This window comes from Bradyrhizobium sp. UFLA05-125 (assembly GCF_059803515.1).
In genome coordinates this window covers 1-115,343 of record NZ_JBANBJ010000001.1, presented here as the reverse complement: position 1 = coordinate 115,343, position 115,343 = coordinate 1, and the positions used below count along the sequence as shown (strand labels likewise).

Below are 115,343 nucleotides of genomic sequence, written 5' to 3'. Positions count from 1 at the left end.
GCCGAGCCGACCATGCCGTAGCCGCCCTCTTTGGTGAAGCCCGTCTTCAGGCCGTCAGCACCGGGCATGGCATTGAGGAGCGGATTTCGGTTGGGCTGGCGGATCTTGTTCCAGGTGAACTCCTTCTCGCCGAAGAGTTTGTAGAACTCGGGATAGTCCAGGATGATGTGGCGCGCGAGAATGCCGAGTTCGCGCACCGTCATCTTGTTGCCGGGATCGGGCAGCCCGTTCGAATTGGCGAAGGTCGATTTGGTCAGGCCAAGCTCGCGGGCGCGCTTGGTCATGAAATCGGTGGCGAAAAGGCGCTCGTTGCCGGCCAAGCCCTCGGCAAGCGCAATGCAGGCGTCGTTGCCGCTCTGGATGATCGCACCATGCAGGAGATCGTCGACCGACACCTTGCTGTTGATGGCCGCAAACATGGTCGAGCCGCCGGAGGGCGCACCGCCTCTCCGCCAGGCGTTCTCGCTGATCCGATATTCATCGGTCAGCTTGATGTCGTCCTTCTTGACCGCGTTGAAGACGACCTCCGCGGTCATCAGCTTCATCATGCTGGAGGGCGCACGCAGCTCGTCGGCATTCTTCTCGAACAGGACGCTGCCGCTTGACGCCTCGATCAGAATTGCGGTCGGCGCGTCGCCATCAAAACCGCCTTCTTCCTTCTTGGCGCCCTGCACGCTCTGATTGGCGGCATAGAGCACCCCACCCCAGCCGAGGCCGAAGGCCACGCCGGCCACAACGAGCCCGCGCGCCAGCCACCCGGCGGCGAACCGGGATGGGCGGGTCGGAGGAAAGCGAAATGCCATGGCGAAGCCCTGAGAGCGGCGTTCTAACAGTTGGCCCCTGCGCAAACAACAAGGGGAACCGGATCATCACCCGAAGATTGCACAGGCGGGCCGGCGTCCCTATCGTGGCGCCTCACGATTTCCGACCAAACCTCTGAAAAAAGGCGGAAAAGCGATGTCCTCCTCCCGCGTGATCCCAGCCAATGGGATCGATCTTTTCGTTCGCGAACAGGGCCAGGGACCGCTCGTGGTCCTCTGCCATGGCTGGCCGGAACTCTCCTACTCCTGGCGTCACCAGATCCCGGCGCTGGCGGCGGCCGGTTTTCGTGTCGTCGCCCCAGACATGCGGGGCTATGGCCGAACCACGGCCCCCTCGGACGTCGCCGCCTACTCCATCTTCGACACGGTCGGTGACGTCGTTGCCCTGGTGCGCGCACTTGGCGAGACCAAGGCCATGATCATCGGCCACGACTGGGGCGCGCCGGTGGCCTGGCATGCGGCGCTGTTCCGGCCGGACATGTTCACGGCGGTGGCAGGCTTGAGCGTTCCGCCGCCGCTCCGCGGCCGCGGCAAGCCACTCGACCTGTTGCGCGACAACGGCATCACCAATTTCTACTGGCAGTACTTTCAGACACCCGGCGTTGCCGAGACCGAGCTCGAGCGAGATGTCGCCCACACCATGCGCGTCGTGCTGGGCGGGCGCGGGCTATCGGATCCGACTGCGGCAATGTTCGTTCAGGACGACAAGGGTTTTCTCGGCCACGCCAGCGGCTCGGAGCCGCTGCCGAGCTGGCTGACGGAGACAGACCTCGCCTATTTCACCGAGACCTATCGCAAGTCCGGCTTCCGCGGCGGCCTCAATTGGTATCGCAACATGGACCGCAATTGGGAACTGACCGCGCCCTGGCAGGATGCGCAGATCCATCAGCCCTCGCTGTTCATCGCGGGCTCCAAGGATGCCGTTATCACCGGATTGATCGGCTCCAAGCGCGTCAATGAGCTCGAGCGCGTGCTGCCCAACCTGAAGCACAAGCTGATCATCGACGGTGCCGGCCACTGGGTACAGCAGGAGCGGCCTGACGAGGTCAATGCGGCACTGGTGAAACTCCTGAAGGAAAGCGCGGCTCAGTAGAGCCCGCGGCCGCTCAGGATGTTCCGCGCCTCTGCCGCGCCGTCGTCGGGGACATAGGCCGCCGATGGCGCCGTATCCGAGGTATCGCGGCCGTCCTCATCATAAGACACTGCGCGCGCGTTCTGGAGCGCGCGGCCACGGCCGCGGCTCGAAGCCGACATTTCCGAGGTCGCATTGATCGAGGCGACGTCGGCCGAAGTATTGCCGAGGCTGTACGGCCGCCCTTCCGGCAGCGGAACGTCGCCACGGATCGCGCCATGGTTGGAGGCTAACAGCTCCGGGACGAACGGCCTCGCCGAGGCGACGCGGACCATCGAGGGGGTCGGCGCCGGAATGCCGGTGCGCAAGGTGGCCATCAGCTGGCGGTCGTCGGAGCCCTCTAGGGGCGCCCGGCCGACATACTCGACACGGACCTTGGCGACACCATTGCCTTTGAATTCAAGCAGCTCAGCGGCCTTGTTCGAGACGTCGATGAGGCGGTTGCCGTGATAAGGCCCGCGGTCATTGACCCGGACGATCAGCGATTTGCCGTTGGAGAGGTTGGTCACCCGCGCGTAACACGGCATCGGCAAGGTCGGATGCGCGGCGGTGAGCGAGCCCATGTCGAAGATTTCGCCATTGGCGGTCAGGCGGCCGTGGAAATCGTCGCCGTACCAGGACGCGAGGCCCTCGGCGCGGTAGTTGGCGTCTTCCTCCGGCACATACGTCTTGCCGGCCACCACGTAGGGCTTGCCGACGCGGTAGGTGCCGCCGCCCTTCGGCACGGGATCACCCCAGGCCACTACGCGTGGGCTGGAGGACACGCCGTATTTCGGATCGACGCGGCTGGCGAATTTGCCCGATGAGGCACAGTTCGCGAGCACGAGGCAGGTTGCGGCAGCCGCAACACCACGCGCGGCCCGCACCATCGAATCTGACCGTCGGATCCCCATTCGCCCCAATACCATCTCGCCGGACGCGTGCCCACAAGGAGGCCTTCTGCCGGACTTTGCCCGAAACGGCCCACCACCGGTTCGGAAGTGGTGACGATATCGCAACGTGATCACGGCGGAAATGGGGAGCGCGTGACTCTCCCGTCGAGATGGTAAACCGGAGGTTGGCATTCTCCCCGTTTATCTACGGCGTGCCGGCGCACGAAGCGCCCTATTCCCGTCCCAGTCCTGGACAAACTGTTGCGCCGAATCCTCACTGCTTCCCGATTGCAAGTGCGCACATTGGAATCCTTTTGACTGTGCAAGGCGGTACGCGTCTTGTCGTGTGTGCGAGGGGCGCAACGGAAGTTTGCGATGATTGAGACGGTTTCGGCATTGATGGGTCTGGTAAGCGCGGCGATCTTCCTTGCCCATGCGTTCGAAGGATACCGCACGAGGGCATAATGCCTCGCGCGGACGCATCACCTCTTTCAGTTGAGCGCGTTCGGAAACTTTTAATCAATCCGGTCGAGCATCGAGCAAGAGAGCGGCAGGTGTCCTATGCACAACCATGATCTGGTGTCCGACGGCTTTCTGGCGTTGACCGCAGGCGGCTTGGTTCTGCTCTGCTCGAGTTTGATGGCTCTGGCGTTCGCCTGAGGCGCGCTAACCTTTCCCTATCCGTCTGCCGCGATGTTGCGGCGCAATAGCCCGCCCGGTCGGCTTGTCCAGTGTTTTCGGACCGCCCGCCTCCCTTTTAGTTGATTGAATTTCCGCCACTCGCGCCTCGACTCAATTTCAAGAGGCCATCACCAACGAGGGTGACGAGACATGCTTGCCGAGAAATTCATTCTGGTTCTGGAAACGCTGATCCGGACGAGCCGCAGTTATCCGGACGGAAGCCCCCGCGTCGTCAGCAGCTCCCCGCACGTACCGGTCAAGCTGCCGAGCGAGAGCAAATAACCAGCAACGCACGCGATCTGCGCCAGCTCAGCGTACGCCCAGCAGCGAGCGGCGATAGCCGCTACTCTTGGCTTCGTTCAGGCAGACGAAGCTGCCGTCAAACCCCTGCCCGTAGAGCTTCTGGCCCTTGGCGTAGTAGCGCCCTTTTCTGAAATCCAGCCACACCACCTTGTCGTTCGGACAATAGCGTTGCGCCTGGTCCGCGTAGCGAAATGGCGTCAACGGCAGCGCGGCCGCTTCGGTGATCGCGGCTCCGCAGAGCACGATGGTTGCAACAGCCGCAATCGTCCGCACGATGTCTCCAATGATGTCAGCTGAAAATCAGCGCCGCCCGGAGGTCAGGATAGCATCTCGCCGCAGGTGGCGCACGATCCTGACGTCGCGTCTTCCGCAGGCCATCATGTCGGGCTACATCTGGCCACCGTGCAACCGAAGCGGGGAATTGCCTGAAAATGTCCAGCGAGCCTGAGACGACGAGCCAGCCCCGCCTTCCGGCCTCGCCGCGCCTGCGCGCGTTGCCGATGGTCATCTTCGGCTCGCGCTGGCTGCAGCTGCCGCTCTATCTCGGGCTGATCGTCGCGCAATGCGTCTACATTGCGCTGTTCGTCAAGGAGCTCTGGCATCTGTCCTGGCACGCGCTCGATCTGACCGAGCAGCAGATCATGATGAGCGTGCTGGCGCTGATCGACGTGGTCATGATCTCGAACCTCCTGGTGATGGTGATCGTCGGCGGTTACGAGACCTTCGTCTCGCGGCTCGATCTCCAGGGCCATCCGGACGAGCCGGAATGGCTCGGCCACGTCAATGCGAGCGTGCTGAAGATCAAGCTTGCGATGGCCATCATCGGCATCTCCTCGATCGCGCTGCTGCGCACCTTCATCGAGGCCGGCAATCTCGGCTCCGGCCGCGCCAGCTTTACCGAGCAGGGCGTGATGTGGCAGGTCCTGATTCACATCACCTTCGTGGCGTCGGCGATCGGGATCGCCTTCGTTGACCGCCTGAGCGACACGGCCACGCGGAATCACGAATGACGCCCAATCCAACTCCCGTGACGGACACCGATTTCTCATTCAGGGCCGCCCGCCGCGACGACGCGGAAACGGTCTTCAATCTCACCAAGGCGTCGATCAGCGGCCTTTCCGGAACATCCTATTCCCGCGACCAGATCGTGAACTGGATGGGCGACCGCACGGTGGCGTTCTACGAAAATCTCATCGCCAGGGAACGAATGACCGTGGGCCTTCGCGATGGCGAGGTGGTCGGCTTTGTCGACGCGGAGCCGGGCGAAGTCACCCGATTGTTTATCCTGCCCGAAGCGGCAGGCACGGGACTTGGGCGAAAGCTGCTCGAGATCGGGATAGCCGCGGCGAAGGTCGGCCACGCGGGGCCGATCAGGCTCGAGGCGACCATCAACGCCGAAGGCTTCTACCGCAAGCACGGCTTCAGGAGCATCAGGCGGGGTTACTTCTCCCACGGCCTCGGCGGCGAGCCGATCGAGATCGTCCACATGGAGCTGTGACCTCCGAAAGACATCTGCATGCTCGGGACCATCCTATTCGGGCCCCTTCAGCTGCTGTACGGCCTGATGCAGGAATTCCTGGAGCTTCTGCGCAACCTGCTCGGGCGTAATTCCCTTGCCGGCGAGATCGCCGGAGACCTTTCGCAGGACATCATCGACCGTCTTGTTGTCCAGATTGGCGGTCACGAGCTCCGTCGAGTAGCTGGTTGCGGCATCGCCGCTCAGCCCGAGCTGCCCTGCGGCCCACATGCCGAGCAGCTTGTTGGACCGGGCCGTGGCTTTGAACATCAGCTCCTCGTCGTGAACGAATTTGGCCTCAAAGCCCTGCTCGCGCTTGTCGAACGTGGTCATGGTCAGGCTCCCTCCCGTTGCGACCGTCTCCGTGGTCGCTTTGCCAACCGAGTCGGTTACCTGGTCGAGCCGTCGGCCAAACGATGGAACCGCCGGTACGGGCCGTCGGGGATCAGGTCATGCGCTGGAGTATAGCACAGGCGCGGCGACCAGCCTGGGGCCAGCCCCGCCCGATTTACTACTCATTATGGAGGACCGCCGTGGGCTTGCCGGAGGCTGCCCCTCGCTACACATCGGCCCACACAAAAACACCCCCGGCATGTAACTGCCGGGGGTGTGTTTTTTAAATAATGGATAAGTAAAGCAATAGGTGATCTTTAGCAGGCGACGGACATATCGGATGTGAAGCAGTTCACACATGGCGAGAAAAAATCGCGCCTGGGCGGACTGGCGGGCCTCATGGCCTCAACGCGGTCGATCGCGTTAAGGCGGCATGTGCAACGGTTCGAAGTCCAGCCCGCGCCGAGACCTTACGACAGGAGATTTGATCATGCGCACGACGCTAGCCATCCTGGCCCTGCTGGCCGCGGCAACAGCCGCTCACGCGGGCTCCGCCCTTCCCGCCTCCTATGAATACCCCTGGTGTGTCTTTGGCGAGCAGCTCGGCTGGTCCGGCGACTGCTCGTATGAAACGAAGGCACAGTGCCTGGCGTCTGCCTCGGGGCGCTGGAACACCTATTGCGATCTGAACCCGCGCGTCCTGTTCAGGCAGCAGCAGACCGGACAGCAGCCGGGCGCGCAGCAGCCCCGGGTGTACCGCAGGCAGTGAGGCCTCCGCTCGACGCAGCGGCATCAGAGCATCGGCGTTGAAAAACAGGCCGCGGGACCGGCACGGTCCACGCTCAATCAAAAATGCCGAAAACAACCCCATGCACAGTAGCGCGGGGCCTTGCCGGCGCGGATCGCCTCGGCCGCGATTGACACGCCGGGCAAAATTCCCAGCACAACCATCGGGCTTAGCCGCACGCGCCAGCAGCTTGTCTTGCCGCGACCGCGCGCGACCGTGAGAGTACCTGGGAGAGTGCCTGGCCGATATTCCGCGCGCTTGCCGTCATAAATCCGCAATTTTACGGCGCTCTGCCCCTTCCAAAACACCGGGGTAAGTGATGACGGAACGGACACAACCAGGAACGACGCCGCGTGATCGCATTTTGGAAGCAGTTCAAAGGGAACTCAGTGAGTTCGAGCGGCGAGAGATCGAATTCCGCAAGAAGGATCGCCAAGAGCGCGCGGCCGAGCTGCGGCTCCCCTTGAAGGAAGTCAAAATCCACTGATCTTGAAGGCTGATTGCGCGGGGATCACCTCGTGCCCGCGTTGCGGACAGACGCGCGGTTGGAAACCGAAAGACGCGCGAACAGCTCAGGCGGTAGTTGGCCGCGGCGGCGGTTAGGGAAACGCGGCACCATGCACAACGTCTTCCTTGGCATTACCTTCGTTGGAGTCGTCGTGATCGTCTTTACCGCCCTCGTCGCCCTCGAAAGGATGATCGGGTAGTGACCCTGCAGCGCTGAGACGTCCCGTGCTGAAGGTGTCGCGGGCCGAAGTGTCCGCTCTAAAGCGCGATGAGATTAGAATCAATCGTCATCGCGCTTTAGGTTGTTGTTTGCGAACGATCTCTGCGCAAACGCGTTCCGCGTTTGTCGCGAGGGAAAACCGCTTCGCACTTTTCCGATTCATGCTTTAGCGCGCGGCTTTCTCCCGCGCAGCGTTCAGATCCGCTTTTATCTCCGAGACCGCCGCTCCGTTGGCGGACTCTCGATTTGGGGGCGGCTCGTTGAGGTCGCGAGCCCATGGTGCGCCGGGTCGAACCGTCGGCCTCCCGTGGTCGGAATTCGCGCAAGCAGAAAGAAGCATACCAACAAGGGTCAACGAACCTGCCGATTTCATCACCCGGGTGCGCATGCGCATCCAACCGGTTACCCCGAGAATTGATCCTCGGTTTCGCAATCACCGATCGGAGGGATTGTGCGGAACGGCCCGTTGCCCCCGGCAAGTGAGCGCTCGGCAACTTCCCCGGCTCCGCGACTGCCATCGTGATTTTTGTCTATCCCGTCCGGGGCTCGGCACGTCCGTCGCTCCATTGCTACTTTTAGGACGCCTTGTGGCAGCTCCGAGGTTGAGGGACATTGTTCCCATTTCAAGCAGTTCATTTGGGGGCAAATCATGCCCGAGATTCTGGAAGACCTGTTGTGGTGCGCGGCCCTGGCAACATGGCTCATGCTTCTCTGCGGCTTCGCCGGCGCGGCGTTGCGGCCTCTCGCAAAGACAATTCGCAAGCAACTCGAGATGAGGCCGAGGTCAAAAGAAAGGCGAAGCTGAGCCGGTTCGCAGCCGGTCATATTCAAAGATGTGACCGCACCGGGAATGCGGCAGGCCTGCATCGCGACCCTGCGCGCCCCCGGAACTATTTACATATGTTGGACATTTCAGCTTAGGGCAGGCTCTTGGAGCTTTGGAATGGGTATGCTCGACCCTGGTCGCTTTCTGATCTCGTGTCCGCAATGCGAGGCTTGGCCGATGTCGGCCAACCTCAAGCACGCAAGCTGGTCGAGCCGACCGCATGAGGTGACGTTCGTTTGCCCGAAGTGCCGCCGTCAGGAGGCTGCCATCATCTCTCCCTACGGCGAACTGACGCCGATCAAGCCGCGCGCCGCGCCCTCCCAGGCAGCCCAGGCGAAAAACCGGGTCTTTTGATTGAAGCGTGCGCGTACCGTTCCGTGCCTGGCGACAATTGTCCCAAGTGGATGGTTGCCAGCATCCTGACTTGCTGGATGCAAACTGCGGTTGCCACATACTGAGTGTGCTGTGATAGCGGCCTCAATGGAGGCACGGCACGGCCTACGCATTTTCGCACTGGCATTCAGCTTGGCGCGGACTGGTTTGCGTGGGCGGGTTTGTCCTTTGGCTCCTGTCATATCTGACGTGGCACCCATCGGACGGCAGTCGCATGGAGGCCGACGAAATAAACCCTCGATTCACTTATGTGCTCGCAGGAACCAAGCCTCTAGGGAAAACTCAGCAACCACGGGGCTTTTAAATCTTGGAAGACCGCTGATCGCGACAGCGGCCTTGCTTCTGGAACGCACTGACGGAGTTAGGACGAGGCGGCAATTGGCGCCGCGGCGTTTCCCAATCGGGGGGCTAACCTCGCTTGTCGGAGCGTTGAGTGATGCCAGAAACCGCGCAGTTGCCAACATTCGATGACACCGTGCACGCATCCGCTCATGAGGTCGAGGAGACCCCGCAAGAGGATCGTGTGCTCGGATTTTTGCTGTTGGCCGCCCTGCTGACGACAACGGGCGCTTGGATTTACTTGCTCGCACGCGCCTTCTGGGCTGCTGCCGTATGGATCGTAACATAGCTTCTGCCCTGCGCCCCCTGACGACAGCCGCCGGCTAAGTCGCCTTTACTCCTCTTGGTACGGAAGTGGGGTAGGCTTGTAATGCTGGCGGCCCAGGAACGTGTCCTGACGGTCGGCTTCTTCAAGGATCCTGAGCGACCTCATCATGACCTTTCCGATACGCAGCTGATGGAGGGCAATCTCGGCCGCCAGGTTTTCGGGGCAATATATGATCCGATCCTTATTCATAGGCCGACCTCGGAACTAGGACACTGCCGAAAGACGGCCCCGGCACCACCTACAATGCCGGGGCCGTTGGAGTCTGCTTGGCGAAATTGAGTGGCCAAGCCGAGCGAGCCTAGAGCGGTCCGGCTTTTTGTACTGTCCAATTTTACACACAGGAACCGATTCAAATCTGCCTGTTTTTCCCGACTTGATTTGTATTTGTTATAGCGGCATCGGCAGTCGTGGGTAGCCTTGTCTCGCCGGGCAGACGTTTGAATTCCCGATCTACTGTTGTATCCGGGGCTGGTCGCAGCTTAAGGGTTGGCTGCGGACTTATTTCAACACGGAATTAGATCAGCGCTTTCGAACTGAGGCCGCCTGCGAGGCGGCCTCTTTGTGTCGACAACAAAGAAGGCCCCGGTGGGCTGGCAGCGAACTACGATCTGGGATCGGCTCGTGTCCCCTTACAGGGGGATTATTGAAGTGACCGCAGCACGTCAGGAGCACACGAAATTGCCGCTTGTTCCTGACCACCAAATGGCATCGGGAATCGGCGTCGATTTTTTCGGGCCGTGCCGAATGGGCTTGAATATAGCTTGATCCTTGAGCGTCGCGATTGGCCGTACCGCGGCAGTCACAATACATGGATCAAAGTGAAGAACCGCAGCCATCCGGCGATGGAGCGCGAGCCCTGATCGCGGCCACGGCAAATGCGGCATATGGGTGCGGCACAGAGGCGTACTGGATCGGTGAGGCGGACGGCACGATGGGACTGCTTCCCAGAGGAGTAGCCTGGCACCTCCGGGTTGGAGACGCCAGCACCTGGCCCACGGTTGCGAGGACTACATCGGAAGCCGGTGCGCCCTCCTTTGAAATTTACTGCAAGTTGCAAATTGCAGAGATTGGGTGTACTTTTGCGGTGTTTCGAACCATGAATATTTATAAATTCGGATTTATAGCATGGTTGCCCAGACGACGTTTGTGGTCGGCACCCGCATCAAGATAAGCCAGCTCGGCGCCCTTCAGTGCCCCGATCTGGCTAACAAGACTGGTACGGTCGTCGAAGTCAGTCTTCGCACCACCGGTATCACCGTGTTGCTTGATGGCGGGGCAAGACCAACTTGCCTCCACCAGGACTACGTATCCCCTCTGGGATAACAGATTCATGCGGGCCTTCCCGGTTGCGGTTCCCGTGCGACTGGCGCCGGCTGGCAACGGCGCATTGTAAAATCCAAGGCGCGCGCGAAGTTGAGGCGATCGGCCAAGATCGAGAAGATGCTCTCAGGGGAAAACGAGCGGTAGGTCAGCGCACCTGCATTTTCCGAATCGGCAACTCGTGTTCGCTCTCTTCTGGTAGTTCCGAACTGCTGGGCATACATGCTGAGCCATTTCGTCTCGATCCTTCTGCTTGCCATCGCCCTCACCCTGACCTTGTGCTTCGGGGTAGCAGCTTGGCGCCAGTCGGCCGGCAAAGACATCGACATCACCGCCACGATTCCACATCAGGAATACGGCTGGAGGTCGAGGCCGACAAATTGAACGCCTGGCGCTCGCCCTGCGTTTGCCAGAGCATGCGCCGTCGATAACGGCGTGAACAACCGAACGCAGACGGGCTGAGAAGGAGAAGCGAAGCTGAGCGACACCACATTGGCCAAACTCATCGTCGCCGTATTGCTTCTGACCGCGTTGACGGTGTGGCGCGCGTCGGAACCGGTACGCGCATCTTGTCACCACCATTGCCCCACTGATTTCTCCGCCATTCGTCGATAGTGTCCCGCCACGAAATTGGAAATTGACGGAAACCTGGGCGACCTCGGTCTGCATGTGAGGCACATCAACAGCCGCCGTTTTGGCGGCATCAGCAGCGCTCGTCGTGCCGATTTATCCGGGAAGCTTGGGTCCGCTTCCGCCGACGGCCACCATAAGGTATTCAGTTGTTGAAATTGGCGCCCGCCAACTGGCGTGCTCAGTTCCACAGAGAATAGTTATTTTTGATAACAATGTTTGTTCTGACGTAATCACGCGATTACGGTCAGCGCCCGCTTTAGTAACAGTTCGGGGCGTCCCATGACCGGTTTCCAAGCCAAGCTAGAACGTTTTGAAGGCCTCGCTACCGAGTGTGAGTTGATGGCCACGCGACTGGATGGAAACAAGCGCGAGCTGTACCAGCGACTGGGCGCGCACTATCGCGAATTGGCTCACGACATGCGTACCCTGATCGCCTCGTTCGACGTCGCCGCGTAGTGGTTCGTACTACGTCCTCGCCGGCGCTCCGTCAGCCAATCCGCAGATCTTCCGCCGACATCTTGCCCGAGCGCCCCGCCCTCAGCTGGTAGCTGATCCGCGCGCCTTCGGCCAAGCCCGTGTACCCGGCCTTCTCGACGGCGCTGATGTGCACGAAGACATCTTGGCCACCTTCATCAGGCTGAATGAAGCCATAGCCTTTGGTCGCGTTGAACCACTTTACTTTGCCCATCGCCAATGTCGCAGTCTCCGAATCAATAAAATATCTTCCAAAGCAAAGGATACTCTAACCACGGATACCTGACTGTTCGATTCCTGACACAGCAGCAGGATCCGCCGGCCGGGATCTCTCCAGAGGCGGCCGCCGTCGCGGTCGTCGAGATGCTGGACTCGATCGGCGACAGCTGCCCGGAGTCCCGGCCTTCGGATCGAGGCCCAGTTCGCCGCGACTTCGCTGTTGGCTCTCTGTACAATCGACGCATGGCCCCACCCGATCCGGAGCAAAGCGTCTCGACGGCGCCTCATCGCAAGATCATCCATATCGACATGGATGCGTTCTACGCGTCGGTGGAACAGCGCGATAACCCGGAACTGCGCGGCAAGCCGGTCGCGGTAGGCGGCTCGGCAGAACGCGGCGTCGTCGCGGCCGCAAGCTACGAGGCCCGCAAGTTTGGCGTTCGCTCCGCGATGCCGTCGATCACCGCTAAACGGCAGTGTCCCGATCTGATCTTCGTCAAGCCGCGCTTCGAGGTCTACAAGTCCATCAGCCGACAGATCCGCGAGATCTTCGCCGAGCACACACCGATCATCGAACCCTTGTCGCTCGATGAGGCCTACCTTGACGTCACTGAAAACCTTCAAGGCATCCCGCTCGCCAGGGACATCGCCCTGGCAATCCGCGAAAAAATCAAGGTCGAGACCGGCCTTAACGCCTCCGCCGGTATTTCCTACAACAAGTTTCTGGCGAAGCTCGCCTCCGATCACCGCAAGCCCAATGGGCAGTTCGTCATCTCGCCCGAGATGGGACCGACCTTCGTAGAGGCACTGCCCGTGGGCAAATTCCACGGGATAGGTCCCGCAACGAGCGCGAAGATGAATGCCCTGGGCATCTTCACGGGTCTCGACATGCGCAACCAGACGCTGGAGTTCATGAACGCAAACTTCGGCAAGTCGGGCGCCTACTACTACTGGATCTCACGCGGCGTCGACGAACGGCCTGTTCGAGCCAACCGCATTCGGAAGTCGGTCGGCGCGGAGAATACGTTCTCGACCGACCTGACCGACTTCGACACAATGGTCGCGGAGCTCAAGCCGCTGATCGACAAGGTCTGGCGACACTGCGAGTCGGCGGGCACCCGAGGCCGAACGGTGACGCTCAAAGTGAAGTTCGCCGACTTCGAGATCATCACGCGCAGCCGGTCCGCCCCTTCGATTGTCGCGAGCCGCCGCGATCTCGCAGGATTGGCGATCGCTCTGCTGGAGGACAACATGCCCCTGCCGAAGCCGGTGCGCCTCCTCGGGGTGTCGCTGTCTTCCCTCCACGTCGGGGATGACGCCGAGCCGCAACTGGATTTCGGGCTTTGAGCCCGGACTAGATGTGAATCTCGACCACCAAGGGGCGGTGTCGCTGCGATCGTCCGCAGGGTCAAGACGGCCTTGGCAGCAACAGGATCAGCAGCAGCGCCAGCGTAAAATCCAAAGCGAGTGCAAAGCTGAGGCGATCGGCCACCCCGGAGAAAATGTTCTTGATCGACGTGGATGGCTGCTGTCCCAACCGGCCGTCATCCTTGGCACGTGAAACATTTGGCCGCGGAGGCTCAAGATATGGCGCATATGCCAAATATTCGGCGTGTCGTCTGCGTGAGACGACTTCGCGAGTGCCGTAGCCTATGGCAAAACCCAAACCGATTGCCGCGAGCAGAATCGCCAATCCGAGCATAGAATAACCTATCGCTGCCTCACTCCGGTTGTCGTTAACCCGGATTGGTCGAATTTGATCCTGAGCGGAGCGTTTGCGAACTTGCCATTTGCCTCATCAAGGAAGCACCTTGCAGCCCCGACCGGCGTTGGTGACCACCCGGTGACCAGGTACCAGAGCCGCGGCGCGGGCCAGCCGGTCCTCTAGTTGACGCCACAACGCTTGCGCGGGCGCCCTCACGTTCATTCTGATGCTATCGCGAACGCAGGTCTCCGGATCGCGAGATGCCTTCCATGCTTTGCTCATCGCCCCGCATTAACCCTGTCTCTGATCTTGTCCCGTATCCACGCCGGCTGGTTCACTTCTGCCGCTAAGCCGCCTCATTGGATATCTGCAATCGTCTCCGATTTTCGGGCGCTCATTTCCGGCGGGCTTTGAGCAAGGCTTCCTCCTCGGACAGCGTGAAATCAGATGAGAGCAGCTCTCATCCTTGTTGGCCTCAGTACGCTCGCGGTGATGGAACTCAAGACACCACCGCGCACGGCAAAGCCTGTGAACGATCCGCCCGCTCGGGCGGCCGTTGTCTCATACGATACGCTGACGACCGCGGACCGCCTTGACATCCCGCATATGTTTCAAGCTCCGCCGCAGCCGATCGCCTCGGGCAAAGTGACTCCTCCGCCCGATCAAACCTCAAATGTTGGGCCTTCGAGGATTGAAGAGCGACGGAGCGCACACCGCGGAAAATCCGCGGTCGTGCTGCCCAGAGCTCGGCCCGAGCAGCGAATTTCCAAGACAACCGCGAAACTTGACCGCGCCAGACCGGTCGCAGAGGTCAAACCTTGCCCGTCAGGTGTCGTCGATGGCCTGCTCCGAGCGTTGAACCTGCCAACACGATGCCCGACCTAGCGCAACCATTCCTCAGAAATGAGGTGGCCGACGGTCTCGCGCGGCGCCTCGCGCATGCGTCAGAGCAAACATCCCGCCCCGGCGAGATTCGCCCACCTCGTCCGGACGAGCGCGCGTACGTTGTTACCGCGCGGCACTGGCTGTCGGCGGAATCCATCACGACTGTCCTTGGAGTGGCGATCAGCCTGGCCTTCGTCGCAAGTGTCGTCCTATTTCGCGATGCGCATTTGAACGGGACATTGATCGACAAGACGGCCGCAAAGGCATTGGTCGAGCGCATCATCGTCGCCGAGTCCAATGGTGACTCGAATGCCAGGAACAAGCGCTCGAGTGCCACCGGTGCTGCCCAGTTTCTCGATAACACGTGGCTCGAAACAGTTCGAAAGCACCGACGCGATCTGATTCAGGGGCGCAGCGACAAGGAGGTGTTGGACCTGCGGCGAGATCCCGAGCTTGCGCGAGAGATCGCCACGCGACTGGTCGAGGAGTATGCCGCGATCCTCAACAAGCACGGTCTGCCGGTCACACCCGGCTCTCTCTACCTCGCGCATTTCGCGGGACCGGCCGGCGCAGTAGCGCTATTGTCGGCTGCCGAAAATGCCGATGCGGCTTCACTTATGGCTGCCGCTGACGCAACGGGTCGCACCTCACGCGAAAAACTGGTCAATGCCAATCCGTTTCTCAAGGCACTGACGGTAGGCGATATCAAAGGGTGGGCCGATCGCAAGATGGCGGTAGGCAGTTCGCCGGGGCGCTCATAAGAGCGAAAGAGGGCTCGCGACAGCGGAAAGGAAAACTCCTCCGCCGCGACTTGAGCCGTACCGAGCCCATTAATAGTAAACCAACCCTTAACCTGTCGTTGGTAGCTTCGGCCGGTCTGGGTGGCGACCTTCCGATCAAACGGGAGCGAATACCCATGCCCGTCGAGATGCTGACTTACGCCGAACTCGGCGAAAGGCTGAATATTTCTCCGGAAGCGGCAAGAGCACTCGTCAAGCGACATCGACTGCCGCGCAGCCGTTCGAACGATGGCAAGACGTTGGTGCAGGTTGACCTCAGCGAGATCAGCCATTCTCCCATCACGCGCGTATCCCAGCCCCCCGCCGGTCACCAGGTGGTCAGCGCCTTAAAGGATCACATCGCGACTTTGCAGGCGGATCTCATGGAGATGAAGGTGATCGCCGGCGGTCACCGGGCGGACTTCGAAAGAGAGTGCGATCGCACCAGCAAGCTCCTGGCGGAATTGCTGAAGGCAAATAGTGAAACTACGGCGGCTCGAGAGAAAGCCGCCCACCTGGAGGGAACCTTGTCGACTGTTGGGCGGCCTTGGTGGCGGCGACTGAGGAAGACTTTGGCGCAAATCCCGCTGGGTGTTCGGCGAAGTTGGTCGTTGCCAGGTCACGCCGTTGTCGTGGCGCATGGAGAGGAAGAGCAAGACGTCCCCAGCGCGGTCTGAGGGCCGCAGTCCGCCAACGCCAGGATGGACAATTATCCATCCGGCGGCCATTTCATTTGCGCGCATGGGAGCGCCGGCCCAAAGCCGTATCGGCGGCCAAGAGCCAGAGGCCAGAGCTTCTAGTCCGTCTTAGCCTCATGCGCTCGGATCAGCGCAAGATTTTTCAGAACGCGCTCGGCCAACGACTCCTGTTCAGCATCGCTCTCGCGATGCGAACTTTCGCCTGCCTCATAGCTTGCGAGGTCCTTGCGGTCGTTATCTACCGCCCAACGAAGCCGACCGATGGATTTCATCGAATTTGCCCGCCACAATGTGCCCTTATCGGCGGCCCAGCACACTGCCCCCGCCGAAACGTGTGCCGGGCCTAGCCAGTCCGGCTGGTCGAACCCTGACCGGCTAGTGTCGATATTGAGGCAAGAATGCGATTTTGGGAATTGCTCGGCTGCAACACTCGATAGATTTTAGTAGGGCCGCAGCAAGTTCAGCACGGCCCCGGCGCCGGCAAAGTGGATCCATTCATTGCAACGCGCCTCTCGTCTTATTCTAGGCTGATTCCGACGCGACGCTTGGATCGGGCGACGCTCGGGACCAATCGGCATGATCAGAACTATTGCCGCTTGCATCATATGCGTGGTTGGCGTGGTCTCCCCGCTCGGCCCCAGCCGCGCGCCAGCACCAGCTACCGAAGTTGGCACTACGTCGGATTATCCGACGGTCAGCCCCAACAAAAGCGATCGGCTTCCGATCCACAGTGAAGCAATCGCTCCGAAGGTCGCCGTCGAGGCGGAAAAGCCGGCCGTGCCGACACCTCAAATCGCTGCTGCTCCGCCGCAGGCCGAACCCAAGGCGGATCGAAAGCTGCCTGAGTTCATTCCTCGTCACTGGCACGATCCGTCGGCTTCCAGAAACAAGATCCAAAACCGCGGTACCGCTGAGGCGAAGAGGCCACAGACACGTCCGATCGAAAAGCCAAAGCAAGTGAGCGAAGTGAGAAACTGCAGTTCAGACGGGCTGGCTCCCCTCCTGCGGCAACTCAACCTGCAGCCGGCCTGCGACTGACAAGCTCCAGCGCCGGGCCGTCCTCTCCGCCACGTGTCACTTCGACCCGAAGCCGACATCCGAAGGGGTCCAACCGCGCTTTTGATTGATCCTACCGACCGAGCATCTTCTTCACGCCGGCCAGTCCGACGCGAAGGAACGGATCGGAATGGATGTAGAAGTACCGCACACCCTGCTCGAGCCAGGACGGCAGTTCGTCCGATGTCACGAGCGTGCCGGCGACCTTGCCGGCCGCGCGAATTTTCTTCACGGCAACGCCGACCCGCTCGGTGACCGCCAGCGGCCGAGGCTGGCCGAACGGTGGGGCTGGCGGATACCCCATGTTCTGGGACAGATCGCCGGGTCCGATGAAGAATACGTCGATCCCCTCCACCGCGAGAATCTCATCGATGTCGTCGATCGCTTTCGGCGTCTCGATCATCGCGATGACGAGCCGTTTTTCGTGGTCAGCGGGACACGCATAACGAACCGCATCGACGATGGCGCCCGCCTGGTCGGCGGTATCGACCATCGGAACCATGAGACCATCGGCGCCGGCATTGAGATAGCGGATCAGGATCGGCCGCTCATGCGAGTGCGGGCGAACGACGGCCGTACCACCTGCCCCGCGGATCGCCTGCGCGGTCACGCGCACATCCTCAAAACTCCAGGTGCCGTGCTCGCAATCGACGAAGATGGCATCAGCCCCGAGCTCGACCAGGCGGACCGCCAGTCCCGATGAAGCATGGTGGGGCGTGAGCATGGTGATCGCCTCGCCCTTGGCAAGACGCTCGCGCAGTTTGGCTCCGTTCATGGGAAATCCTCACTACTCGCTCTTGGGCTTGTCGCTCAGGCCTGCGGGGGATCCGACCCAGCGGGCCGCCTCGATGTCCGCGGACGTATCCCGCATGAAAGTCGGACAGATATGCAGCTCCGGGATCACGGCACCCTTTTGCAGGCTGGCGCAGAGCAGGACCGCGCGCGCGACATCGTGCGGATTGAGCATCACCGCGCGCTCGCTTTCCGCCGGCGGACGCGCGCGATTGTCCATGATCGGAGTGTCCGTCTCTCCCGGCAGAATCGTCGTCGCGCGAATGCCCTGGTTGCGGTAGGTATTATGCAGGAAGGTCATGAAATTCTTGACGCCTGCCTTGGCCGCACCATAGGCGGCGCCGCCGAGCAGGTTCGGATTGATGACCGCCAGCGAGGAGACAGTGATGATCGTGCCTTCCTTCCTGGCGATCATGCCTTCCAGCACGGCCTGGGTAAGGTTGAACACCGCGGTGAGATTGACATTCACCGTGGCGTTCCACTCGGCCTCGCTGATGAACCGTGCGTTCAGCACCTTGCTGGCGCTGCCGGCATTGTTCACGAGGATGTCGATCGACCCGACATTGCTCTTGACCCAGGCGACCGTCGCCAGGATCTCGTCCCGCGACGCTATGTCGAGTGCACGGGCGAACGCCTTGCCGCCTGCTTTCTCAATCGCTGCGACGACTTCCTGTAAGGGTGCGATGCGGCGGCCGGTGAGGACAAGCGTTGCGCCTTCCTGAGCCAGAAGGATCGCGGTCTCGCGTCCGATTCCCGTTCCCGCCCCGGTGACGAGTGCGATCTTCTTCTCCAGCAGGCCCATAATTCCTCTACTCGGCAGCCGTCGCCGCCAGGCTTGAGCATTGATAGCCGTAAAACTGCCGTGCAGCCGCGGCCGTAATCAACCCCTCAGCGACGTCGAGCGCGATCGATGCTGCGCTGCGTTCGGAGGTCTTTCCCCATCCGCCACCACCGGGCGTCTCGACCTCCAAGCAATCGTCGGTCTTCAGGACGACCTTACCCTTGGGAAACTGTGGTTCGCTATTTTTGGTCACCTTGCCGGCACTACCGGATTGCCCGCCGACGACGCCGAAACAGGGATGACGCACGCGCTCGGAGGCGAGGTAGATGCTCATCGGATTACGCCCGAGATTGCGCAGCACGACGCGCTGACCGAGGCCGCCACGGCTCTTGCCTGCACCGCCGGAATCCGGAATCAGCTCCTTGCATTCGGTGAGCACAGGGACGGCAATCTCGAACATCTCGATCGCCGTCACCTTGCAGTTGGACGGGAAACTCAGTGTGTCGAGACCATCGAGCTCCGCGCGCGCACCCTGGCCGCCGTGAAAATTCTGGACCGAGCTGTATTGCGAGCCGTCATCGCGCTGGCCAACGCAATTCGCCGCCCAGATTGGAGCGCCGCCGCTATCGGCCATGACCATCCTCGGCACGACACTCTCGAGGGCCTTGAAGATCAGCGAAGGAATGACATGGCCGATCAGGTTTCGTGAGTTTCCGGCGGTCCACTGCTGCGGATTGAGGATGGAGCCGAGCGGTGCTTCGTCGGTTATCGGCGTGATGCAGCCCTCGTTGTTCGGCGTGTCGGGGTCGAGCAGGCATTTCAGCGCATAGACCGAATGGGCGTAGCGATAGTTGGTGCGACAGTTGATCGAGTGGAGCACCTGGTCCGACGTTCCGGCGTAGTCGACGTGAATGGAGTCGTCACGGACGATGACGGATGCCTTGAGCTTCACATCGGTGTCGTAGCCGTCGAGCAGAACCTCGGCCATATAGGTTCCATTCGGCCATTGCCGGATAGCCTTGCGCGTCTGCGCTTCAGATCGCGTGTGGATCGCATCCGCGAGTCCATCGACGCCGTCGAGATCGTATTCGTCCAGGAACTTCACCAGTTCGCGGCCCATGACGTTGTTGGCCGCAACCATGGATTCGAGGTCGCCCATCACCTCGGTCGGGAGGCGGACGGAGGCGGCAATGATGTCCAGCACGTCCTTGTTGGGAACGCCTGCCTCGTGCAGCTTCACGATTGGGAAGCGAATGCCCTCCTCGAAGATGTCGCTGGCCTCTGAATGCAAGGGGCGGCCACCGATGTCGGGGAGATGGGCGATCGAGCCCGCATAAGCAACGATCTTGCCCTTCCTGAAGATGGGCGTGAGCATCGTGACGTCAGGGAGATGGCCGGTGCCGATCTCGGGATCGTTCGTTGCCAGCACATCGCCCTCTTGCAAGGTTTCGGGCGGGAACTTCGGCAGAAAGTACTTTTGAGCCGCCATCGGCAGCGACGTGATGAATACCGGAATCGACCAGGTGCATTGGGCGAGCGCCCTGCCGCGGCTGTCCAGCAGCACGGTCACATAGTCATGGTTCTCGCGCACGATCGGCGAGAATGCCGTCCGTCCGAGCACGATGTCGGCCTGGTCGGCGATGAAGATCAAGCGATTCCACATCACCTGAAGGTTGATTGGATCATTGAAATCAGCTCGATTCACGGACATTGCGCGTCAGTCCTTAAGCGATGTTGATGATGAGATTGCCGTGGGCATCGACGTGGGCCTTGCCGTCCGGTCCGACCACCGCGGTCGACTCTCTCTGCTCGACGATGGCAGGGCCCTGGATTTCCTCGCCGACCGGCAATTTGTAGTGATCGTAGACCGGCGTATCGGTGTAACCGCCGAGCTCATTGAAATAGACCGCGCGGGTGCTCTTTTTGGCTTCGGCAGCCTGCCTGCTGTGCGGCCGGGCAATCTGATCCTTCTGGCCGCTCGAGCGCAGACGCCAGGTGATAACCTCGACCGCCGAGCCGGCAACGGTGCGGCCAAACAGCTCGCGATACAGCTTGTAGAAATTGTCGACGAGCAGCTTCAGAAACTGCTTTGGCGGCAGACTGCGATCCGGTACAGCCACCGTGATCTCATGTCCCTGACCGACGTGACGCATATCGACCGTGTAGCTGTTGGTGATCGCATTCGGTGCGATGCCGGCGGCAGTGACGACTTCCGCCCCCTGAGCCGCAAGATCGCCGAGCAAGCGATCCATGGTCTCGAAATCCCAATTGTCGAGCTGCATCGGGAAGCTCGCGGAGAGATCGACAGCAACAGGGGCGATGAGCAGCCCGATGGCCGAAGTGACGCCTGCACCGGTCGGACAGATGATCCGCTTGATGCCGAGCTTGCGCGCGATGCCATAGGCATGCACCGGACCCGCACCGCCAAAGGCCACCATCGGCAGGCTGCGTGGATCGACGCCGAGGTCGGTTGCATGAACGGCGGCCGCCTTGCTCATGGATTCATTGACGAGGTCGTGAATGCCCCAGGCGCAGCGCGGTACGCTGACTTCGAGAGAACCGGCGAGTTTGGCCATCGCGGTCTCCGCCGCAGCCTTGGAGACCTTGAACGAGCCGCCTACGAAGGACTCGGTACCCATGTAGCCGAGCAGAATGTCGGCATCCGTCACGGTCGGCTCGGTACCGCCACGCTGATAGGCGGCCGGCCCTGGAAGCGCGCCGGCCGAGCGCGGCCCGACATCGAGCAGGCCAAGCGGGTTCTTCGCAGCAATCGAGCCGCCTCCGGCGCCGATCTCGATCATGCGGATCGACTGGATCTTGAGCGGGAAACCCGACCCTTTCCGAAAGCGATGATAGTGCGCGACTTCAAGGTCGGTCCCGACAGTCGGCTCGCCATTCGGAATCAGGCACAATTTGGCGGTGGTGCCACCCATGTCAAATGAAAGAACGCTGCCCTCGCCCGCAATGCGGCCGAATTCGGCTGCAGCAACGGCGCCGGCTGCCGGACCCGACTCTATCAAACGCACCGGCAATTCCGCGGCGCGACGGCTTGGCACGAGGCCGCCCGACGAGGTCATCCACAGAACCGGCCGCTCGATGCCCTTCAAGGCGAACTCGCGCTCGAGGTGCGCGACGTGGCCCGACATTTGCGGACGCGTATAGGCGTTGACGACGGTCGTCGAAGCTCGGTCGAACTCGCGAACCTCCGGACAGACCTCGGAGGACAGCGAGACGAAGATGTCAGGGTTCTCTTCCCGAAGCAGCGCAGCGATCCGCTGCTCATGAGCAGGATACTTGTAGGCGTGGAGCAGGCACACCGCGACGGACCCGATACCCTCGTCGCGCAACCGACTGGCGATCTCCCGGACGGTCTCTTCCTTCAGCGCGGTGACAACATCGCCATCGGCCGACATCCGCTCTACCGCGCCAAAACTGTTTGCACGCGTGACCAGCGGGTCCGGATATCTGAGATTGAGGTCGTAGAGATCGTAGCGTCCCTCGTTGCGGATCCGCAGCATGTCCTGGAAACCGGCCGTCGAGATGAAGCCGGTCTTGACGCCCTTTCGCTCCAGCACGGCGTTGGTGACGACGGTCGTTGCGCCGAGCACCTGAAGCTTGTCGAGATCGACCACATCGCCGAACTGCTCGAGCAGATCGGACACGCCGCGAACCACGGCCTCCGCCGGATTGTTCGGCGTGCTCAAAACCTTGTGCAGATGCAATTCGCCCTTGTCGTCCAGCAACGCAAAATCGGTGAAGGTTCCGCCGGTATCGAATGCGAGCTTGGCCATCTTTTTCCTCGAAGCGAACGTCTCGGACGACGCTGATCCGTCAAATTTTCCCTGCTGACCGTGCGATCAAGGCATCGAGTCAAATGCGGATTCCACGATGTTTTCGAGGGTAAGAAATGCGGTCGCGGCCGGCCACCACAACTCCGATCTGCCGCCATAGGTTTTGTTTATGGCGTCCAGAACGCGGCATATCGGCTTCGAGCACACGTGCTCGCCTCTCTGCGGCGACCTGGGCTCGAACCTAGACCATCCGGATGCCCTGCGGATGGTTGCGCATGAGCTTCTCGACAACGGTGAGAAGTACGGACCGAGTAGCAAGCGCTGGTTCGGACAGCGGCAAGTGATCGGACACGCACAGCGAAACTGTAGCCTCGATCGCCGGACGGACAAGTCGCCGCACTTCGACACCAGGAAAGCTCGATGCGCTCGCGGCCACCGAGGCCGGCAGGATCGTCGAACCGAGCCCTTCCGTCACCGCCGCGCCCAACGCGGAAACCGACTCGATCTCAGATACGACGTTTGGCGTCACCCTGGCCCGCGCCAGGGATTCGTCGATCAGCCGTCGCAGGAAATGCCCCTGGCCCGGCAGCAGCAGCTTGACATCGGCCAGCGCCGAAAGCTGCAGCGGCTCATCCTTTGACTTCTTCGCGGCCGCCTCGGCGCGGGATATCAGATACAGCTCTTCCCGAAATAGCGGCTGGAGCTTCACGCCCTTGATCGGACCCGAACCGTAGATCATGGCCATGTCCATCTTTCCGGTCATGATGAGCTCGCTCAGCACATGGCCGAAACTATCGTTGATATGGACGATGATCTGCGGATGAAGCCTGGACATCTCCTTCAGAAGCGGCAGGGACAGCGTGCTGGAGGCCGAATAGGTCGCAAGCCCGATCGACACACGCCCGGCTAACGCCTTGGTCGATTGATCGATGTCGATCTGCGCCTGCTCGATCTGCTTCAGCAGCAACTGAGCATGGCGATAGAGAATGAGGCCCGCTTCGGTCGGAACGATGCCCTGATTGCTGCGTAGCAGCAGCTTGTGCTTGAAGTGGCTCTCGAGAGCGGCGATCTGCTGAGAGAGCGCGGGCTGTGCCGTACGCAAAAGGCCGGCCGCCCGCGATACGCTGCCGGCGTCGACGACCTTAACAAAGCTCTTCAGCTTCTTGAAATCGACGCTCATCTGGCGAACGCTATTCCTGGACCGGGACCGAGGGCGGCAAGTCAACTCCCCTCCGACAGTAGGCACTATCCTTTATCTAGGCTGTTGATTTCAATGGGAGTCTTGCCCATGCGCGGTCGATTTTGCGCCGCTGGCGTCTCTCAGCGCAGCGCCTTGCAGGCCTTCTCGATGCGGTCGCAGGCTTGCTTGATCGCATCCATCGAGGTTGCAATCGACAGGCGGAAGTAAGGTGAAAGTCCATAGGCCGCACCTTGCACCGCCGCCACGCCGACGTCGTCCAGCAGGTAGAGAACGAAATCCAGGTCGTTCTCGATGACCTTTCCGCCCGGTGTCGTCTTGCCGATCACACCGGCGCAGCCCGGATAGAGATAGAAGGCCCCGTCCGGAACGAGGCACGACAAGCCAGGTATCGCGTTCAGCCGCGCGCACGCATAGTCGCGCCGCTCCTTATAGAGCTTGACGCTTTCGCGAACGAAGGATTGGTCGCTTACGAGCGCATGGGCGGCGGCGGCCTGACTGATAGACGATGGGCACGACGACATCTGCGATTGCAGCTTGTTGATCGCGGCGACGAGCGGCGCAGGACCCGCCGCATAGCCGATCCGCCACCCGGTCATTGCGTAGCTCTTCGAAACGCCGTTGGTGAGAAGAATGCGCTCCCTTAATGCCGGCACGGCGGCCGCCAGCGTGGTCGCGGGCTCGTCACGATACCAGATCTGGTCATAGATGTCGTCGGACAGCACGAGGACATTCGGATGCCGCAGCAGGACAGCTCCCAGTGCTTCGAGGTCCGATCGCGAATAGGCAGCGCCCGTCGGGTTCGAGGGTGCATTGAGAATCAACCACCGCGTCCGCGGCGTGATCGCCGCCTCGAGTGCATCCGCCGTCAGCTTGAAACCCTGGTTCTCGGAGCACCGCACGATGACCGGCTTGCCGTCATTGGCAATAACCATGTCGGGATAGGAGACCCAATAGGGCGCCGGGATGATGACCTCCGCCCCCTCCTCCACGCTTGCCATCAACGCGAGGAACAGGATTTGCTTGGCTCCGCCGCCGACACAGATTTCGTTGTCGGAGTATTGAAGCCCCAGCCGCCGCTTGTAATCGGCAATGATCGCCTTGCGCAGGCTGACGGTGCCGTTCACCGCGGTGTACTTCGTCTCTCCGCGATCGATCGCCTCGTGCGCCGCGGCCTTGACATGGTCCGGGGTATCGAAATCCGGCTCGCCGATCGCCATGTCGATGATGTCGCGACCCGCGGCCTTCAGTTCGCGAACACGCGCGGAAGCCGCTGTGGTCGGTGAGATCTTGATGCGCGAGACGCGCGCGGCCGGCACGAAAATCGTCACTGTGGTCGTCCTCTCGAGTTGCGAATGGTGCCACGGCCGCCGCTCGGCGAGGCCGCGATGATCATCAATGTTCGACGTCGGTTTCGCCGCGCATGCGGCCCGTCAGGAACAACTCGCCCAGCTCATCATGGGTAATATCCGCAGGACGGCCGTCCCATATCACCTTGCCCAGACGCAGGATGACGGCGCGCTGTGCCACCGCCATGGCCTTCTTCGTGTTCTGCTCGACGAGCAGAATCGTCTGGCCGGCGGCATTGATACGAAGCAACTCATCGAAGACGATTCCAATGGCCGTGGGCGATAGTCCGACCGACGGCTCGTCAACCAGCAGGATCTTGGGCCGCTGCAGCACGGCCATTGCGACCTCCAGCAATTGCTGCTCGCCGCCGGACATGTTTCCTGCAAGCGTGTTGCGGCGCGTCTTCAAAATCGGAAACAGGTCATAAACATAGTCGCGCTCCGCCTTCACCCGGCTGTCGCGCAGCGTATGGGCGGCCATCTGAAGGTTCTCGTCGACGGTCATGACCGGGAAGTTGCAGCGTCCCTGCGGAACCCAGGAAATGCCTTCGGCAAGGATTGCGCGGGACTTGTAGGCGCTGATGTCCTTGCCCCGCCAGTTGATGCTGCCGCCCTTGATCGTCGTCATGCCATAGAGAGTCTTCAGGAGCGTCGACTTGCCTGCCCCGTTCGGCCCCATCAGGGCGACGAACTGTCCCTGGGGTACGTCGAGATCGACACCGTTGAGGATATCGAGCGAACCGTAGCCCGCGCGCAGGTCCTTGATCGAGAGAGAGGTTTCAGCCACCGAGATAGGCCTCCCGCACCGCCTGGTTTCGGACGATATCGTCTGGCGTGCCCTCTGCGAGCTTGCGTCCCTGGTCGAGCACGACCACGCGCCTGCACAGGCTCGTCACCACGTCGATGTTGTGCTCGATGATCAGGAAGCTGACGCCGAAGGATGTATTGGCAAGACGGATGCTGTCGACCACGCGCTCGATGAGCTTTGGGTTGATGCCGGCCATCGGCTCGTCGAGCAGGATGAGTTTTGGCTCGGGCATGAGCATCGAGGCGAACTGGATCAGCTTCTGCTGGCCTCCGGAAAGCTTGCCCGCGGGCTGGAAACGCACGTCCCACAGGCCAGCGATCCTGATCAGTTCGCGCGCCCGCTCCCGCAGTGCCGCCACGCGATTGCGGGCTGCGGCCCCTATTCCGAATGTCGACAGGATGCCGGGGAAGGTGAACATCTGGCCGGCGATGACAAGGTTTTCCTCGATATCGAGCGCGCTGAACACCACCGTCTTCTGAAAGGAGCGCAGCATACGGCCTTCGCGGGCGATGTCATTCAGCGACCACCCTGTGATGTCCTGGCCGTCCAGCTTAACGGCTCCCGCGCTCGGCCTGGCAAGCCCGGTCACGCAGTCGAAGAACGTCGACTTGCCCGAGCCGTTAGGCCCGATAAGCCCGCAGATCTCACCGCGATCGACGTGAAGATCGACGCTGTCGACCGCCCGCACAGCACCGTACGACTTGCAGAGACCGGAGATTTCGAGGATCGGGAGCCCGGTCATTTGCGCCTCTCGAGGAACGACCAGAACCGGCCGATGAGCGGTGCGAACCCGCTCGGAAACCAGAACACAAGGCCGAGCAGACAGAAGCCGTAAGCGATCATGCGCAGTTCAGGCGCGACGCGAAGTGCTTCGGTGAGGCCGACAAACAACAAGCTTCCGAAGATCACGCCCGTGATGGTCCCAGCCCCTCCTCCGAGCACGATGATCAGCATCGTCGTCGAATAGTACATCTGAAAGGTGAGTGGGCTGACCACGGTGAGGTAGTGCGCATAAAGGCTGCCGCCGAGGCCGGCAAAGGCGGCACTGATCATGAAGACCAGCAGCTTGTAGTGCCAGGTCGGAATGCCGACGGATTCGGCCAGCGTCTCGTTCTCGCGAATGGCGATCATGTTCCGCCCTGCCGGCGAGCGGACGATCAGATACGCGATCAGCGTGGCGAACGCGGCGATCGCGAGGACCAGATAATAGAAGCCGACCGTTCCGGAGACCGTGAACGAGGCCGGGCCCAGCGCGAAATAGGGCTTTGGAATGGCCGCCAGCCCCATGTCGCCGCGGGTCAGGCTGATCCAGTTCTTGGCGATGGCCTGGCCGATGATGACGAAGCCGAGCGTACACATCACAAAGGACGTGGCGCGCAGCCGCAGCGCGGGAATCCCGAGCGGCAGCGCGATGGCGCCGGCCGCGATGCCCGCCGCGAGGAAGTTCACATAGAAGGGCGTGCCGAAATGCACCGCGAGCAGCGCGGACGTATAGGCGCCGATACCGAAGAAAGCCGCTTGCGCCAGCGACAATAGCCCGGTGTAGCCGAGCAGCAGGTTCAACCCGTGGGCCGGCAGCAGGAAGATCAGCGCGATGATGATTGCGTGCAGGGGATAATTGCCGAGGAAGAGTGGAGCGGCGCAGGCGAGCGCCGCAAGTGCGACACCGAACGGAAGACGAAAGTCCCGCCCCGGGATCGGCAATGAGAGTTCGGCTGGCGTCATGTTCTGCACTCGAACGACCTCAAGAAGCTGTCTTCACTGCAAAAATCAAAACCGTGCCTGGGCCGAGAACAGCCCATGCGGCCGCCACATCAGAACCAGCATCAGGGTCGCAAATCCGACTGTGTCGCGGAACTGAAGGCCGACATAGGTCGCAACCAGGCTCTCCGCGATGCCCAAAATCATCGCCGCGACGAACGTGCCGCGAACGTTGCCAAGTCCGCCCATGATGATGATCGGCAGCGTCTTGAAGGTGATGAGCTCGCCCATGCCGCCATAGACGCTGACATTCACCGGCGCGGTCAGGACGCCCGAGAGTCCGGCGAGGCAGGCGCCGAGGATGAACGTCCACAGCGCGACATGGCGGACGTCGATACCGACCACCGCGCAGCACTCGATGTTCTGCGAGACCGCGCGCATGGCCTTGCCCATGCGGCTGTAGGTGACCATCAGCTCGAGGCCGACGAACACGATGAGGCCGACGATGATGATCAGCACGCGCTGCTCGGCGAGCGTGAAGCCGAACAGCGTCACCGGCTCGATGTAGCCGCCGGAGAAGAACTTGTAGCTGCCGCCGAACACCAGGATGACGGTGTTCTGCAGGATCAGAGCGACTCCGAGCGTGGCGAGCACCCCGGCCTCCGCCGGCGCGCCCACGATCCGCTGCATCACGAAATTGCCGACGACGACGGCGATCAGCGCCGTCGCGACCACGCCGATCACGACCGCGACCGGATAAGGCAGGTCGAAATGATCGATCGCGAACCACGCCCCGAACGTGCCGAGCATGTAATATTCGCCATGGGCGAAGTTGATGGCGCGCAGCACGCCGAAGATCATCGTCATGCCGACGGCGACGATCGCGTAGACCGATCCGGAAACGATACCGTTAACGACCTGCTCGATGACCGTGTAGAACATGTGACCCGCCGTCCGTTGCGCTACTTCGGATAGTCGATCTCGGCCGTGTAGGCTCCCTTGATCGCGGGCTTGCCGTGCTCGATCTCAAGCAGAATCATCGGCAAACGGGCCTGATTGTGATCGTCGAACGTCACTTCTCCAACCGCGCTTTCGTAGTGGATGGCGGAGAGCGCGGCGCGGACCTTCTCGCGGTCGATGCTCTGGGCCTGCTCGATCGCCTTGGCCAGCAGGTGTACCGTCTCCCAATGCACATAGGCGTGATTGTTCGGCGCCTCGCCGTACTCGGCGATGAACTTCTCGACGAAAGCCTTGCTCTTCGCGGAATCATACGCCGGAAGCCAGGCCGCTGCCTCGATGGCTCCTTCGAGCGCTTTCGGTGCCGCCTTGATCGTGCTCGCGGTATTGAACTCAGCGTTGCCTATCAGCGGAATCTTGCCGGCGATCCCGACTTCGATCATCTGGCGCCCGACGATGGGCGTCGAATCTGCGTTGCCGTACATGATGATGGCCTGGGCGCCGGAATCGCGGATCTTGGAGAGCACGCTGCGGAAATCGACTTCACCTTCCTTGTAGTAATCCTCAGTCAGAATCTGGCTGTTGAAGCGAGGCAGGTACTTCTTGGTGAAGGCGATGGCCGCGCGCCCATAGTCGGTGTCGACCGAGAGAACGGCGTATTTCGTGAAACCCTTTTTCTCGGCGGCGTATTGCAGCACGATCAGCGCGCGGTTCTCGTCGGTCGGATAGTTGCGATAGGTCCATTTGAAGCCGCCCACACCCGCCTTGTAGGTAATCATCGGGTTGGACGAGGCCGCGTTGAGGAGCAGAACACCCGCATCCTCGGCGACCGGCTGCATGGCCAGCGTGACCGAGCTGGAGACGTCGCCGATGATGTAGTCGACCTGACTCTGGTCGATCAGACGCCGCGTCGCCGAAACGCCCTCGACTGGCGTTCCCTGGCTGTCCGCGGGCAGGACGTTGATCTTGCGCCCGCCGACGCCTCCCGCTCCGTTGATCTCTTTCGCCGCCATCTCGGCGCCGCGCAGCGAAAACGCGCCATACCGGGCGTTCGGGCCGCTCATCGGCGCGACGAGGCCCAGCTTGATCGTGCCGTCTTCACTTCGGGCGAACGCACCGGAGGAAATGGTCTGAAGTCCAATCAAGGCAGTTCCAACGCAGAATCCACGTCGGCTCAAGTCAATCGTCATTTCCCCGCTCCGTTGCTGCCAAACTTTGTGCACCCGCTCTGTCCGCCGCCTTTTTGTTCTTGCCCTTGGAATTTTTTGCTGCGGCCGGCGGTAAAAAATAGATTTGCGTCCAGTCGCGGGGGAAGCACGACTGCGGTCTGCCGCCATAGCGAATTTTTATGGCGGGCAGCGAGCGTCTTGGCAGGGGCGTCTGCGACGCAGACCTCTGGATCTTTGTCAGCGCTGTGGTCCGGTGGTCAGCGACGAAGCTCGCTGCTTGGCAACCTTCAATCGTGGCGCCGCTCGCGGCTTATCCAGCTTGCCGGCGACTGCATTCCTCGGTCGCTTCCTGGAACCGTCCAGTTGCGCCGCCGAGGTCGGTTCTGACACTCGCACATCCCTAGCTTGTCACCGTAGCTAGTATTGCGCGCCCGCGACGCTTCTCGAAAGCCGCCCGAAACTGCAAAAGTTTGGCCGTTCCGGTTTGGAGGAGCAGAGCACGCGTTAGTCGATGGTGCCGGAAGGACCGAAGCTTTTGACCTTGGCAGCTTCTCCACACCCACGAGAGGCAGTAGCTCGCGGCTGCTCTGAGCCACGAGCGCGCCTAGGGTTTGTGATGCAGGTCACGACGCGAACGAACCCAAGAGAGCCACACTCTTCTTTTCCTAAACCATTTGCAGGAACGAGGCATGAGTAACGAACTTCACGAACTATCCATCGGCGATCTCGATGAGGTTAGCGGTGGCATCTATACGAACTTCACCCCTGGCCAGGCCATTGTGCCATCCATCCCCATACCGCCGCCCTTGCTGGGGCTCTTGGGGTCCGGCCCGGTCGTCCCTGGAGGGTACGGCCCGATCGGCACCATCAACCCTCAGTAGCGCGCGCTCTTAATGCAGGCGGCGTCTCAAGCGCCGTCTGCGAGGTGGCTCGTATGTTAAGGCCCGCCAGCGTGAACCGGCGGGCCTTATGCTTCATCGGTGCTCTTCCGGCATCAACACGCTGTAGAGCTTGGCGAGCCCAGCAGGCGAGCCTGACGCGGGCTCGCAGGATCAGGAGCTGGGCGAGCCGCATTCCAGCCGCTCCTTGATCAGATCGAGGCGTGCTCCGATTTGCAGCACGACTTGATGCATTCCGTCGATGGCGGTGTCTGCATCAGGGCCGGCCAGGACCACGGCAAGCAGTCCAACGAGGTTTGATGTTTCCCTGAGCAAGTCGAGGGGCAAGCGGACCAGCGCGCAGATCGCAGCCGATGCCACCCTCCAGGCTCATAGCCGGACGGCCGGCGCCAAGGTGGCGAAGTCAAGCCGACGGCCTTCTCGGAGAGCTACTGGCGGCGCCTGGACCGGCGGCCGACGCCGTTGCCTATACCGGCAGCACTATCACCTTCGTTTTGACGGGCGTTCGCGAATAGAGGTCGAGCATGTCCTGGCTGAGGAGGCCGGTACAACCGCTCGTAATGCCGTTCCCGATCGTTTCAGGGTCGCTAGTGCTATAGATCGTGTAAAGCGTGTACGCCCCATTTTGATAGAGGTAGAGCACGCGGGCACCAAGTGGATTGTCAAGACCTCCCGGCATGCCACGAGCATATTTGCCCGCCTCCGGCTGGCGCGCGATCATCTCAGTGGGTGGCGTCCAGGTAGGCCATTCGGCTTTGCGCCCGACATAAGCCTCCCCGCTCCACCGGAACCCATCGCGGCCGACATTGGCTCCATAGCGGGTAGCGTTTCCCTCGCCTTCAATGCGGTAAACGTAGTACTTGCCGGGATCGATGATAATCGTACCGGGCGCCTCATTGCTGTCGTAGCGCACTGTCTTGCGAAAATATTTCGGATTGATCTTACTAACATCGACAGCAGGGATCGGGAATTTCTCGTTGGGCACGGGCCCGTAGACTTTCTCCGCCTCGGCCAGGCTCATGTAGTCGGATGCGCAACCGGCCAGGCCCAGTGCGGCGAGACCGGCAGCGGAGCCGAACAGAAACGCCCGGCGGTTGACAAGCCGCGACCGATGACCAGGCAGAGTCCCCTCACCCATCGCGCCGGCGTCGGCAATTCCACGGTCCATAAACATGATTTCGGATTTCCCTTGTCCCGTTGTGCGGCCGGAGAAGACTTTGGCATACAGTAGGAGGGGCGAGAAAAAGTTCTTCGTCAATCGAGCTTGAAATCTCCTTGACCAGCAGACGGCCTTGTGAGCCTCTCCCGAGAACAATGCGAGAACTCTCTTCTTGAATGCGGCTGACTGCGTTACAACGCAGCGCCGCAAGATCATGCCGAAGCTTGGCGTAAGCAGGTATGGGCGTGCAAACTCTGCTTGAGCGACGCCTCATCGGCGCCGCCTAAGCAACTGCACCAAAAGTGAGTCAGATCCAGCGACTTGCGGGGGCGCTGGCATCAACCCAGCTAGGGCTGCCTTTGAGCTACGATCAAGCGCGTGAGATCGCAGAATATCTTTGTTCGGCGCGCCAAATCGTGCAGTGGCGCCTGCGAAACCACCCGGTCTCTTTCTCCGGCGCTGTCTTAGCCGTGCTGCGTCGACTTGATAGAGCTGGACGCGGTTCGAGGGGGCAAAGCAGACGTCGGTTAGATCGGTTCGCCACAGCCGCTTTTTGACTCAAAGCGGGCTTGATGGCGCTGAAATGAATGCTTGCGACAAATTCGTCCTATCCGTCACAGATGAACGTTGGGAAATGCTATTGTACGGTCGCCACTGTGCTCGCTGGTCGCGACGCGCTATCGCTTGACCCATCAAAGGTCACCTCATTCGGACACTCGACTGAATTCCGAATGAAACCTGAATGATGGAGACCGACCGATGCTCACCACTGATCCGGACAGTAGTTCACAGGTTTTGTGGGAGGACGGAGAACCCGTCTTCTGCCGGGGCTGGCGCACCTGCGATGACGGCAACCGGAGCGCAGTACTGGTTGTATTGCCCGCCACCGAGCACCCGTCGCGCTCGAGCCTCGACCGCCTTGCTCACGAATACGCCCTCAGGGATGAACTGGATGGGACGTGGGCGGTGCGGCCGCTGGAACTCACGAGCGATGGAGCTCGGCCGATGCTGGTGCTCGAGGATAAGGGCGGCGAGGCGCTTCATCGGCTCCTGGGCGCACCGATGGATGTGGGACGCTTCCTGCGGCTGGCCATCGGTATCGCTGCGGCTCTCGGCAGGCTCCATCAGCGGGGCCTCGTCCACAAGGACATCAAGCCGGCCAATATCCTGGTCAATGGCACGACTGGCGAGGCGCGGCTCACCGGATTCGGGATCGCATCGCGGCTGCCCCGCGAGCGACAGGCGGCTGGGCCTCCCGAGACGCTGGCCGGCACTCTCGCCTACATAGCCCCCGAGCAGACCGGACGAATGAACCGTTCGATCGACTCCCGCAGCGACCTCTATGCGCTCGGCGTCACCTTCTACGAAATGCTCACTGCCACCTTACCGTTTACCGCCACCGATCCGATGGATTGGGTGCATTGTCACCTCGCAAGGACTCCGCTCTCGCCCGCCGATCGGCTGAAGGAGATCCCCAGTGTCGTCTCGGCGATCGTCATGAAGCTGCTCGCCAAGACGGCCGAGGATCGCTACCAGACCGCGGCCGGTCTCGCCAGCGACCTTCGCAGATGTCTGATCGACTGGGAGGCTGGGCGCCGGATCGACGATTTCGCGCTTGGCGAAGACGACATGCCCGACCGCCTCCTGATTCCCGAGAAGCTCTACGGGCGGACAGGCGAGGTCGAGGCCTTGCTCGCCTCCTTCGACCGCATTGTGGGCGGCGGCCCTCCGGAGCTAGTGCTGGTCTCCGGCTATTCCGGCATCGGCAAGTCCTCGGTGGTCAACGAGCTGCACAAGGCGCTGGTGCCACAGCGCGGCTGTTCGGCTCCGGCAAGTTCGATCAGTTCAAGCGCGACATCCCTTATGCCACGTTGGCGCAGGCCTTTCAGAGGCTCGTCCGGCCCCTTCTTAGCAAGAGCGAAGCGGACCTTGCGCGTTGGCGACTTGCATTCCGGGAGGCGCTGGGACCGAATGCGGGATTGATCGTGGCTCTTGTTCCCGAGGTGACGCTCGTCATCGGCGAGCCGCCGCCGGTCCCTGAACTTGCGCCATTGGACGCGCAGCGGCGTTTCCAGCAGGTGTTTCGGCAGTTCATCGGCGTCTTCGCCCGGCCGGAACATCCCCTGGCGCTCTTCCTCGATGACTTGCAATGGCTCGACGCGGCGACCCTCGACTTGCTGGACGATCTTCTGACGCGTTCGGACCTGGGGCATCTCCTGCTGATTGGTGCCTACCGCGACAATGAAGTCACTGCGGCACATCCGATGATGCGGAAGCTCGACGCGATCAAGGGCGCTGGCGGAATAGTCAGCGAGATCACGCTCGGGCCGCTTGCCTCAGAGCATCTCAGACAGCTGATTGCGGACGCCCTTCGCTGCGAGCCGGAACGCAGCGCGCCGCTCGCGGACATGGTGCACGACAAGACGGATGGCAATCCGTTCTTCGCCATCCAGTTTATTGCTTCGCTCGCCGATGAAAGGTTGCTTACCTTTGATCATGATGCTGCGCGCTGGTCCTGGGATCTCGATCGGATCCGCGCCAAGCGTTATACCGACAATGTGGTCGACCTTATGGTCGACAAGCTGACACGCCTGCCCGTCGAAACGCAGCAAGCATTGCAGTTGCTGGCGTGCGTGGGCAGCAGCGCGGAGTTCGATCTGCTTGAGATGCTTTCGCGGCAGTCGACGGAGGAGATGCATGACCGGCTGTGGGAAGCAGCCCGCGCCGGCTTCGTCTTCCGCACGGAGCAGTCCTACCGTTTCCTTCACGACCGGGTGCAGGAAGCCGCCTATATGCTCATTCCTGAGAACCTGCGCCCGGAGACGCACCTGCGGATCGGCTGGCTGCTCGCGGCGCACACACCGCCGGAGGAACGAGAGAAGGCGATATTCGAAATCGTCAACCAGCTCAACCGCGGCGCTGCATTGATCGCCTCCCCAAACGAGCGTGAGCAGTTGGCCGAGCTCAACCTGCTTGCAGGGCAGCGGGCCAAGTCGTCCACCGCCCATGCCTCGGCGCTCAAATATTGCACCGCAGGCTTGATGCTGCTGACGGATGATTGCTGGGAGCGTCGGCGCGAGCTCGTCTTCGCGCTCGAGTTGCTCCGGGCCGAATGCGAATTCCTCACTGGGGAGCTTACCGCCGCGAACAAGCGCCTGGCCATGCTCTCAATCCGCGCCGCCAGTGCGGTGGAGCGAGCGATCGTCGCGTGCTTGCGCATCGACGTGCACACAACCCTCGACAGGAACAGCGACGCGGTTGCGGTGGGCCTCGAATATTTCCGGCACCTGGGCATCGAATGGTCGGCACATCCGACGCAAGAGGAGGCCCGAAGCGAATATGACAGGATGCAATCGCAGCTCGGAGAGCGCGCGATCGAGGATCTGATCGAACTGCCGTTGGTGAGTGATCCGGCGTCCCTCACCACCTTTGACCTTTTGCTGAGGCTCGGGCTGCCGGCACGGGTGACGGATGTGAATCTCTATTCTTTGACGGCTTGCCGCGGCGTCAATCTCAGTCTCGAGCGCGGCAACTGCGACGCTTCGTGCGCCTTCTACAGTCGCCTTGGAGTGATCGCTGGTCCGTGTTTCGGCGACTACCAGGCCGGGTATCGCTTTGCCCGACTTGGTTATGAACTGACCGAACGGCGCGGATTGAGGCGGTTTGAGGCCAAAACCTATCAGCTCTTCGGCGACGTCCTGCCCTGGACGAAACATGTCAAGACAGGTCGCGATCTGCTGCGCCGCGCCGTCGTGTCGTCCAACCAAAGCGGCGATCTTACCAATGCGGTCGTCAGCTGCAGTCATCTGATCACCAACATGCTGGCGGCAGGTGATCCGCTCATTGAGGTGGAACGAGAGGCCGAACGTAGTCTCGCGTTTGCGCAGAAGGCGGGGTTCGGCTTTATAGCCGATGTTATCGCTACCCAACTTGCTCTGGTCAGAATGCTGCGCGGGTTGACGCGAACATTTGGCGCATTGGACGGCGATGAGTTCGACGAGATTGATGTAGCGCATCGATTATCGACGAATCCGAATCTGGTCGTCGCCGAGTGTTGGTATTGGATCCGCAAGCTTCAGGCGTGCTTCATCGCGGGAGACTACGCCGCTGCCGTTGAGGCATCATCGGAGGCACAACGCGTGGTGTGGACGGCGCGGTCGTTCTTCGAAGACGCGGAATTTCATTTTTATGCCGCGCTCTCACGCGCCGTGTTTTGCGACGACGCCCCTGCTGACCAACGCCAGAATCATGTCGATGCTCTGGCCGATCACCACCGTGAGCTCTGTGTATGGGAGGCGAATTGCCCGGAAAACTTCGAGAATCGCGCCGCTCTTGTCGGTGCGGAGATTGCCCGGGTCGAAGGCCGTGTGCTTGACGCCGAGCGGCTCTATGAACAGGCCATCCGCTCGGCGCAAGATAACGGCTTTGTCCACAATGAGGCGATCGCCAGCGAGCTGGCCGCCCGCTTCTACGCAGCGCGCGGCTTCGAAACCATTTCCCGTGCGTATTTGCGAGAGGCTCGTTCCTGCTATTTGCGGTGGGGGGCAGCCGGCAAAGTGCGGAACCTCGATCAGCTGCATCCGCGCTTGACGCTCGACGAACGCGCGTCGACTCCAATGGGCACAATCGAAGCGCCGGTCGAACATCTGGATCTCGCCACCGTCATCAAGATGTCACAGGCGATATCGGGCGCCTTCGTCCTGGAAAAGCTGCTCGAGACTCTCATGCGCACCGCGATCGAGCAATCGGGCGCCGTGCGAGGTCTGCTCATCCTTTCGCACGCGGACGGGCCGAGGATCGCTGCGGAAGCGACAACCGGCGAGACCATCGTCGTTGAGTTGCGCGACGAGGCGTTGACTGCAATCTCGTTGCCGGAGTCGGTTGTCCACTATGTTCTACGGGTTCGGGAGAGCATCATTATCGACGATGCCGCAGCCAATACTCCGTTTGCAGATGATCCCTACATCCGTCAGCGCCACACCCGCTCAGTTCTATGCATGCCGTTGCTAAACCGAGGCCAACTGATCGGCGTCCTCTACCTCGAGAACAATCTGACCCCACACATTTTTGCGCCCGCCCGGATCACAGTGCTGAATCTGCTGGCCGCGCAGGCCGCGATCTCGCTCGAAAATACCCGTCTGTACTGCGACCTGGCAGAACGCGAGGCCAAGATCCGACGCTTGGTCGACGCCAACATCATCGGTATCGTGATCTTCGACTTCAAAGGCCAGATCATCGAAGCCAATGACGCGTTTCTGCGCATTTTGGGATTCGACCGTAACGACCTCGATTCTGGTCGCATGCGCTGGCTGGATCTGATAGCGCCGGAGTGGCACGACCGAGCGGCTCACACGTTGCGGGAAATAAGGACAACCGGGAGCGCACAGCCGTTCGAGAGGGATTACGTCCGGAAGGATGGCAGCAAGGTTCCTGTGCTGATCGGCGCGGCAAGCCTTGAGCCACACGCGACTCAGGGCGTCGCTTTTGTGCTTGATTTGACTGAACGCAAACGTGCGGAATCCGAGGCGCGTGAGAGCGAGCGACGCTATCGCGAAACGCAGTTGGGGCTCGCGCACGCGAATCGCGTTGCGACAATGGGCCAGCTCACGGCGTCAATTGCTCATGAGGTCAGTCAGCCGATCGGCGCCACAATTGTCAACGCGGAATCGGCACTGCGTTGGCTGAATCGTGATGTGCCGGATTTGGACGAGGCGCGTCGGCTGCTGGCCAGGATCAAAAGTGACGGTAGCAGAGCTGGAAACGTCGTCAGTCGAATTCGTGGCCTCGTCGAGAGGACTCCACCGCGGAAAGAGCACTTGGATATGAATGAAGCGATTGGTGAGATCATCGACCTCGCACAGGGTGAATCCAGGAAAAGCGGCGTCTCGGTAAAAGCGCAATTTGCCGAAGGGCTGCCCGCCGTAACCGGTGATCGCACCCAACTGCAACAAGTGATGCTCAACCTGATCTTGAACGCAGTGCAGGCCATGAGCGAGGGCGATCGGGACTTGCGCGAGCTACAGATCAGCACCCAGGCGAATTCGCCAGATGGTGTGCTTGTCTCTGTCCGGGATTCGGGGTCGGGCATACGCCCGGAAAACCTCGATCGTCTTTTCGATCCGTTTTACACAACCAAGTCGACCGGAATGGGGATGGGATTGGCAATCTGTCGCTCAATTGTGGAAGGACACAGGGGGCGAATATGGGCGACGGCGAACATCCCGCGGGGCACTGCGTTTCATTTCACGATCCCTGCCGCTCCCCAATAGATGGCGGTGCAAATCGCAACTGCGCTTCATCTGCGGTTCCGCACGTGCAGGAATAGCAGGTTTTGGCCCTTCTGAGATATACGGGGCCGGCCGAACGTCCGGTTTGCGCCAGAAGCGGCCCTCCCCCGCACGTCGCAGTTTGACCCACAGCGGTCATGGGGCGCCTCCGGTGCCACTGGGCAAAGCCGGCGCGCTCGCCGGCCGTTTCATACGGCGTCGGCGCGCCTTTGCCTGCCCTTGCAAACTTTGCCCTGGTCACAGCCATGTTTGCCAGGAGATTGCTCCGCTTATGCTCTCTCAGGCAGACACTCTTCTCGGCTCTGATTGAACAGGCAGCGCGAAATGGAAGGTTGCGCCCAGGCCAGCGTTAGCGACAGCCCAGACGCGGCCGCCATGGGACTCGACAATAGAACGAGTCAGCGCCAGGCCCATCCCGGTGCCCTGGGGTTTCGTCGTAAAGAACGGGTCGAATATGCGGTCAAGGTTTTCCGTCGGCAGCCCTACTCCGGTGTCGCCGACCGAAATTACTACGTTTCGATCGGCAGTCAGTTGTGACCCTATCGTCAGTTCGCCCCCTCTGTCCCTCATAGCTTCGATTGCGTTAAGCACGAGATTGATCAACACCTGCTGCAATTGCACAGAATCCGCCATCACCTTTGGAAGGCCATCCGCGAGTTCGAGTCGAACTGTTACGGAATTTCCCATCATTTCACCACGCACCAGCATGATCATCTCTTCGATCAGTTTGCTCAAATCGACCAGCTCCCGTCGATCCGGAACGTCTTTTTTGTAGAAAGAACGAACACGGTCGATCACCTCGACCGCCCGGGTTCCGTCTTGCTCAATCCGCTTTGCTGATGCGCGCGCCTCTTCTGAAATTTGACGGAACTTGATCAATCCAAATCTGACAGGCTTTGGCGTTCAAGATGACCGCTGCAAGAGGTTGTTTGATTTCGTGAGCCAATGAAGCGGCCAGCTCTCCCAACATGCTCACCCGGTTGACATGCGCGATATCTGCCTCAAGCTTATGCAATCGTTCGCGCTCCTGCTGGGAGCGCTTGCGTTCAGTGACGTCCAGTGATGTGCCTACGACTTCAACGACGTTCCCGATCTTGTCCAGAACAGGACGACGAACACTTTCGATGTATTTGATCGCGCCGTCAGGCAGTACGATTCTGTACTCCAGCAGACGCTCTTCTCTTTGACGGACGCCCTCAAGGGTCCTTCCTCTGACCAGATCACGGTCCTCCGGATGGACTCGCTGAAACAGCGTTTCAAAATCCGGCATGCCGTCGGCGGGATCCAAAGCATATATTCGGAAGATTTCTTCCGAGCAGTGCAGCATCCGATCACGGCGGGGATCCCACGCCCAACTACCTGTACGAGTCAGCCTTTGTGCTTCGGCCAGATAAGCTTCACTCCGCCGAAGTGCATCCTCGGCATGTTTTCGTTCAGTTACATCGACCGACGTGCCGAGCACTTCATTGACATTCCCCTGTCCATCCATGACAGGACGGCGGACACTTTCAACGTATTTGAGGGTCCCGTCAGGCAGCACAATTCTGTATTCAAACAGGCGCTCTTGCCTGTGGCGAAAAATCTGCACGGTGCTCTCTCTTACCCAGTCACGATCGTCCGGGTGCACCCGCTGTGAGAGCATCTCAAAGGTCGGTACGCCGTTCCCCGGATCCATTCCATAGATCCGGAAAACCTCCTCAGAGCAGTGCAGCAGCCTATCCTGTCGTGGATTCCACGCCCAGCTGCCCGTATGCGTCAACTTTTGCGCTGCGGCCAGGTATGATGCGCTCCGACGCAACATCGGCTCCGCGCCGTTCCCGTCGGTACCGTCACGGATCGCGGCGAATACCCACATCCGATTGCCGCTCCGGAAGGGAGTGAGGCTAATTTCCACCGAGAACTCGCTTCCGTCTTTGCGCAATCCGTACAATTGCCGGCGGGCTCCCATTGGGCGCAAGCTTCGGTACCGTTCCGGTATAAGCGTTTCGACGTCTTTGCCTAAAAGCTCCTCGCGGTCATAGCCAAACAGCTCTTTGGTTTGGGCGTTCACGAGCAAGACGTTGCCATGCACGTCCGTGACCACCAAAGCATCGGGCCCGGCCTCCAAAAGGACTACAAATTCGGCGTCCGTCAGAACGTGCGCCACGTTCGTCATATCCCGAAATGTACCGACCTCTCTCGGTCAGGCTGACCAGACACGCCGCGAATACCTCTTACTGGCGCGTGACCTCTGCAGTCTGCCTGAAACACTATAAGGCGGTCTCGCAGCGCGAGCAAACCTCGACGAGACGACTCGGATGCCATGGCGAGCGGCCGAGGTTTGCTGCGGTGCATGAGTCCGTTCACGGCCCATAACGGACATTGGGAATGACATACCGGCACCCGCCGGTCGGCAGCGGCGGCTTGCAACCGCTGCCATGGGCATAACACTTAATTTCGGCGGTGGACCGGGGAGGTCTGCGCCGATGCCTCCAAGTTCCCCACGCTAACGACGGCCTGGGCGGCGCGTTGCGCGTCCGCAAGCACCCGCCTCATCGACGTGAGTGCTTCGTTCAAATCCGGATCAGCCCTCTCGAGCCAGCGCAGGCTAGCTCCGCAGTTGAGCAAGATGGCGCCGAGTGCCTCATTCAGCTCATTCGTCAGTTCACCCAGCGTCCGAACTTGCGGGGCGCGCGCGAGTTCGATCTGCATGTTTGCGTCTCCTGTGACGAGATTGCTGCGTTCGTGGCTACTCTCTCATTCGAGTATGGACCGAATAAAGGCGCTGGCCTGCGCGATGGCGCCCCGGGTCGCCGGCGTATCGGCCAGTGCGTTAAGCACTAAGAAATCGTGGATCGTGTCGTTGTATCTCGTTGAGGTGACACGGACCCCTGCACGAGCCAGTTTGCGTGCGTAACACTCACCTTCGTCGCGCAGCACGTCGTGCTCTGCGACAATGACGAGGGCATCGGGCAGGCCTGTCAGATCGTCAATTGAAGCATTAAGTGGCGCCGCGGTGATTTTCTTGCGCATGGCGACGTCCGGAAGATAGGCATTCCAGAACGACTCCATGGCCGGCTTGGTGAGCCAAGGTCCATTTGTGTAGGACGCGTAAGACCCGGTGTCGAACACCGAAGCGACAGCAGGATAGAACAATACCTGCAAATCGATTTTCGGGCCGCGGCGCTGTTTGGCCAGAAGCGTGACAGCTGCGGCCATATTGCCACCGACGCAGTCGCCGGCAATAGCCATCCGGGTAGGATCGATGGCCAGCTCCTCGCCGTGTTCCACGAGGTACCTGGTGACGGCATAGACTTGCTCGATAGCGACGGGATACTGGACCTCCGGCGCGCGATCGTAACCCACGAAAAACAGCGCGACATTTGCGCCGACAGCGATTTCCCTGATCAAGCGGTCGTGTCTGTTCTCGTCACCGAAGACCCAGCCGCCGCCGTGCACGTATACCAGTGCAGGCAGTGCTTCAGTTGCGCCCTCTGGTCGTACGATGCGAAGCGGCACTGATCCGGTTGGGCCGCAGGAAATCACCAAGTCCTCTAGATGCACGGCCGGTTTGCCGATATCTCCCGACTGGATATCCTCCAGAAATTTTCTCGCATCCTCGGGAGACAACGCGCGCATCTTCGCTCGGTCGGTGATCGTATCGACAAATTGCTGCGTCGCCAGCTCGAGCAGCACAGCATCGGCGACATCTAGTGACGCTTGCTTCGGATTCGGCATAGCGGCCTCTCGCTTCATTCATCATGAGCGCAGCCCGGGTCAAGCACCAAGGAAATGTTGTGAATTCTTGCGAATTCTCAGCAGGGAGCGTGAAGTTGGCCCGCGAACATCTTTGACTTTAGTAGTGTCGGAAGCCCTGAAAGGGAGCCGTTTCGGATAGTATCTAGCTAGCGATGCCTCGCGAGGTCACCCAGCAGCCTGTTTGCGGCTCTAAGATCGTCGGTTTGATGGCCTTCGCGGAACCGGCCAAAGACTGGCGAGATCAGCTCGTATGCCTCGCTGGTTCTCCCTTGATCCAGCCACAATCGTGCCAGGCTCGTTGCGGTGCGCAGCTCCCAAGCGAGGGCCTCTTGCGTTCGCGCTAAGTGTACCGACTCCAGGAAATCCCTCTCGGCCACGGCCGCGGCATTGTCACCTTCCTGCTGCAACACGACAGCGCCTTTGATCCGCAACAATTCCGGAGTGCACCAACGTTCTTCGCTTTGTCCATTTCGCTTGATCGCTTCATCGATAGTCGCCAGTGCTTGCGGCGCGTCACCTGCCGCCGCCAGACCCACCGCCAGTCTGCCCAGGAATGTCGTGAGATACTGGCCGAATCCGGCTCGACGCAGCTCTTCGACACCGGCGCGCAGCCGTTCCAAGCCAGCCGGGAGATGCCCACGCTTGACGTCCAATTCACTTTCAAAGCACCGGCCAAACGCATGCCAGATATCAAATGCTTCCCTCTCGGTCTGACGGAGCAACATCTTGATGTAATATTCCGCGGCCTCGAGGTCGCCCGTCACCAGTGCGATCGGGCACGCCGCATTGGCCAGCGCGTTGCAAAGCGACAGTGTATGATCAATCGCTAGGGCGTGCTCGATATTGGTTTCGACGCAGCTAAGCGCTTGCTCCGGGAATCCCTGCAACCATAGAACGCGCGCGAGCGTCATGCGCGCAGATACCTGTTGGTGGAATTGAAAACGGGCAGCGTGGGACCGCTGAACCGGCGCAACATAGCCGGCAAGCATTCGTTCCAAGTGTAATCTTGCCGCGGGCTGATCACCAAGGAAATGGAGCGCCACGCTGGTCAGTCGGTCTCCAATCAGGCGGTCATTCTTATCGGCGACGGTCTCGGCCAACTCGGAAAAGCGCTTTGCCATTGTCAGCGCTGCGCCGAATTTTCCTCTGTTGATCTGGGTCGCCCAAAGTCCCCACAGCGCACACAACCGGTAATCCGTATCGTTCAGCGCTTCCGCGATCCCAGCAGTGGTTGCCCACGCGGCCCCCGTATCTCGGCCTGATCCGGCGGTATACATCTGCGACCAGGCGACTGCGGCGTAGAGGAGCATCCGACGCCGTTCATCGCTGATGCCGCTTTTTTCCAGCGTGGTTAGCGCCCGCTCGGCGCACGTGCGACATTCCTCCATCAGCGACATCTCGAACCACAACGGCTCGGCAGCGACTGTAAGGGCTATCCCGGCTTCAGCATCGCCGCTTGGCGAAAAAGCCCAGTCGAGAGCGCTGCGGAGATCATCGAGTTTCGCGGCGTATGTTGCGAGCCACTCGGCAGTAGGCCATGTCGCCCAATCCGATTGAGCACGCTCGAATTGCTCGCGAAAGTGTGACGCGTGTTGTCTCGCAAAGGCCTGCGCTTCGCCGTTTTCACTGAGCTTCTTCAGAGCGTACGCGCGAGCAGTATCGGTTAGCCGATAAAATACCGCGGCATCTCCCACATCTGCCACGACAAGCGATTTTTCGACAAGGTCGGCGACCGTTTCGTCCACCACCGCCGGTGCAATATCGGCACTTCCGGCTACGGCGATGGCCGCGTCCATCGTAAAGCGTCCAGCAAATATTCCCAATCGGCGCATGATGGCGCGTTCGGTTTCGGACAGCAATTCGTAACTCCAATCGAATGCTGCGCCGAGTGTTTGATGCCGCGGCAGCGCCGTCCGTCCACCGCGTGTCAGGAGTTGGAATCGATCATCGAGCCGACGGGCCACTCCGCGAACTCCGAAGGCGTCGACTCGGCCTGCAGCAAGCTCAATTGCCAGTGCAATGCCGTCGAGACGGCGGCAGATTTGTGCGACAAACTGGACATCTTCATCCTTGAACTCGTAACCGCCGGCATTTGCCGTTGCACGTTCGACAAAGAGTTGGACTGCTGGATTGTCAGCGCTGCCGTGACGGGAGCGGTTTCCAGCGGTGGAAGACGCTGTACACGCTCATCTTGCGCACGCAAAGGTTCTCGACTTGTCGCAAGGACATGGACGCCCGGTACTGCTTTTAACAATTCTTCGGCCAAACCCGCGGCCGCCATCAGGACATGCTCGCAATTGTCCAGGACGATCAGGGTCTGTTTGTCCTTCAGAAAAGAAATCAGCGCGGGATAGGGATTCTCCGAGCGAACGGCGACGCCAAGCACTGATGCGAGCGCGCTGGGCACGAGCCCGGGATCCTTGAGAGGCGCAAGGTCGACAAATCGCGCTCCGCCTCGATAGGAGGGAGGCAGCTTGTCAGCCACCGCCAAAGCGACCGATGTCTTGCCGATTCCGGCCGGTCCAGTGATCGTAACGAACCGGCTTCGCTGCAGGCGGTTACCGACCATCGCGATGATATCGGCGCGACCAATCAGTCGGGTGGGCCGATCGAGGGGGGTACGTGCCTTATCGGTCTCTTTGATCTCGGCTTCGCCTGTGGATCGCGCAACTACCGCAACAAATCGATACCCGCGACCGGGCAGAGTGACGACATAGTTCTCGCCTGTGCCTCCGTCGGCGAGTACGCGCCTCAAGCCGGTGATCTGAGCTCGTAGGTTGGATTCATCGACCGTGACGTCCGACCAGGCCCGAGTCATAACCGAATCTTTGTCGACAATCTCGCCGGCATGCTCAACCAAGGCATGCAGAACCTCAAAAGCACGACTTCCGAGTGGAACCGGAGTATCTCGCTTAAGCAATAGTTGCCGCCGCGGAAAGAGGCGAAACGGGCCAAACGAGAAGGTCAGCTCGACCGGTGCATCTACGCGATTGTTCCCGTCACCCTCAGTCGCGGCTGCAGAAGGATGGTTGAGGTCGCCCCTGCTGCTGGGTGCCATTTCGGCTTACCTCACCGAGGGCCTGGTAGGATCACTCGATGCCCATATTAAGGTGAAAACCTCAGCGACAACATGGCTATTTGGGGCCCCGGAACACCGCGGCTAATCGTCGGCTAAGCGTAGTTGCGACCGGTGGGTTGCGCGTACCCTCGTCCGGGGGTGGCCCAAGCCGAATAGCGCCCAAGCCGCTGTGATGTCGGCCGTCGGCGGTAAACCGGGAGGCGTGCCGCACTTGCTTCGCAAGAGCCTCCAGTCGTCTGCTGCTGCCCGCCGGCAATACACGCTTCGAGTCCTGTTAAAGCAGACCGCGCCGATTATGCGTCGCCGGCAGTTCGACCGATCCGCTTCGGCGGCGATTACTAAGCTGCCATCGAAGCGCCAATCGGTGTTCTGATCATGAGGCACCAATGGATAGAGACGGCCCAGCACAACCCTAAATGCCGGGGCCGTTGGAGGTAGCTTGGCGTAATAGGGTGGACCAAGCGGATCAAGTATAGACCGGTCGGGGATCTTGCTATTTCCACTTTTGGACAGACTAGAAGCGCAGCGCAGATTGCGATTCTTTGAGAATACAAGGAATGAAGAACTTCGGAAGCAGGTTGTAGGCGCAGTACCCGGTCTCCGTCTCTCTTATGATCTTCGTGTTGAGCTAACCCAGCAGTGAACGGAAGATGATGCGCTTTCAGGACAACATCCAATTGCCAACTGCCATTATTGATTTTGTAAGAGCATAGAGCCACGCTGTCTCAGCTAGAGCCAAGGCGGTAAAATACACTATCTCAGCGATCATCGCCGCCTCCGAACTACGAAGGCCCCTCAATCTCCTCAGCCGCTATTGGAGGGATACACCGACCCACCCCAGGTCGGTATCACATATGCGAATCCGATCTGGGAAATAACGGCAGGCTACGCTATGTTTACTCGTATACAGACACCTTTCGCGAAACTCTGATTATCAGGCACACGGGAACGCTCGGCAAAGCGCGCTGCGGGCATGTTTTGAAGCGGCGGATGCATTTTAGCGGAGGTGACCAATGCCTGCGCCCACTGAAATTGGGAATTGGAGGATGGATCTCGCGCCATCACCGATTGAGCCATCCTGGATCATCGAAGGTAAGCCGGAAGTTCGCTCGCGCGTGCTGTTGACGAGCGCATGCAACACCGCCAAGACCATAATTTGGTCGTGCACCGAAAGTAAATTCAACTGGTACTACGATCTCGACGAGACCATCGTGATTCTCGAAGGATCAATCGTGCTTGAGAGTGAGGGCATGCCGCCGAGGCGCTATGGCGTGGGTGACGTGATATTTTTTCGCAGCGGTGCGCACGCTAGATGGCACGTCGAGGGCTATGTGAAGAAGCTCGCCTTCCTCCGCCTGAACACTCCGTTCCCGTTAGCCATTGCCATCCGCGCCATCAACAAGCTCAAGTCTTTAATCGCGCGGAACTCGCCCCGCGGCTTGCTCGCCGAATAAGACCGCACTTCCGCTATTGCCCCAGACCAAAGCACCAGTCGTCGTCACGTAGGCCGTTGGACAATAAAACGAGATGTTGTTTCGCTGATGCTAGATTACAGCAGCAAGCGACCTGACATTTTTTTCACATTCTAACCTACCGCGAAGCGCTAGAGTGGTTGGGTCCGAGCGCCGCAAGGTAGGAGTGTCTAAGCTTATCAGGCATTCGCCTGCTGCCGCCACGCGCCATCGGCGGCGGCTTGTGTTTCATTTCTAAAGAGGTGCAATATGCTGGCAACATATCGAACCCTTCGGTGGCTGGGCTTTTCACGCTGGGCCGCCACGCAAAAACTTCTGAAAATCTACTGTGTGACTTTCCAATCGCGAGTATTCTAGACAATACAACGGCGCGGACCGCCTGAGTTCGGCGCCTCGGCGGCTGGTGGAAGTCGGACGTTACATCTGGCGTCTCACACTTTCGAGAAATCGTTGTTTCTCGCCAGGCGCGTAACCTTGGGAAGCTCCATAATACGGTTCATTGAAATTATTGTATGGTGCGGCCCGGTACTGGATCGGTGGCCGAGGTGGCGCGTAGGTCATACCCTGATTGGGACGAACATGAGCGTGCCGCCGGTGTGCGGGATGCGTCGTCGCCGCATTCGCAGAGCCACACAGGGTGACCAAAAGACTTAAGGTCAAAATAGAACGCATCGTTGGTTTTCCGATCGGCCACGCGGTCCCAACATATAGCAGCTCCACGATTGGTCACACGTCTTCAGCCGAAGGCTGCGTCAAGCAATAACTTAGACACTGGCTAGGGGAGCCGAGGTTGATCCAAGTCAAAAGCGCGCCGGACCAATGGCCCGCAGCCGGACAGGAGCGGCGCCACCTGCCGTGTCGATGCCCAATCCAAGTCCGGTAACAGCCAGGTCCACCCTCTCCTGTCGGTGCAGGCATCAAACCTGCATCCGAGACCGCGATAACCGCGCGAAGCCGATGGAAGAGGCACGCCAGTACTGGCCGGGCTAGCGCCTCCGCGAAGGCACCTCAGCGCCCCTTCACGGAGGTGATGAAGCTCCTCCGAACGTTTCGGTTCAGCGATGTTCTGCTTCGGAAATGGCTCTTGCGACTAGAAAGGCGTCAGGCCTGCTGGCCCATCTTCCATGAGCCCATCCCAGCTCAAGAAGAAAACCTATCCCAAGTTATAGCGGGAACCCCTTCGTGGTGCCGAAGTCGGGACCGCTTCGACCTCCAATCTTAGCCTGAGACGGTCTTGCTGCCGGATGTAAGCACGGGGCCGTTTCTGTTGTTGACCTCGCGCGGTTCATCAGGACGATCATGATGGGGGTAAGCTGCTCGGTCAGGCGCAGTGCACGCCAAAAACCCCTTCCATGCTTCAACGACGCTCAATCAGTTCACGCAGTGTATGGGCTCGGTGATCGACATGAAGAGCGTGCGACTGCCGCATGTTAAAACTTCCTTGGTCTCTTTGGCGTCGTGCCCATGCCGACGCAACTCAGCGACCACTTGTTCTTGCCTGGCAAAATGCCGCTCGTCTTCTTCAAGATGACGCTCCGCTTCAGCAAGATACTGCAACAACGAGGCTCGATCCATCTCACACCCTACCACGCAGCGAATTCCCAGTACGGCCAGCGCGCTACGCTAATTTTCAATCTGCAAATCTATCACTCCATCGGCGTTAGGGAGCTCGCTTAACGACCAGGAGGCAGAAGTGCCCAGATCGCTGATCACGTTTGCCCTGATAGCGACGTTGCTGACGGCCCAGATCGCTCCGCCCGTGATTAACCAGGCCTGTGCCAATGCCGGTGGCGGCGGTGGAGCCGGTGCCGGCGGAGCAGGTGCTGGCGGCGGTGGAGCGGGGCATGGTGCCGGGACAGGAGCTGGTGCGGGAGTCGGCAGCGGTAGTGTGGGAGCCGCCGGCATCAGTGGTATTGGCGGTGGCAGTTATGGTGGGGGAAATCCTTATCCCGGTGCGTACCATTGGTCTTACCCGAACCGATTGGGCCACAGGAGCCACAAGGCTTGGTTTGGCGGTGTCGGATCTGGTTCGTCGGTCCCGTTCCAGCAACGCGCCGGCCAGGCTCGGTGGCATAGCCGGAAGTATGCCACGCTCGAGCGCGATTTTCGCAAGTTTCACAACGCTCAGCGAACAAACGACTTGCTCAAGTCGCGCGAAGTGATCCTGAAGGCGGTACCTGATCAGGACTCTGTGCAGCAGTTTGGCGCGCGAACGTCACTGGACTCTCGTGCCCGCGCAGATGATGATGCGACTGTCGGCAAGCCATCGGTAAATCGCACGCCGAATGGCATCGGGCGTCAAGCCGAACGAACGATCGGCACGGTAGACGGATTTTGGCACGAGCCGCCAAATCCCTCGGCGGATGCCGCTCAGGTTAGCCCGCCCCCCGTCATCGAACACGAGGACGCGCCAACAACGGGGCCACCCGTAAATCACACACTGGATGACCTCGAACGGACAGCCTTACAGACGATCGGCACGGCAGCCGGATTCTGGCACGGGCCGCTACATCCCCTGGCGGTATTGATCGGCATGATGGTGGTCGTAGCACTCGGCCTTATCGAGTTTCTGCTGCGACGCCCGGTCTTCGACTTTTCCTGGGATATTAGTAATTGTATAAACCTCAAATCCAAGACGCCGGCCGAGCTTATCTCATTTGCGGAAGAGAACGGGGTCGAGAATGCCAGCACCATGCCCAAGCAGGAGCTGCTGTTCGCCATCCTCAATCAGCTGCGAATGCCGAACCAAGTGGCAGCCGAGCCAAGCCCCGCATCTGGACAAGCCCTCGAAGCTGCTTTTTTGCTAGTCGCACTCGCGCTCACCACGGGTTGGCTTTACGCTCTCGGTGCAATGACGTACAACTTAGTAAGTTGGCTGTTCTCTTAGAAGAACGCTCGACTTACTTCGCAAACTCGACGAAGACTACCATAGCCAAATCCGCGAATTGATCACCAGCATCCCCGGGATCAAAAGGCAGTCGAGCGCGGATGGGTCGAGCTGCACGAGTCCGGCACATACGTCCGCCTCGTGAAGACAGAGGCCGCCAACTGAGGCGGCCTCTTGCTTTATTTCTTAGCTGGCAGCCTCGCCGGAACATGCGGCGTTGAGCCGACCATCTTCACGCTACCATCAGATGCGTGAAGCGCTATCCCTGGATCGCCGAGGCCGCGCCGAAAAACCGGCGGAAGCATTTCGTCATCGACGGGGAAGCTGTGATCCTTGGTGTCGACGGCATCTCCGACTTCAACGCCCTGCACTACCGCAAGCACGATGACGAAGTGCAGCTTTACGCGTTCGATGATCGGCTTACGGCATTCGCTGTCCTAGGCGTTGGTAGCGGTTCGCGCTCGCGACCGTGTTTTCCGTGATTTGGTAAGGCCAGTTAAGCCGGCGGCCTCTTCTGCGGCAGCCAGGCGGATGCATCACAGTCAATAGCGTCATCCCTGCGGTTCAGCCGTTTGCTGGTCGATGCTCCATTGCCCTACATCATGCTTCCGGGCATGAAGCATCGAACGTACGGACGACCATCTTCATGGTATGGCCAAACAACCGTTCGACCGAAACGATTGGGTACCGTGACAAGAGCCGCGTTCGGCACGTCAACCCACTCGTCATCCATAAAGACTTGATAGCGGCCGTCCCGGCTTCGCCAGTCAGTATCTCGCAACGTGTTGCCGTCACTGAGTGCGCAGCAAGCTTCGCCCCCTTCGGACTTCAACCGCTCAAACCATTTGTGCATTTCCGGATCGGCTTGCGCATATTTGCCCCCGGGATCGCGAGCTATCCCCGGACTCGACGTCAACAGCACTGCCGATAGGACGATCGTCTGCAATCGGAATCTCAAAGGAAACTCATCAAAATTGTATCGGTACGAGAAAAAACCAATGATGCGCCAAAGCTAATAACATAACGCTTGCATCCAAAGCAGTCGGGAAAAAGTGGTAATCCCCCTGCGTTAATAACCTTCGGATAGTGAATTAACGCCGCGCGCCCTAGCTTAGCTTGTAGGATTTTCACCACTTTCTTTCTCGGTAGCATAGTACAAAGAGAACCCGCCCGAAGGCGGGTGATGCAATATAGTGCAATGCGTCTACTGCTAGTTGGGATCGCACGTCTGCGCGGCTCTCCTCTGTAAGCTATCTCTCGCTGAGCCTACGGTGAGCTGGCTAGGATCGGCCGAGGCCGCAACTACTCGCGACTTCGGGCGCCGTGTAAGAACTGCGATCTGATGCGGAGAAGCGGGCATTCCGGCCAACGTCAGGCTTGGCGTAGCCGAACTTTCCTCAACTTGGGACGCTTCCAACACTGCTACCTGGTAGCTGGGGTCCCTAAGCCGAGGGCGGCGCCATCAATGTCAACGAAGGCCGCTTCCGAGCGGAGGCGGCCTGAGAAGATCGAAGCCAAGCGACCGTTTACTTGTGTCCGTGCTCTTCGGTATGCGCCTTGCTGGCGTGCTCACCGTGTTCAAGTGCATGTGTGGCATGGCCATGCGCCGAATGAGCGTGATGCGCGGCCTTTTCGTGACTGCCTGATTCGTGATGCTTCGCCGCCTCCGCGTGGTGACGAGCCGCGTGAGTGTGATGTTCGGCTGCTTGTTTGTGATGTTCGGCTGCTTTTTTAGACATAATGATTTCTCCCTTAGAATAGACCGCGAAAGCGGTAGGCGGAGGGTGGTCGCTTGTTGCAACGCTGGCGTGACGACTCTCCGTAAAAAGGCAGATAAATCGAAAGCCGCGTGACAGGAACACTGCCACTGAGAAATTGTTTCTGAGCGGGTTTCGTTGGTTCCGTTGCCTCTCTATTTTTGAAGTGAGCGGACTCCGTCCTCCCTCCGACGAAATGCTCCACCGTTGTCATACACCCGCAATCAAACCGTCGTACATTATTGCGTTCCGGCCAATTGCTGGTCGAACGTAACGAGAAGACGCGCTTGCGATCCACACTACGCGGGGACCTTTTGAGCTGTGAATAGGTCAGTATCGGGTATTCGGCACATGGCGTACGACACACCGACAGTGCAGTTGCTCCGCACCATTCTCGATGAAGTACTCACGAGCCCAGCCTTCACTCGGCAGCAGCATCATTCTGCTGTGGAGGTCGCGGAGCGCATTCTGTGGCTCGCCTCGCAAGGGGAGCGAGAGCCGGCGGCGATTAAAGAGCATCTGCTGAACGAGTTTTTAGCCTGCGTAGCCGCGTGATTGTCTCGGCTACTGCCCCTAACCAGCACAACTTTATAGACGCACCCATTCCCCTCGTGGGCGCCGCGGCTCGTCAGTCCCAGCTCGGCCGAGACGATCTCTCCGCGGGTCCGCTCCTCTCAAGGAATGCCGCCGCATCCAATGACCATAGCGTGTGGTGTTCTCTGCCGCCGTTTCTCCAGAGTACTTGCCGGCATCTCCCGTCAGTGTGAACCGGCGGGCCGATATTCACTGCCTTCGGAGTGTCCCTGCGATGGACGGCGACGACTTGCGGAGCCTTCCGCTGTCACCTGCGCAAGACGAACCTGGAACGACAGCTCGCGCGCCGACCAGACGGCATCGCCGATGCGCCCTTCGAGCGCGGCGAGATCGGGCCAGACCTATTCCGAGCAGGCTGTCGCACGGGCCTGGAAGGCCTGGTCTCCAAGCATCGCGATCGACCGTACCGCGCGGCTGGCAAAAGTTCTGGATCAACGTCAAGAACCGCAGCCACCCCGCTATGGAACGGGAGCTGTGACCGCGTGCGGCCATAAGCACCCTGCAGGGCCTCGCCATCGTTGCAACGCTCTGTCAAGCCGACGCTTGAACGCTGTTATGATGTTGCTTTCAGAAGGAGTACGCAGGACCTTGCGGCAGGTCCGGCTCTACGGCTACTTGGTCGAGCGAAACGACCAGATCTATCACCCGGGCGCCTTTCATCGAGTTGGCACGAAATCGTTGGTACTCCGCATGGTTGAGGCGGTTGGCTGACGAAAAACGGCCATTGATACGAACTGCCTACGCAGGGCGTGAAGCGCCGGACTGACTTCCTGCGAGCGCAGACCGCCAGCGAGCGCGCGTGTTTAGGAACGCCTACCGCGCGTGACCATTAGTTAGGTTCGGAGAACCATGGAGCCTAAAATGCGGAAGACGATGATTACGATCCTAACAGCAGTGGTACTCGCAGGGGCCGCTAGCGTTGCATATGCCCAATCTAGCGGATCAGGTAGTGCTGGTGGTGCTGGCGCGGGTGTCGGCACCGGCGGATCGACGGGCATGGGCGGCGCGTCGTCGAGTGCTGGAGGCGCCGGGACTACTGGTACTGGAGCCGTGGCCAGTGGCACCACTGGCTCGGCTGGCGGATTGCAAAAGGGCGCGATTCACCCCGGCAGCGGAGACAATCCGACCCGTCGCCGGAGGCGATACTGAAAGACCGGCGGACCGTGTTCTCGCCCCCGCCTCAGCCAACGGGGCTGCACCGCAACCAACGAGAGTTGTTGAGCCAAATCAAGGAGCATCAGAGAAGCGCTGCTGGTCTCTTACGGGGCACGTAGCGCGATGACCTCAAACGCGATCAGGATCGGCGCCACAGTGGTCAGGCGACCGCCGCCGTGATAACAGCAGGAAGGTGCATTCATCTCCGCTATGCCCACGGTCGCGACCAAATTTAGCCTCCCACCGAAGTGTCGCGATGGGCCTTTTTGGCAGCCGGGTTTGGCGGCCCAATATGAAGCCGATGGCTATGACCGCCCGGCATCTCGCGCCGCTGCGCTTGCATCGTGCGCGCAACACATCCGATAAAGTTCGTCTTGCGGTTCGTTGTCGCTCCTTCAGATGAAAATGTTGCCACGAGGAATTCCTTCGCCGCTTTGGTTATGGTCACCGTCGCTTCTTCCATTGTAGTAACCGAGCGGCTCCCCTTCTCTAGGCATGGATCATTCATTAGTGATCTGGGAGGAAGGGCTGTTTCCAGTGGAGCGCTACGGGACAAGCCATTGGATGTCGGAATGCTGGTTAGCTGCATCGAGAAAGGATCGGAAACTTGAAGCCGCATCCGAAAGACCTCTTCGAGGCCTAGATTACGGAGCTAATATTGTCGAGCCGGAGAAATCGTGAAGTGAAAGACAGCGCCTTGCGGAAGGTTTGCTTCCGCCCAACTCTTTCCGCCGTGGCCTTCTATGATTGAACGGCAGATCGACAATCCCATTCCCATGCCGCCCGGTTTGGTAGTGTAGAATGGATCGAAGAGTTTCTCGAGTTGTTCAAGGTCTGTGCCCTTCCCGGTATCTCGGACGGATATAAGCACACCGTCTGAGCCGTTCTTGGAAGAGCTGATTAGCAGCTCGCGGCGGGCTTGGCCGACCTCTTCCAGGGCATGTACGGCATTGATAATCAAGTTGAGCACCACTTGTTGAATTTGGATCCGATCGGCTTCAACGAGAGGCAAGCCTTTCGCCAGCTGCGTTCGGACGGAGACGTGGCTCCTTACGGTTTCGCCATGCGTGAGCTCAATCACCTCTCCGACGACCCCGTTGATCTCGATGCGCTCCATCCGCAGCGGCGCCTTTTTGACAAGACCACGAGTTCGCTCGACAACATTCCCTACGCGACGACCATCTTTGACGATTCTTTCAAGAAGCTGACGAGCTTCCTGCAAATCCGGTGGCTGGCGAGCAAGCCATCGCAGCGTCGCCTCAGCGTTGCCCATCATCGCGGTGATCGGCTGATTGACCTCATGGGCGATCGAGGCCGTTAGCTGACCCATGGTCGCGACGCGATTCGCGTGCGCCAGCTCCGCCTGTGTCTCGCGGTAACGCCGCTCGTTGTTGCGCGCTTCGGATTCGGCCCTTCTGCGCTCAGTCAGGTCGAGTACAAAAGCGACGCCCTGATTTTCATTTCGTTCAAGGCGCGCCGCGCCGATCAGCACGGGCACGCGACCGCCATCCTTCCGCAAATACTCCGTCTCAAACGGCTGTATCGTTCCGGTGGTCTTGATATCCTCCAGGACCGGCGCAGTTCGATCACGCCACTCCGGCGGTATCAAATCCGTCCAATGCACGCGACCACAAACGAAATCTTCTCGGTCGAAACCCAGCATGCGGAGATACGTATCATTAGCCTCGATGATGCGGCCTTCGAAATCCCAGATGACGATTCCGATAATGTTGGCGTCGACCAGGCGGCGAACTTTCGCTTCCTGCTCTTGCAGATCGCCGTACAGCCGTGAATTCTCAAGGGAAATTGCCGCCTGTGACGCCAGCAGTTTTAAGACCGTCATGCGAGCGGGCGCGAAGACGTTTGGAGCGAGGCCGTTCTCGAAGTAAAGCGCGCCGACAAGCTTGCCCTGATTTACCAGGGGTAGGCAAACAACAGACCGTGCTCGGCGAGCCCTAATGTAGAGGTCCGCGGCATATTGGGACTGGGTGGCGGCATCATCAAGAATAACGCTCTCACGGCTATGCAGGACGTAGCGCAGCACTGACTCCGGCAAGACGGTCCCGGTCGCGGCGTCGTCGCGCAGATGCACAACCACCTTATCGTCGCCAGTGGTGGCTTCTGCAGCGATCCGCGGCGTGGCGCCTTGTGCAAGAATCAGCAAGCCTCGCTCGGCGCCCGCCTGTTCGATCGCGGTACGCATCAGTGTGTCAATCAGCTTTTCGTGGACGATCTCGCTAGATACAGCCTGCGACACCTTGATTATGGTGGTCAGGTCAAGGCGTTCAACCGGTGCACCGATGGTGTCGGTTGCGATGAGAGCAGTTTCTTTGTCTTTCAGGAACGGAAAGAGCTGATCTAACTGCCGCACCTTTCCATCGGCCCCCCAACTCTCATAGCACTGCCGTGCCTTTCGTAGGTGCGCATAAGAATTGATGTCGAAGCCGCGCGCCGCGTAGAAGCGTGCCGCTAGTTCGCAGGCGAGCCCCTCGTTGTGGACAAAGCCATTGTCGCGTGCCGACATGATGGAGCGCTTGTACAGCTCCATGGCCTCAAGCGGACGTCCCTCGATACGGGCGATTTCTGCGTCGATCAGCGCTGCCCGATCCTCGAAGTTCTGTGGACAATTTGTCGCCCAGCCTCGAAGCCGCCGCTGGTGGTGTCCAAGTGCCTCCCGATGCTCTTCGTACGGTTGGGACTCGCACAATGCAGCACGAGCCAGCGCGGCATAGAAGTGATACTCTTCCTCCTCCAGCATGAATAGCGACAGCGAGGGCAAGTTCATGTACCATTCCTCAACCCTTTCCGCTGCTTTGATTGCCGAAACGTAATCGCCAGCGAAGAAACGCGCCTGGAGCTTCCGGATCCAGTAATAGCATTCCTGGAAGGGTTGGACGGGTCGACCTGTTGTGCGCTCCTCAAATGCTAGCTCGTTGAACCGACCATCGTCGAGAGAGCCAAACTTCGTGGTCTCCCCACGCAGGGTCCGCACCAACGCGAGGGGCGCGGAAATTCTGTCCTGATAAAATCCAAAGTGCCGCGAGAACTCCAATCCGTGCTCTGCATCAAGTTCGACCTGATCGAGCGGATGCCCTGTGGCAAGAAAGACGGAATTCAGAGCGCGGGAGGCCATCGCGGCAAAAGCAGGGTCGCCGTGCTCTTGCGCCATCTCGAATGCGCGCCGCGCCGGATCGATCGCATCCCTAAGCGGTCGTGTCGACGGAAGGTGAGAAGCAAAAACGAAATAGGTGCGCCCTCCATAGTGATGCCAGCCGCGACGTTCGAGCAGGTCGCAAGCCATCTTTCCGAGTCGGTAAGCTTGATCATAGTGGCCAAAGCGAGTGCTGGCGATCAGGCTCATGTCTTCATAGTTATATGGTGCGGCGTCACTGTTGCCGAGATCGAGGCTGAGACAGGTGGCCTTGCAGACGCTAAGCGTGAACAAGTTCAGGTCAGTGTAGCAGGCCGGCGAGCCCAGTCCCGTGAGCACGTCGAGCGTCGCCAGAGCCTCCGGATCCTGCATGATCGGAAGGTCAACGAGGTCCTCGATCGTGCGATTTCCGAGCTGTGACCAGAAGCGCTCGTACTCGTGGCGCATTTCCGCCTCAGTAGGATGTGCCGACCAATCAATGCCCACATGCCGCAGGCATTCAAGGGCGACAGCGACTGCACGCTCGTTCGCTCCAAGCATCATGTAGAGATGCGTACGGCGGTGCGCCACGGCGCAACGTTGGAGCGTTCCGACGGCACGCGTTGCGAGTGTCGCCAGGCGCTCCTCGGCGTTCTGCAACGCACCCGTGCAGAGCTCGCAGTCAGCCCGGTGCTGCTCTAGCTCGAACACCAGCTCTTGTCGGCGTTCCCACGCCTCTTCTGCCAGCAGCTCCATACCTGCATTGAGGTATGAGAGAGCCGAGGCGTATGCTGTGGAGGCCTTTGCGCGCTTGCCGGCGACGAGGTTGAGTTGCGCGACCTGCTCGCGCTCCTCCCGCGAGGAGATCAAGGCAGCGCCCCGATTGAACTGGCTGACGATCTCGAAGATCGCCTTTTCGCGCTGCTCGGCCGGCATTCGCTCCGTTAGCAACCTTCCAATCCGGAGATGACTATCGGCTCGCGAGGTTTCTGGGATCATCGAGTACGCGGCTTCCTGCACGCGGTCATGCGTGAAATGGTAGGAATCTCCGCGGCGCTCGACCAATTCCTGAGAAAGTGCGTCCCAAAAAATGGAGTGTATCTGGTCTGGTGAGGTTTCCAGAACGATCGCCAGCGTAGTTGTGTCGGCGACGGCACCGAGACAGGCGAACTGCTGCAGGGCTTGTTGCGTCTTTTCCGGGCGGCGGACCAACCTCGCAGCCATGAGGTCCGCCACATTGTCCGTGTACCTCTTAGCGTGAAGACGCTCGAGATCCCAGGACCACTGTCCCTGATCGACATCGAAGGTGAGCAAACCCTCGTCGTCGAGCATGTGCAGAAACTGAATCGCGAAAAACGGGTTACCGGCGGTTTTTTCCTGAACCAGGTTTGCCAGCGGTGATGCCGGCTGCGGTGCGCACCTGATGGCATCCGCTATCAATTCGCGGAGATGCTCATGGCCAAGCGGTCCAAGCTGGATCTGCTGCACTCGCGCACCGGTTTGGCGGATCGCCTCAATCTTGCGCATGAGCGGGTGTGAGGCATCAACTTCGTTGTCGCGGTAGGCGCCAATCAGCATCAGATGGTTCAGCCCTGACTGCGTCAGCAGGTTTTCGATCAAGTCGAGCGTCGCAGCGTCCAGCCATTGCAGATCGTCGAGGAACAGAGCCAGTGGGTGTTCTGGTTGGGCGAACACGCCTATAAAGCGGCGGAAGACACGCTGAAATCGGTATTGTGCATCCCTGGGACTAAGCACAGGGACCGGGGGCTGATCGCCAATGATGAGGTTCAACTCGGGGACGAGATCGACCACGAGTTGGCCGTTATCGCCGAGCGCCTCGTGAAAGGCCTCCCTCCAGCCGGCCAACTCGGCGTCGCTCTTGCCCAGGAGCAGCCGGATCAAGGCTCGAAGGGCTTGTGCCAAGGTCGAGTACGGGATCTCACGCTTGTACTGATCGAACTTGCCGGATGCGAAAAGTGCGCGCGGCGGCACCAGCACTTTGTGCAATTCATTGACGACTGAGGACTTGCCAATCCCGGAATAGCCGGACACCAGCACTAACTCCGGCGTTCCACCCTCGACAACACGATCAAACGAGGCAAGCAGCGTCTCGATCTCGCGCTCGCGTCCATAGAGCCTCTCAGGAATCGTCAACCGGTCCGACGTGTCGTGTTGGCCCAGCGGAAACTCTCCGATCTGGCCCCGATCTTCGAGCTCCGCCAGGCAGCGTCGCAAATCCCGTACAAGTCCGCCGGCGGTCTGATATCTGTCCTCGGCCGTCTTGGCGAGCAGCTTCATGATGATCATGGACAGCGCAGATGGGATGCTTCCCACCCGATCAGTCGGAGGCGTCGGCTTCCGCGCAATATGGCAGTGCACCCACTCCATTGGATCGGAAGCAGCGAACGGCAGGCTTCCGGTCAGCATCTCGTACAGAGTGACGCCAAGCGCGTAGAGGTCGCTGCGGGAATCAATCGAACGATTCATCCAGCCGGTCTGTTCCGGTGCCATGTAAGCCAGCGTGCCGGCGATGGTCTCGGGCGGTTGGATGGCCTGACGTTCACGCCGAAGCCGCGACGCGATGCCGAATCCCGTCAGTCTGATCTCGCCTCTCGCGTGATCTACAATGATATTTTGCGGCTTGATATCCTTGTGGACGAGACCCCGCTCATGGAGCTTGCCCACCGCCACGGCGATAGCTATGGCGAGGCGCAAGAAGCTTTCGACGCCGATTGGTACGCCGCTCGACGCCGCGAGCGGCTCGCCGCCCGGGTCTTCGAGAAGCAATACAGTCTGACCGCCTTCATGAAGGAAGTCTAACGGACATACCGCCCACGCGCGATCCAGCTCGTCCTTCCATCCATATTCGTGCGCAAGGCGATCGATGATGGCCGGATGCGGATGCTCCGAGGCAGGCCTCACTGCTAGTATAGCGACGAGACTGCCATCAGGGCCCTTGTGCCATCCCCGGCAGAAAACGCGCCCACCGTCCTTCCACGCAATGTGGAAGCTGCTATCCCCAATTTTAGCGAAGCGAACTGCATCCATTTTAGCGCTGGTTCACATCGGTTCAGTCGCAAGCGACGCGCAAGGAGCCCGCGCCGCTGCGGTCCTAAGCAAGAGCCTTCACAAATACTACCGCCCAGAAACCGCGCGTGCTACCGAATATTACGGCCCGATGCGCAAATCTTGCTACGCGCGGGCGGGAACGGTGAATCCCAGCACGCGCCTCATGGTTGAAGCAAGCGCGATATTGACCTGGCGTCAGCCCCGTCGCTTTCCCGAAAGACTCCGACGAAATTGCCTTGCGATCCAAAGCCGGTTTCCTGTGCGAGGACTCTTGGCAACGCTGTCGAAATCCGCATTCGCGACAACGGCGCCAGCATCTCTCTGAGGTGCGAGAAAGATGTTCAACCTCTTCTTCACCGCCGAGCCGACGGGAAGGAACCGGAGCTCGGTCTTTCGATGACCCATGAAATTGTTGTCAAGCAGCATGGCGGCAGGATCGACGTGGCTACCGAGCCGGGCGATTTTACCGAATTCATCATCATCCTTCTGCGCGGCAATCCGTAAGGCTCGAAGCCGGAAGGTACCGCTGTTGGACGTTCTTTGGTCCGGCTTAACAGTTGCCTTGCAGCCAATTGAAGATGCGCAACAATCTACAATTGTCGTTTCGACGTTGGATGGCGTCTTCCCTTCGCTGGCAACGCCTTTTATCGGAATTTACCCCAATTGATATGCATCGGCGCGCCGCTGCCTGTAATTGTTTTCGCCAGTCACCATCAAACGGCGGAACAGGAGATGCAGTTGTGAGAAGGACAAATCCTGGCAGCGAGCCGATAACTCACGACCGTCGCGAAGTCATTCTTGCGGCCGGAGGCGCAACACTCGCGGGAGCCGCTTCGTCGATTCTAGCCTCTGCTTCGCCAGTAGCAGCGCAGCAAAATCGCATTGATCGCGATAACGGACCTTTAGGCGCACGGCTTCAAGGAGCCCAGCACTTTGGCCTCACCGTCCAAAATATGGACCGTGCCTTCGAATTTTACACGGAGGTTCTCGGCGGAAACGAAGTTATGCGCGATGGCGACTTCCACGGCGCGCCGATCCATAACACACTAATGACCGATCAGGAGATCATTGCGCGAGAGCTTAAAGTCGATCCCCGCACGATCGGAGTGCCTGACTTGAAAGGCGGTGCGCAACGGCTGGATGTTCGCTTCGTCCAATTCGACAATTTCGTGATCGAGCTCTTGCAGTATCGCGAGGCGGTGCAGCCCATGGGAAACGGAGACAGTTGGGCGGAGCCGCGCGACCACATGAGCCCTGCCTATCCCCGCTCTATGCATATTTGCTTCTGCATTCGCGATGATGTGAATTTTGCGAAGTTTATCAGCGATCTTGAGGCCGAATGCGCCCGCCGCGGTATGGCTCAAGTGAAAGCGAACCGTGTGGTTTCTGTGGAAACGGAAGGACAGCGCAAGGCTGCGCCCATGAGCGCCAACGCCAACAGGATTACGCAAGGCAAGTCGAATGGCTGGTCGCTGATCTATTGCAAGGGGCCTGAAGGAGAGCAACTCGAGTTCGTGCAAGCGCTCGAGCCCGTGAAGCAGACATTCCAGCAGGCCCTCGAATGGCGTCGCCGAACACAGAGCGCCGGTTGAGAGTCCGGCTTTATTCTGAGGTGAGAGAATAGGCATGCTACACTTTTTCAACGTGCGTTCCCTGGGTTTCCTACTATTGGCCATTGTGATGACTTGCTCGCCATCACGTGGGCAGGACGGTCCGGGAGCAGGATACAGCCGTTTGCCCCACAATGCTTTCTCGGTTGTCGCCGAGATCCGGGCCAAACCCGGGAAGGAAAGTGAACTACGCGCTGCAACGCTGCCGCTCATCAACCTCGTTCGGAGTGATCCGAAAACTATCGCATATTTCCTGCAGGAGGACCGGGAGGCGAACGGCCACTTCATCTTCTATGAAATCTTCGCCAACGAATCAGACTTTGAGGAACACAATGCCAAGCCGTACGTGCAGGCGTGGTTCGCCAAGTTGCCGGATCTTGCCGAGGGCGGTGTTCATGCAATGAAGTTGAAACTCTTGGCCGCCCCCAAAGAGTGAACCTTCCGGCTTCGCAAACCTCCAGCGGCTCCACCGGAATTTGCCTGCTTTAACTCCTCGCTTGCAGCGTGAAGGGGTGGTGGTACTCTCTGAAACAGGACCACAGTTACCCGTCGCGACTACGGGTACGGATTGCTGTCCGCGGTTTGGGCAGGTTTCGTTTTGACGCTCGCCGGTCTCGTTGTCTTTGCCGTGACAGTGCCGCGAGCATCTCGCCTGGTTGCTGCGGAACCGGCCTAGGAGATTCGGACGAGCCGGCGACCGCCATCAGTGAGAGCAGCGCTTGACCGGAGAAGAGGAGGTTTGTGTGCCCAAGATGTTCGTTCACGCTCCCCGCGGCGCTTTCACCCCCGAGGCTCGCGCGCGAGTGGCAGCCGAACTGACAGACCTCGGAATGGCGTGCGAGCGCCTTGCGGACACATCGTCAATCCGATCGGGGGTCTGGGTAATCTTCGCCGAGCACGAGCCCACCGCCTTCTTCAGCGGTGGAGAAGTCGCATCGCATCCGATCGTAGCCCTGCTGATCAATGCAATTGAGGGCGGCCTCGACGATCCTGGCAAGAAGCGGCTGATCGAGGACGGCACAGCGATCCTTGGCAAACACGCTGCCATTGGCGAAGGAAAAATGCCTGTATACGTCGCCGTCCAGGAGATCCCCGAGATCAACTGGGGGATGTACGGGAAGCAGGTCAACCTTTCCGCGATGCGGGCCCCAGCAACTGCCTAGCAGCCTTCAATGCCTACATCTACGTCATTCGCAACTGGTTAAGCCCGGCCAGGGCGGGTTTCGTGCGCTATGCTGCCGGAAACGGCATATTGTGGCAGCGCCGCCGCTTCGGCGGCCAAGCCGACTGTCGATCAGACATTCGGTGCGAACGACCCTGATCGTGTTCTGCGCCGACTACAAGTGCAGCCACAACATCAAGCTCATGCCGACGCTGGTCGATCAATGGCCCGACGATCCGCGGCATTCCGACCTCGAGCCGGGGTTCGTGTGGGAGGCTTGCGACAAGCAGAGCCGGCAGCGCGCCGACATGATGAGCATCCGGCGTTAGTGCCTTCGTCCTCGTGTTTGGTTTGCAAAGATGAGAACCGACACGAAAGCGGCGAGCGCGAGGCCATCAACTATGAGCGTGAACGTTTCCATCGCGTGACCAAATGGTGTTGATCTCGTCGCCCGCGCTGCGCTCCTAAAGGTCGCAGCCTTGCAGGTCTCTATCAGACAATAGCCGCTGTTTACTCCTCGCGAGCGATCATCACCTAATTCCTTCGATCAGCGTCCTCCAGCCAAGCACATCGTTCCCTATCAGCAGCAAAACGCCGAGGGCGGCTAAGTGATGTGGCAATTCGCAATCGCGACGCGCGCTCATATCGCTGACAAACGACCCGACCGCGCTTTTAAGATCGTCTCGGTCGAGATAGTCCAAGGCTCGCTGCTCGCACCGCCCGACATACTTGTCGCGCGGCATATCAGTTATCAGGGAACGGTCCACTTAAATCTCTCCAGCCAATCACTGTGTCAGGCAAGCAAACGTTGAAATAAAACAGATGCGCATGTCTGCCCGATAAGCAACAAACAGACGCTTTTCAGTCCCAGTGTGGGAATTGGGATACAGGATCATCAACGGGATGCGCTCGCTACGCACGCACAGTGCGTCATAAAATATTCATTTGGAGCGATTGGCGACGTTTGCTTGGGCGACAGTAGCGTGCGAGCGTCAATTTCCGATGGTGAGCCGGACCTTTCCGTGCGGCCTGTCGAATGGTTCTTGCGCGAAAGCAAAGCGCCGCACAGCTCGGCAACGTCGGCCGCGTAGGGTCTAATTCGAGCTTCGCAGAGATTACGCTTCGGCGTACCGTCAGAGATGGACGTACTTAAACACTGTTGGATTAGCAGGTGGCGGAAGGGGTGTCTGTCAAAGCTTGCTGAAATGACGCAGCTTTTTCGTCTGCGTCGCGCGCAACAGCCGACGTCGATCCAGAGGCACGAAGCCGCCGACTAGGGATTCACGCCATGGTCGATTGCGGCACGCTCGCGATTCGTTGTCCTGCCTGTGACGGCCTGATGGAGCAAGAAGGCACCTGGCTCTTTGTCTGCGCGCCGTGCCGGCAGTCAATTCAGATGTTTGAGGTCGCGGAACATCGATATCTGCCACGCGGGTTGAGGCGGTCCAAGCGAACAGAATTACATCTCTCTGTCCGGTGCGTTTAGCGCGTCGCGACGCCAAACTCCGGGGCTAACGCCGACCGTGGCCGAGAACACTCGCGTGAAGTGGCTTTGATTGGCGAACCCGGCCGTGATCGCGATCTCGGACAGCGGCAGGTCGCGGACGTTCATCAACTGCTTGGCTGCCTCGACGCGCCGGCGAAGCAGCCATTGATGCGGCGGCAATCCGGTGGACGCTCGAAACGCGCGTGAGAAATGGCTGACCGAAAGGCCAAGCTCGGCGGCGATTTGTTGCACTGAAAGCGTTCCGCCGAGATCAGAGTCCAGCCTTTCGCAGGCGCGCTTCACCTGCCACGAGGCGAGGCCGCCGCGCGGCAATTCACTGATGCACCTCCGGCCGCCATAGGTCTGGACGACATGCGCGGTGAGCGCGAGCATCATGTGATCGACGAAAAGCTGGTTGGTCTCGTCCGGCCGGCGCAGCCCCTGCTGCAGCGACGCGCCGATGTGACGAATGACGTTGTCGTCATGGCCTATGCCGAGCTGACAATCGAGTTGATCGACGCGTGTCGCTCCGGGCTGGTCTGCGATGTTATCGAGCGCCGAACGCGGAAGGTAAAAAAACAGGGAGTGGAACGGCTTGTCGATCACATAACGCGGATCGTGCTTGAGGTCGTACAGGTACGTGGCACCTGCCCTAACATCGGCCTTCATGAGGCACTTGCCTTTTTCCCAAAGCTCACAATCCGGATAGTCATGAAGCTTCAGACTCACGAGGAAGGCATCCTCGGCTGTCAACGACCCGGAAAGGCCCGGAACTGGATTATCATTGCGGGTTTCGGTGACCGAGAGTTCGAGGCTGCGCAATGTCCGCGTAATCAGCGTGGGCGGCGTATCCTTCAGATGGAGGAATTTCCCGAAACGCTGACTGAAGGGCTGCGACTGTGCCATTTCGATTTAGTCTCATCCGTGAAGTCCGACCGAGCAGGTCATGATTTGCTTGCCGGATTCCCGCACACTATCGGAATTCGGCAAGCGACCGTACAGCTTTGCTGCTCCGAATCCATTGCTGCCACGCCAACGCTCGCGGGACGATTCCGAAGCAAATTCAAGACCTTTGTCACATCTCTTGATGAGCCACCTCTGCGAGTTCCCCCGCCGCTCACAGTTCCGTGCTCGGAACAGAATCGGACAAAGCACGGTGGATTTAGGAAAGACGCCGAAATCGTACAACCCTTATAACACCGTAGAAGCCCGGACGTCCGTGGATGGCTGCGTCAGGACGTAAGGCTCATGAGCGTTCGTGAAGAAAGCAGTCGAAAGACCGCGGGGCAGAAGCGACCAGGAGACCATGCAAATGCTTCGGACAATCGCATCCGCCCACCAGCAGACCCTGTCGCCCCTATCCCGCTTTCCGATGAGTATCGTTGCCGAGAAAACCGATCGTCCGCTTGTCCTGATCGTGGACGATGATGAGGAAATCCGCTTTTCGCTCCGGGAGCTGCTGCTGTCGGTGGGCATCGACGCTTGCTGCTTCGGCTCGACGCAGGAATTGTTGCGAGCCGACCTTCCGGACCGGCCGGGCTGTCTGATTCTCGACGTTCGCATGCCTGGAGCAAGCGGCCTGGATCTCCAGCAGCTTCTGGCCCAAAATGGCAATACGCGGCCGGTTGTCTTCCTTACCGGCCATGGCGATATCGCCATGACCGTCCAGGCGATGAAAGCGGGAGCCGTTGATTTCCTGACCAAGCCTGTCAGGGACCAGACGCTGCTCGATGCCGTCACGGCGGCGATCGACAAGGATATCTTGGAGAGAGCCGTGGCCAGCCGCCTCGAGCAGCACGCCGCCCGCTTTTCCAAATTGACACCGCGCGAGCGCGAAGTGGTGCGCGAGGTGGCAAGGGGTCGCCTCAACAAGCAGATCGCGTTCGACCTCGGCATAAGCGAAATCACCGTTAAGCTTCACCGCAGCAATGCAAGCAGAAAACTGCAAGCGACGTCAGTTGGAGATCTGATCCGCATATGGGAAACGTTGCCTGTGGAGCTTCGAGGGGAGTAGGCAACCTACACCAAAGAACAGGTACAAGCCGGCCGGCAATCGGCGGATGGTCGTCATGCCATGCCCGCGAATGACAACCGCTCGTCCGAAACGCCCTTAGTCGCCATCGTCGATGACAACGAAGCTGTGCGTGAGGCTCTCTCCGACCTGCTTCAGGTGATGGACGTGCCATCTCACACTTTTGATCGGGCGGAAGCCTTCATGGCCGAATTTGAGCCAGGCCGCTTTGATTGTCTGATCACGGACGTGAGCATGCCGGGCCGTAGCGGGCTCGAGCTTCAGGAGAGACTGCGCGAACTAGGCTCATCAATGCCCGTCATCTTCATCACCGCGGATACGAGCCCAGCCACGCAGGCACGCGCGCTGAGCGGCGGCGCTCATGCCTGTCTGACCAAGCCAGTGAATGACGACGTCCTCTTTCATATCTTGCAGAACATCCTGAACCAGGCGGGCCACTCATGGCGCGGCGATCGACGGGACCCACCGTCCGATGACTAACATTGCACGACCAGCCGCCCCGCAGAGCACATTTGCCTCGCCTCATGGCAGCGAGTTGGCCGACTTTGCATCCGAGAGCGTCATCGTCAGTGACGGAACTGGCATCATCCTGTACTGGAACGATGCCTCCGAAGCTCTCTACGGATGGCCTGCCATGGCAGTGGTGGGACGACATCTCGACGAGATCCGCTCGCCCGAGCCATCTGGCGATGATCATTTCAACACGCTGCTGCGTGAAGGCCGATGGGAGGGCGTGCTATCTCGGCGCAGTCTGAGCGGAACGGAGCTCACGGTTGCCGTGCGCCAGATCGTCAGGCGGAGCTCAAGCGGTCGTCTTGTCGATGTCGTCGAGTTCGGCCGACATCTGGGAGCTCTCTCGCGAGCTGAATACCTGCGGAAGGACGCTGAATTGCAGGGCGCGCTCGCCGCGTGCTGGGAGCTTGACGTCTCGCCGACACGGCCATTGCTCGATGCAATCGCCAACGATAGGCGTGACGGTTGCATCGTCGATTTTGACCGGAGGCCGGACTGGGTCGATAGCATACTGGCTGCTGCCAACATCGTTGCCGTGAACGATCGCGCGGTCCGCATGTTCGGGGTCCATGCCCGTTACGAGCAGATGATCGGCCAGCCCATTGGTACATTCTGGCCAGCCGAGAGCCGGGCGATTCTGGCCAGGCTGCTGGAACGCGTTGCGACCAACCAATCGCCGCTGGAAACGCGCAGAATTGTCATGAGCGGGGCTTTGCGGGACCCGATCGTCAGGGTGTGGCACGCGGCGGAGGCGAAGCCCCCCGGGACGGTATTCGTGACGCTCAGTGGCGTGGGAAACGACGAACGCACATCATGGGAGTTGCAAGCGAGTGAGGAGAGATACCAGAACCTCATTCAATACCTGCCGACCGCACTCTGGCAGGTTGATTCCCGCAGCGCTGGCGAAGCGTTCGACCAATTGAAGGCCAGCGGAGTACGCGACATTGCGGCCTATCTCGAGCAGCATCCGGAGCTGGTCGAGCATGCCAAGGACGTCGTTCGCGTGACGGACGCCAATCGGGACGCGGCGTCACTGTTTCGTGCGGCCAACCGCACCGACATGGTCAAGCCCGTCCGCTACATTTTCGCGGCCGCCCCGGGGCTCGCCGAGCGGGTCATGGTCGCCCATTTCGAGGGACGACGGAATTTCGTCGAGCAGACCAGGATTCTGGCCTTCGACGGCTCGATCATCGACGTGCTCTTCACGGTGACCTATCCAGTGCCACCCGAGCAGGTTGACAACACGTTTATAACGATGCTGGACATCAGCGAGCGTTTGAATGCGGAGCAACAACTGCGAAAATTGCAGGCGGATTTCTCGCATGCCGGCCGCATCGCAACTCTCGGAGAGTTGGCGACGTCGATCGCGCACGAAGTCAACCAGCCGCTTACGGCCATCGTGACCAACGGTGAGACGAGCCTGAGATGGCTGGCTCGTCCCGATCCAAACATCGAGAAGGTCAATCAACTCACGTCGCGAATTGTGTCCAATGCGCGTCGAGCCAGTGAGATCATTCACCGCATACGAGGCATGGCGGCCAAGCATGAGCCCGAGATACGCCTCCTGGATTTCAACGAGGCCGTTGAGGAAGCGATCCTGTTCATCCGACACGACATCGACTCCAAGTCGATCGCCCTGTCTACGGCATTCGACTTCAATCGGCCCCAGGTGATGGGCGACCGGATTCAGTTGCAGCAGGTGGTCATCAATCTGCTCGTCAACAGTGTCCAGGCAGTCGTGCAGTCGGGACAACCCGTGCGCCGAATAGATATCCAGACGCGCCTTGAGAAGGAAGAGGCCGTGGTCTTTTCCGTCCTCGACAACGGACCTGGCGTTCCCGAAGCTTATCTCGGACACATTTTCGACAGCTTCTTCAGCACCAAGGATAACGGACTCGGCATCGGTTTGGCCATCTGCCACTCGATCATCACCGCGCATGGCGGCAGCATCTCGGGTATAAATCGACCGAACGGCGGCGCGCATTTTCGCTTTACGCTTCCGTTGCCAATGTTGGCCGGTGGCAATCCGGATGGAGCGCCTCACTGATTTCGCCCGCCCTTTCAGTGGCTTTTTTGGAGGGCGACAATGCGATGCGATCGCGCCGTCCAACCCCTGCTATCCCATAGTATAGGTCGATCTATTCCCTCACTCAGCAAGACCCGACCGGTTGCACGATACCCTCGCGTGACGTTTGCCTTCATTGTCGCGAGCACTGGAGGGACGGGGTCTCCGCGCCTTCAGGAAATGAGCACACGCCATGAGCACACCAACGTCACACGATTCCTTGCAAGCTCTGCTGTCCGCGCCTGCGGCGCGCTCGGACTCTTCGCCCACCGCCGACCGGCGTGCCGCCGACGCCGAGATGGCGCGTGTGCTCCACACCACGCCATTTCGCATGGCATTGGACGCCTCCGGGGCCGGGATCGCCCACTGGAAGCATGAACCATTGCACGACGTCGTCGAACCCATGAGCCACCACGTCATCATGGCTTACAACGGCGTGACGCAGCACATGGAGCGACGGTCGGGAAGATCGGTTGCGAGTGGAACGTTTCGTCCCGGGGTCGTGATCATCATTCCGGAAGGATCAAGCTCCCGATGGGATATTCCGAAGCCCGTTGACGTCGTTCAGCTTTATCTTCCTCACGAAACGCTGAAGCGCGTTGCCGACGAAGCTGGGACCGGCACACCGACCGACCTCCTGGAACGAACGGCGCATCCCGACCCCATTACATCCCGATTGCTCCTGAGCGCTGCCGGTGTGCTCGAGGGCAATCGGGCACTGGATGCGCTGTTCAGGCATCAGCTGACAAACCTCCTGGCCACGCGCCTCCTGGCTGCGCACACCAGCTCGCCAACCACGTTCCAGTCGACCATGGGTGGGCTTTCGCGGAAAGTCCTCCTCCGCGCGATCGAACGCTTGCGCTCGGACAGCGATGCGGACGTCTCCCTCGATGCCCTGGCTTCGGATGCCGGACTGTCGCGCTTCCACTTCTGCCGCGCCTTCAAGGAGAGCACTGGACTTTCACCTCTTGCCTGGTTGCGGCAATACCGGCTCGAGCAGGCGATGAACATGCTGCGCAACACCGACGCTTCGATCGTGTCGGTGGCGGTGGAGCTTGGCTATGCCTCTCAGACGGCTTTCGCCGCGGCGTTCAGGCGATTGACCGGGGAAACGCCGAGCGATTGGCGGCGACGCGTCCGTTAGCAACAGCGCTCCTGCAGTTGATGAAGCGCCTTCAGAACGCGAGGACAGCTCCGTGAACAAGCCGATCCTGCACGATCCCTTGGAGGCTCCGCTCGTCGCATCCAGTGCGCGCCACGGCGACTCCCCCGCCGCCGAACGGCGCCGAGCCGACGTGGAGATGGCGCGCGTCCTCAAGACCGCACCGCTCCAAATGGCTTCGGATCCCTCCAACGGTGCCATCGCGCATTGGAAGCATGGGGCTCTGCATGACGTCGTCGAGCCCATGACCGACCACGTCATCATGACCTACCCCACAGGCGTTCAGCGCCTGGAGCGGCGCACCGGGAAATCGGTTGCGATTGGAACGGCGCGTTCCGGAGTCGTGACGATCATTCCGTCCGGTTCAAGCGCCAGATGGGATATTCCCGGCTTCGTCGATGTCATCCAACTCTATCTTCCGCATACGGCGCTCGAACGCATTGCGCGCGACGCCAACGCGCCCGCTCCCGGCGATCTTCTCGAACGAACGGGTCATCCCGACCCCGTCATATCCGGGTTGCTGATGAGTGCGGCAGAGGTGCTGGAGGGCAATGCGGCCCTGGATCTCCTGTTCAGGCAGCAACTGACGGATCTCCTCGCCACACGCATCCTGGCTGAGCACACCGGCGTGCGAACCACGTTCGAGCCGGTCATGGGCGGGCTGTCTCCCCATGCCCTGCGACGCGCGGTCGAACGCCTGCGCTCGGACATCGATGCTGACGTGTCGCTCGCTGCGCTCGCATCGGACGCCGGGCTCTCGCGCTTCCATTTCTGCCGCGCGTTCAAGGAAAGCACCGGGCTTTCTCCTCATGCCTGGCTGCGCCAGCAGCGACTCGATCAAGCCATGAACATGCTCCGCGATACCGATGCATCGATCGCGTCGGTGGCCACGCAGCTTGGCTATGCTTCCCAAACCGCGTTCACCGCAGCATTCAAGAAACTGACCGGCGAAACGCCGAGCGATTGGCGACGGCGCATGCGGTAGCAGCAATCGCTCTGCAGCTGCCGCAATCGCGCTGGCGCAGTTGCAGCTCAGGTCCGGTAGATGATCAGGGTCCCCCACGCTCCCAATAGACGGAGACAAACGATGACCTCGAAGACCTTCGCCAGCCTCATTGCAATCGCGCCGCGGCGGAGACTCGTCGCAACGACAATCGTGTACGGACTTTCGTTGGCAGTTCGCTTCACCTCTGCAACTGGCGAGGAGGTGGAAATTCCACCGCAATCCCTGCAGAGGACGAACCCGACGATGTCCATCGTAGCCAACGATAACACGCAGCTTCCCTACGCCAATTGGGGCGGCCCGAACGCCACCGAGCCGATCTTCTTTCGCCGCCGCTGGGCGGCATCGACGCCGAACTGCTCCCCCTAAGACATAACGATCTCGTTTCACCTCTTCGCGTCGTCGCCGGTCGCAAGGAGCCGCTCAGGGAGCGGCCGGCGGCAACGCGCGTATGTCCGAAGATCAACCAACAGGAGAAGATCATGCGACTAGTCATCATTGGCGCCGGCTTCGCCGGCATGTACGCGGCACTTTCCGCCGCACGCCTCCGCGAGATCCAGGGCGCTTCACCCGACGAACTCGAGATCGCGCTGGTTGCGCCGGAGCCGACACTGGTGGTTCGCCCACGCCTCTACGAGTCGAAGCCGGAAACCTTGACGGCGCCTCTGCTGGAGGTCCTCAAGTCCATCGACATCGTCTACGTGCAAGGCAGCGCCGAAACGGTCGACACCAAGTCCCGCATGCTGCAGGTCGCTACCGCCAAGGGCACGCGAAAGACGCTCTCCTATGACCGTCTGGTCGTGGCCACGGGCAGCCGGCTCTTCCGCCCGAATATTCCGGGCCTTGCCGAACACGGCTTCAGCGTTGACCAGCTCGACGAAGCGATCGCCCTCGACCGGCATCTGCACAGCCTGGCGGATCGGCCGGCAAGAAACGGACGCGACACCGTCATTGTTGCCGGCGGCGGCTTTACCGGCATCGAAGCGGCGACGGAGATGCCGGCACGGCTTCGTGCGATCCTCGGCAAGGATGCCAAGCCGCGCGTGATCATCGTCGAACGCAACGGTGCGATCGCTCCCGATATGGGCGCTGGCCCTCGTCCCGTCATCGAGGATGCTCTGGGCAAGCTCGGCGTAGAGACTCGGGTCGGCGCTGGCGTCACCTCGCTCGATGAAGCCGGTGTCACGCTTTCAAATGGCGAACGCATCGAAGCGGAAACAGTCGTCTGGGCGGCAGGCATCCGCGCCGCGCCATTGACCAAGCAGATCCCCGCCGAACGCGACAATCTCGGCCGGCTGCTCGTTGATCAGGATCTGCGCGTGACGTCGGTGCCTGGCGTCTTTGCCACTGGCGATGCCGCAAAGGCAGCGTGCGACGATATCGGCAACTTCGCACTGATGTCCTGCCAGCACGCCACCAGGATGGGGGCCTTTGCGGGCAACAATGCCGCCGCAGAGCTCCTGGGCGTCCCGACCAAGCCGTATCACCAGAAAGCCTACGTCACGTGCCTCGACCTCGGCGAAGCCGGCGCGCTCTTCACGCGAGGCTGGGAACGGAAAGTCGAGATCGTCGGCGAGGTTGCAAAGAAGACCAAGCACGAGATCAACACAGTGTGGATCTATCCGCCTCGGGCCGAGCGTGCCGCCGCGCTGGCGTCGGCCGATCCGGAGCACGTCACCGAAGTCTAAGGGCCTCACGCGATATGGTCGCGCTTCCCACGCAGAAGCGCGGCTCCTTCGCCATCGACCTAACTGGAGCCGACCCCGATGAAACACGACACCGTGCGCGCGAGCGCGTTCGCCATGCCACTGACGAACCCGGCATTCCCACCCGGCCCCTACCGCTTCGTCAACCGCGAGTACTTCATAATCCAGTACCGGACAGATCCGGAGGCGCTGCGCCGGATCGTGCCGGCACCGCTCGAGCTGACCGAACCGGTGGTGAATTACGAATTCATCCGCATGCCGGATTCAACGGGGTTTGGCGACTACACCGAAAGCGGCCAGGTCATCCCGGTATCCTATCAAGGTCAGGCCGGCAGCTTCACCCATCAGATGTTCCTCAATGATCATCCGCCCATCGCCGGCGGACGCGAGCTCTGGGGCTTTCCCAAGAAGCTGGCGCAACCGAAGCTCGCGGTCGAGATCGATACGCTCGTCGGCACCTTGAACTACGGTTCGGTTCGAATCGCGACCGGCACCATGGGTTACAAGCACCGCGCCCTCGACACCGAGGTCGAAGCAAGGAAGCTCGCCGCACCCAACTTTCTGCTCAAGATCATCCCGCATGTCGATGGCTCGGCACGCATCTGCGAGCTGGTCCGCTACCACCTAGAAGACATCACCGTGAAAGGCGCATGGACCGGGCCGGCTGCGCTGGACCTGTATTCGCATGCCCTCGCCCCCGTCGCCGAACTTCCGGTCCTTCAAGTGCTGTCGGCCAAACACCTCGTGGCCGACCTGACGCTCGGGCTTGGCACTGTCGTCCACGATTACCTGTCGCCCGGCGCGACCGCACTACGACGCGAATCCAGGTCCGAGATCCTTATCGAAGCGAACGCAGGCTGACCGGATCAGCCGCAATATCGGGAGTTTACGAAATGCTGAAGGTGATGCGCGAGCAAATCAATTCGGTGCCGCAGGCGTCCACGCCGCTGCCCTATGACGTCGTCGCCCTGGTGCTGCAGGGTGGCGGAGCTCTGGGAGCCTATCAGGCCGGCGTCTATGAGGGCCTGCACGAGGCCGGTATCCGGCCGAACTGGTTGGCCGGCATTTCGATCGGCGCGCTCAATGCGGCGGTCATTGCCGGATCGCCGGAAAACCAGCGGGTCGAGCGGCTACGCGAGTTCTGGGAGACCATCTGTGCGTGTCCGGTGGGGTGGCCCGCCGGCGAAGGGCTGCCCGATGCCCTGCCCTTCGCCTTCGATATGCGCTCATGGCACAACGCGCTTGCCGCGATGAGGGCCTTATTCCAGGGCCAACCCGGCTTCTTCAAGCCGCGCTTCCCGTCACCGTTCTGGTCACCCTTTTCGGGCGATGCAGCCACCAGCTTCTACGACACCGCGCCGTTGCAGCGGACGTTGGAGACGCTCGTCGATTTCGATCGGCTAAACTCCGGCGACGTGCGCGTCAGCGTCGGCGCGGTCAACGTTCGCACCGGCAACCTGACCTACTTTGATACGACCGAACGCAAGCTCGGACCAAAGCATTTCATGGCCTCCGGCGCGTTGCCGCCGGGCTTCCCCGCCGTCGAGATCGACGGCGAACACTATTGGGATGGCGGTGTCGTCTGGAACACCCCTCTTTCACGCGTGCTGTCCAGCGAGCCGCGTGACACGCTGACATTCCAGGTCGATCTCTGGTCGGCCAGAGGGCGTGTTCCTCACGACATGATGGAGGTGTCGAGCCGGCAGAAGGACATCCAATATTCGAGCCGCACGCGCGCTATCACGGACCGGGCACTGCGCATGCAGAAGATGCGCCAGGCGTTGCAGCGGACGATCCGGGAGTTGCCGGAACGCGCAAAGCAGGATCCGGAAATCCGCGCCATCACGGACATGGCCCGTCATCGCTCCTACAACATCATCCACCTGATCTACCAGTCCAAGATCTACGAGGGTCAGTCAAAGGACTACGAGTTCGGGCTGAACGCGATGCGTGCGCATTGGCAAAGCGGATTGGACGATATCCGCCGCACGCTGGCCGACCCACGCCGCCTGGACCCGCCAGCTCCCGAGCTCGGCATCATCACGCATGACGTCCACCGCCCCGATTGAGATTTAGCGGCCCACCCGACTTTGGAGAATACCATGTCGACTCTTTCGTATGCTTCCGAGCAGAAAACGAAAACAAGCCTTCGCCCGTCGCGTCAGGCGATCCGGCGCGCGGCTCTGGCGTTCGCCGCCGCCCTTGGCGTCGCCGGGGCTGCCGCTTTCAGCCACTACTACATCACTACCGGCCGCTACCTGGAAACGACCGACGACGCCTATGTCAAAGCCGACTCCACAATCATTGCGCCGAAGGTTTCCGGTTACATCGCCGAGGTGCTGGTCGCGGACAATGAACCGGTGAAGGCCGGCCAGTTGATGGCACGCATCGATGATCGCGACTTCAAAACCGCGCTGAACCAGGCCAAGGCCGACGTCGCGGCCTCGGAAGCCGCGATCAAGAACCTCGACGCGCAGATCGAATTGCAGCAGCCTCTGATTCAGCAGCAGGCGGCCGAGGTCGACGCGACTGAAGCCAACCTCAAGTTCGCGCAGCAGGAGCGCGCCCGCTACGACGACCTCATGAAATCGGGCTCGGGAACGATCCAACGCGCCCAGCAGACCGACGCAGCATTGCGCTCTCAGACCGCACAACTGCAGCAGGGCAAGGCGGGATTGCTCGCCGCCAACAAAAAGGTCGAGGTGCTTTCGACCCAGCGCGCGCAGGCTGTCGCACAACTCGACCGCGCACGCGCCGTCGAGCAGCAGGCGGCACTGAACCTTTCTTATACGCAGATCACCGCGCCCGTCGACGGGTCAGTCGGCGCGCGCACCCTGCGGGTCGGCCAATATGTCCAGGCCGGAACGCAATTGATGGCGGTCGTACCGCTCGATCAAGTCTATGTGGTCGCCAACTTCAAGGAGACCCAGCTCACCCATGTCCGCAACGGACAGCCGGTCGAGCTGCGGATCGACAGCTTCCATTCGACCAGGCTGAAGGGCCATGTCGACAGCCTGTCACCGGCGAGCGGGCTCGAATTCGCACTGCTACCGCCCGACAACGCCACTGGCAATTTCACCAAGATCGTGCAGCGCGTGCCGGTGAAGATCGTGCTCGACAACCCGACCCTGCGCGGTCTGCTGCGCCCGGGCATGTCGGCAGAGCCTACTGTCGACACCAAGTCGACTGTCGTCGCCGAACGCAACGCCGAGAAGCACCTCGCCTCCCGTAGCGGGGCACCCGCAGCTGAATAGCCCATCCGGCCTCGAATGCGAGGAGACCACCATGACCACACTGCACACCACCATCGACGCCGTTCCCGCCCGCGAAGACCGGCTGCCAGCGGCTCCTGCCGTCTCGGCAAAAACCTGGCTCGCGGTGATCGGAGCCACGATGGGCGCGTTCATGGCGGTGCTCAACATCCAGATCGTCAACGCCTCGCTTGCCGACATTCAGGGCGGGATTGGTGCGGGCATCGATGACGGCGGGTGGATCTCCACGTCCTACCTGATCGCCGAGATCGTGGTGATTCCGCTCAGCGGCTGGCTTGCCCAGGTCTTTTCGGTCCGCATCTATCTCCTTACCAACGCCTTCCTGTTCCTGCTGTTCTCGGCAGCCTGCGCGCTCGCGCAGGATTTGCCGCAGATGATCGCGCTGCGGGCGGTGCAAGGATTTACCGGTGGCGTGCTGATCCCCATGGCATTCACGCTCATCATCACGCTTTTGCCCAAGGCAAAGCAGCCGATCGGGCTGGCAATGTTTGCGATCTCCGCAACATTCGCACCGGCGATTGGTCCGACCATCGGCGGCTATCTCACCGAAAATTTCGGCTGGGAATACATCTTCTATGTCAACGTCGTGCCCGGCGCGATCATGATTGGCATGCTCTTCTTCTCTCTCGAAGCAAGGCCGATGAATCTTTCGCTGCTTCGAGACGGCGATTGGACCGGCATCATCACCATGGCGATCGGGCTCGCGGCACTTCAGACCGTCCTGGAAGAAGGCAACAAGGACGACTGGTTCGGCTCGCCTTTCATCGTTCGCCTCGCGGTGATAGCTGCGGTCGCGTTGACGCTGTTCCTCGCAATCGAGCTGACCGCGAACAAGCCGTTGCTCAACCTGCGCATCCTGTTCCGTCGCAATTTCGGCTTCGGCGTGCTCGCGAATTTCTTGCTCGGCGTATCGCTGTATGGCTCCGTCTATATCCTGCCGGTCTATCTGTCCCGCATCCAGGGCTACAACTCCGAGCAGATCGGCATGGTGCTGGCATGGACTGGCCTGCCTCAGCTCGTGCTGATCCCGCTGGTACCTCGTCTTATGAAGCGATTCGATCCGCGCCTTGTCATCGGCATCGGCTTTGTGCTGTTCGGCGGCTCCAATTTCATGAATATCTACATGACCAACGACTATGCAGCCGATCAGCTTTTTTGGCCGAACGTCATCCGCGCATTTGGCCAAGCCCTCGTCTTTGCGCCGCTCTCGGCGGTCGCGACCGCCGGAATCGAACAGGAGAACGCGGGGTCCGCGTCGGCCTTGTTCAACATGATGCGCAACCTCGGCGGCGCGATCGGCATCGCGGCGCTGCAGACGTTGCTGACCAAACGTGAGCAGTATCACTCCAACATACTCTCGCAGCAGGTCACGCTATTCGAGCAGGCGACCCGTACCCGGCTCGATCAGCTCACGCACTACTTTATAAGCCATGGCGTGATCGACCGCGTCGACGCCGCTCACCGCGCCTATGTCGCAATCGGCAAGGTTATCCAGAAGCAGGCATTCATCCTCGGCTTCAGCGACACCTTCTATCTGCTCGGCATTTCGCAGATCGTCGCCTTGGCGGCGGCGCTCATGCTCACCAAGCCCGACCGCCTCGACGCCGGCGGCGCCCACTGACCGTCTTTCTGTTGTGTCTCAAACATCGAAGGGAAGCATCATGTTGAAGGGAAAAGTAGCAATCGTCACCGGATCGACCAGCGGCATCGGACTGAGCATCGCGAAAGAGCTAGCCAAGCTCGGCGCCGGCCTGGTGTTGAACGGCTTCGGCGACGCTCGCGAGATTGAGGCGATCCGCACCGGTATCGAAGGCGAGCACGGCGTGAGCGTCGTCTACGACGGCGCCGATATGTCAAAGGCGGAGGCTGTACGCGGATTGATCGCCGAGACCGTCGAGAGATTCGGACGCCTCGACATTCTGGTGAACAATGCCGGCATTCAGTTCACCGCTCCGGTCGAGGAATTTCCGGCTGCAAAGTGGGATGCAATCCTGGGGATCAATCTGTCCGCAGCATTTCACGGCATTGCCGCGGCGGTGCCCCAGATGAAAAAGCAGCGTTGGGGACGGATCGTCAACATTGCGTCAACGCACGGTCTCGTCGCCTCAACACACAAAGCCGCCTACGTTGCAGCCAAGCATGGACTGGTCGGCCTGACCAAAGTGGTCGGCCTGGAGACGGCCGGCAGCGGTGTCACTTGCAACGCAGTCTGTCCCGGTTGGGTGCGAACGCCGTTGGTCGAAAAGCAGATCAGCGACATTGCCGCGCAAAGGGGCATCGATCAGAAGGAAGCGGCCAAGGAGCTTCTGGCAGAGAAGCAACCATCTCTGGATTTCGTCTCTCCCGCGCAGCTTGGCGGCACCGTGGCTTTCCTCTGCTCGCCTGCGGCAGACCAGATCACAGGTACGACCATTTCCGTCGATGGCGGCTGGACCGCACAGTAGGCAAGCGAGCAACGCGGCGCCGCCCGCCGATTCAGCCGAGAATATGGAGGCCCCAAATGGGTACAGAACGGAAAGTCGCTATCATCACCGGCGCATCGCAGGGTATCGGCGAGGCCTTGGTCAGGGCATACCGCGAGCGCACCAGCCTCGACGAACACGCGGTCAGCAGCGTGCCATCGGCTCTGGCCGCCCTCACAAAGGGCGGCCTGAACGCCGCAACGAAGTCGCTCGCAATCGAATATGCGAGCAAGGGTATTCGCGTTAACGCCGTGGCACCCGGCGCTGTCAAGACGCCGATGCATGCACCCGAAACATACGACTTCCTGGCCAAGCTGCATCCGGTCGGACAGATGGGAGAGGTGCGCGATGTTGTCGATGCGGTGCTGTACCTCGAAGGTGCCGCCTTCACCACCGGCGAGATCCTCCACGTCGACGGCGGACAGAGCGCCGGACATTAGAAGGGCACGGATCCGGGGCGCGGGATCGCATCCTAACTTCGAGGCTGATTCCCAATGGCGGTTGTCCTTCGAACACCTCGAACTGACCTCGAAACTTCGGCGTACGAGGCGGCACTCGGTATCGTTGCACTAGCAGCCACCCTCCTCTTTACTCACGGGCAGACCACAGAGCGGACGGTCGTCACCGCCGAACGGCTCGGACGCGCTATGGGCGTGTCGGCGAGAGTGCTCCCGGATTGGGACAAGCTAATCGTCGAGCTTGAAAGCACATCTCTGTCCCAGATAGTTCCCGCGAAACCACTCGGCGTCGACATGAACAGGGTGCTTGCCATCACGGCCATTGTGGACCGGCTGTGCGAGGGCTCGCTACGCGTTGAGGAAGTACGGCCGGCCCTGTTGCTGGCCGGGAGGTTGCCACCGGTTTCCGTATTCCGCTTCACCTCATTGGCAGCCGTAGGCGCGGCGTCGCTCGGGATCATTTTCGGCGCAGTAGACCCGGCGAGCCTGATCCTGATCGCGGCAAGTGCCGCGCTCGGCGCGCTGGTCCGCCGCTGGCTATCAGGCTTCAGCAGCAGCCCGTTCATCCAGCCGCTGTGTGCCGCCCTCATCGCCGGCATCGTAGCCGCTGTCTCTACCAGCAGCTTGCATCAGCCGATCGCAACCGCTCTCGTCGCATTCTGTCCCTGCATGGTGCTGGTGCCTGGCCCACATCTTCTCAACGGTGCGATCGACCTCGTCCGCACGCGCATCGCGCTTGGCATCGCTCGCCTGACCTACGCCGGCATCGTCGTGCTTATGATCTGCTTCGGCCTGCTGTTGGGCTTCACCGCAGTCGGCGCAGTACTCCCGGTCACGAGACCGTCCGCGCCCGCGCCGTTGCTGGCCGATGTGATTGCGGCAGGATGCGCTGTCGCCTCCTTCGGCACCTTCTTCTCGATGCCGTGGCGCATGCTACCGCTCCCCATCGCAGCGGGCATGCTCGGGCATGCCGCACGCTGGGCACTGATCTCGCTCGCGGGGGCGAATGTTGCGACCGGGGCGCTCGCCGCCTGTATGCTGGTCAGCATCATCGTCACGCCGGTGGTCGATCGCCGGCATCTTCCATTCGCTGCAGTCGGCTTTTCCGCGGTTGTCTCGATGATGCCAGGCTTCTTTCTATTCGAGGCAGCGAGCGCCGTCGTCGAGTTGGTCTCGATGGGGCCGCGTGCGCCGGCGGCGCTGATGACGAACTTGGCCGCAAACGGCGCCACTGCATTTCTGGTCGTCCTAGCGATGACCTTCGGGCTGATCTTGCCACGGATGCTCCTTGAGCACGTCCTTCCTCTTCTGTTCGAAAGCCGCGCAAGCATCACGCCCGTCGCGACATCGCTCGAGAATGGCTCGGATTGAAGCTACCTCTTCTTGGACTCAGATGAGCCTTGGCAAAAACCCGGCATCTTGCAACATGTCTGCTTTGCCGCCAGAAGGCGCCATTGTTGGAGATGCCATCCGTAGCTTGTCGCCGTAGCTAGGAACGCGCCGCCCCTGCACGAGGGTCAAGCACTCAAGTTAACACAATCACTTAGACCTTTGAGTTTGGAGGAGCGGTGAACCCACGGGCCTAATCTACGGTCAGTGACCCAATTAGGGAGAACATCGCCGAACTGCGAAGTACAGCCTTCCGGCACAAGTCACTGATTTTGTTGTGGAGTTCGAACGACCACGAACAGTGGAGAACAATATACTGGCGGAAGGGGTGGGATTCGAACCCACGGTGCCCTTGCGGGCACGCCGGTTTTCAAGACCGGTGCCTTAAACCACTCGGCCACCCTTCCAACTCTTTGAATTCATTACGAAAACAGGCCACCTAAATTTCACGCCAAGCAGTTCCGCTAACAGCTTTGCTAACATCTGTGGCCGACTTCGCGGGCTTGTTTATAGCTGCCATTAGCCCGTTGTCTATCGCCGGATTATGCACCGTCATCACTCATCAGATGGAAGGCTCGCGCCGGAAGAGGCTGTCCCTCCCCAACTCAACACCATTCGCGGGCAAGGTGGTAAACCACCCAGCCCGCAACTGGCTGGCGATCGATGGGGATGACGTTACTGTTCGGATGCCTGACAGTGTTCAAATGGCTCGCGGTGGGCATCGAATGCCTGCGCGGCGGGCACACCTCACACCGTTCAGCGACAAGGCTATTAGTGCGCAGCTTGCGCGTTTACCGAGAACGGATCGATTTAGGTCGAGTGCGGCGGCGGCTTCTTGCAGTCTCGCCGCATCCTTTGCAGTGATCGTGGGCGCAACGTCAACGGCCACGCTGATCAGTTCCGTGAGAATGTTACCACGTTCGATGCTTTGCTTGGGGCCTCCATCTTCTTTTTGCAGTTGGCGTAGACTTCGCTAAAGCGACGTTCTGAGTTGCACAAGTTTTCCAGCTTATTGACAAACAGCGTCACAGCGTCATCGTGCCACGTCGCCTCCGTCGATTGGGTTTCTTCGCTGGCGCGCTCCACGACCTTGACGAATTCGCGGGCGAGAGCGCGCAGGTTGCCAACGTCCTGCACTTCGCAGGCGACTTTGTACCGGTTGTAGTTTGCGCGATCGTCCCAATGGATCACGATGTCGTCAGGCAGGGTATCGCCTTCGATCTGTGACAGTGCGTCGAGCGCGACGCCCGCATGAGTGAACGCTTGGTGCTCTTCACCGTCCTTGATGCAGCGCTTGATCAATTGCAGCGCATTCTTGGCGCGCGATAGTTGAACAGAGGCATGCTTCGTATTCATTGCGTAATTCCCTTTCTGAGCGGACCCGCGTGGACTCCACTGCAAACGTAGCGCTCGGCAAGCCCCTCGCTAATCGTAATTTCGCTTGCGTCGCGCCCGGCAACCGTTAGCACCATGCACAGGCGCTTATAATTGCAGAGAAGATGCAACCGGCTACGCTTCATTCGAGCAGCGGGCGCTACCTCCAAAGGTGAATGCGGATTACTCCGTTCGGGACCTTCACAATCTCGGGGCAGCGTCATCAACGAATGGAAGCGGCTGGTCAGGAAGCACTCCCTGCCAGGCATTCGCTTTTATGACCTGCGCCACACTCACGCGACGGCGGCTATCACCGCCTGTCCGAAGCTCAGTTCGAGGTCATCGAGAAGATGATAAACCCGCTCATGGCGGGTCGCGCATGAAGCGGCGGCCCCATCGAAGGCAGGCGTGATCGCATCTCGCAACACATGCCCGCCGGCTGAGGCGATGAACACAGGGGCCCGCCGCTTCACGCTGGCGGGCCTCGTCAGGCGGGTGTCAGCCTGCCATGCGATCTACTCGGAGTCGTCGATTCCCCCGCGGGGTTGGCGACTGCGAGGTCCGGTTCGGATTTGCCTCCAATGCCGGACCTCGCTTCCCCAAACAGAACCTACGGCTTCTCCGAGCGCCTCGCCTACCGGAACCACGTGTAAGGTCGCTGTCAGCTTGGCCGCTTAGGTTGCGGAGCTTGCAACGGCCCTCATCACGTGGCCGGACACGATCAATTCCGACATCGGCGCCGCCGCCCAGGGCGTCGCCGGTTACGAGGCCCGGTTGGACTGGTCTCCAACTCCGGGCCTCGTTCGCTTCAAACGAAAGCGCGGCGCCAAGGGCGCCGCGCTTTTTGTCTGCTCCGATTCTGGTTCAGTAGCCGCCGCAGGATGCGCAGGGCGAGACGACTGGGGCGTAATAGGAGTAGCCGGGCGAGACCATCTCGACGCGCTGGCGGGTCGCATATTGCGGCGGGATGCGCTCGTACTGCACGCCAGGCGGCGCGACCATCACGGTCTGCGGCACCATCACCGTGCGATACTGCGCGGGCGTGCGATGGGCGACGACTGACCCGGGCGAGACCATCACGGTCTCATCAACGGTGCGATATTGCGGCGCCACGTATTGCTGCTGGTAGCAGGTCGTGCACGGCGGCGGGGTGTAGCAATTGTAGCAGCCGGCGGACGCTGCGCCCGTCATGGCGATGGCGGCGGCTGCGCTGGCGAAAACGACGGCAATGGTACGAGACATGGTGGTGGTGCCCCAGTTACGCGGGAAATGACTTGGATCGATGGGTCGGCACGCAGCTGTATACGCTGTGAACTCCGCATCGAAGAAAGTTCGTCGGGGCATCCTTAACGGGGCCGCGCAATCGCGGCCGGCCGCTAACGCTTCATTGACTATGCATGCCGCGATCCGCGGATCGCAGCGCGCGATAACGCCGCTCAGTTGGAGCGGCGCTTGACCTCACGCACCGCGCCGCGCGCGGCGCTGGTGGTCAGTGCGGCATAGGCCTGCAGCGCAGTCGAGACGTTGCGCTTGCGATTCTGCGGCTGCCAGGCCGCATCACCTCGCGCCTCCTCGGCCGCGCGGCGCTTGCCCAGCTCCTCGTCGGAGACTTCGAGCTGAATGCTGCGGTTCGGGATGTCGATCGCGATGCGGTCGCCGTCGCGCACCAGACCGATGTTGCCGCCTTCGGCGGCTTCTGGCGACAGATGACCGATCGAGAGCCCTGAGGAGCCGCCGGAGAAACGCCCGTCGGTGACGAGCGCGCAGGCTTTGCCGAGGCCGACCGACTTCAAATAGCTGGTCGGATAGAGCATCTCCTGCATGCCGGGGCCGCCACGCGGTCCCTCATAGCGGACGACCACGACTTCGCCGGCAACGACCTTGCCGCCCAGAATGCCCTCGACCGCGGCGTCCTGGCTTTCGAACACGCGCGCGGGGCCGGAGAATTTCAGGATCGAGGCGTCGACGCCTGCGGTCTTCACGATGCAGCCGTCCTGCGCGAGGTTGCCATAGAGCACGGCAAGGCCACCGTCCTTGCTGAAGGCGTGTTCGAGATCGCGCACCACGCCCTTCTCGCGATCGAGATCGAGCTCGTCATAGCGGCGCTCCTGGCTGAAGGCGACCTGGGTCGGGATGCCGCCGGGCGAGGCGCGATAGAAGGTGCGGACCGTCTCGCTCTTCGAGCGCTTGACGTCCCAGCGCTCAAGCGCATCGGCCATCGTCGGTGCATGCACGGTCGAAACCTTGGTGTCGATCAGGCCGGCGCGATCGAGCTCGCCGAGGATGCCCATGATGCCGCCGGCGCGATGCACGTCCTCGACGTGGACGTCGGCGACGGACGGAGCGACCTTGCACAGCACGGGCACGCGGCGCGACAGCCGGTCGATGTCGCGCATGGTGAACTCGACCTGTCCCTCATGGGCGGCCGCAAGCAGATGCAGCACCGTGTTGGTCGAGCCGCCCATCGCGATGTCGAGCGTCATCGCGTTCTCGAACGCCTTGAAGTTCGCAACGTTGCGCGGCAGGACGCTGGCATCGTCCTGCTCATAGTAGCGGCGCACGAGATCGACGATGGTGTGACCGGCCTCGACGAACAGGCGCTTGCGGTCGGCATGGGTCGCGACCACCGAGCCGTTACCGGGCAGCGCGAGGCCCAGCGCCTCGGTGAGGCAGTTCATCGAGTTGGCGGTAAACATGCCGGAGCACGAGCCGCAGGTCGGGCAGGCCGAGCGCTCGATCACCTTGACGTCATCATCGCTGACCTTGGAATCGGCGGCGGCGACCATCGCGTCGATCAGGTCGACCGCATGCGTCTTGCCGTGCAGCTTGACCTTGCCGGCCTCCATCGGCCCGCCCGAGACGAACACCGCGGGGATGTTGAGCCGCAGAGCCGCCATCAGCATGCCGGGCGTGATCTTGTCGCAATTGGAGATGCAGACGAGGCCGTCGGCGCAATGGGCGTTGGCCATGTACTCGACGCTGTCGGCGATCAACTCGCGCGACGGCAGGCTGTAGAGCATGCCGTCATGGCCCATGGCGATGCCGTCGTCGACCGCGATGGTGTTGAACTCTTTGGCGACGCCGCCGGCCTGCTCGATCTCGCGCGCAACGAGCTGTCCGAGGTCCTTCAGGTGGACGTGGCCGGGCACGAACTGGGTGAAGGAGTTGACCACCGCGATGATCGGCTTGCCGAAATCCGCATCCTTCATGCCCGTCGCGCGCCAGAGGCCGCGCGCGCCCGCCATGTTGCGGCCGTGGGTGGTGGTGCGGGAGCGATAGGCTGGCATGGCGGTTTCCGTCCTGGTTGGCTGAGCCTGGCGGGAAATTGTGAGCCGCCTCAGACCTTTCCGGCCGGATAGCGCACGGCGCCGAAGGGCGCAACGGGAACTTGGGCCTGACAGGGCCGGATCGGCCGTTCGCAGGCCTCCCCTGCTCCCGGCGCGGGCGCGGCCTCATTCGTAGCCCGTATGGAGCGAAGCGCAATCCGGGACCCGTCTCGCCCGATGCACCTGCCCCGGATTTCGCTGCGCTCCATCCGGACTACAGGAGCCCAACTTGCCCCTATTGCAGGGTCGGATCGAGCTTATCGCGCAGCCAGTCGCCGATGATGGAGACCGCCAGCGTCGTCACCACGATGGTGGTGGCCGGCGCCAGCATGATCCAGGGCGCCCGGGTCAAATATTCGCGGCCATAGCCAACCATGTTGCCGAGGCTGGTCATCGGCGGCTGCACGCCCAGCCCAAGGAACGACAGGCCGGATTCCATGAGGATCACCTCGGGGAAGACCAGCGTCGTCGAGACGATCAGGGTCGAGGCGATGTTGGGCAGGATATGCCTGAGGTAGATCCGCGTCGGCGTCGCGCCGAGTTGGCGGACGGCGGCCGCGTAACCTTGCGCATTGGCCGAGATGGCAAGGCCGCGCGCAATGCGCGCATAGCGTTCCCAACCGAACAATCCCATCAGGCCGATCAGGAGCGGCAGCGAATTGCCAAAGAAGGCGAGCACAGCGAGCGCCATGATCAGGAACGGCATACTGGCCTGGAAGTCGGACAGCATCAGCACGAGCTGCTCGATAGCCCCACGGAAATGCGCGGCGAGGAAGCCGAGCGTCGTGCCGACAACGGCCGAAATCGCGGTCGCACCGAACGCGATCAGCAACGAGATGCGGATCGACACGAGCAGACGCGAGAGCACGTCCCGGCCGAGTTCGTCGGTGCCGAGCCAGTGCGCGAGATTGCCGGGCGCCGCCAGGCGATTGCGGAGGTCGAACTGCGTGAAGCCGTAAGGGGTGATCTTCTCGGCGAAAGCGGCCACCAACAGCATGGCGATGATCCACGCCGCTGCGATCGCAACCGAAACCGGAATGTTCGGGAAGCTGATGCGGCGGCCAACGCCTGTATCCTTCAGCGTCGCGTCGGTCATGCGTGGGCTGCCTTGGCGCGCAGCCGCGGATCGAGGAAGGCATAGAGGAAGTCGACGATCAGGTTGGACGTGACCATGGTCAGCGCCACCAGCAAGAGGATGCACTGCACGACGGCGAGGTCGCGGTTGGCAACGGCGACGACGAGCAGCCGCCCCACGCCCGGCCAGGCGAACACGCTCTCGACGACCACGGCACCGGCGATCAGCGTTCCCACCATGAAGCCCAGAATGGTCACGGTCGGAATCGCCGCATTCGGCAGCGCATGCGACGTCACCACCTTGCGCCAGGGCACGCCCTTGGCGGAGGCGGTGCGGATATAGGGCTGGCCTAGCACCTCCAGCATCGCACTGCGGGTGAAGCGCGCCAGCACCGCGGCGCCGCCGAGGCCGAGCGTTGCGATCGGCAGGATCGCGTGGCGCCAGCTCTCCTGCCCGCCCGAAGGCAGCCAGCCGAGCTGCACGGCGAAGACGAGCACGAGCAGCAACGCCAGCACGAAGCTGGGCACGGTGAAGCCGGCAACCGCCGTGATCATCACCGCACGGTCGATCGCCGAGCCACGATGTAGCGCAGCGTAGATGCCAGCGGGAATGCCGAGCGCGACCTTGAAGGCGAAAGCCGGCAGCGTCAGCGCGAGCGTTGCGGGGATCCGCTCCAGCACGAGCTCAATCGCAGGCCGGCCGTCGCGCATGGAGCGGCCGAGCTCGCCCTTGGCGATGGCACCGAAGTAGTCGACATATTGCATCCAGATGGGGTCATCGAGACCCCAGGCCTTGCGGAAGGCGGCAAGGACCTCCGGAGGTGCTTCCGGCCCCAGGATCATCAACGAGGGATCGCCGGAGAGGCGCAGCACGACGAAGGCGAAGGTGACGACGAGGATGATCGTCAGCAGCGCGCGACCGATGCGGATGGCGAAGTAACGTCCCATCACGCCGCATCCCGGCTCTCGGCCTGCGGCCCGGTCACGAGATGGCAGGCGACCTGACGGTCGCTTGCAACAGAAGTAAGCGCCGGCGGCTCGGTCGCGCAACGCGCCATCGCGCGCGCGCAGCGCGGATGGAAGGCGCAGCCGGAGGGACGCGCGGCGGGGTTCGGCGGATCGCCCGAAAGCACGATGCGGTCCGCGCTGCGGCGGCCGGGCGCCGGCGAAGCCGAGACCAGCGCCTGCGTGTAGGGATGTTCCGGCCGGGCGAAAAGATCGTCGGCGCTGCCGATTTCGACGATGCGGCCGAGATACATCACGGCGACGACATTGCTGATCTGGCGCACGACGCGCAGATCATGGCTGATAAAGAGCATGGTCAGCGCAAGCTGAGCCTGAAGATCGGCGAGCAGGTTTACCACCTGCGCCTGGATCGAAACGTCGAGCGCGCTGACCGGCTCGTCGCACACCAGGAAATCGGGGCGCGTCGCAAGCGCGCGCGCTAGCACGATGCGCTGACGCTGCCCGCCGGAAAGCGCGCCCGGATGACGCCGGCCGTGCTGCTCACTGAGCTCGACCGCGCGCAGCAATTCCTGCACGCGCGCCTCGCGCTCGGCCCTGGCGCCCAGACCGTGGATTTCGAGCGGCTCGCGGATCTGGTCGGCGACGGACAGGCGGCGGTCGAGCGCCCCCAGCGGATCCTGAAAGATCATCTGCAGGCGCGCACGCTGCGCGCGCCATTTCGATGACCCCAACGCAGCCATGGGCTTGCCGTCGAACCGCACCACGCCGCCGTCAGGCGTCTCCAGCCCGAGCACGATGCGGCCCGTCGTCGACTTGCCGGAGCCGGACTCGCCAACGAGGCCAAGCGTCTCGCCCTTACGAATGGAGAACGATACGCCGTCGACCGCGTGCACCGCCGTGCTCCGTCCGAACATGCCTGAGCGCATCATGTAGGTCCGCGAGATCGCGGCGACCTCGACGAACGGCGCGCTCATTCCGCGGCGATCCCAAGCAACGCACGGCGCGAGGCTTCGGCACGGACGCAGGCGACAGCGCGCGCATCGCCGAGCGGCGCAAGGCTGGGCGCACCGCAAGCGCACTGCTCGGCCACCAAGGCACAGCGCGGCGCAAACGCGCAGCCCGCCGGCATTTTTGACGGATCGGGAACGGTTCCCGGAATCGCCGTCAGTCTGCGGCGTGGCCCGTCCAGCGGCGGCAGCGCGCCGATCAGGCCTTGCGCATAGGGGTGCCAGGGATCGTCGAACAGCGCCGCCGCCGGCGCCTCCTCGACGATGCGGCCGGCATACATCACGGCGACGCGGTCACAGTTCTCCGCAACGACGCCGAGATCGTGGCTGATCAGCACCATCGCCATGCTCATCTCGCGGCGCACCGCGGAGAGCAGCTCCAGGATCTGCGCCTGAATCGTCGCATCGAGCGCCGTGGTCGGCTCGTCCGCGATCAGCAGATCGGGGTTTCCAGCCAGCGCCATCGCGATCATGATGCGTTGGACCTGCCCGCCGGAGAATTCGTGTGGATAGGCCGAAAGCCGCCGCGCCGCATCGGGGATGCCGACGAGATCGAGCAGCCGCCGCGCTTCCGCCTTCACGGCTTCGCCCGAGAGATCGCGATGCAGCGCCAAGGCCTCGCAAAGCTGTTTGCGTATGGTCAGCACCGGATTGAGCGCGCTTGCCGGATCCTGGAATATCATGGCGATGCGCCCGCCCCGCACCTGATCGAGTGTCGTGGCGGGTGCGCCAAGGATTTCATGTCCATCCAGCCGCACCGAGCCCGCGACCCGCGCGTGACGTGGCAACAGGCCGAGCGCGGCAAGCCAAGTCACCGACTTGCCCGACCCGGACTCGCCGACGAGACCGACGGCCTCGCCTTTGCGCAAGGAGAGGTCGACGCCGTGCAGCACGGGCACGCCGTTGAAGGCGACGCTCAGGCCTTGGATGCTGACCAGCGGCGGCACCACGGCTTACGCCTCGAAATTGCCGGCGCGGAAGTCCATCGCGAACGCCGGCGAGGCCTTCCACTTGATCGACTTGGGCTTGGCGGTGAAGGTCGCGTTCTGGTGCAGCACCGTATAGGCGGGGTCCTCGCGCTCGGCGATCGCCAGCATGCGGGCGAACGCCTTCTTGCGGGCCTCCCGATCAGTCGAGGTCTCCAACAACTCGGAGAGCTTGTTCAGCTCCGCATTGGTCCATTCGCCGATCTGCTGCTGCTGACCGTTGGGCCCGTGCTGGGCGACCATCGACGAAACGGGATCATTGAAGGCCGCTGAGTTCGACCAGTCGCGCACCGCGCGCGTGTCGCCGCGCTCCATGATCTGCGACCAGTTTTCCTTGGTCTCGATCTGAACGTTGAGGCCGACCGACTTCCACATCTCGACCAGGATCTGCGCGGTCGCGACCTGGTTGGTGTAGTAGTTGTTGAGCAGCCGATAGGGAATCGGATCGCCTTTATAATTGGCTTGCTTCAACAGATCCTGCGCGAGCTTCGGATCGTAAGCCGGTACGCTCCAGTCGGCGATGAACATGTCGCCATAGAACTCCCACTGAAGTCCCTTCGGCACGCGGGTGCGGCCGGCCCAGAGGCTGTCGACGATCGCCTGGCGGTCGATCGCATGGGTGAAAGCGCGACGCACCAGCGGATTGGCGAGCTGGGCGTGGTTCTTGTCGAACACGGTCAGGCGGTGATTGAGGATGGTGCCGCCCTGCACCTCGAACGCGGCGTTCTTCTCGATGCCGGCGATCTGGTCCGGCGGGATGTCACAGGCGAACTGATATTCGCCCGACAAGAGGCCATTGATGCGGCTCGCGACCTCGGGCACTTCGAGGAAGCGGATGCGCTTCAGCGGCGGACGGCCGCCCCAATATTCGTCATGTGCTTCCAGCGTCAGCGAGACGTCGGGCTTGAGCTCGACAACCTTGTAGGGACCCGTCGTGACCGGCTTGCGCGCCCAGTCGAGATAGCTCGCGGCTTCGTCCCAGGCGCGGCGGTTCATGATGTCGGAACCGTAGCGCGACAGCCGACCTTCGATGGTGACGTCGGGCGTCGCGTTGGAGAAGCGCACGGTGTATTTGTCGACGGCGTCGACGCGCACGAGGTCCGGCCAGATGCGGCGCGCCACTGCCGGCACATCCGGCGGCAATTCTTTGCCGGGCCGCGGCGTCGGGATTTTTTCGAACGCCTGGATGGTGGTGCGGCTCTTCGCCTCGGTCTCACCGAACATGCGCTCGCGGCTGAAAGTGAAGACGACGTCTTCCGCCGTGAGCTCGTCGCCATTATGGAACTTGACGCCCTGGCGCAGTTTCACCTCGACGGTCTTGTCGTCAATCCGCCGCCATTCGGTCGCAAGCCCCGGCACGGCCTCAAGATTGCCGCGGAAATTCTTGGAGATCAGGCCTTCCCAGATTGACGAGAAGAACACGCGTTCGCCGACGTTCGACTGCTCGCGCAGCACGTCGAGCACGTTCGCGTTCGTTACCTTCTGCACCGCGATCGTGACCGACGGGCGGTTGTCGCCTTGCGCGATCGCGAACCGCGGCAGGAGCAGCGTGCCGGCGGCAGCCGTGCCGGATTTCAGGATGGTGCGACGGGTGAGCTTGCTCATGACGAAGACCCCTGCCCTTATTGGCGTTAGCTATTCAGCGAGACCGAGCGACTTGAGATACGCCGCTCCCCCGCGGACGTGATCGTGATTACGCAGCTCGAGGATCAGCCGCGGATTGGAGCTCAACCGTCCCAGCGCACGGAACACGGCGGTCCAGCGGATGTTGCCCTCGCCCGGCGCCCAATGGCGGTCGGCGAAGCCGTCTGTGTCCTGGAGATGCACATGCGTCAGCATGTCGCCGGCCGCATCGACGTAGTAGTCCACCGGCGGCGCGCCGGTGGAAACATGGGCGTAGTTGGCATGACCGGTGTCGAGCGAGACGCGCACTTTCGGGCTCTCGAGCGCTTTCGCAAGGCGCACGCGATCGCGGGGATCCTTGTCCTCGATGTTCTCGATCACGAGCTCGCAGCCGCTTTGCTCGGCCCGCGCGATCACTTCGGCAAGCGTCGAGCGCACCCGCTCGACCAGATTACCGCGGCTCTCGGGATAGAGATCGAGATTGTTGTGATCCCAGGTCGTGAAGGGCGAATGGATCACCATCTGCGTTGCGCCGAGAAATTCGGCCGCGTCCAGCCCCTGAAGCAGCCGTTTTGCGACGGCTTGACGGATCATCGGATCGTGGCTGTCGATCGTGAAGCCCCAGAACGGGCCGTGGATGCCGAGCCGTCCGGTGTGGCCAGCGAGCATCTTCTTGATCTCGCTCGCAGTGGCGCGCCAGTCGCTATCAAGCAGGTCGGCGCGGAAGAAGTCCTGGATCTCGAGGTCGCGCTGGCGTTCGAGGAGCCAGTCGCGATGCGCAGGGATCGATTTGATGGACAGGGCAGCGCCCAGCACAGGCAGCACAGCGGACATGTCTTGAACTCCCTTGGCCATCGCGTGATGACATCGGCAGCGCTAACGCAGTTCAGTGACAGGCCGGTGAAGGGCAGGTTCCCGACGTTCAGGGAGATGTGGACATCGCGTGGGCCTCAGCACACGCTCGCGTCGCACCGGGACGGCAGTTCACGTCCGTAATGACGCGGATATCAACGTCCTCAAATTTCACGTATCTCCGCGCGATCGACGGCCAACGCGCATCACACTTTCCTGGCCGCGTCACATGGGCGGGGGCGCCATGGGGCGGGGATGAAGTCACGAGGTCCGGACTCCTAGGCACTCCGGACCTCGTGGCAGCTCATCCCCGACTGGAACGCATCGAAAATCCCTTTGCCCTTCCGCATCGCGCCTGCAAGCACTTCGCGCCGCGCCGTATTTCGAAACCGGCTCGAAAGGCCCGCGATCCACTAAGCCTGAGGAAGCGCGACACCAGTCAGTTCGCCCAACTTGGAGATGAGCCGGTCCTGAAATTCTGGATCGGTTGCCTCTCGGGCCGGCTGCTCCTGCTGGAGGTGATGCCAGTAACGACCGCTGACCAAGGCGGCCGGCTCGTCGCTTACGGCCAGCCAGGTCTGGGTCCGCTGTCCGGTATCGAGATCTACCGGCGCTCCTGGACCGCCCATCTTCGTGCGTACCCAGCCGGGATCGACGGCGTTGCTCAAGACCTGCGGCCAGCGCCGCGCCAGCGCGAAAGCCAGTGCGGCGACATGCAGCTTGCTTTCGGCGTAGGCCCGTGCGGGATCCCAGGGCCGCTTCGTCCAGTCCACGTCGGCCAGCGAACCCTCCCCGCCGCGGTGCAGACCGCTGCTAAGATACACTGTTCGTTCGGGGCGTTTGATCAGCGCCGTCAGCATGTACGGCGCCAGGGTGTTTATTGCGAGGGTGGCAGCATGTCCCTCAGGTGTCGAACCGCGGCTGCGCTCCGAGTAGACGCCCGCATTATGGATGACCGCATCCATGCGCCCGATCGCGTTGATCTGATCTGCGATGCTTCTGGTCTCGGCCCCGCTGCGGAGATCACCGACCACGACCCCTGCGGCGCGCGAGGCGAGATTTGCGATGGTCGCGGCGCGATCGGCCGAACGGGCGTGCAGCACCACTTCATGGCCGTCATCTAGAAGCGACTCCGCTGCCGCTCGACCCAGCCCATCCGCGCTGCCGGTGATAAAGACAATGGCCATGCTGCTCCTCCGATTTTCCCGCTCACACTGATTGCTCGACAATCTTAGTGAAATTCGGATCTCCGGCCTCAATCAAGGCCGCGTAAACGACGCCCCGCTCTTTCGCGGCAAGTGGCGGATCGATAGTCGCCGACTGTCTCGTCGGATGAGCTGCCGGATCGTAACGCGGATGTTGCCGCTGTCCTCGCCCGTGTGAGCCTGTAACGGCTGAAGCATACGAGAGCCGGAAGAAACGAGAGCGCTGCTTATGATCGGCGGTTTGCTGTTGGCGCCAGCGTCGCACCCTCGGCTGAAACCGATTGCCATTGCTCTTTTGTCAGAAATCTCGCGCAATATCCGCAGATCATAGAGACTTTGGTAAGCAATCAGGCCCAGGCTAGCTTTGGGACGGGGCCGCAGGGGAAAGTTGCGGCCTTGTGCTTGGGGTGAAGACCCGCTCCCTCCAGCCTTGGCGGGCCTTCCCTCAATCAATGGAAACGGAATCCACTGTGATTTAATTCATATTTCACATCGGCAAAGCAGAGGCAGGTTATTGCGTACCGATTGATATTGGAGGATGGCAATAATGCTAAAAGAAAATTGCCTGATCGTTTTTGCGGCGGGAAGAAAACTGGATCTCCTGCGCGGCGAAGCCTCTCGCATCGCCAAAGAAAATAAAGTGGACTGGCATATCGACCGCGCCGACATCGGCACGCTCTTTTGCTTCGAGGACGCCAAGGCAAAAAAAGCCTTCGCACTCACCTGCGATAACTTCGGTATTTCCTGCCGGGACAGCTAGCCAAAAAACAAACCCGGCGGCCTTGTGGGCCGACGGGTTGGGCTTTCATGTCGCGGTAAAGGCTCCCAGTTCCGCGCAATCAATTAGCCGTCGGCCAGCAGCAATCGAGTTCTCGGAGCTTGCATTTTTGGATGGCTGCTTCCGTGCAGTGACATAACCATTCTCACAATATTCAATCTCACGAACCTTGCGAGCATATGCCAGGTATTTCTTGATCAGATCGTAGTCGTTGGGATTGAACCGTATTTGCTTTTCCAAGGCGGCAAGGTCTTCGCGCAGCGTGGCAGCGTCCAACATAATCGCCCCTCCTCCGCAATGTACAAACCACGCCAATCGAACTGGAGTTCCGCCTAGTCCCCCGTCGAGCCTGCAACGATGCATGTAAGCTTCCTTGCTGGTAGCATGCTAAGAAGGTGCTTCACTGCGCTTGACGAGCTCGCTTCTATGTCACCTTCGCGTTTAAGGAAGCCCGCCATTCGCGACGGGCCCAAGGCTAAGGGAGAAAACGCGCCATGAAGACGCGGCAAAAGCCTACGACGAGTCGCGCCGATTCTGTGTATCGCGATTGACACTGTGGACAACAAAGCACTGCTGTCATCTACCGACAGAGGCGCTGATCCTTGTGGCGCAGTAAGGTGGCCCAACGACCTTCGCCCGGATCGGCATCATGCGGGCGCTCAACCACGGGAAGTCCAATCCGGGGGTGCAGCCGCGCCGGAAGCCGAGCAAGAATGCAAGCTCATCTCGTGAAAGCTTGGTCGAGCGTGGCGGTCTCGGAAATGCGTAGAACCTTCAGTAAAGCTGCCGAGTTTCTCTTTAGGAGGCGGTCAGGATGCTGCCAGGGAAATCGAGAAAAATGCGGGACTGGATGATGCTGGCGCTGGAGTCAAACCGCGTGATCGGGTTGCGTCTGGCGAAGCTGATGCGAGGCGGCAAGGGCGCCCAGCGTGAAGCCGAGCGCATGGTCAGCGAAAAAATACAGGCGGCCGCCAAAGCGGGCGCAAGCCTCATGGCAGGCGCCTCGAGCGATGAGATTGTGCGTCAATACCGAAAACGGGTCGCGGCAAACGCCAAACGGCTGAGCCGCCAGCAAAGACGACGCAAAAAACACTGATCCCGCCAATGCGACGTGAGCCATTCACAGGAACCGTAATGGCTGAAATGAGCGGTATGGGCCTGATGCGTCAGCCTTTGTGTCCCGATCTGTCGAGCCTTGAGGAAAGGCTGCTAATGCGTGCCGGGCTTGCCCGGTTCTGTTGGCGGACCGGGCGGAAGAACGCGCCAGCGGGGCGCACTCCGGACCGCGTGCGGCTGAGCCGGGCTCTCAATCGGGGTTATCCAGCTTGTCTATCTCAGCCCTCGCCAGCGCCGTGGCTTTCTCGGTGGCCTGCTCTCGCGTGAGGGTGTTACCGCTCAACCGGCGTGAGACAAGGTTGTCCCAATAGAACCTGACCGATTTCCGTCCGTCCGCGAACCATACCTCCAGACTTCCGCAGTCATCGTCTACGCCACGGTGAGGGATGATGCGGATGGGGTCGCCTTCGGCCATGGGGGAATTGCTACCATTCCGCAAGCATGGGGACAACGGCGGTGACCCTGGGCTGGTGATTTCGGTTTCGACGATGTCTATATCGCGCGGCGACCCGACCAAGGCGGTGACGAAGACGGGCGACGCCATCGTCGCCGATTGTCACCGGCAAGGTCGAGCGTCTTCAGTTGGATGAGATTCTTGCAGCGCAACCGATCAATGGGCTGCAACTCGTGTAGATAATCTTATTGGAGCGATCGAAGCGAAAGTAAAAGCGGACCGGCTTGCCTTCATAGCTCTGGTAATCGATCTGAACCCCGTGGCCGGTCAGGACCACATCGTCAAGGCTAAAGGAGCACCTGCTTTCGAGCTTCGGTGCCCAATAGCCCGCGATCGAATTTCGTCCCGTCAAGGTCACGCCCTCGCAGCCGCATTCCATGACCGCGCGCTCATCATACAGATCGAGCAGAGCGTTTAGGTCTCCCCGTCGGCAGGCATCGAGCCAGTCAACGACGGCGGCAAGAGGATCGAATTCTTCCCGTGGAATCGACATGAGGTCCCATACAAAACTGTCGCCGCTCCCGATCGCAACCTAGACGCATCCGGATAAGGAAAACGGCCCGGAGGAACTGGGGGCTCCGGGCCGAGTGTTTATTCAACTAAAGAGCCCCTCGAGCGGCGAGGAGGCCAGGCTGCCAAGGAAACACCACGGTCAACCGCAGAACGCGCGCCGCTGCAAATATCTTTCTGGTAAGGCAGATTAACTCGGAGCAAGCTTCATCCGTTTTGGGGCGGCCACCGCTGGCGCTAATCAGACGCGGGCCCAGAAGGACGGCTTTAAGGGCGGCGAGCACGTAAACCTTCGTATAGGTCCGTTACCCGTTTAGATGACCGACGTTCACCGAGTTTCAATTGAGCCGCAATCGCGATCGTCTTATCTACAGAGTAGCGGTAGCCCTCCCGCTATCGCTGCCCTCCTTGGGCGTTTCCTCCCTAGACTTGGGCCGCTAGTGGCAACGCAGGCGGCCTTTCTTTTTGTCTGGGCCCATCGGTTTCTCGGTCTTTTGAAGAGCATGAGAACTAAGGAGTACGCGCGACCGCTCCATTCGAGGATATCTGCTCCCATTAAAGTCCGTGGCTGCAAATACAGAGAAGGCAGTCGTCTCGCCTCGAAATGTCGCGGTGAGCCACGCGCCGACATGTCGGTCGCAGCACGATTGGCCGATTGATGTATCGCAAGACTTTATCCGAAACGCGGGCCCAACCTACCTTCGGAAGGCAGCTTTACGTTCAGACAATCGGGAGTGAAGCATGTACCGGCATATTCTCATTCCGACAGATGGGTCGGTGCTGGCGGAGCATGGGGTGGCGCATGGGTTGGCGTTGGCGAAGTTCGTTGGCGCCAAGGTATTCGTAATCAACGTTGTGGAACCGCTTTTTGCAGTGACAGGCGACTTCGCGAGCGTGTTGGATCACGTGGCAAATGCGGCCAGGGAGGCTGGCGTTTCCTGCGAGACGATTCAGGTGGAGAACGGGCAACCGCATCAAGCCATCATCGCAGCAGCCCAGGACAAAGGCTGCGATCTCATTGTAATGTCGTCGCATGGGCTCAGCGGACTTTCCATGCTTCTAATGGGCAGTGTGACAAACAAGGTGCTGACCTACGCGAAAACGCCCGTGCTGGTTTGTCGCTGAACGTTGCAGATCGCTTGGGTCATTCGCGACCGGCTACGCCAACGACAAGTCCGGTGCGCCCGCTGTGCCGCCGGAAGCGAGCGACCTTCGATCACCTTGGAGCGCCCTGCTTTGGCTACCTGAGGATGGGATTTAGGAGCAAATCCGGCCGTGACCCAGCGAACGTTACACACAATTGAATGGAACGTTTACCCGCTTCAAATCCCACCAGCGAAGGAGCGCCTGCTGTTGATCGTGTCAGCAGCCGGCCAGCCACCAAGTCTCAAGCTCATAGGCAAAAGTGAGGTTGCGATCGGATATTGGACCGGCGACGCCTTTCGGGTGATGTCCGGCTTTTTGCGACCACGGCTGACCGATTGGCAGCCGGCGGTTACCCATTGGGCGAGACTTGCGCCATGTTTGCCCACAGGGATCGATCTCATTCGCGACAGAAGATTCGACTCTGACATTCGGGATTGAGCAATCACGACGTCGCCGCGATGCACGGCAAGAATGTCCTGCCCCTTGTCCGACAGCAGGAACAGCGCAAGGCGCGCGGCGACCTTCAATCCCGTATCTCGGCGATACGCCGCCGCGCCTACATCGCCTCTTTCAGAGTCAACCGCGCCGTAAACGTTACGCTGGTCTTGCCGACCAGCGCCATGCCTTCGACCTCGGCGCCGCCTGCGGAATACACGCCGGAGAAGCCGCAGGTAACCTCCCTGCCCGCGAACGCCAGCGGCTTGCCGACCGCCTCGGTGTGCTGATTGACCGTCATCTCGCCGCGCCACTTGCCTTTCCGGAAGGTGTAGTGGCCTGTGTAGTAGAAATAGCTGTCGCCACCCAAGATGCGACCGTCGCAAAGCACGGCAACGCCCTTGGCCTGGCCGCGCTTGCCATCGCGCATCTCGATCTCGAAAATGTAGAGGCCGTTGACGACCCCGGTGTGATTGTCGGCCGTTTCCGGCCCAGGTTCGGCCGCCATCAGCCTACCCTCTTTTTTCGTCCGTCTTCATCACTTTGGCACGTTGCGCTCGAGGTCGTCGAGCCAGGCAGCGGCGCTGGAGTCGGACGGCGCGCGCCAGTCGCCGCGCGGCGAGAGCGAGCCGCCGGCCGAAACCTTTGGACCGTTGGGCATCGCCGAGCGCTTGAACTGGCTGAATGCGAAGAAGCGCCGCAGGAACACCTCGAGCCAGTGGCGGATGTCTGCAAGCGCATAGGCCCTGCGCCGGTCGTTCGGGAAGGCCGGCGGCCATTCACCTCCGGCAACATCCTTCCACGCATGCAGCGACAGGAAGGCGATCTTCGACGGACGGAACCCGAAGCGAAGCGTGTAGAACAGGTTGAAATCCTGCAGCTCGTACGGGCCGATCGCGGCCTCCGTGCTTTGCGGCTTCTCGCCGGGCTTGGCGGGAACGAGTTCCGGCGAGATCTCGGCGGCGAGGATCGATCCCAGCGTTCGGTTGACATCATCGCTGAACTGCTTCGAGGCGATCACCCAGCGGATCAGATGCTGGATCAGCGTTTTTGGCACGCCGGCATTGACGTTGTAATGCGCCATCTGGTCGCCGACGCCATAGGTGCACCAGCCGAGCGCGAGTTCCGACAGGTCGCCGGTGCCGATGACGATGCCGCCGTGATGGTTGGCGAGGCGGAACAGGTAGTCGGTGCGCAAACCCGCCTGCACGTTCTCGAAGGTGATGTCGTAGACCTTTTCGCCCTTGCCGAAGGGATGGCCGATATCCCTCAGCATCTGCGTCGCCGTGGCGCGAATGTCGAGTTCCTGCCAGGTCGTCTGCAGCGCCTTCATCAGCGCAAGCGCGTTGGACTTGCTCTCGCTGCCCGTGGCAAATCCCGGCATGGTGTAGGCGAGGATGTTTTCGCGCGGCAGACCCAGCAAGTCGATTGCCTTGGCGGCGACGATCAGGGCGTGGGTGGAATCGAGCCCGCCCGACACGCCGATCACGACGCGTTTTGTCCCAGTCGCGCGCATCCGCTGCACGAGGCCGGCGACCTGGACGTTGTAGGCTTCGTAGCAGTCGTGCTCGAGCAGATGTTCGTCGCTCGGCACGAAGGGAAAGCGCTCGACCTTGCGCAGGAAGCCGATATCGGCAACCGGCGGTTTCAAGGCAAAGGAGATCTTGCGGAAGCTTGCCTCGCGCTGGCGACGGTTGTCATCGAACGTTCCCATCAGCGAACGCTCTTGCCGCAGCAGGTCGAGATCGACGTCAGCGGTCGTGATCTGCCCGCCTTGCCGGAACCGCTCGCCCTCGGCCAGCAGCACGCCGTTCTCGTAGATCGAGGTCTGGCCGTCCCAGGCCAGATCCGTCGTCGACTCGCCCGCGCCCGCGGCGGCATAGACATAGGCGGCAAGACAGCGCGCGGAGGTCGATTGGCACAATAGTGCGCGTGAGCGTGCCCGGCCAATCGTGATAGGGCTGCCCGAGAGATTGATCAGCACGCTCGCCCCGGCAAGCGCCAGCTCGGAGGCCGGCGTGACGGGGATCCACATGTCCTCGCAGATCTCGACGCCGATGGTCAGGCCCGTGACGTCCTCCGCCACGAACAGCAGGTCGACGCCGAACGGCGCGCGCAGGTCGCCGACCGCGATCGCCTCGCCGACGACCCCGGCGCCGGAGGCGAAGTGGCGGCCTTCGTAGAACTCGCGATAGGTCGGCAGGTACGTCTTGGGAACGACGCCGAGGATGCTGCCGCGATGGATGACCACGGCACAATTGTAGATGCGCGCGCCATGGCGCAGGGGCGCGCCGACGATCAGTACGGTCATCTGGGCCGATGACGCCTCGACGATCGCCTCAAGGCCGCGCTCGACCGCATCGAGCAGCGGGTCCTGCATGACGAGGTCTTCGATCGCATAGCCGGACAGGCACAGTTCGGGGAAAACGGCGACCGCCACCGCCTGCCCATGGCATGCGCCCGCGGCCGCCACGATCGCCGCAGCATTGGCCGCGGGATCGGCCACGTGCGAGGTCGTGACGCAGGCGGCCACGCGCGCAAATCCATGGGCGTAGATCGAGTGAAAACTCATGGCGCGCGGACCTTCGGTTCAGTTGCGAACCATTCTTAGCCGATTGACGCGGATCAATGCACGTAATTCCCAATCATGCATAACGGCTCTGCTAAACATCCTCCCTACTCCACTTCCGGCCGCCCGCCCCTTATGGATGCTGCGGCCGTTCCTTTCAGAATGGCGTGGATGCCGGCCTTACCGGGAGCGTTCCGCCCGCAACGTCTCGAACAACGCGACGATGGCCTCGACTTGGTGACTGGCAAGTCGCGGGTTCGGCATGGACTGGTTCGGTCCGAGGTAACGATGACCGGAGGTGAGAAGCTGCCTGAGGTCGTCGCTGGAGAATGACGGGCGACTCGCGAGGTCGGGGAAGCTCGGCGCCGGGATGCGCGAGTCCGGCTGTTCATTCGGCCTGTCGGAGACCACATGGCAGTTACCGCAGATCGAGCGCGCCAGCCCGCGCGCCTCGGCGAGCTGGTCGACGAAGAGCTGATCCGTGAAAGGCGAGCTCGCCGGAACCTGAAGCGTGATGAAGCCATATCCCTCGGCGCGGTGGCAGGCGTTGCAGCCATTGGTCAGATCGCCATACGCCTTGGTGAAAGCCGCGGCGTCTTTGGCATCGACGGCACTGCGCAAGGTCTGTATCGCCACGGCGGCCTGATCGGCGCGGCCCGTCGGCTGCGCCACGCGCCCGAGGGCCGCTTCGATCTGGTTGAGTTCGTAGGTCGCGAGCGGCCAGTTTCCGAGGCGGCCGGCAGACCACAATTTGATGTGCCGGAACTGAAGCGCGGCCATCAGCTCGGATGCGGCCTTGTCGCCACGCATCCTGTTGGCCTGTCCAAGCGCATGCGAAATCACGGCAGTTGCCAGCGCAAGAGCGGTCAGAAGTGTGCTGAGCCTCATGGAGCCTCCACGTCACACTCTAGGATCCATGTCACTCCAGCGGCTTGACCGGGATCAAGCCCGACGCCCTCAGGTCATCCCGCTCAGGCCCTGCGCGCGAGAACGCCGCCGCCGAGATCGGAGCGCAGCCATTCGGTGATGCGCGGCCAGGCATGGACATGGGTTCGCGCTCCCATGAACAGCCCGAGATGATCCGACGGCTCTGATGCCGCCGCGATGAAGACCGAGGGCGTGCCCACGAGATCAGCGGTCGCCAGCGCCTGCGTCGCCGGCACGACCTCGTCGTCAAGCCCGGCGAGCAGGAAGATGGGCGCTCTTACGTCCTTCAAATCGATTTGCCTGCCGAGCGCTACGAAGCCTCCCGCCGCGATCCGGTTCTCGCGGAAGATCCAGTTGACGATCTGGAGATAATAGCTGCCCGGCAGGTTGAGCGTCTCCTCGTTCCAACGATTGAAGCGCTCCAGAAGCTCAGCTCCGCCCTCCTCGGCCAAACTCCTTTGCAACGCCACCGCGATATCCTCCGCGCTCAGTGACCTCGACCAGAAGCGCAGCATCTCCTCGCCGCTGACATTGCCGCCGCCGCGCGCCACGAGCTGGTCGTAGACCAGTTCCGGCGCATTGCGCGCGAGCCGGGACAAGGCAGACTCGATCGCGAGATCAACGGGAGCGCCGACCAGCACCAGGCGGCGCACCTTGTCCGGAAAACGCGCGGCGTAGAGCAGCGACAGCCAGCCGCCCTGACAGAGCCCGATGAGGTCGACCGGCGCACCGATCTCATCGATCGCGACATTGAGGTCACCGAGATAGCTGTCGATCGAGAGATAGCGCATCTCAGGCGACGCCGAGCGCCAGTCCGTCAGATAGACCCGATCCACCCCGCCCTCGTGCAGCGACTGCACGACGCTGTGTCCGGGCGCAAAATCGGCGATCAGCGCACGATGCAGGGCATAGGGCGCGCACACCAGCGCCGGCGGGCCGGTACGCTTCTTCGTACAATCGCGCAGGCGCATGGTCGCGAGCTCCAGCGCGACCTGGCTGGGCGTGGTCCAGGGCAGTTCCGTCTCGCGCGGTTCGGGCGAGCTACGCTCCACCCACCAGAACGCGGCGTCCATGGCGAACTTGGCCGCAGCGAACGGCCACAGCAGCGGATCATCCGATCCGGGCTCGGATCCTGTCGGTGGCGGCGGTTTCTTGGTCCCTTGCGCCATCTTTAGAAGAACGCCTCGATGCTGACCACGGGAATGCCGAGCGCCTTGAAGCTCTGATGGGTGGCGGCGATCGAGCCGTCGAGATCGATGCCGCGGCAGGCATCCTCGATCACGGCGACCTCAAGCCCCGCCTTACGGGCATCCTCCGCCGAAAAGCGGACGCAAAAATCCAGCGCCAGGCCTGCGACGAACACCGTCTTCAGCTCTCGCTCGCGCAAATAACCAAGCAGCCCGGTCGGGGTCTTGTGGTCGTTCTCGAACAGTGCCGAATAAGAATCGATGCCACGGCGAAATCCCTTGCGCACCACGAGGCTTGGCCGGCGGAGCTCGAGATCCCGATGGAATTCGGCGCCGGCGGTGCCCTGCACGCAATGGGTCGGCCACAGCACCTGTGGACCGTAGTCGAGATCGATGGCCTCGAACGGCCGCTTGTTGGGGTGGTTGGAGGCGAAGGAGACGTGATCGGCGGGATGCCAGTCCTGCGTCAGCACGACATTGACGAATTTTTGGGCGACGCGATTGATGGCGGGCACCACTCTCTCGCCACCCGGGACGGCCAGGGCCCCGCCGGTGCAAAAGTCGTTCTGGACGTCGATCACGAGCAGGACGTCCCGGTCGGATATCTTCATTGCTGGTCTCCACCCGGTCTGGCCTCAATGTCGATCTTCCGGTGCGGCTTCGCAACCGCCTACCGCGGGCGGATTGCTGCCGGCGCAACGGGTTCGCCTAGCATCGACGTTGACGACATCATCAAGCCGCGGTGGTATGCGAATCTGACCGCGAAGCAATGGAGACAAGGTTCCCGCGATCACCCATGGCGGTGGATGCGGCGGCCACGAGGACATGACCAGTCGGACGACAAGAGGTTGCGCATTGCTTGCCGACATCGGCGGCACCAATTCGCGGTTCGCGCTGATGGAGGAAGACGGCCAGATCGGGCCGGTCGCCTACGCGCGGGTCGCCGACTTCCCCACCGTTCGCGACGCCATGGCCGACTTCCTGGCTCGCCAGGTCAATGGCGCGCGCGTCGGCATCGCCGTGCTCGCCGTCGCCGGCCCTGTCGTGAACAATCGCTGCGTCATGACCAACAGTCCCTGGATCATCGATGGGAAGGAGCTCCGTGAAGGCTTTGGCCTCGACGCGGTTCACGTGCTCAACGATTTCGAGGTGCTGGCCTGGGCGCTGCCCGCCCTGCAACCGGCCGACCTGTTCCCGCTCGATGCCCAGACTGGTGCTGGCGGCGAGCCGCTTCTGGTGCTCGGACCCGGCACGGGCTTTGGCGTCTCCTGCCTCGTCGAGCGTCACGGCGCCCGGGTGGCCGTGATCACGGAAGCCGGTCACGCGACCCTGCCCGCGGAGACAGAGCGCGAGGAGCGCGTCATCGCCGCGATGCGACGGCGACTGGGCCATGTCGAGATCGAGCTGGGCGCCCTGTCGGGTGCGGGGCTGCAAAACCTCTACGAGGCGGTCGCCGAGGTCGACGGTGTGACGGCTCCACAGCGCGACGCGGCGGCCATTACCACGGCCGCGCTCGATGGCAGCTGCGACCTCAGCCGCACCGTGCTCGAGATGTTTTGCGCCATCCTCGGCTCCGTCGCCGGCAATCTGGCGGTGACCTTCGGTGCTCGCGGCGGCGTCTATATCGCCGGCGGCATCGTCCCGCGCTTCCCGAAATTCCTCGCCGCCTCCGCCTTCCGCGAGCGCTTTGAGGCCAAGGGACGTTTTCGGGACTACCTGCATCCCATTCCGACCAGCATCATCGTCAAGCCGGACGCCAGCTTTGCGGGCCTGAAGGCTTTCTGCGATCACAGCACGGCGTGAGCCTCTCCCCGCGATGGCGGCATTGAGCGTGAAACGCCTCACAGCCGGTGTCCCAACGGTGTTAGGGTCACACGGTTTGAGGGCTCGGGGAGGCTTTGGTGAATTACCTGATCCGGATCATTGCCATTTCGTTTGTTTTGATGCCCCCCGGTTTTGCGCAAAAGCTGGTCGATCCGGGGGCGGTTGCGCCGGAGTACCGCGACGCCGCAGAGCATCGCCGCGCGGAGCAGCTGAGGCAGCGTGCCTGTGCCCTCAAGGCGGACCAGGCCAAGATCCTGCTGCGCGACCGCGCGGCCTTCGTGCTGAAATGCATCGACGCGGCCGACGCGAGCAAATAGCCCGTCGTCTGCTAGCGACCTTTGCCAAGCTCACCACGCTTGCGGCCGAGCATGCCTGCCAGCGTGATGAACGCGACCAGAACAGCCGTCAGACATGCCCATCCGCGCAACTGCGCGAGTGACCAGCCAAGCTCGGCCTGGGCAAGGTAGTCCAGCATGATGGCGACATAGCCGGCCACCCAGACGGCAACAATGATCGAAATGAAATCGAATTCATCCTGCATTCGCGTATTCCAATGCCCTGCCGCTTAGCTATAGGCCCCGGCGGGCGAGAGCTCTGTGACCTCCTTCACAGCGCAAGCGCGGTCCGCTTGTGATCTCGCTCAAACCGCGCGGCGCAATCCACAGCTCATTGCCTCGGTCAGCTCCAAGGGCGCGAGTTCCTGCTTGCCCGCCGCCGTCGCCTGATGAACAATTCGCCCGTGGTGCGCGGGGGCGTGGCATGCGTAAGCAGGACGTGGGGTTTGACTACCATCGCTATCACCGGTTGCTGACCGAGGCGGTGGACGAGGACAGCCGATTGGCGCTGATTGATCTCCTGATCGAGGAAAAGGCCAGGGACCGGCTGGCCGCGCAGCGTGCCTCCGACCGGGCAGCGATGACGGCGCAGACCATCGCCAAGGTGCTGAGAACGGGCCGCAGCTGATCCCGGGGATATCAGCCCTGCCGGCGTGTCGCCGCCGCGGAGTCGTGGATCGATTGCGATTCCGTTAAGGATGCCTGGCAATCCCGTATCAAACTTTCTGCGCTAGAGATTTCCCTACCTGATGCAATTCAGGATCAAAACAGGGGGAATTGACATGAGCATGCTTTCACTCGCTTCGGCTCCGGCCGGCATCGAAATCCGTTCGATCGACAGTTCCTTCAAGGCCATAGTGCTGTTCTGCTGCGTCGGTCTCCTCGCCTCGTTCAGCCTGATGGCGCACGGCATCGACCTGAGCGCCGGCTTGATGTGAGACACCACCAAGCCTGATTAGAGACGTTCATTAGAAGACTTTGATCGCAAATCATCTTTGGCAAATCATCCTTGAAATGGCCGCCCCCGGGGCGGCCATTTTCATTTGACGTCTCATTTGTCCCTGGGGCCGCGGCAACCGTCACCCTGCGAACAGCATCACCGGCTCTTGAAAACCCTTCAGCGTATGCTCGGAGCCGTCTCCCGCAACCAAGTCACGTGCCCGGTCCCGCACCGTCGACGTCACCAAGATCTCGCCCGAGCGCGCCGCGGCCTGTGCCCGGGCAGCGCGGTTCACCACGGTTCCGACCGCGGTCAGGTCGCGATGCGTCTGACCGAACTCGCCAAAATTGGTTTCTCCACTGTCAATGCCAATCCCGATCCCAACCTCGTGCCCGCTGCTCCCGATCGCGCGCATCAGCTCGTCGCGCCGGCGGCCGAACCGCTCCTGGATCTCCCGCGCGGCAAGCAGCGCCTGCTCGGCGTGGTCGGTCCGCTTGACCGGGAAATTGAAGATCGCGAACACCGCATCACCGATCGTCTTGTTCAACAGGCCGTCGTAGTGCCAGATCGCCGCGGCGCAGTCGTCGTAGAAGGCATCGAGCAGCGCGGTCAGCGCAGCCGGTTCGAGGCTCTGCGTCAGCGCCGTATAGCCGCGCAAATCCGCAAACATCACAGTGGCATCGATCGTGACGGAGCGCGCCTTCATCACTCGCGAGAAGGCCATTTCACAGATGGTGCAGGTGTTCGGGTTCATCCGGCTCGGCTTGACGCCGAATAGACGAAACGGCGCCGATAGCGGCCCGCGTAGCGGGATCGGCAAATGCAGGTTCTCCCAGCATCCCAGGCAGATCGTCGCAGGCTCAGGTGTCATCGCCAGCTCGGGTTCGTTTCGTCCATTCCGCGCCCGCCAGAAGCTAGCAGCACCTTTGCCTGCGCGCAGCGTGAATCTATCTCCGCACTCAGGGGCCGTTCCCCTCCCCGCCGACGAAGGCGAGCCCAATCCGGTTCTTCTGGATCCAGATCACCCTGCAATCGCGGACCGAGGAGTCCTTGGCCATGACGAGGCGAAAACGCTGGGGAATGAAGGCGGGATTGTCGACGTCGATTGCCGCGCCGGCAGGCGAGATGTTGCGGACGACGCAGCTCATCACCGAACCGCCCACGGAAACGTAGGCCAGCTCTTCGATGTCGATACGAGGATACTTTCGTTTGTCGTCCATGAGCTGTCCGCCTCGATCCAAGCCTAGCCGGACTGCCTAAACAAATTGCATGGTGCTCAGGTTTCCCCGGCGTCAATTTCATTGTGCGATGCAGTGGAATGGCGGCTCGCGTGAAACGCCAATCACGCCGCTCGTGGGTTCCCGACAAGACCGCACCTCGGCCACAGGTCGGGCGTGAATCGGTCCGCTTTTCTTCAAGTTCCGGTGACGAATTGAGCGGGCCGCGCCGCTGCGGCAGGATAGCCGGGCGCAGTGCCTTCCACCTACCCCAGGGCAAGGTTGCCCGGCTATTCGCCGCAAGCGGACGTCAGGCCGATCCGCTTTTCGAGGCGGCCGGCGAGCCGGGAAAAAGAGACTCGATGATCGTCTTGAGCTGGTCGATCGAAATCGGCTTGCGCAGGATCGGCCTGCGCCGGAGCAAGGACGGCAGCAACTCCGGCCCGTAACCCGTGGCGAACAGAAACGGCTTGCCGCGGCGTTCGATCAGGTCCGCGACGGGGTCGACGTAAAGCCCCATGAGGTTGATGTCGAGAATGGCCAGATCGTATTGCGCCGTCATCGCGAAGGCGCTCGCGTCCTGAACATTGTCGGCCTCAGCAACAACATGGTGGCCAAGCTCCTCCACCATGTCGGCTATCATCATCCGGATCAACGCCTCGTCTTCGACCAGGAAAACGGAGAGTGCGCCCGTCGTCATATCAACCCCGCAGCGATCATTTGCAGCTAATCATAACTGCATCGCCGCGGGGATTCACGAGTTCGTGGCAATCGAGCGCGACAAATCTTAGTCAAACGCCGATCAATCCAAGCCGCGCTCGTGGCTGAGGCGGACCATCTCCTGGATGAAGACTTCCTTCTGCTTGTCGTCCAGGCTCGAGTACAGCGGCTCGGCAGCATCGGCAACGTTGCGCTGGTCCGCGGCGCGGTCGATCAGGAACTGCGCCTCGTTGCGCATCTGCTCGATGATGTCGTCCGGCGGATCGCGCTTGGCGCGGGCAATCCGCAGGTTGAGCCGCTCGGCGCCGTTATGGCCGAGGTAGTGCATGGCGCTGGAGAAACCGTACCAGTGCTTCTCCTGGTCGGGCGTGAGGTTCAGCTCTGTTTTGATGCGCTCGATATAGGAATCGCTGTTGGCGACGATCTGCTCGGCGGTGAGTTGCGGCGTGCCGTTCTGGGTGAGAACGGTGACGTCCTTTGCCGCGTCGTTCGGTGCGTCCTTGCCGGCCTTGGCGGTCTTGCTGCCCTTGCCGCTCTTGGCGTCCTTGTTCGCGTCCTTGGCGCCCTTGGCGTCGGCGCCCTTGTCGGTCCCCTGCTGCTTCGCGTCCTTGCTTGCGTCCTTGGCGGCCGGCGCCTGGTTGTTGTTACCAACCCCGAGCACGCCGGTGAAGACACCGACGACGCCGCCTATCGCGCCGCCCAGCACGCCACCGACCGGGCCTGCTGCCTTGTTGCCGGCGGCCGCACCCTCCTGAACACCTTTGACCAGGCCCTGCGCATTGGCGACGCAAGCGGCGCCCAACAGCAATGCAACGACTGACCCGAGCGCGAACCATCGTCGCAGGCGAAGCCGCGCGGGCGGCGTCGGGTTGATCATTCTGGTCTCCATCTCGATCTGATTGGCTGCTCGGAGGGTGGAATCGCGGAAAGTCTGTCGGCCGGAACTCTAGCGTTTTCAGGTCGCGCCGGTCCAGACCGAGGAGCGACCCTCCACATCCGAAAAGTCTGTCCTGCGAACCGGTTAGTTCAGGGTCATTCCGAACTGCGGCGTAATTGCGCTCGAACGATCCTCGCCCATGCCGACCAGAGTGTGCGTCGCAAAAGGAGCAGTCCAGGTTCATCACCGCGACACACGCACGACGCGGAGCCGCCGCTCACTTGAACTCAACGTTAGTTCAAGAAACGCGCGCGTTGGATTTCTCGACAGACGCGATCAATTCTGATCTGATCGCGCTACCAATTCTCCGCGGCTCGCGTGACTGGCCACGCGAGGCGACGGCAAGAAAAACAAAAACAACAAAAACAAAACAACGAATGCCAAAGCGAGGAAACGAGATGTCACGCAAGAAGCTTACGCGGCGACAATTTGTGGCCGCAACTGCCATGTCCTCCGCAGCCCTGATCACCGCGCCGTATGTGCGCGGCGCCTACGCCGCCGGCAAGCTCTCGATCGGCTTGTGGGACCACTGGGTGCCCGGCGCCAATGACAGCTCAAGGGCTCTCGTCAACGAGTGGGCTGCAAAGGAGAAGGTTGAGGTTTCCATCGACTACATCACCAGCAACAACAAGAAGATCGAGTTGACCGTTGCTGCCGAGGCGCAGGCCAAATCCGGTCATGACATTCTCCAGATGTACACCTGGTGGCCGCATGCTTATGCCGAGCAGCTGGAACCGGTGAATGACGTCGTGGAGGCCGCGATCAAGCAGAACGGCGAGGTGAACGACACGGTGAAATATCTCGGCCAGGCCACTGGCAAATGGCTTGCCGTCCCTGCCACCCCGGGAAGCCAGATCAAGGGGCCCTGCTCCCGCATCGATCTGATGAAGAAGCACGCCGGCATCGACGTTCAGGAGCTGTATCCGGCTGGCAGCCCGCCGAAGGCCGACAACTGGAACATGGATACCTTCCTGAAGGCGGCGGAAGCCTGCCAGAAGGCGGGCTTCGCATTCGGCATCGGTCTTGGCGAGACCACCGACAGCGTCGATACGGCCGGCGCCATCTTCCAGTCGTTCGGCGCCGAGCTGGTCAATTCCAAGGGCGACATCACGGTGAAGACCGATCAGGTCCGCCAGGCGCTCGAATACTACAAGAAGCTGGTCGCCTTCCTGCCGCCTGACGCGCCGTCCTGGGACGACGCCTCGAACAACAAATGGCTGATCTCGGGGCGCGGCGCTCTCATCATGAATCCCCCGAGCGCCTGGGCGGTTGCCAAGCGCGACGCGCCGCAGGTCGCCGAGCAATGCTGGACCCACGGCTTCCCGGCGGGTCCCAAGGGTCGCTTTGCGCCGTTCCTGCCCTATTTCTGGGGCCTCTGGAGCTTCTCCAAGAACAAGGAAACGGCCAAGAGCCTGCTCACTTACCTGTCTCAGCCGTCATCGATCGAAAAATTCGTTGCGGCGAGCGGCGGCTACGACCTGCCGGCCTACGCGAACATGACGACGCTGAAGACCTGGGCCGAGGAAGGGCCGCCCAAGGGCACGCTCTATCATTATCCCAATCCCTACAATCATCAGACGCTGTCGATCGCGGCCTCTCCTGCGCCGCCAAAGATCGCCCAGCAGATCTATGCGCAGGCGACGCTGACCAAGATGGCGCTGCGCTTTGCGCAAGGGGAGAAGTTGGAGAACACGCTCGCCTGGGCCGAGGGCGAGTGCGAAGGCTTCATGCGAAGTTAAGCCGGAGGGCGTGCCACGGCGGTTCATGCATCTTGCGTGAGCCGCCAGGGCACCCCGCCGTTCGATGGACGTTTCAGAGGAGGCCGACACCCGCGTGCCGGCTTCACCGTCGGATATTCTGCAAGCAAGCTTGACCCGGGGAAACAGACATGGCCGATGTCGTCGTTGAGCACGGTCGCGTTGCCGGCACCGCGAGCGCACGCAAACGGACGAGCCTGCACAATGCGTTGGGGCGGAAATCGACCGCGGCGTTCTTCCTGACGCTGCCGTTGATCCTCCTGATCGCGCTGCTCGTGCTCTACCCTGCTCTGTTCTCGATTCATCTCGCGACGCTGAACAAGTCGATGCAGAAGTTCGTCGGCTTCGGCAACTTCACCTTCCTGTTCAAGCGCGAAACGTTCTGGATGGTGGTCAAGCAGTCCTGCATCTTCGCGATCACCGCCGTGATCTTCAAGGCGCTGATAGGCTTCATCGTCGCGCATTTCGTGCACAACATTCCGGCCAAGGGCCAACGCAAATGGCGCGGCATGCTGCTGGTGCCCTGGGTCATTCCGCCAGCGATGAGCACCCTGGCGTGGCTATGGCTGTTCGACCCCTCCTACAGCGCGTTCAACTACACGCTCTCATTTTTCGGCATCGGTCCCATTCCCTGGCTCGGCGATGCCGCATGGGCGCGCTTCTCCGTCATTCTGGTCAACGTCTGGTACGGCGCGCCGTTCTTCATGATCATGTATCTGGCGGCGCTGAAATCGGTACCGGAGCAACTCTACGAGGCCGCCGCGATCGACGGCGCCAATTGGTGGCAGCGGATCTGGTACGTGACGCTGCCGATGATGCGTAACATCATCGCGATCACGACGCTGTTCTCGCTGATCGTCACCTTCGCCAATTTCGACATCGTCCGCATCCTGACCTCGGGCGGGCCGCTCGATCGGACCCAGATCTTTGCGACCTATGCGTTCCGGGTCGGCATCGAGAGCAGCGATATTCCTCTCGGCGCCAGCGTCTCGCTGTTCATGGTCCCCATCCTCGCCGTCGCGGCGATCTTCATCCTGCGCGACGTCTCTAAACGCGGGAACGAATCCTGATGAGCACGCTCGCGATCGACAAGGCCGGCCCCCGGCGCAAGGTCAAATATGGCAGCATGAGCCGCGACCGCGCCTGGGCGCTGCGCTGGTCCTACTTCTTCCTGCTGCTGTTCGCGATCTTCTCGCTGACGCCCCCTATTTACATGCTGATCACCTCGCTGAAGAGCAGCGCTGAGATCTCGGCCGCGACCAACCCATGGTGGGTGTTCCACCCGACGCTGTCGAACTACCTCGAGCTCCTGACGTCGAACCAGTTCCTGCGCTTCTTCTGGAACTCCGCTATGGTCTCGATCGTGGTCGTGATCGTCACCATGCTGATCAGCATTCCCGCAGCCTTTGCGCTGGCACGGATGAAGTTCTGGGGCTCAGCGACACTCGCCACGGGCGTGTTCCTGACCTACCTGATCCCGGACAGCCTGCTGTTCATCCCGCTGTTCAAGATGTTTGCGCTGATCCAGGACCTGACGGGCATCACATTGCTCAATCGATGGTATGTGCTGCTGTTCGTCTATCCGACGCTGACGGTTCCGTTCTGCACCTGGATCATGATCGGCTATTTCGCCTCGATCCCGAAGGAGCTCGATGAAGCCGCGATCATCGACGGCGCGTCCTGGCTTCAGACGTTGACGCGGATCTTCATTCCAGTGGCACTGCCGGGGCTGATCGCCGCGACGATCTTCGCCTTCACCGTCTCCTGGGCCCAGTTTCTCTATCCCCTGGTGTTCACGACCTCTATCGACCAGCTCGTGCTGCCGGTTGGCATCACCACGACGCTGATCAAGGGCGACGTCTTCAACTGGGGGCAGATCATGACCGGCGCTCTGCTCGGTGCAGCGCCGCCGCTGATCATCTACGCTTTCCTGATGGACTACTACATTGCCGGCCTGACGGCCGGTGCGACAAAGGGTTGAAATCGAGGGGTTGACGATTCATGGCTGATGTTTCCTTGCGCAAGGTGGTCAAGCGTTACGACGACGTCGAGGCGGTGCGCGGCATCGATCTCGACATATCCGACCACGAGTTCATCGTGCTGGTCGGCCCGTCGGGCTGCGGCAAGTCGACGACGCTGCGGATGATCGCAGGGCTTGAGGATATCAGCGACGGCGACATCATGATCGGCGGCGACGTCGTCAACGACGTGCCGCCGAAGGATCGCGACATCGCGATGGTGTTCCAGAACTACGCACTCTATCCGCACATGACGGTCGCCGAGAACATGTCGTTCGGGCTGCGCCTGAAGCACTATCCGAAGGCCGAGATCAAGGCGCGCGTGACGGAGGCCGCCCGCCTCCTCGACATCACCGACCTGATCGACCGCAAGCCGAAGCAGCTCTCCGGCGGCCAGCGCCAGCGCGTCGCGATGGGTCGCGCCATCGTCCGCAATCCAAAGGTGTTTTTGTTCGACGAGCCGCTCTCCAACCTCGATGCCAAGCTGCGCGTGCAGATGCGCATCGAGATCAAGAAGGTGCATCAGAAGGTGCGCACCACCACGGTCTACGTCACCCACGACCAGGTCGAGGCGATGACGCTGGCGGACCGCGTCGTGGTCATGAACAAGGGCCGCATCGAGCAGATCGGCACGCCGAACGAGCTTTACCACAAGCCGGCGACGCGCTTCGTCGCAGGCTTCATCGGCTCGCCGGCGATGAACTTCGTGCCGTGCCGGCTCGAGGATGTCGGCGGCCGCCTCAGCATCCGCCTGACCGATCGCGTCTCCTTCCCGCTGCCGCCGGCGCGCGCCTCGCGCTACAACGCGCTGCCGCGCACCGACAAGCTGCAGCTCGGCATCCGCCCGGAGCATCTCACCGAGTCGCATGCGCATCTGGAGCCTGGCGTAGAGACGTTCGACACGGTGCTCGACGTCACCGAGCCGATGGGCATTGAGACGCTGGTCTACTTCACCCTCGACGGCACGCCGGTCTGCGGCCGCGTCAATCCCAATGCCGGCGCCAAGGACGGAGCACCCATGCGTTTGGCGATAGACCTCAACAACATGCACCTGCTAAACGAGGCAACCGGCCTCGTGTTGTGATGGCCGGACGAGAAGAGCTTCGAGCAGGCAGGGAACGATGGCGACCAACAAGAAGAAGATTTTTGTCACGCAAACTTTGTCGGGGGGCGCACGCGCCCTTCTCACCCAGCGGGACGACATCGAGCTCGTCGAGTTCTCCAACCTGATCTCGGCTGCGGATTTCCAGGCGATGCTGACGGCGCATGCGCCGGTCCACGGCGTGGCGCTCGGCGCGACCCGATTCGGCGAGCCCGAGCTCGAAGCATCCGGGGACATGCAGGTGGTGACGCGGATCGGCGTCGGTTACGACGCGGTCGACGTGCCTGCCCTCTCGCGCCGCAAGGTGCCGCTGATGGTCGCGGGCTCCGCAAACTCGCCGTCGGTCGCAGAAGCCGCGCTGTTCATGATGCTGACGCTGGCCAAGCGCGCCCAGGAGTTGCACGCCTGCGTCAGAGACAACAAATGGGCCGACAGGCTCGGCATCCTGCCGTTCGATCTCTACGGCAAGACCGTGGTGATCATTGGCTTTGGCCGCATCGGCAGTCGCACCGCCAAGCGCTGCCTCGCGATGGAAATGAACGTCCTGGTTTACGACCCCTACAAGTCCGCGGCCGACATCAAGGCCGCCGGTTGCGAGCCGGTCACCGATCTCGACGCGACGCTACCCCGGGCCGACTTCGTCAGCATCCACTGCCCGAAGACACCTGAAACCGTCGGCATGTTCAACGCGGCGCGGATCGGCCTGCTGAAGCGGACGGCCTATCTCATCAACACCGCGCGCGGCGGTATCGTTGAAGAGAAGGCGCTCTACGACGCGCTCACCTCGGGCCGGCTTGCCGGCGCCGGGCTCGACGTGTTTGAGCAGGAGCCGCCGCCGGCTGGACACTCATTGTTCGAGCTTCCGAATGTGATCATGGCGCCGCATGTGGCTGGCGTCACCGTCGAGGCGGTCGATCGCATGAGCGAGCAGACCGCGCGGAATATCCTAAGCGTGCTCGACGGCGATCCGATCCGCCAGAACGTGATCAACCAGGATGTCCTATAGATGTAAATTAAACAGTCATATCAGTGCATTAGGTGAATATTCGTAAGATCGCGGTCAAGGAGAAACGCCCCGTGGTGAGCCAAGGGATCGTCAAGACTCGCTGACTGGTCTTAAATTGCTCCGTGTACCGTCGCAAATTTGTCGTCACTTCGTACCAGTTCTTCCCGGTTTCCTCTGTTGCAATAGGCTGACAGTCACCTCGGACAGGGGGCCGGACTCATGGAAATATTTCGCGCAGAGAAGATTTGCGTTGTCGAGGACAACTCAAACAGAACCTGTCGTGTCTGTGGCGAGAAAATGAAACTTGTACGAACAGTGGTGGACTCCGAGACCGGAGACATCACTCATATGTTCCAATGCGGGTGCGGAAAGCGCTTCTGGGACGATTGAGGTGCAGCTCCGCAACGGAGCGAAGAACCGCCAGCGCTGGCGGCGCATCGCCGGCGGCCAAGGCGACAAGACTACAACGGCGCTCGGCTCCCGCCTCAACTACCTCGGGGTAAAGGGGGATATCCTTGCCTGATCGCTGGTGTTTCGGAGAGGCGGAAATCGCCTCGCCAAGGTCAACCAGGCGTCCCATTTCGGCACAATCGGGCCCAAACCTGGCCTTAATCAAAGGCAACCTAGGGTGACAGGTCGCGACCGGTCGTGGGACAGAATTGCCGGCGCGTCCTCTTGGAGGATGGACCCTTGTCAGACATCGACCCGACCGATCACGCGCTGGCGACGATCGCCAGCATTCTCGAACACCCCGAAGCCCCGCCCGAGATTGAGAAGTTCGCGAACGTCGACGAGCATCCGAGTGTCGATGAGGATCTGGTCGTCGACGAGCAGCCGCTCGTGCCGGAGCATCCGGCCGACGCCGACGGCTACAGCAAGCTCGGCCCCGGGCCGATGGCAGCGCTGCGGTTCAAGTGGACCGTGCAGCGCGGCGACGAGGGTCTCTACTACGTCCACGAGACCATCGGCGAGTATTCGACGCCCGTGGTCAGCGGACCGATGTCGGGCGAAGCCGCGGTGCAGTTCGTCGACGAGCGCGAGCACGAAGCGCGTCAGCGCTTCGAGATCCTGCGCGACGAGATCGCCAACCGCAGCTCGGTCGCCCACATCGTGCGGAAAGGTGAGGCGTAAGCCTCACCTTCTGCCCAAAAAGTCCTTCTTCACGAGATCGACGCCGGCGTGCCGCAGGATGTCGTAGGCGGTCGTGACGTGAAAGAAGAATTGCGGGACCGTGAAGGTCAGGAGCAGTGAGCGTCCGGTGAAGGGCAGTTCGACGCCGGTTTTCAGCCGGAAGGCGACGTCCTTCTCACCTGCGGCATCGATCTCGGTGCGCGGCAGGCTCTCGATGAAATCAACCGCGGCCGCGATGCGCCGCTGCAGCTCCGCAAGATCAGGCCTCGTATCGCCAAACGTGATCGGCTCGCGCCCGGCAAGCAGCGCGGATCCGACCACGGCATGGCGAACCGCCTCACCCACCTGCTGCGCCAGTTCATACATGTTCGGATAGAGCCGCATGCCCAGCAGGATCGCCGGATCGATCTTGCGCGCTTCGGCGTGGGCGGCGGCCTTGTCGAGCAGCCCGGACAGGTTGCGCAGAAATGGCACGAACATGCCGACGGAAACCTCATGGAGGGAAAGCGTCACTTCAAAATTTCCTTCTCGCAGTCTGCGGACATCTGGTCTAAATCCGCAGGTTCAGGAACAACATGACAGCTCATGCGAGGGTGAGAAAGACATGATCGTGCGACGACTGGTGGCACTGGCCGCGGCGGTGGTGGTGAGCTTTGCAGCCCATGCGCAGGAGACGACGTCCCCTTCCCGCCTCGACGAGATCATCAAGCGCGGCACCTTGCGTGTCGGCATGACCGGGGACTATCGGCCCTTCACCTCGCTCGACAAGACGACGCAGAAATTCACTGGCTTCGACGTCGACATGGCCGAGGCACTGGGCAAGGCGCTCGGCGTCAAGGTCGAGTACGTCCAGACCGCCTGGCCCAAGCTGATGAAGGATTTTGAGGCCGACCAGTTCGACATCGCGATGGGCGGCGTCTCCGTCACCTTCGACCGCCAGAAGAAGGGCCTGTTCTCCACGCCCATCATGCGCGAAGGCAAGACGCCGATCGCGCGTTGCGCCGACGTCGCCAAATACCAGACGCTCGCCGATATCGACAAGAAGGGCACACGCGTCATCGTCAATCCGGGCGGGACCAATGAGCGCTTCGCGCGAGCCAACATCAAGGCTGCCGACATCAACATCTTCCCGGACAATACCGCGATCTTCGACGAGATCGCCAAGGGCAATGCCGACCTGATGATGACCGACGCATCCGAGACGCGCTATCAGCAGAAGCAGCATCAGGGTGTGCTGTGTGCGGTGCATCCGGACAAGCCGTTCGATTTCTCGGAGAAGGCCTACTGGCTCCAGCGCGACGTTGCGCTGAAGGCCTTCGTCGATCAGTGGCTGCACGTCTCCATGGAGGACGGCAGCTACCAGAAAATCTATGGCGCCTGGTTCGATTAGAACGTCGTGCCTGTCCGCATTTTGGCTGCCCGCCGGTCAAACCTTGGACCGAGTTGGCGCGCATTGAACCAAGATTGAAGGGAGTACGACTCATAGCTTGAAAGTGATCTGGATCACGTTTCGCCACGGGGCCGGGGCGTAAGCGTCGATACGGCGAGCACCTGCTCAGGAGATTGCAATGAAAAAGCTGTTGGCGATGGCCGCATTTCTTTTGGCAAGCACAGCTGCCCAAGCGCAATACACCTTCGAGTATGGCGGCCGTACCATCCGCATCGACCCCGACCGCGGCACGGTGCAGATCCCCGGAGTCTTTGACAACACCGGCCAGGGCAAGGCGAAGAAGGCCAAGAACGACGCCAAGAACGACGTCAAGCCCGATACCAAGAACACGCCCAAGACCGACACCAAAACGGACACGCAGCCGCCCCAACAGGCCAAAGTCGATCCGCATCCCGCAGCCAATCCCGCGCCGGCGCCGGCGCGGGATTGGCTGCGGGATGCGGATCGACTTT

At 61.2% G+C, this 115,343-nt stretch carries 107 protein-coding genes, 1 tRNA gene and 5 pseudogenes (1 of these 113 running past the window's edge); 52 read left to right on the top strand and 61 right to left on the bottom strand.

Features of this window, described 5'->3' with window-relative positions; all coding sequences use genetic code 11:
* A protein-coding gene (locus SO156_RS00565; RefSeq protein WP_498533493.1) for a D-alanyl-D-alanine carboxypeptidase family protein crosses the window boundary here: on the bottom strand, nt 1-803 show its 5' portion. It extends 457 nt beyond the left edge of the window; 803 of the gene's 1,260 nt are visible here — the first part of the coding sequence; the start codon lies at nt 801-803; the stop codon falls past the left edge of the window.
* 154 nt (nt 804-957) lie between these two features.
* On the opposite strand from SO156_RS00565, the gene SO156_RS00560 reads away from it, so the two are divergent.
* Nucleotides 958-1,914 carry an alpha/beta fold hydrolase gene (locus SO156_RS00560; RefSeq protein WP_458145843.1) on the top strand — a complete coding sequence of 319 codons (957 nt, stop codon included), beginning with the start codon at nt 958-960 and terminating at the stop codon, nt 1,912-1,914.
* Here the strand turns inward: SO156_RS00560 and SO156_RS00555 are convergent.
* On the bottom strand, nt 1,908-2,822 hold the full coding sequence (locus SO156_RS00555) for a septal ring lytic transglycosylase RlpA family protein (protein ID WP_458145842.1): 915 nt from the start codon (nt 2,820-2,822) through the stop codon (nt 1,908-1,910). The genes SO156_RS00560 and SO156_RS00555 overlap by 7 nt on opposite strands.
* A 993-nt stretch (nt 2,823-3,815) precedes the next feature.
* Nucleotides 3,816-4,073, bottom strand: coding sequence for a hypothetical protein (locus tag SO156_RS00550; RefSeq protein ID WP_498533824.1), 258 nt, complete (start codon nt 4,071-4,073; stop codon nt 3,816-3,818).
* A gap of 167 nt (nt 4,074-4,240) precedes the next feature.
* Here SO156_RS00550 and SO156_RS00545 point away from each other — a divergent pair, with 167 nt between their 5' ends.
* The gene (locus SO156_RS00545; RefSeq protein ID WP_458145841.1) at nt 4,241-4,819 is read left to right on the top strand and encodes a TIGR00645 family protein; all 579 of its coding nucleotides are present in this window, start codon (nt 4,241-4,243) and stop codon (nt 4,817-4,819) included.
* Entirely contained in the window at nt 4,816-5,307 is a 492-nt protein-coding gene (locus SO156_RS00540; RefSeq protein ID WP_498533492.1) for a GNAT family N-acetyltransferase, read from the top strand. The genes SO156_RS00545 and SO156_RS00540 overlap by 4 nt, the downstream gene beginning before the upstream one ends.
* Nucleotides 5,308-5,340: 33 nt before the next feature.
* Here the strand turns inward: SO156_RS00540 and SO156_RS00535 are convergent, their stop codons facing one another.
* On the bottom strand, nt 5,341-5,658 hold the full coding sequence (locus SO156_RS00535; RefSeq protein ID WP_458145839.1) for a DUF1476 domain-containing protein: 318 nt from the start codon (nt 5,656-5,658) through the stop codon (nt 5,341-5,343).
* Between the two features lie 490 nt (nt 5,659-6,148).
* Here SO156_RS00535 and SO156_RS00530 point away from each other — a divergent pair, with 490 nt between their 5' ends.
* From SO156_RS00530 to SO156_RS00515, 4 genes are all read left to right on the top strand, one after another.
* On the top strand, nt 6,149-6,427 hold the full coding sequence (locus SO156_RS00530) for a DUF3551 domain-containing protein (protein ID WP_458145838.1): 279 nt from the start codon (nt 6,149-6,151) through the stop codon (nt 6,425-6,427).
* 337 nt (nt 6,428-6,764) lie between these two features.
* Nucleotides 6,765-6,932, top strand: a complete 168-nt coding sequence (locus tag SO156_RS00525) for a hypothetical protein (RefSeq protein ID WP_458145837.1) — start codon at nt 6,765-6,767, stop codon at nt 6,930-6,932.
* Between the two features lie 1,243 nt (nt 6,933-8,175).
* On the top strand, nt 8,176-8,352 hold the full coding sequence (locus tag SO156_RS00520) for a hypothetical protein (RefSeq protein ID WP_498533491.1): 177 nt from the start codon (nt 8,176-8,178) through the stop codon (nt 8,350-8,352).
* A gap of 475 nt (nt 8,353-8,827) precedes the next feature.
* Nucleotides 8,828-9,019 (top strand): hypothetical protein, encoded by a 192-nt coding sequence (locus tag SO156_RS00515; RefSeq protein ID WP_498533490.1) that lies wholly within the window; start codon nt 8,828-8,830, stop codon nt 9,017-9,019.
* A 1,143-nt stretch (nt 9,020-10,162) separates the two neighbouring features.
* Here SO156_RS00515 and SO156_RS00510 read toward each other — a convergent pair.
* Nucleotides 10,163-10,390 (bottom strand): hypothetical protein, encoded by a 228-nt coding sequence (locus SO156_RS00510; RefSeq protein ID WP_498533489.1) that lies wholly within the window; start codon nt 10,388-10,390, stop codon nt 10,163-10,165.
* 900 nt (nt 10,391-11,290) lie between these two features.
* Between SO156_RS00510 and SO156_RS00505 the strand changes: the two genes are divergently transcribed.
* Nucleotides 11,291-11,467, top strand: a complete 177-nt coding sequence (locus tag SO156_RS00505) for a hypothetical protein (protein WP_458145833.1) — start codon at nt 11,291-11,293, stop codon at nt 11,465-11,467.
* Nucleotides 11,468-11,498: 31 nt separating this feature from the next.
* Here the strand turns inward: SO156_RS00505 and SO156_RS00500 are convergent, their stop codons facing one another.
* Entirely contained in the window at nt 11,499-11,705 is a 207-nt protein-coding gene (locus SO156_RS00500; RefSeq protein ID WP_458145832.1) for a cold-shock protein, read from the bottom strand.
* A 242-nt stretch (nt 11,706-11,947) separates the two neighbouring features.
* Here SO156_RS00500 and dinB point away from each other — a divergent pair, with 242 nt between their 5' ends.
* Nucleotides 11,948-13,051, top strand: coding sequence for a DNA polymerase IV (gene dinB, locus SO156_RS00495; protein ID WP_498533488.1), 1,104 nt, complete (start codon nt 11,948-11,950; stop codon nt 13,049-13,051).
* Nucleotides 13,052-13,112: 61 nt separating this feature from the next.
* Here dinB and SO156_RS00490 read toward each other — a convergent pair whose 3' ends face one another.
* Complete coding sequence (locus SO156_RS00490; RefSeq protein WP_498533487.1) at nt 13,113-13,406, bottom strand: hypothetical protein; 294 nt, start codon at nt 13,404-13,406, stop codon at nt 13,113-13,115.
* Between the two features lie 911 nt (nt 13,407-14,317).
* On the opposite strand from SO156_RS00490, the gene SO156_RS00485 reads away from it, so the two are divergent.
* Together SO156_RS00485 and SO156_RS00480 are read left to right on the top strand one after the other, a co-directional pair.
* Nucleotides 14,318-15,055 (top strand): transglycosylase SLT domain-containing protein, encoded by a 738-nt coding sequence (locus SO156_RS00485; RefSeq protein ID WP_498533486.1) that lies wholly within the window; start codon nt 14,318-14,320, stop codon nt 15,053-15,055.
* Nucleotides 15,056-15,210: 155 nt separating this feature from the next.
* Complete coding sequence (locus SO156_RS00480; protein ID WP_458145828.1) at nt 15,211-15,750, top strand: hypothetical protein; 540 nt, start codon at nt 15,211-15,213, stop codon at nt 15,748-15,750.
* Between the two features lie 119 nt (nt 15,751-15,869).
* On the opposite strand, the gene SO156_RS00475 is transcribed toward SO156_RS00480, so the two are convergent.
* A complete protein-coding gene (locus SO156_RS00475) occupies nt 15,870-16,043 on the bottom strand; it encodes a hypothetical protein (RefSeq protein ID WP_498533485.1) in 174 nt (57 codons plus the stop codon).
* 304 nt (nt 16,044-16,347) lie between these two features.
* Between SO156_RS00475 and SO156_RS00470 the strand changes: the two genes are divergently transcribed.
* Nucleotides 16,348-16,809: a hypothetical protein gene (locus SO156_RS00470; RefSeq protein ID WP_498533484.1), complete on the top strand. Its 462-nt coding sequence runs from the start codon at nt 16,348-16,350 to the stop codon at nt 16,807-16,809.
* Between the two features lie 91 nt (nt 16,810-16,900).
* On the opposite strand, the gene SO156_RS00465 is transcribed toward SO156_RS00470, so the two are convergent.
* The 11 genes from SO156_RS00465 to SO156_RS00415 all read right to left on the bottom strand — a co-directional run bounded on the left by SO156_RS00465 (nt 16,901) and on the right by SO156_RS00415 (nt 29,394).
* Nucleotides 16,901-17,602, bottom strand: coding sequence for an HpcH/HpaI aldolase family protein (locus SO156_RS00465; RefSeq protein WP_498533483.1), 702 nt, complete (start codon nt 17,600-17,602; stop codon nt 16,901-16,903).
* A gap of 12 nt (nt 17,603-17,614) precedes the next feature.
* A complete protein-coding gene (locus tag SO156_RS00460) occupies nt 17,615-18,421 on the bottom strand; it encodes an SDR family NAD(P)-dependent oxidoreductase (RefSeq protein WP_498533482.1) in 807 nt (268 codons plus the stop codon).
* 7 nt (nt 18,422-18,428) lie between these two features.
* On the bottom strand, nt 18,429-20,111 hold the full coding sequence (locus tag SO156_RS00455; RefSeq protein WP_498533481.1) for a hydantoinase B/oxoprolinase family protein: 1,683 nt from the start codon (nt 20,109-20,111) through the stop codon (nt 18,429-18,431).
* 13 nt (nt 20,112-20,124) lie between these two features.
* Entirely contained in the window at nt 20,125-22,191 is a 2,067-nt protein-coding gene (locus SO156_RS00450) for a hydantoinase/oxoprolinase family protein (RefSeq protein ID WP_498533480.1), read from the bottom strand.
* Between the two features lie 241 nt (nt 22,192-22,432).
* Nucleotides 22,433-23,371, bottom strand: a complete 939-nt coding sequence (gene nac / locus SO156_RS00445; RefSeq protein ID WP_498533479.1) for a nitrogen assimilation transcriptional regulator NAC — start codon at nt 23,369-23,371, stop codon at nt 22,433-22,435.
* Nucleotides 23,372-23,511: 140 nt separating this feature from the next.
* Nucleotides 23,512-24,720 carry an aspartate transaminase gene (locus tag SO156_RS00440; RefSeq protein ID WP_498533478.1) on the bottom strand — a complete coding sequence of 403 codons (1,209 nt, stop codon included), beginning with the start codon at nt 24,718-24,720 and terminating at the stop codon, nt 23,512-23,514.
* A gap of 64 nt (nt 24,721-24,784) precedes the next feature.
* Nucleotides 24,785-25,525 carry a branched-chain amino acid ABC transporter ATP-binding protein gene (locus tag SO156_RS00435; RefSeq protein WP_498533477.1) on the bottom strand — a complete coding sequence of 247 codons (741 nt, stop codon included), beginning with the start codon at nt 25,523-25,525 and terminating at the stop codon, nt 24,785-24,787.
* Nucleotides 25,518-26,288: an ABC transporter ATP-binding protein gene (locus SO156_RS00430; RefSeq protein WP_498533476.1), complete on the bottom strand. Its 771-nt coding sequence runs from the start codon at nt 26,286-26,288 to the stop codon at nt 25,518-25,520. Before SO156_RS00430 ends, SO156_RS00435 begins: the two co-directional genes overlap by 8 nt.
* Nucleotides 26,285-27,271 carry a branched-chain amino acid ABC transporter permease gene (locus SO156_RS00425; RefSeq protein ID WP_458145818.1) on the bottom strand — a complete coding sequence of 329 codons (987 nt, stop codon included), beginning with the start codon at nt 27,269-27,271 and terminating at the stop codon, nt 26,285-26,287. Before SO156_RS00425 ends, SO156_RS00430 begins: the two co-directional genes overlap by 4 nt.
* A 45-nt stretch (nt 27,272-27,316) precedes the next feature.
* On the bottom strand, nt 27,317-28,189 hold the full coding sequence (locus SO156_RS00420; RefSeq protein ID WP_498533475.1) for a branched-chain amino acid ABC transporter permease: 873 nt from the start codon (nt 28,187-28,189) through the stop codon (nt 27,317-27,319).
* A 20-nt stretch (nt 28,190-28,209) separates the two neighbouring features.
* Nucleotides 28,210-29,394, bottom strand: a complete 1,185-nt coding sequence (locus tag SO156_RS00415) for an ABC transporter substrate-binding protein (protein ID WP_458145816.1) — start codon at nt 29,392-29,394, stop codon at nt 28,210-28,212.
* A gap of 668 nt (nt 29,395-30,062) precedes the next feature.
* Between SO156_RS00415 and SO156_RS00410 the strand changes: the two genes are divergently transcribed.
* Nucleotides 30,063-30,254: a hypothetical protein gene (locus SO156_RS00410; protein WP_458145815.1), complete on the top strand. Its 192-nt coding sequence runs from the start codon at nt 30,063-30,065 to the stop codon at nt 30,252-30,254.
* Between the two features lie 171 nt (nt 30,255-30,425).
* Here SO156_RS00410 and SO156_RS00405 read toward each other — a convergent pair whose 3' ends face one another.
* Complete coding sequence (locus tag SO156_RS00405) at nt 30,426-30,632, bottom strand: hypothetical protein (protein ID WP_458145814.1); 207 nt, start codon at nt 30,630-30,632, stop codon at nt 30,426-30,428.
* 106 nt (nt 30,633-30,738) lie between these two features.
* On the bottom strand, nt 30,739-31,446 hold the full coding sequence (locus SO156_RS00400) for a L,D-transpeptidase (RefSeq protein ID WP_498533823.1): 708 nt from the start codon (nt 31,444-31,446) through the stop codon (nt 30,739-30,741).
* A gap of 744 nt (nt 31,447-32,190) precedes the next feature.
* On the opposite strand from SO156_RS00400, the pseudogene SO156_RS00395 reads away from it, so the two are divergent.
* Nucleotides 32,191-37,700 (top strand): annotated as a pseudogene (locus SO156_RS00395) (trifunctional serine/threonine-protein kinase/ATP-binding protein/sensor histidine kinase).
* 297 nt (nt 37,701-37,997) lie between these two features.
* On the opposite strand, the gene SO156_RS00390 reads toward SO156_RS00395, so the two are convergent.
* From SO156_RS00390 to SO156_RS00365, 6 genes are all read right to left on the bottom strand, one after another.
* Entirely contained in the window at nt 37,998-38,597 is a 600-nt protein-coding gene (locus SO156_RS00390; protein ID WP_498533474.1) for a sensor histidine kinase, read from the bottom strand.
* A complete protein-coding gene (locus SO156_RS00385; protein ID WP_498533473.1) occupies nt 38,542-39,864 on the bottom strand; it encodes a PAS domain S-box protein in 1,323 nt (440 codons plus the stop codon). The genes SO156_RS00390 and SO156_RS00385 overlap by 56 nt, the downstream gene beginning before the upstream one ends.
* 284 nt (nt 39,865-40,148) lie before the next feature.
* Entirely contained in the window at nt 40,149-40,409 is a 261-nt protein-coding gene (locus SO156_RS00380) for a hypothetical protein (protein WP_498533472.1), read from the bottom strand.
* A gap of 45 nt (nt 40,410-40,454) precedes the next feature.
* Nucleotides 40,455-41,435 (bottom strand): alpha/beta hydrolase, encoded by a 981-nt coding sequence (locus SO156_RS00375; protein WP_498533471.1) that lies wholly within the window; start codon nt 41,433-41,435, stop codon nt 40,455-40,457.
* A gap of 167 nt (nt 41,436-41,602) precedes the next feature.
* Nucleotides 41,603-43,420, bottom strand: coding sequence for an ATP-binding protein (locus SO156_RS00370; protein ID WP_498533470.1), 1,818 nt, complete (start codon nt 43,418-43,420; stop codon nt 41,603-41,605).
* Complete coding sequence (locus SO156_RS00365) at nt 43,384-44,514, bottom strand: ATP-binding protein (RefSeq protein ID WP_498533469.1); 1,131 nt, start codon at nt 44,512-44,514, stop codon at nt 43,384-43,386. The genes SO156_RS00370 and SO156_RS00365 overlap by 37 nt, the downstream gene beginning before the upstream one ends.
* A gap of 1,067 nt (nt 44,515-45,581) precedes the next feature.
* Here SO156_RS00365 and SO156_RS00360 point away from each other — a divergent pair.
* On the top strand, nt 45,582-45,989 hold the full coding sequence (locus tag SO156_RS00360; protein WP_458145808.1) for a cupin domain-containing protein: 408 nt from the start codon (nt 45,582-45,584) through the stop codon (nt 45,987-45,989).
* 1,389 nt (nt 45,990-47,378) lie between these two features.
* Here SO156_RS00360 and SO156_RS00355 read toward each other — a convergent pair.
* Complete coding sequence (locus tag SO156_RS00355) at nt 47,379-47,564, bottom strand: hypothetical protein (protein WP_498533468.1); 186 nt, start codon at nt 47,562-47,564, stop codon at nt 47,379-47,381.
* A 1,048-nt stretch (nt 47,565-48,612) separates the two neighbouring features.
* Between SO156_RS00355 and SO156_RS00350 the strand changes: the two are divergent.
* Together SO156_RS00350 and SO156_RS00345 are read left to right on the top strand one after the other, a co-directional pair.
* Nucleotides 48,613-48,747 (top strand): annotated as a pseudogene (locus SO156_RS00350) (Rho termination factor N-terminal domain-containing protein); the annotation flags it as partial.
* 401 nt (nt 48,748-49,148) lie between these two features.
* Nucleotides 49,149-49,307 (top strand): annotated as a pseudogene (locus SO156_RS00345) (ATP-dependent DNA ligase); the annotation flags it as partial.
* A 182-nt stretch (nt 49,308-49,489) separates the two neighbouring features.
* Here the strand turns inward: SO156_RS00345 and SO156_RS00340 are convergent.
* Nucleotides 49,490-49,840: a hypothetical protein gene (locus SO156_RS00340; protein WP_458145806.1), complete on the bottom strand. Its 351-nt coding sequence runs from the start codon at nt 49,838-49,840 to the stop codon at nt 49,490-49,492.
* 580 nt (nt 49,841-50,420) lie between these two features.
* Nucleotides 50,421-50,633, bottom strand: a complete 213-nt coding sequence (locus SO156_RS00335; protein ID WP_458145805.1) for a hypothetical protein — start codon at nt 50,631-50,633, stop codon at nt 50,421-50,423.
* Nucleotides 50,634-51,002: 369 nt separating this feature from the next.
* Here SO156_RS00335 and SO156_RS00330 point away from each other — a divergent pair, with 369 nt between their 5' ends.
* Nucleotides 51,003-51,206 carry a hypothetical protein gene (locus SO156_RS00330; protein ID WP_498533467.1) on the top strand — a complete coding sequence of 68 codons (204 nt, stop codon included), beginning with the start codon at nt 51,003-51,005 and terminating at the stop codon, nt 51,204-51,206.
* A 1,426-nt stretch (nt 51,207-52,632) separates the two neighbouring features.
* Here SO156_RS00330 and SO156_RS00325 read toward each other — a convergent pair.
* The gene (locus SO156_RS00325; protein ID WP_498533466.1) at nt 52,633-52,863 is read right to left on the bottom strand and encodes a hypothetical protein; all 231 of its coding nucleotides are present in this window, start codon (nt 52,861-52,863) and stop codon (nt 52,633-52,635) included.
* Between the two features lie 189 nt (nt 52,864-53,052).
* Entirely contained in the window at nt 53,053-58,578 is a 5,526-nt protein-coding gene (locus SO156_RS00320; protein ID WP_498533465.1) for a trifunctional serine/threonine-protein kinase/ATP-binding protein/sensor histidine kinase, read from the bottom strand.
* Between the two features lie 252 nt (nt 58,579-58,830).
* On the opposite strand from SO156_RS00320, the gene SO156_RS00315 reads away from it, so the two are divergent.
* From SO156_RS00315 to SO156_RS00295, 5 genes are all read left to right on the top strand, one after another.
* The gene (locus SO156_RS00315; RefSeq protein WP_498533464.1) at nt 58,831-59,103 is read left to right on the top strand and encodes an ATP-binding protein; all 273 of its coding nucleotides are present in this window, start codon (nt 58,831-58,833) and stop codon (nt 59,101-59,103) included.
* 74 nt (nt 59,104-59,177) lie between these two features.
* Nucleotides 59,178-60,191, top strand: a complete 1,014-nt coding sequence (locus tag SO156_RS00310; RefSeq protein ID WP_498533463.1) for a VOC family protein — start codon at nt 59,178-59,180, stop codon at nt 60,189-60,191.
* A 34-nt stretch (nt 60,192-60,225) separates the two neighbouring features.
* Nucleotides 60,226-60,645 carry a putative quinol monooxygenase gene (locus SO156_RS00305; protein ID WP_498533462.1) on the top strand — a complete coding sequence of 140 codons (420 nt, stop codon included), beginning with the start codon at nt 60,226-60,228 and terminating at the stop codon, nt 60,643-60,645.
* 307 nt (nt 60,646-60,952) lie between these two features.
* Nucleotides 60,953-61,372 carry a tautomerase family protein gene (locus SO156_RS00300; RefSeq protein ID WP_458145800.1) on the top strand — a complete coding sequence of 140 codons (420 nt, stop codon included), beginning with the start codon at nt 60,953-60,955 and terminating at the stop codon, nt 61,370-61,372.
* Between the two features lie 142 nt (nt 61,373-61,514).
* The gene (locus tag SO156_RS00295; protein ID WP_458145799.1) at nt 61,515-61,700 is read left to right on the top strand and encodes a hypothetical protein; all 186 of its coding nucleotides are present in this window, start codon (nt 61,515-61,517) and stop codon (nt 61,698-61,700) included.
* 201 nt (nt 61,701-61,901) lie between these two features.
* Here SO156_RS00295 and SO156_RS00290 read toward each other — a convergent pair whose 3' ends face one another.
* Both SO156_RS00290 and SO156_RS00285 read right to left on the bottom strand, forming a co-directional pair.
* Nucleotides 61,902-62,138, bottom strand: a complete 237-nt coding sequence (locus SO156_RS00290) for a hypothetical protein (RefSeq protein WP_498533461.1) — start codon at nt 62,136-62,138, stop codon at nt 61,902-61,904.
* Nucleotides 62,139-62,830: 692 nt separating this feature from the next.
* A complete protein-coding gene (locus SO156_RS00285; protein WP_498533460.1) occupies nt 62,831-63,763 on the bottom strand; it encodes a helix-turn-helix domain-containing protein in 933 nt (310 codons plus the stop codon).
* A 466-nt stretch (nt 63,764-64,229) separates the two neighbouring features.
* Here SO156_RS00285 and SO156_RS00280 point away from each other — a divergent pair, with 466 nt between their 5' ends.
* From SO156_RS00280 to SO156_RS00215, 14 genes and pseudogenes are all read left to right on the top strand, one after another.
* Complete coding sequence (locus tag SO156_RS00280; protein WP_498533822.1) at nt 64,230-64,871, top strand: response regulator transcription factor; 642 nt, start codon at nt 64,230-64,232, stop codon at nt 64,869-64,871.
* A gap of 60 nt (nt 64,872-64,931) precedes the next feature.
* Nucleotides 64,932-65,369, top strand: a complete 438-nt coding sequence (locus tag SO156_RS00275) for a response regulator transcription factor (RefSeq protein ID WP_498533459.1) — start codon at nt 64,932-64,934, stop codon at nt 65,367-65,369.
* Nucleotides 65,362-67,449, top strand: a complete 2,088-nt coding sequence (locus tag SO156_RS00270) for a PAS domain-containing sensor histidine kinase (RefSeq protein ID WP_498533458.1) — start codon at nt 65,362-65,364, stop codon at nt 67,447-67,449. Before SO156_RS00275 ends, SO156_RS00270 begins: the two co-directional genes overlap by 8 nt.
* A 211-nt stretch (nt 67,450-67,660) precedes the next feature.
* Nucleotides 67,661-68,611, top strand: a complete 951-nt coding sequence (locus SO156_RS00265; RefSeq protein WP_498533457.1) for a helix-turn-helix transcriptional regulator — start codon at nt 67,661-67,663, stop codon at nt 68,609-68,611.
* Between the two features lie 52 nt (nt 68,612-68,663).
* Nucleotides 68,664-69,614, top strand: a complete 951-nt coding sequence (locus tag SO156_RS00260) for a helix-turn-helix domain-containing protein (RefSeq protein ID WP_498533456.1) — start codon at nt 68,664-68,666, stop codon at nt 69,612-69,614.
* 102 nt (nt 69,615-69,716) lie between these two features.
* Complete coding sequence (locus SO156_RS00255; RefSeq protein ID WP_498533455.1) at nt 69,717-70,001, top strand: hypothetical protein; 285 nt, start codon at nt 69,717-69,719, stop codon at nt 69,999-70,001.
* 113 nt (nt 70,002-70,114) lie between these two features.
* Nucleotides 70,115-71,320: an NAD(P)/FAD-dependent oxidoreductase gene (locus SO156_RS00250; protein WP_498533454.1), complete on the top strand. Its 1,206-nt coding sequence runs from the start codon at nt 70,115-70,117 to the stop codon at nt 71,318-71,320.
* Nucleotides 71,321-71,398: 78 nt separating this feature from the next.
* Nucleotides 71,399-72,199, top strand: a complete 801-nt coding sequence (locus SO156_RS00245; RefSeq protein WP_458145790.1) for an acetoacetate decarboxylase — start codon at nt 71,399-71,401, stop codon at nt 72,197-72,199.
* 32 nt (nt 72,200-72,231) lie between these two features.
* Entirely contained in the window at nt 72,232-73,407 is a 1,176-nt protein-coding gene (locus SO156_RS00240; protein WP_498533453.1) for a DUF3734 domain-containing protein, read from the top strand.
* A 33-nt stretch (nt 73,408-73,440) separates the two neighbouring features.
* Nucleotides 73,441-74,592, top strand: a complete 1,152-nt coding sequence (locus SO156_RS00235) for an HlyD family secretion protein (protein WP_498533452.1) — start codon at nt 73,441-73,443, stop codon at nt 74,590-74,592.
* A 31-nt stretch (nt 74,593-74,623) separates the two neighbouring features.
* Nucleotides 74,624-76,231 (top strand): MDR family MFS transporter, encoded by a 1,608-nt coding sequence (locus SO156_RS00230; protein WP_458145787.1) that lies wholly within the window; start codon nt 74,624-74,626, stop codon nt 76,229-76,231.
* A gap of 40 nt (nt 76,232-76,271) precedes the next feature.
* Nucleotides 76,272-77,054, top strand: a complete 783-nt coding sequence (locus SO156_RS00225; protein ID WP_498533451.1) for a 3-hydroxybutyrate dehydrogenase — start codon at nt 76,272-76,274, stop codon at nt 77,052-77,054.
* A 140-nt stretch (nt 77,055-77,194) separates the two neighbouring features.
* Nucleotides 77,195-77,512: pseudogene (locus tag SO156_RS00220) on the top strand (SDR family NAD(P)-dependent oxidoreductase); the annotation flags it as partial.
* 54 nt (nt 77,513-77,566) lie between these two features.
* Nucleotides 77,567-78,901, top strand: coding sequence for a threonine/serine exporter family protein (locus SO156_RS00215; RefSeq protein WP_498533450.1), 1,335 nt, complete (start codon nt 77,567-77,569; stop codon nt 78,899-78,901).
* Nucleotides 78,902-79,236: 335 nt separating this feature from the next.
* Here SO156_RS00215 and SO156_RS00210 read toward each other — a convergent pair.
* The 12 genes from SO156_RS00210 to SO156_RS00155 form a co-directional block, all read right to left on the bottom strand.
* A tRNA-Ser gene (locus SO156_RS00210) sits at nt 79,237-79,326 on the bottom strand.
* Nucleotides 79,327-79,813: 487 nt separating this feature from the next.
* Nucleotides 79,814-80,275 carry a hypothetical protein gene (locus SO156_RS00205; protein WP_458145784.1) on the bottom strand — a complete coding sequence of 154 codons (462 nt, stop codon included), beginning with the start codon at nt 80,273-80,275 and terminating at the stop codon, nt 79,814-79,816.
* A gap of 311 nt (nt 80,276-80,586) precedes the next feature.
* Nucleotides 80,587-80,766, bottom strand: coding sequence for a hypothetical protein (locus SO156_RS00200; RefSeq protein WP_498533449.1), 180 nt, complete (start codon nt 80,764-80,766; stop codon nt 80,587-80,589).
* 391 nt (nt 80,767-81,157) lie between these two features.
* On the bottom strand, nt 81,158-81,484 hold the full coding sequence (locus SO156_RS00195; protein ID WP_498533821.1) for a hypothetical protein: 327 nt from the start codon (nt 81,482-81,484) through the stop codon (nt 81,158-81,160).
* A gap of 245 nt (nt 81,485-81,729) precedes the next feature.
* A complete protein-coding gene (gene ilvD / locus SO156_RS00190) occupies nt 81,730-83,580 on the bottom strand; it encodes a dihydroxy-acid dehydratase (RefSeq protein WP_458145783.1) in 1,851 nt (616 codons plus the stop codon).
* 274 nt (nt 83,581-83,854) lie between these two features.
* Nucleotides 83,855-84,715: an ABC transporter permease gene (locus tag SO156_RS00185; RefSeq protein WP_498533448.1), complete on the bottom strand. Its 861-nt coding sequence runs from the start codon at nt 84,713-84,715 to the stop codon at nt 83,855-83,857.
* Nucleotides 84,712-85,641 (bottom strand): ABC transporter permease, encoded by a 930-nt coding sequence (locus tag SO156_RS00180; RefSeq protein WP_498533447.1) that lies wholly within the window; start codon nt 85,639-85,641, stop codon nt 84,712-84,714. The genes SO156_RS00185 and SO156_RS00180 overlap by 4 nt, the downstream gene beginning before the upstream one ends.
* Nucleotides 85,641-86,633: an ABC transporter ATP-binding protein gene (locus tag SO156_RS00175; RefSeq protein WP_498533446.1), complete on the bottom strand. Its 993-nt coding sequence runs from the start codon at nt 86,631-86,633 to the stop codon at nt 85,641-85,643. The genes SO156_RS00180 and SO156_RS00175 overlap by 1 nt, the downstream gene beginning before the upstream one ends.
* Nucleotides 86,630-87,613, bottom strand: a complete 984-nt coding sequence (locus tag SO156_RS00170) for an ABC transporter ATP-binding protein (RefSeq protein WP_498533820.1) — start codon at nt 87,611-87,613, stop codon at nt 86,630-86,632. Before SO156_RS00170 ends, SO156_RS00175 begins: the two co-directional genes overlap by 4 nt.
* 6 nt (nt 87,614-87,619) lie before the next feature.
* Entirely contained in the window at nt 87,620-89,257 is a 1,638-nt protein-coding gene (locus SO156_RS00165; protein WP_498533445.1) for an ABC transporter substrate-binding protein, read from the bottom strand.
* A gap of 30 nt (nt 89,258-89,287) precedes the next feature.
* Complete coding sequence (locus tag SO156_RS00160; RefSeq protein WP_498533444.1) at nt 89,288-90,109, bottom strand: sugar phosphate isomerase/epimerase family protein; 822 nt, start codon at nt 90,107-90,109, stop codon at nt 89,288-89,290.
* Nucleotides 90,110-90,540: 431 nt separating this feature from the next.
* Nucleotides 90,541-91,314: an SDR family NAD(P)-dependent oxidoreductase gene (locus SO156_RS00155; protein WP_498533443.1), complete on the bottom strand. Its 774-nt coding sequence runs from the start codon at nt 91,312-91,314 to the stop codon at nt 90,541-90,543.
* Nucleotides 91,315-91,879: 565 nt separating this feature from the next.
* On the opposite strand from SO156_RS00155, the gene SO156_RS00150 reads away from it, so the two are divergent.
* Nucleotides 91,880-92,092, top strand: a complete 213-nt coding sequence (locus tag SO156_RS00150) for a hypothetical protein (protein WP_458145776.1) — start codon at nt 91,880-91,882, stop codon at nt 92,090-92,092.
* Between the two features lie 45 nt (nt 92,093-92,137).
* Here SO156_RS00150 and SO156_RS00145 read toward each other — a convergent pair whose 3' ends face one another.
* Nucleotides 92,138-92,389, bottom strand: a complete 252-nt coding sequence (locus tag SO156_RS00145) for a hypothetical protein (RefSeq protein ID WP_498533442.1) — start codon at nt 92,387-92,389, stop codon at nt 92,138-92,140.
* 535 nt (nt 92,390-92,924) lie between these two features.
* Here SO156_RS00145 and SO156_RS00140 point away from each other — a divergent pair.
* Nucleotides 92,925-93,206: a hypothetical protein gene (locus SO156_RS00140; RefSeq protein WP_498533441.1), complete on the top strand. Its 282-nt coding sequence runs from the start codon at nt 92,925-92,927 to the stop codon at nt 93,204-93,206.
* Nucleotides 93,207-93,416: 210 nt separating this feature from the next.
* Here SO156_RS00140 and SO156_RS00135 read toward each other — a convergent pair whose 3' ends face one another.
* On the bottom strand, nt 93,417-93,641 hold the full coding sequence (locus SO156_RS00135) for a hypothetical protein (protein WP_458145773.1): 225 nt from the start codon (nt 93,639-93,641) through the stop codon (nt 93,417-93,419).
* Between the two features lie 163 nt (nt 93,642-93,804).
* Nucleotides 93,805-94,173: a YybH family protein gene (locus SO156_RS00130; RefSeq protein WP_498533440.1), complete on the bottom strand. Its 369-nt coding sequence runs from the start codon at nt 94,171-94,173 to the stop codon at nt 93,805-93,807.
* Between the two features lie 758 nt (nt 94,174-94,931).
* Between SO156_RS00130 and SO156_RS00125 the strand changes: the two genes are divergently transcribed.
* Nucleotides 94,932-95,315: a universal stress protein gene (locus SO156_RS00125; protein WP_498533439.1), complete on the top strand. Its 384-nt coding sequence runs from the start codon at nt 94,932-94,934 to the stop codon at nt 95,313-95,315.
* Nucleotides 95,316-95,512: 197 nt separating this feature from the next.
* On the opposite strand, the gene SO156_RS00120 is transcribed toward SO156_RS00125, so the two are convergent.
* From SO156_RS00120 to pncA, 6 genes are all read right to left on the bottom strand, one after another.
* A complete protein-coding gene (locus tag SO156_RS00120; protein ID WP_498533438.1) occupies nt 95,513-95,863 on the bottom strand; it encodes a hypothetical protein in 351 nt (116 codons plus the stop codon).
* A gap of 29 nt (nt 95,864-95,892) precedes the next feature.
* On the bottom strand, nt 95,893-96,279 hold the full coding sequence (locus tag SO156_RS00115) for a GrlR family regulatory protein (protein ID WP_498533437.1): 387 nt from the start codon (nt 96,277-96,279) through the stop codon (nt 95,893-95,895).
* A gap of 30 nt (nt 96,280-96,309) precedes the next feature.
* Nucleotides 96,310-98,343 (bottom strand): NAD(+) synthase, encoded by a 2,034-nt coding sequence (locus tag SO156_RS00110; protein ID WP_498533436.1) that lies wholly within the window; start codon nt 98,341-98,343, stop codon nt 96,310-96,312.
* Nucleotides 98,344-98,520: 177 nt separating this feature from the next.
* On the bottom strand, nt 98,521-99,228 hold the full coding sequence (locus SO156_RS00105; RefSeq protein ID WP_498533435.1) for a c-type cytochrome: 708 nt from the start codon (nt 99,226-99,228) through the stop codon (nt 98,521-98,523).
* A gap of 83 nt (nt 99,229-99,311) precedes the next feature.
* Nucleotides 99,312-100,436, bottom strand: coding sequence for an alpha/beta fold hydrolase (locus tag SO156_RS00100; RefSeq protein WP_498533434.1), 1,125 nt, complete (start codon nt 100,434-100,436; stop codon nt 99,312-99,314).
* A gap of 2 nt (nt 100,437-100,438) precedes the next feature.
* A complete protein-coding gene (gene pncA, locus SO156_RS00095) occupies nt 100,439-101,065 on the bottom strand; it encodes a bifunctional nicotinamidase/pyrazinamidase (RefSeq protein ID WP_498533433.1) in 627 nt (208 codons plus the stop codon).
* A 214-nt stretch (nt 101,066-101,279) separates the two neighbouring features.
* On the opposite strand from pncA, the gene glk reads away from it, so the two are divergent.
* Together glk and SO156_RS00085 are read left to right on the top strand one after the other, a co-directional pair.
* A complete protein-coding gene (gene glk, locus SO156_RS00090; protein WP_458145765.1) occupies nt 101,280-102,257 on the top strand; it encodes a glucokinase in 978 nt (325 codons plus the stop codon).
* Nucleotides 102,258-102,355: 98 nt separating this feature from the next.
* A complete protein-coding gene (locus SO156_RS00085; RefSeq protein ID WP_498533432.1) occupies nt 102,356-102,595 on the top strand; it encodes a hypothetical protein in 240 nt (79 codons plus the stop codon).
* Nucleotides 102,596-102,606: 11 nt separating this feature from the next.
* On the opposite strand, the gene SO156_RS00080 is transcribed toward SO156_RS00085, so the two are convergent.
* Nucleotides 102,607-102,819, bottom strand: coding sequence for a hypothetical protein (locus tag SO156_RS00080; RefSeq protein WP_458145763.1), 213 nt, complete (start codon nt 102,817-102,819; stop codon nt 102,607-102,609).
* A gap of 218 nt (nt 102,820-103,037) precedes the next feature.
* Between SO156_RS00080 and SO156_RS00075 the strand changes: the two genes are divergently transcribed.
* Complete coding sequence (locus tag SO156_RS00075; RefSeq protein WP_458145762.1) at nt 103,038-103,241, top strand: hypothetical protein; 204 nt, start codon at nt 103,038-103,040, stop codon at nt 103,239-103,241.
* 154 nt (nt 103,242-103,395) lie between these two features.
* On the top strand, nt 103,396-103,551 hold the full coding sequence (locus tag SO156_RS00070) for a hypothetical protein (protein WP_498533431.1): 156 nt from the start codon (nt 103,396-103,398) through the stop codon (nt 103,549-103,551).
* 141 nt (nt 103,552-103,692) lie between these two features.
* Here the strand turns inward: SO156_RS00070 and SO156_RS00065 are convergent, their stop codons facing one another.
* The 4 genes from SO156_RS00065 to SO156_RS00050 all read right to left on the bottom strand — a co-directional run bounded on the left by SO156_RS00065 (nt 103,693) and on the right by SO156_RS00050 (nt 106,367).
* Nucleotides 103,693-104,424, bottom strand: coding sequence for an adenylate/guanylate cyclase domain-containing protein (locus tag SO156_RS00065; RefSeq protein WP_458145760.1), 732 nt, complete (start codon nt 104,422-104,424; stop codon nt 103,693-103,695).
* An 88-nt stretch (nt 104,425-104,512) separates the two neighbouring features.
* Nucleotides 104,513-104,773, bottom strand: a complete 261-nt coding sequence (locus SO156_RS00060) for a PilZ domain-containing protein (RefSeq protein ID WP_458145759.1) — start codon at nt 104,771-104,773, stop codon at nt 104,513-104,515.
* 307 nt (nt 104,774-105,080) lie between these two features.
* The gene (locus SO156_RS00055) at nt 105,081-105,470 is read right to left on the bottom strand and encodes a response regulator (RefSeq protein WP_458145758.1); all 390 of its coding nucleotides are present in this window, start codon (nt 105,468-105,470) and stop codon (nt 105,081-105,083) included.
* A 102-nt stretch (nt 105,471-105,572) separates the two neighbouring features.
* A complete protein-coding gene (locus tag SO156_RS00050) occupies nt 105,573-106,367 on the bottom strand; it encodes a Spy/CpxP family protein refolding chaperone (protein WP_498533430.1) in 795 nt (264 codons plus the stop codon).
* 458 nt (nt 106,368-106,825) lie between these two features.
* On the opposite strand from SO156_RS00050, the gene SO156_RS00045 reads away from it, so the two are divergent.
* The 6 genes from SO156_RS00045 to SO156_RS00020 all read left to right on the top strand — a co-directional run bounded on the left by SO156_RS00045 (nt 106,826) and on the right by SO156_RS00020 (nt 113,441).
* Nucleotides 106,826-108,166, top strand: a complete 1,341-nt coding sequence (locus SO156_RS00045; RefSeq protein ID WP_498533429.1) for an ABC transporter substrate-binding protein — start codon at nt 106,826-106,828, stop codon at nt 108,164-108,166.
* A 149-nt stretch (nt 108,167-108,315) separates the two neighbouring features.
* Complete coding sequence (locus SO156_RS00040) at nt 108,316-109,254, top strand: carbohydrate ABC transporter permease (protein ID WP_458145755.1); 939 nt, start codon at nt 108,316-108,318, stop codon at nt 109,252-109,254.
* Nucleotides 109,254-110,165, top strand: coding sequence for a carbohydrate ABC transporter permease (locus SO156_RS00035; protein ID WP_458145754.1), 912 nt, complete (start codon nt 109,254-109,256; stop codon nt 110,163-110,165). The genes SO156_RS00040 and SO156_RS00035 overlap by 1 nt, the downstream gene beginning before the upstream one ends.
* 20 nt (nt 110,166-110,185) lie before the next feature.
* The gene (locus SO156_RS00030) at nt 110,186-111,286 is read left to right on the top strand and encodes an ABC transporter ATP-binding protein (protein ID WP_498533428.1); all 1,101 of its coding nucleotides are present in this window, start codon (nt 110,186-110,188) and stop codon (nt 111,284-111,286) included.
* Nucleotides 111,287-111,323: 37 nt separating this feature from the next.
* On the top strand, nt 111,324-112,310 hold the full coding sequence (locus tag SO156_RS00025; protein WP_498533427.1) for a hydroxyacid dehydrogenase: 987 nt from the start codon (nt 111,324-111,326) through the stop codon (nt 112,308-112,310).
* A gap of 690 nt (nt 112,311-113,000) precedes the next feature.
* Nucleotides 113,001-113,441 (top strand): hypothetical protein, encoded by a 441-nt coding sequence (locus tag SO156_RS00020; protein ID WP_458145750.1) that lies wholly within the window; start codon nt 113,001-113,003, stop codon nt 113,439-113,441.
* Between the two features lie 3 nt (nt 113,442-113,444).
* Here the strand turns inward: SO156_RS00020 and SO156_RS00015 are convergent, their stop codons facing one another.
* Entirely contained in the window at nt 113,445-113,954 is a 510-nt protein-coding gene (locus SO156_RS00015) for a DUF1993 domain-containing protein (protein WP_458145749.1), read from the bottom strand.
* Nucleotides 113,955-114,045: 91 nt separating this feature from the next.
* Between SO156_RS00015 and SO156_RS00010 the strand changes: the two genes are divergently transcribed.
* Both SO156_RS00010 and SO156_RS00005 read left to right on the top strand, forming a co-directional pair.
* Nucleotides 114,046-114,831 carry a transporter substrate-binding domain-containing protein gene (locus SO156_RS00010; protein ID WP_458145748.1) on the top strand — a complete coding sequence of 262 codons (786 nt, stop codon included), beginning with the start codon at nt 114,046-114,048 and terminating at the stop codon, nt 114,829-114,831.
* A gap of 178 nt (nt 114,832-115,009) precedes the next feature.
* Nucleotides 115,010-115,343: pseudogene (locus SO156_RS00005) on the top strand (DUF2147 domain-containing protein); the annotation flags it as partial.

Bases quoted from the DNA above. Each gene is read 5' to 3' on its own strand.
- SO156_RS00030 (WP_498533428.1), top strand. From the start codon at position 110,186: ATGGCTGATGTTTCCTTGCGCAAGGTGGTCAAGCGTTACGACGACGTC.
- SO156_RS00425 (WP_458145818.1), bottom strand. From the start codon at position 27,271: ATGACGCCAGCCGAACTCTCATTGCCGATCCCGGGGCGGGACTTTCGT.
- SO156_RS00520 (WP_498533491.1), top strand. From the start codon at position 8,176: ATGTCGGCCAACCTCAAGCACGCAAGCTGGTCGAGCCGACCGCATGAG.
- SO156_RS00310 (WP_498533463.1), top strand. From the start codon at position 59,178: ATGCGCAACAATCTACAATTGTCGTTTCGACGTTGGATGGCGTCTTCC.
- SO156_RS00235 (WP_498533452.1), top strand. From the start codon at position 73,441: ATGTCGACTCTTTCGTATGCTTCCGAGCAGAAAACGAAAACAAGCCTT.
- SO156_RS00225 (WP_498533451.1), top strand. From the start codon at position 76,272: ATGTTGAAGGGAAAAGTAGCAATCGTCACCGGATCGACCAGCGGCATC.
- SO156_RS00490 (WP_498533487.1), bottom strand. From the start codon at position 13,406: ATGCTCGGATTGGCGATTCTGCTCGCGGCAATCGGTTTGGGTTTTGCC.
- SO156_RS00360 (WP_458145808.1), top strand. From the start codon at position 45,582: ATGGATCTCGCGCCATCACCGATTGAGCCATCCTGGATCATCGAAGGT.
- SO156_RS00505 (WP_458145833.1), top strand. From the start codon at position 11,291: ATGACCGGTTTCCAAGCCAAGCTAGAACGTTTTGAAGGCCTCGCTACC.
- SO156_RS00125 (WP_498533439.1), top strand. From the start codon at position 94,932: ATGTACCGGCATATTCTCATTCCGACAGATGGGTCGGTGCTGGCGGAG.
- SO156_RS00055 (WP_458145758.1), bottom strand. From the start codon at position 105,470: ATGACGACGGGCGCACTCTCCGTTTTCCTGGTCGAAGACGAGGCGTTG.
- SO156_RS00450 (WP_498533480.1), bottom strand. From the start codon at position 22,191: ATGGCCAAGCTCGCATTCGATACCGGCGGAACCTTCACCGATTTTGCG.
- SO156_RS00270 (WP_498533458.1), top strand. From the start codon at position 65,362: ATGACTAACATTGCACGACCAGCCGCCCCGCAGAGCACATTTGCCTCG.
- SO156_RS00475 (WP_498533485.1), bottom strand. From the start codon at position 16,043: ATGAAATCCATCGGTCGGCTTCGTTGGGCGGTAGATAACGACCGCAAG.
- SO156_RS00195 (WP_498533821.1), bottom strand. From the start codon at position 81,484: ATGACGGGCGCAGCGTCCGCCGGCTGCTACAATTGCTACACCCCGCCG.
- SO156_RS00430 (WP_498533476.1), bottom strand. From the start codon at position 26,288: ATGACCGGGCTCCCGATCCTCGAAATCTCCGGTCTCTGCAAGTCGTAC.
- SO156_RS00100 (WP_498533434.1), bottom strand. From the start codon at position 100,436: ATGGCGCAAGGGACCAAGAAACCGCCGCCACCGACAGGATCCGAGCCC.
- SO156_RS00180 (WP_498533447.1), bottom strand. From the start codon at position 85,641: ATGGGACGTTACTTCGCCATCCGCATCGGTCGCGCGCTGCTGACGATC.
- SO156_RS00050 (WP_498533430.1), bottom strand. From the start codon at position 106,367: ATGATCAACCCGACGCCGCCCGCGCGGCTTCGCCTGCGACGATGGTTC.
- SO156_RS00115 (WP_498533437.1), bottom strand. From the start codon at position 96,279: ATGGCGGCCGAACCTGGGCCGGAAACGGCCGACAATCACACCGGGGTC.
- SO156_RS00175 (WP_498533446.1), bottom strand. From the start codon at position 86,633: ATGAGCGCGCCGTTCGTCGAGGTCGCCGCGATCTCGCGGACCTACATG.
- nac (WP_498533479.1), bottom strand. From the start codon at position 23,371: ATGAGCGTCGATTTCAAGAAGCTGAAGAGCTTTGTTAAGGTCGTCGAC.
- ilvD (WP_458145783.1), bottom strand. From the start codon at position 83,580: ATGCCAGCCTATCGCTCCCGCACCACCACCCACGGCCGCAACATGGCG.
- SO156_RS00070 (WP_498533431.1), top strand. From the start codon at position 103,396: ATGAGCATGCTTTCACTCGCTTCGGCTCCGGCCGGCATCGAAATCCGT.
- SO156_RS00010 (WP_458145748.1), top strand. From the start codon at position 114,046: ATGATCGTGCGACGACTGGTGGCACTGGCCGCGGCGGTGGTGGTGAGC.
- SO156_RS00415 (WP_458145816.1), bottom strand. From the start codon at position 29,394: ATGACGATTGACTTGAGCCGACGTGGATTCTGCGTTGGAACTGCCTTG.
- SO156_RS00280 (WP_498533822.1), top strand. From the start codon at position 64,230: ATGAGTATCGTTGCCGAGAAAACCGATCGTCCGCTTGTCCTGATCGTG.
- SO156_RS00540 (WP_498533492.1), top strand. From the start codon at position 4,816: ATGACGCCCAATCCAACTCCCGTGACGGACACCGATTTCTCATTCAGG.
- SO156_RS00535 (WP_458145839.1), bottom strand. From the start codon at position 5,658: ATGACCACGTTCGACAAGCGCGAGCAGGGCTTTGAGGCCAAATTCGTT.
- SO156_RS00075 (WP_458145762.1), top strand. From the start codon at position 103,038: ATGCGTAAGCAGGACGTGGGGTTTGACTACCATCGCTATCACCGGTTG.
- SO156_RS00130 (WP_498533440.1), bottom strand. From the start codon at position 94,173: ATGTCGATTCCACGGGAAGAATTCGATCCTCTTGCCGCCGTCGTTGAC.
- SO156_RS00230 (WP_458145787.1), top strand. From the start codon at position 74,624: ATGACCACACTGCACACCACCATCGACGCCGTTCCCGCCCGCGAAGAC.
- SO156_RS00110 (WP_498533436.1), bottom strand. From the start codon at position 98,343: ATGAGTTTTCACTCGATCTACGCCCATGGATTTGCGCGCGTGGCCGCC.
- SO156_RS00265 (WP_498533457.1), top strand. From the start codon at position 67,661: ATGAGCACACCAACGTCACACGATTCCTTGCAAGCTCTGCTGTCCGCG.
- SO156_RS00040 (WP_458145755.1), top strand. From the start codon at position 108,316: ATGGCCGATGTCGTCGTTGAGCACGGTCGCGTTGCCGGCACCGCGAGC.
- SO156_RS00045 (WP_498533429.1), top strand. From the start codon at position 106,826: ATGTCACGCAAGAAGCTTACGCGGCGACAATTTGTGGCCGCAACTGCC.
- SO156_RS00215 (WP_498533450.1), top strand. From the start codon at position 77,567: ATGGCGGTTGTCCTTCGAACACCTCGAACTGACCTCGAAACTTCGGCG.
- SO156_RS00145 (WP_498533442.1), bottom strand. From the start codon at position 92,389: ATGTTGGACGCTGCCACGCTGCGCGAAGACCTTGCCGCCTTGGAAAAG.
- SO156_RS00185 (WP_498533448.1), bottom strand. From the start codon at position 84,715: ATGACCGACGCGACGCTGAAGGATACAGGCGTTGGCCGCCGCATCAGC.
- SO156_RS00245 (WP_458145790.1), top strand. From the start codon at position 71,399: ATGAAACACGACACCGTGCGCGCGAGCGCGTTCGCCATGCCACTGACG.
- SO156_RS00205 (WP_458145784.1), bottom strand. From the start codon at position 80,275: ATGAATACGAAGCATGCCTCTGTTCAACTATCGCGCGCCAAGAATGCG.
- SO156_RS00160 (WP_498533444.1), bottom strand. From the start codon at position 90,109: ATGTCCGCTGTGCTGCCTGTGCTGGGCGCTGCCCTGTCCATCAAATCG.
- SO156_RS00325 (WP_498533466.1), bottom strand. From the start codon at position 52,863: ATGGAAGAAGCGACGGTGACCATAACCAAAGCGGCGAAGGAATTCCTC.
- SO156_RS00165 (WP_498533445.1), bottom strand. From the start codon at position 89,257: ATGAGCAAGCTCACCCGTCGCACCATCCTGAAATCCGGCACGGCTGCC.
- SO156_RS00150 (WP_458145776.1), top strand. From the start codon at position 91,880: ATGCTAAAAGAAAATTGCCTGATCGTTTTTGCGGCGGGAAGAAAACTG.
- SO156_RS00545 (WP_458145841.1), top strand. From the start codon at position 4,241: ATGTCCAGCGAGCCTGAGACGACGAGCCAGCCCCGCCTTCCGGCCTCG.
- SO156_RS00460 (WP_498533482.1), bottom strand. From the start codon at position 18,421: ATGGGCCTGCTGGAGAAGAAGATCGCACTCGTCACCGGGGCGGGAACG.
- SO156_RS00330 (WP_498533467.1), top strand. From the start codon at position 51,003: ATGGCGTACGACACACCGACAGTGCAGTTGCTCCGCACCATTCTCGAT.
- SO156_RS00080 (WP_458145763.1), bottom strand. From the start codon at position 102,819: ATGCAGGATGAATTCGATTTCATTTCGATCATTGTTGCCGTCTGGGTG.
- SO156_RS00275 (WP_498533459.1), top strand. From the start codon at position 64,932: ATGCCCGCGAATGACAACCGCTCGTCCGAAACGCCCTTAGTCGCCATC.
- SO156_RS00025 (WP_498533427.1), top strand. From the start codon at position 111,324: ATGGCGACCAACAAGAAGAAGATTTTTGTCACGCAAACTTTGTCGGGG.
- SO156_RS00470 (WP_498533484.1), top strand. From the start codon at position 16,348: ATGATCAGAACTATTGCCGCTTGCATCATATGCGTGGTTGGCGTGGTC.
- SO156_RS00515 (WP_498533490.1), top strand. From the start codon at position 8,828: ATGCCAGAAACCGCGCAGTTGCCAACATTCGATGACACCGTGCACGCA.
- SO156_RS00035 (WP_458145754.1), top strand. From the start codon at position 109,254: ATGAGCACGCTCGCGATCGACAAGGCCGGCCCCCGGCGCAAGGTCAAA.
- SO156_RS00335 (WP_458145805.1), bottom strand. From the start codon at position 50,633: ATGTCTAAAAAAGCAGCCGAACATCACAAACAAGCAGCCGAACATCAC.
- SO156_RS00555 (WP_458145842.1), bottom strand. From the start codon at position 2,822: ATGGTGCGGGCCGCGCGTGGTGTTGCGGCTGCCGCAACCTGCCTCGTG.
- SO156_RS00420 (WP_498533475.1), bottom strand. From the start codon at position 28,189: ATGTTCTACACGGTCATCGAGCAGGTCGTTAACGGTATCGTTTCCGGA.
- SO156_RS00380 (WP_498533472.1), bottom strand. From the start codon at position 40,409: ATGCAGATCGAACTCGCGCGCGCCCCGCAAGTTCGGACGCTGGGTGAA.
- SO156_RS00320 (WP_498533465.1), bottom strand. From the start codon at position 58,578: ATGGATGCAGTTCGCTTCGCTAAAATTGGGGATAGCAGCTTCCACATT.
- dinB (WP_498533488.1), top strand. From the start codon at position 11,948: ATGGCCCCACCCGATCCGGAGCAAAGCGTCTCGACGGCGCCTCATCGC.
- pncA (WP_498533433.1), bottom strand. From the start codon at position 101,065: ATGAAGATATCCGACCGGGACGTCCTGCTCGTGATCGACGTCCAGAAC.
- SO156_RS00105 (WP_498533435.1), bottom strand. From the start codon at position 99,228: ATGAGGCTCAGCACACTTCTGACCGCTCTTGCGCTGGCAACTGCCGTG.
- SO156_RS00465 (WP_498533483.1), bottom strand. From the start codon at position 17,602: ATGAACGGAGCCAAACTGCGCGAGCGTCTTGCCAAGGGCGAGGCGATC.
- SO156_RS00240 (WP_498533453.1), top strand. From the start codon at position 72,232: ATGCTGAAGGTGATGCGCGAGCAAATCAATTCGGTGCCGCAGGCGTCC.
- SO156_RS00375 (WP_498533471.1), bottom strand. From the start codon at position 41,435: ATGCCGAATCCGAAGCAAGCGTCACTAGATGTCGCCGATGCTGTGCTG.
- SO156_RS00140 (WP_498533441.1), top strand. From the start codon at position 92,925: ATGCTGCCAGGGAAATCGAGAAAAATGCGGGACTGGATGATGCTGGCG.
- SO156_RS00400 (WP_498533823.1), bottom strand. From the start codon at position 31,446: ATGTTTATGGACCGTGGAATTGCCGACGCCGGCGCGATGGGTGAGGGG.
- SO156_RS00480 (WP_458145828.1), top strand. From the start codon at position 15,211: ATGCCCGTCGAGATGCTGACTTACGCCGAACTCGGCGAAAGGCTGAAT.
- SO156_RS00155 (WP_498533443.1), bottom strand. From the start codon at position 91,314: ATGGCCATTGTCTTTATCACCGGCAGCGCGGATGGGCTGGGTCGAGCG.
- SO156_RS00255 (WP_498533455.1), top strand. From the start codon at position 69,717: ATGACCTCGAAGACCTTCGCCAGCCTCATTGCAATCGCGCCGCGGCGG.
- SO156_RS00065 (WP_458145760.1), bottom strand. From the start codon at position 104,424: ATGACACCTGAGCCTGCGACGATCTGCCTGGGATGCTGGGAGAACCTG.
- SO156_RS00410 (WP_458145815.1), top strand. From the start codon at position 30,063: ATGAGTAACGAACTTCACGAACTATCCATCGGCGATCTCGATGAGGTT.
- SO156_RS00560 (WP_458145843.1), top strand. From the start codon at position 958: ATGTCCTCCTCCCGCGTGATCCCAGCCAATGGGATCGATCTTTTCGTT.
- SO156_RS00285 (WP_498533460.1), bottom strand. From the start codon at position 63,763: ATGGCACAGTCGCAGCCCTTCAGTCAGCGTTTCGGGAAATTCCTCCAT.
- SO156_RS00305 (WP_498533462.1), top strand. From the start codon at position 60,226: ATGCTACACTTTTTCAACGTGCGTTCCCTGGGTTTCCTACTATTGGCC.
- glk (WP_458145765.1), top strand. From the start codon at position 101,280: ATGACCAGTCGGACGACAAGAGGTTGCGCATTGCTTGCCGACATCGGC.
- SO156_RS00525 (WP_458145837.1), top strand. From the start codon at position 6,765: ATGACGGAACGGACACAACCAGGAACGACGCCGCGTGATCGCATTTTG.
- SO156_RS00510 (WP_498533489.1), bottom strand. From the start codon at position 10,390: ATGAATCTGTTATCCCAGAGGGGATACGTAGTCCTGGTGGAGGCAAGT.
- SO156_RS00530 (WP_458145838.1), top strand. From the start codon at position 6,149: ATGCGCACGACGCTAGCCATCCTGGCCCTGCTGGCCGCGGCAACAGCC.
- SO156_RS00135 (WP_458145773.1), bottom strand. From the start codon at position 93,641: ATGGCCGAAGGCGACCCCATCCGCATCATCCCTCACCGTGGCGTAGAC.
- SO156_RS00365 (WP_498533469.1), bottom strand. From the start codon at position 44,514: ATGGCACCCAGCAGCAGGGGCGACCTCAACCATCCTTCTGCAGCCGCG.
- SO156_RS00250 (WP_498533454.1), top strand. From the start codon at position 70,115: ATGCGACTAGTCATCATTGGCGCCGGCTTCGCCGGCATGTACGCGGCA.
- SO156_RS00060 (WP_458145759.1), bottom strand. From the start codon at position 104,773: ATGGACGACAAACGAAAGTATCCTCGTATCGACATCGAAGAGCTGGCC.
- SO156_RS00455 (WP_498533481.1), bottom strand. From the start codon at position 20,111: ATGTCCGTGAATCGAGCTGATTTCAATGATCCAATCAACCTTCAGGTG.